This window comes from Pseudomonas costantinii (assembly GCF_001870435.1).
Taxonomy (GTDB): Bacteria; Pseudomonadota; Gammaproteobacteria; order Pseudomonadales; family Pseudomonadaceae; genus Aquipseudomonas; species Aquipseudomonas costantinii.
In genome coordinates, this window is the sequence record NZ_MDDR01000037.1 from 1 (window position 1) to 113,979 (window position 113,979).

The following is a 113,979-nucleotide window of genomic DNA, read 5'->3' on the forward strand; positions in this document are numbered from 1 at the left end:
GCGCAAGTGGTTGAAGTTGTTGAAGAAATCTTCGAAAGCTTCTGAAAATAATCACTTGACAGCAAATGAGGCTGCTGTAGAATGCGCGCCTCGGTTGAGACGAAAGATCTTAACCAACCGCTCTTTAACAACTGAATCAAGCAATTCGTGTGGGTGCTTGTGGAGTCAGACTGATAGTCAACAAGATTATCAGCATCACAAGTTACTCCGCGAGAAATCAAAGATGTAACCAACGATTGCTGAGCCAAGTTTAGGGTTTCTTAAAAACCCAAAGATGTTTGAACTGAAGAGTTTGATCATGGCTCAGATTGAACGCTGGCGGCAGGCCTAACACATGCAAGTCGAGCGGTAGAGAGAAGCTTGCTTCTCTTGAGAGCGGCGGACGGGTGAGTAATGCCTAGGAATCTGCCTGGTAGTGGGGGATAACGTTCGGAAACGGACGCTAATACCGCATACGTCCTACGGGAGAAAGCAGGGGACCTTCGGGCCTTGCGCTATCAGATGAGCCTAGGTCGGATTAGCTAGTTGGTGAGGTAATGGCTCACCAAGGCGACGATCCGTAACTGGTCTGAGAGGATGATCAGTCACACTGGAACTGAGACACGGTCCAGACTCCTACGGGAGGCAGCAGTGGGGAATATTGGACAATGGGCGAAAGCCTGATCCAGCCATGCCGCGTGTGTGAAGAAGGTCTTCGGATTGTAAAGCACTTTAAGTTGGGAGGAAGGGCAGTTGCCTAATACGTAACTGTTTTGACGTTACCGACAGAATAAGCACCGGCTAACTCTGTGCCAGCAGCCGCGGTAATACAGAGGGTGCAAGCGTTAATCGGAATTACTGGGCGTAAAGCGCGCGTAGGTGGTTTGTTAAGTTGGATGTGAAATCCCCGGGCTCAACCTGGGAACTGCATTCAAAACTGACTGACTAGAGTATGGTAGAGGGTGGTGGAATTTCCTGTGTAGCGGTGAAATGCGTAGATATAGGAAGGAACACCAGTGGCGAAGGCGACCACCTGGACTAATACTGACACTGAGGTGCGAAAGCGTGGGGAGCAAACAGGATTAGATACCCTGGTAGTCCACGCCGTAAACGATGTCAACTAGCCGTTGGAAGCCTTGAGCTTTTAGTGGCGCAGCTAACGCATTAAGTTGACCGCCTGGGGAGTACGGCCGCAAGGTTAAAACTCAAATGAATTGACGGGGGCCCGCACAAGCGGTGGAGCATGTGGTTTAATTCGAAGCAACGCGAAGAACCTTACCAGGCCTTGACATCCAATGAACTTTCTAGAGATAGATTGGTGCCTTCGGGAACATTGAGACAGGTGCTGCATGGCTGTCGTCAGCTCGTGTCGTGAGATGTTGGGTTAAGTCCCGTAACGAGCGCAACCCTTGTCCTTAGTTACCAGCACGTAATGGTGGGCACTCTAAGGAGACTGCCGGTGACAAACCGGAGGAAGGTGGGGATGACGTCAAGTCATCATGGCCCTTACGGCCTGGGCTACACACGTGCTACAATGGTCGGTACAGAGGGTTGCCAAACCGCGAGGTGGAGCTAATCCCATAAAACCGATCGTAGTCCGGATCGCAGTCTGCAACTCGACTGCGTGAAGTCGGAATCGCTAGTAATCGCGAATCAGAATGTCGCGGTGAATACGTTCCCGGGCCTTGTACACACCGCCCGTCACACCATGGGAGTGGGTTGCACCAGAAGTAGCTAGTCTAACCTTCGGGAGGACGGTTACCACGGTGTGATTCATGACTGGGGTGAAGTCGTAACAAGGTAGCCGTAGGGGAACCTGCGGCTGGATCACCTCCTTAATCGACGACATCAGCTGCTCCATAAGTTCCCACACGAATTGCTTGATTCATTGAAGAAGACGATAAGAAGCAGCCCGAAATTGGGTCTGTAGCTCAGTTGGTTAGAGCGCACCCCTGATAAGGGTGAGGTCGGCAGTTCGAATCTGCCCAGACCCACCAATTTTGTGTGGGAAACGCCTGTAGAAATACGGGGCCATAGCTCAGCTGGGAGAGCGCCTGCCTTGCACGCAGGAGGTCAACGGTTCGATCCCGTTTGGCTCCACCACTACTGCTTCTACGTTATGAAAGCTTAGAAATGAGCATTCCATCAGGTTGATGGTGAATGTTGATTTCTAGTCTTTGATTAGATCGTTCTTTAAAAATTTGGGTATGTGATAGAAAGATAGACTGAACGTTACTTTCACTGGTAACGGATCAGGCTAAGGTAAAATTTGTGAGTTACTCAGTTTTGAGTATTATCGAATTTTCGGCGAATGTTGTCTTCACAGTATAACCAGATTGCTTGGGGTTATATGGTCAAGTGAAGAAGCGCATACGGTGGATGCCTTGGCAGTCAGAGGCGATGAAAGACGTGGTAGCCTGCGAAAAGCTTCGGGGAGTCGGCAAACAGACTTTGATCCGGAGATGTCTGAATGGGGGAACCCAGCCATCATAAGATGGTTATCTTACGCTGAATACATAGGCGTAAGAGGCGAACCAGGGGAACTGAAACATCTAAGTACCCTGAGGAAAAGAAATCAACCGAGATTCCCTTAGTAGTGGCGAGCGAACGGGGACTAGCCCTTAAGTGGCTTTGAGATTAGCGGAACGCTCTGGAAAGTGCGGCCATAGTGGGTGATAGCCCTGTACGCGAAAATCTCTTAGTCATGAAATCGAGTAGGACGGAGCACGAGAAACTTTGTCTGAATATGGGGGGACCATCCTCCAAGGCTAAATACTACTGACTGACCGATAGTGAACTAGTACCGTGAGGGAAAGGCGAAAAGAACCCCGGAGAGGGGAGTGAAATAGATCCTGAAACCGTATGCGTACAAGCAGTGGGAGCCCACTTTGTTGGGTGACTGCGTACCTTTTGTATAATGGGTCAGCGACTTATTTTCAGTGGCGAGCTTAACCGAATAGGGGAGGCGTAGCGAAAGCGAGTCTTAATAGGGCGTCTAGTCGCTGGGAATAGACCCGAAACCGGGCGATCTATCCATGGGCAGGTTGAAGGTTGGGTAACACTAACTGGAGGACCGAACCGACTACCGTTGAAAAGTTAGCGGATGACCTGTGGATCGGAGTGAAAGGCTAATCAAGCTCGGAGATAGCTGGTTCTCCTCGAAAGCTATTTAGGTAGCGCCTCATGTATCACTGTAGGGGGTAGAGCACTGTTTCGGCTAGGGGGTCATCCCGACTTACCAAACCGATGCAAACTCCGAATACCTACAAGTGCCGAGCATGGGAGACACACGGCGGGTGCTAACGTCCGTCGTGAAAAGGGAAACAACCCAGACCGTCAGCTAAGGTCCCAAAGTTATGGTTAAGTGGGAAACGATGTGGGAAGGCTTAGACAGCTAGGAGGTTGGCTTAGAAGCAGCCACCCTTTAAAGAAAGCGTAATAGCTCACTAGTCGAGTCGGCCTGCGCGGAAGATGTAACGGGGCTCAAACCATACACCGAAGCTACGGGTATCACGTAAGTGATGCGGTAGAGGAGCGTTCTGTAAGCCTGTGAAGGTGAGTTGAGAAGCTTGCTGGAGGTATCAGAAGTGCGAATGCTGACATGAGTAACGACAATGGGTGTGAAAAACACCCACGCCGAAAGACCAAGGTTTCCTGCGCAACGTTAATCGACGCAGGGTTAGTCGGTCCCTAAGGCGAGGCTGAAAAGCGTAGTCGATGGAAAACAGGTTAATATTCCTGTACTTCTGGTTATTGCGATGGAGGGACGGAGAAGGCTAGGCCAGCTTGGCGTTGGTTGTCCAAGTTTAAGGTGGTAGGCTGGAATCTTAGGTAAATCCGGGATTCTAAGGCCGAGAGCTGATGACGAGCTAACTTTTAGTTAGCGAAGTGGTTGATGCCATGCTTCCAAGAAAAGCTTCTAAGCTTCAGGTAACCAGGAACCGTACCCCAAACCGACACAGGTGGTTGGGTAGAGAATACCAAGGCGCTTGAGAGAACTCGGGTGAAGGAACTAGGCAAAATGGCACCGTAACTTCGGGAGAAGGTGCGCCGGTGAGGGTGAAGGACTTGCTCCGTAAGCTCATGCCGGTCGAAGATACCAGGCCGCTGCGACTGTTTATTAAAAACACAGCACTCTGCAAACACGAAAGTGGACGTATAGGGTGTGACGCCTGCCCGGTGCCGGAAGGTTAATTGATGGGGTTAGCTAACGCGAAGCTCTTGATCGAAGCCCCGGTAAACGGCGGCCGTAACTATAACGGTCCTAAGGTAGCGAAATTCCTTGTCGGGTAAGTTCCGACCTGCACGAATGGCGTAACGATGGCGGCGCTGTCTCCACCCGAGACTCAGTGAAATTGAAATCGCTGTGAAGATGCAGTGTATCCGCGGCTAGACGGAAAGACCCCGTGAACCTTTACTATAGCTTTGCACTGGACTTTGAATTTGCTTGTGTAGGATAGGTGGGAGGCTTTGAAGCGTGGACGCCAGTCTGCGTGGAGCCAACCTTGAAATACCACCCTGGCAACTTTGAGGTTCTAACTCAGGTCCGTTATCCGGATCGAGGACAGTGTATGGTGGGTAGTTTGACTGGGGCGGTCTCCTCCTAAAGAGTAACGGAGGAGTACGAAGGTGCGCTCAGACCGGTCGGAAATCGGTCGTAGAGTATAAAGGCAAAAGCGCGCTTGACTGCGAGACAGACACGTCGAGCAGGTACGAAAGTAGGTCTTAGTGATCCGGTGGTTCTGTATGGAAGGGCCATCGCTCAACGGATAAAAGGTACTCCGGGGATAACAGGCTGATACCGCCCAAGAGTTCATATCGACGGCGGTGTTTGGCACCTCGATGTCGGCTCATCACATCCTGGGGCTGAAGCCGGTCCCAAGGGTATGGCTGTTCGCCATTTAAAGTGGTACGCGAGCTGGGTTTAGAACGTCGTGAGACAGTTCGGTCCCTATCTGCCGTGGACGTTTGAGATTTGAGAGGGGCTGCTCCTAGTACGAGAGGACCGGAGTGGACGAACCTCTGGTGTTCCGGTTGTCACGCCAGTGGCATTGCCGGGTAGCTATGTTCGGAATAGATAACCGCTGAAAGCATCTAAGCGGGAAACTAGCCTCAAGATGAGATCTCACTGGAACCTTGAGTTCCCTGAAGGGCCGTCGAAGACTACGACGTTGATAGGTTGGGTGTGTAAGCGCTGTGAGGCGTTGAGCTAACCAATACTAATTGCCCGTGAGGCTTGACCATATAACACCCAAGCAATTTGCGTCGGCTCTTTAATACAGAGCAGCAGATTGCGGTGTGTGAAGACGATAGAACCGAAAGTTCGAATCTCACAAAACACCGAAAGCTGTCACATACCCAATTTGCTGAAGCGAGGCATTCTTGTCACGACTCAGTACCCGAATTTCTTGACGACCATAGAGCATTGGAACCACCTGATCCCATCCCGAACTCAGTAGTGAAACGATGCATCGCCGATGGTAGTGTGGGGTTTCCCCATGTGAGAGTAGGTCATCGTCAAGATTAAATTCCGAAACCCCTGTTTGCTAACGCAGACAGGGGTTTTGTTTTGGGCGGTCGAAAAGTGTGAAAAGGCAAGCTGGCCTGCAAAAAACTCAACGATAACGCGAACTAACCGACACACCGTCCCCCGCTCTTACTCCCGGTATCCTGAACCTCCAGTATCGCCTTCCAGCCCCCGACAAATTTGCACAGTTATTTCTGAACCAGACCACTAGAATAGGCACCTAACCTTTTTAGAGTATGAGCCCTATCTATGCCCGATCCGGTTGATGCCCTTGAGGTGTCGGATTTACCACTGGACGACCTGGTGGCATGCCATGAGTGCGACTTACTGATGCGTAAACCTGCGCTCGCCCTCGGTGAAAAAGCCCAATGCCCACGCTGCGGTTACGAGCTTTACGCTCAGCGCCACAACGTCGTTGAGCGAAGCCTCGCCTTGGTGCTGGCAGCACTATTGCTGTACATCCCCGCGAACTTTTTACCCATCATGCAGCTCAATCTACTCGGGCAGTCCTCTGAGGACACTGTATGGAGCGGTGTTGTTGGCTTGTTCGATACCGGTATGCAAGGCGTTGCCGCCGTAGTGTTCTTGTGCAGCATGGGCATTCCCCTGTTGAAGTTACTTTGCCAATTGGCAGTGCTACTCAGCATTCGCTGGAAGATTGGCCGCAGTTACGGGCTGTTGCTCTACCGCATTTACCACCACCTGAAGGATTGGGGGATGCTGGAGGTCTATTTGATGGGGGTGCTCGTCGCGATCGTTAAACTCGCTGACATGGCCGCCATCACAATCGGCTTGGGGCTTGTCTGCTTCGTCAGTCTATTAGTGGTTCAGGTACTGCTTGAGGTGGTGATGTCGCCCCACCAAATCTGGCAGGCGCTGTCAGGAGAGGATGATCATGCGGGCGATTGATGCAGGCATTCTGATTTGTACCGAATGCCACGAGTTGAACAAACAAGAACCAGACACTGACGAGCAAACCTGCACCCGTTGCGGTGCGCTGATTCATGCCCGTCGCCCCAACAGTCTTGCGCGTACCTGGGCGCTGCTGATCACAGCAGCGATCTTGTACATTCCCGCCAATCTGCTGCCGATCATGACCATTAACTCTCTTGGTCAGGGGGACCCCAGCACGATCATGTCGGGTGTCATACAGTTGGTGCAGCACGGGATGTTCCCCATTGCGGCGGTGGTGTTTATCGCGAGTATCCTGGTGCCGACGTTCAAACTGGTGGGCATTGGCCTGCTACTGTTTTCGGTGCAGCGTCATCAGCCGCTGTCTGCGCAACAACGCATTATCATGTACCGCTTTATCGAATTCATTGGCCGCTGGTCCATGCTGGATATCTTCGTGATCGCCATCCTGGTGGCGGTTGTAAACTTTGGGCGGCTTGCCAGTGTCGAGGCTAATCTCGGCGCCGCTGCGTTCGCCAGTGTGGTGATCTTGACGATGCTTGCCGCAGTAACTTTTGATCCCCGACTGATTTGGGATAACACGGAGTCGGACGACGACCATGAGTGATTTGCCAAAAGCTAAAACGCGCCCAGCCTCCAACTGGTCGGCCATTTGGGTGTTGCCCCTGATTGCCCTGATCATTGGCGGCTGGCTGGGATGGCGTGCCTATACCCAGCAGGGCATTGAGATTCAGGTCCGCTTTGAAAGTGGCGAAGGTATCCAGGTCAACAAGACCGAAGTGGTTTACAAAGGCATGACCGTGGGTAAGGTCAAAGCCTTGGCCCTGGATGACGAGGGCAGCAATCGTGGGGTGATCGCCACCATCGAGATGAACAAGGATGTTGAGCAATACCTCAAGACCAACACCCGCTTCTGGCTGGTCAAACCGAGTGTCAGCCTGGCCGGCATCACCGGTTTGGAAACCTTGGTCTCGGGTAACTACATCGCTGCCAGCCCTGGCGACGGCGAGCCGACACGTAAATTCAAGGCGCTCTCCGAAGAGCCACCCTTATCCGATGCCAAACCCGGTCTGCACCTGACGATTAAAGCTGATCGCCTCGGCTCCCTGAACCGTGGCAGTCCGGTGTTCTACAAGCAGATCCAGGTCGGCCAGGTCAAAAGCTACTTGCTCTCCGAAGACCAGAGCACTGTTGAGATCAAGGTCTATATCGAACCAACCTATGCCAACCTGGTGCGCAAACATACGCGCTTCTGGAACGCCAGCGGCATCAGCATCGACGCCAACCTCTCCGGCGTGAAGGTGCGTAGCGAGTCCCTTTCCAGCATCGTCGCCGGCGGTATCGCGTTTGCCACACCTGAGAATCGCAAGGACAGCCCGCCGACTGACCCGAGCCTGCCCTTCCGCCTGTACGAAGATTTCGACGCCGCTGCTGCTGGCATCAAGGTGAAGGTCAAACTCACCGACTTCGAAGGCCTGCAGGCGGGGCGTACCCCTGTCATGTACAAAGGCATCCAGGTTGGTAGCTTGAAAACCCTGAAAATCGACCCGGACCTGTCCAGCGCCAACGCCGAGTTGACCCTTGACCCGCTCGCCGAAGACTACCTGGTACAGGACACTCAATTTTGGGTGGTCAAACCTTCTATTTCCCTGGCCGGTATCACCGGTCTGGAAGCCTTGGTCAAAGGTAACTACATCGCCATTCGTCCCGGCGACAAAGGCAGCGCCCCACAGCGTGAGTTCGTTGCTAGAGCCAAGGCGCCACCTCTGGACCTGCGCTCGCCAGGCCTGCACATGGTGCTGTTCACCGACAATCTCGGCTCCCTGGATGTCGGCAGTCCGATTCTCTACAAGCAGGTCAAAGTCGGTTCCGTACAGAGCTACCAGTTCTCGCGCAAGAATAAGCAATTGGTGATCGGCGTTCATATCGAGAAGGAATACGAAAACCTGGTCAACGGTTCGACGCGTTTCTGGAATGCCAGCGGCGTTACGCTGACCGGCGGCCTCACCAGCGGCATCCAGGTGAAAAGCGAATCCCTGGCCAGTCTGATGGCCGGTGGTATCGCCTTTGAAACCCCTGAACCCAATGTGCCGCTGAAAAAACGCATCCCGCGCTTTCGCCTCTTTGCCGATCGTGAAGCTGCGAATCAACATGGCACCTTGGTGACCATCAAAGTCGATCGTGCCGACGGTTTGCGCCCAGGTACGCCGATACGTTTCAAAGGTCTGGACGTTGGCAAGATCGAGAACGTCGACCTCAGCGCCGACATGCAGTCGGTGTTACTCAGCGCCCGCATCACCCAAGTAGCTGATCGGATCGCCCGTACGGGTAGCCAGTTCTGGGTGGTCAAGCCGGAGCTGGGCTTGATGAAAACCTCGAACCTGGAAACGCTGGTGACCGGCCAATACATCGAGGTACAGCCAGCAGTGAAAAACACTGGCCCTCAAAAAAGCTTCGTTGCCTTGAGCCAGCCGCCGGAGGCTGTTCAGCAAGAAGAAGGTCTGAGCCTGGTACTTAGCGCTGCACGCCGTGGTTCGCTGAAGGAAGGTGTACCGGTCACTTACCGTGAGGTCACCGTCGGCAAAGTCACCGGTTACGAGCTGGGCCAGACCGCCGACCGCGTGCTGATTCACATCCTGATCGAGCCCAAGTATGCGCCGCTGGTGCGTGGTGGTAGCCGCTTCTGGAATACCAGTGGTTTCGGTCTCGACTTCGGGCTGTTCAAAGGCGCGACGGTGCGTACCGAGTCCCTGGAAACCTTGGTCGCCGGTGGTATCGCCTTCGCCACACCGGATGGCGAGCGCATGGGCAACGCGGCACGCCCACAGCAAACCTTCCCGCTGTTCGACAAGTTCGAAGACGAATGGCTGACGTGGGCACCTAAAATCCCGCTAGGTAAATAGACCGAGGCCCTAAAAAACACTGCAAATCCCAAGCCCATAAAAAAGGCCGCGATCCAAAAGATCGCGGCCTTTTTGCATTTCAGCGCAGTGGATTAAACCTCATCCAACTCCGGCTCATCCGCCTGCACATTCACCGTAGCCTTCACTACGTCGTGACGACGAATGTACTTCCAGTCCGCCTCATCAATGTAGATACCATTCGGTCCGCTGCCGCCTTCCAGGTCGATCGCCACTTGGGCGGACACCTGCGGCTTCACACTGGCCAGAATCGGCACGAAGCCCAACTGCAAGCTGGTTTCCAACAACGCCGCCTGGTTCTTTTCGTCGATATCCGCCGCCTCATCAAGGTAGTACGGCAAGCGCACACGCCCGGCCTGATCGCGGTCCATCAAGTGCAGCAACAAGTACATGTTGGTCAGCGCCTTGATGGTCATGGTAGTGCCGTTGGACGCCGCACCATCGATGTCGGTGTGAATCACCGGCTGGCCATGCACCTTGGTAATCTCGAACGCCAGCTCGAACAGGTCCTTGAGACCCAACTGGTTATGGTTCGCAGCCACCAGGCGCGCCAGGTACTCCTTGGCCTCTTCGTTCTTGTTGTCTTGCTCGGCACTTTGGCTGAGGTCGAACACCGACAGGGTTTCGCCTTCTTCATATTGACCGGCGCTGTGGATAATCTGGTCGATATGCTTGAGGGCTTCCTTGTTCGGCGCGAGCACGATACGGAAGCTTTCCAGGTTGGACACCTGACGCTTGTTGATCTCGCGGTTGAACAAGGCCAACTGGTGCTCAAGGCTGTCATAGTCGCTGCGGATATTGCGCAAGGTCCGCGCGATATCAGTGACCGCCGCACGGCGTGCCTTACCAAGTGTCAGTGCTTCATCGGTGCGGTGTGCATAGGCATTGATCAACAGTTGCAGGCGACGCTCAACATCATCTTCGCTGTCGAACTTGGCCACGCCCTTGAGGCGTATCTGGGCATATAGCGCTTCGATCTGGCCATCGGTGCGCAGCAAACCTTGCCAACTGTCCTGATAGTCATTGAGCAACGGCAGCAAGTTGTCCATGGAGTCGTCGACCGGGTCCATGAACGGCGTGCCGAACGGCAAGTCTGCCGGCAACAGCTGACGACGACGCAGTGCGTCATCCAGCGTGCGCTGCTTGGCTTCCATATCGCCGATCTGACGGCCGACCAGTTGCAGCTTGGCCGACAGTTGCTGGACGCGTTCGGTGAACGCATCGCTGGAACGTTTCAACTCATCCTGCGCCGCTTCCATCTGCGCCAGGTGTTCCAGCTTCTCGCCTTCTTCGGCGCTCAAGGTTTGCGCGCGACGGAAATCTTCCAGCGCCTTTTGCGCATCCAGTACCTGTTGGTACAGCGCTTCGGTCTGGGTCTTGCTCGCCGCACGGTCGGAGGCCACGGCTTGCTGGGTTTTCAGTTGCTTGAGTTCTTTTTCCAGGCGCTCTTTCTGATCGCGCAATGCCGCACGGTCAGCCAGGGCCTGCAACGCCGGTGGTTCGATGTGGGAGATGTCGATGGACAGCCCCGGTACTTCAAAGCGCTCACCTTTGAAACCATCGAGGATTTGCTCAAGGGATTTAACCCACTGGCCTTCCTCGTCCAGCGTGATGCCATGTGCGCCCAACGGCAGGCTGAACAACGAACTGTTGAACAGGCGCATCAGACGCTCGACATCCGGCTGTGAGAATTCTTCGCGCAGTTTGGCGTAGCTGTTGTTGTCCGCATGGTCGAGCTGCTGCTTGACCGACTTCAGACGTTTTTCCAGATCACGCAGACGCTCGTCCAAGTCCTCGGCGCTGAACTGCCGCGACTGCGCGAGGGCGCCCGCCAATTCATCGTGAGCATCCTTGGCCGCCAGCAGCTGCTGTTCCAGCACCTTGACGTCATCGACCAAGGCAAAGCGATGCTTGAGCACCGACAACTCGCCGAGCCAACGCTGGATACCGCTGATTTCACGCTCCAGGCGCATCAGTTCCTGGGTGCCGCCACGCTGGTCGTTCTGCAGCGCGTCTTGCTCATTGCGGTAGTGCTCGGCCTGGATGGTCAGTTCTTCCTTGCGCGCACCGGCGTAATCCGACCAAGTGCCCAGCAGTGAATCCAGCAGCGGCGACAGGCGATGCAGCTTGCCGCGCAAGCTGTCACGCTGCCGAACACCGTTGGCCAGGGCTTCAACCAACGGACCTGCGGCCACCAGCGAGTTGTAATCCTGTTCCATGCGTCGCACATCACGGAAGGCTTCTTCGCACGCCGCGATGTAATCGACACTGCCGGAACGCAGGCTGTGTTCGAAGGCGTCCAGGAACAGTTGTTTAAGTTTGGCCGCGGTGATTTCGCGCATGTGCAGCAGGTTGATAAACAGCGCGCGGAACGTCTTCAGGCTCTGCTCGCTGGTGGAGCGCAGCGGAATCAAGGTCAGGTCCAGCGGGATCGACGTATGACCGCCTACCAATAAACGCCGCAGTTCATCCGGCTTGAGTTCGTAGGCTTTCAGGCCTTCACGCTCAAGGTTGGTGAACAGCTCTTTCTGGCGCAGGCACGTGTCGTTTTTCTGGTAATGGGCCAAGTCCAGCTTGCCCGCATAGGCAAAGAACTGGTGACCGAAACCACCCCCTGGGCCGCGCCCGACCACGCCGATCACGTGCGGGCCGTGGGGCAGGGAAACTTCCACCAAGATATAGCTGGTGTCGGTGGCGAAGTAGAAACGCCGGGATTGCTCCAGGGTGTACTTGCCGAAACTCATGTCCGACATGCGCGCCAAAATCGGGAACTGCAAGGCGTTGATCGACGCGGATTTACCCAGGTTGTTCGCGCCATACACCGACAGCGGCTCTTCCAGCGGGAACAAGCCCAGGCTGTAACCGGCGGTGTTCAATAGGGCGAAGCGGCGGATGCCGTAGCGTTCCTTACTCATGCGTCGGTCTCCTGTTCTTCGGCAATGGCGCGGGCCATGGCGTCTTCTTCGCTTTCTTCTTCGAAGTCGCTAAGGTCCAGCGGGTCGTCGGTCTTCAGCAGTTTTTCATCGCTGTCTTCGTCGATGATCACCGGCGCCGGCAATGGCAACACGCTGTGGATGCTGGCCGCGAGGTCGCGGTCCTGCTGCACCGACAGGCACACGTCGAGGAAACGGTGCATCGGCGGAAGGAAGCGGTACACGCCGTTGTCTTCGCTGGCAAAACCCAGTTGGGTCATGCGGCGCATGATCTTTTCTTCGAGTTCTTCCTGGGTCTGCACTTCGGCCTGGATAAACAGATCGCGGTACTTCTCCAGCAGCGAAGGCAACTCATCGCGGCCCAGGCTGCCACCGTCGAGCACGGCAATCGGGTCGCGGCCCTGGTCAGCCAAATGCTCAACGATGATGAAGGTGAACAACGCCAGGCGCTGCGCGGTTTTGTTCACCTGCGCAGCGGCCACAGCGGAGTCCGGCACGAAGTAGTAAAAACCACGCGTATCGCAGACCAACTCAAAGCCCAGCGCCTTGAACAGCGTGCGGTACTGGTCCTGGAAGTTCGACAGTTGTGCGTACAGCTCCGGGTCGCGGCGGCTGACGTGGTAACCCTTGAACAGCTCGCGAAAGATCGGCGCCAGATGGGACAGTTCGGATAGATCAAGATGCATGAGGGGTACTCGCAGAATTCTCGGCTATATCGCTGCTGGCCGGGAGCAGGGCGAATGAGCGCAGGCTGACCTGGTGCTCATGTGTGTGGTAGTCGCGGCGTTCCAGGCGTTCACGCTTGAAGCGTTTTTCGCGCGACAGGCGCGAGAACCAGTACAGCAACTCGTCGGTAGCGCCGTCGGGTTCCTGCTCCAGTAGCCAGGTCATCAGGTCCGGCATCGGCAGCGCATCTTCGCAGCGTTCGAGCATTTCCTTGACCGTGCGCGGTGCGCGCTGGGCTTCGCCTTTGTGGGACTTGTGCGCCTTGGGGAAACGCGCCGGTTTCGGCTCGAAATTCGCCAAGGCATACACATACGCTTCCACCTGGCTTGCGCTGCCGAGGAAGGTGCTTTGCGGACGGGTAAACATCGGCATCGCCGCTTGTGGCACCGCATCCAAACCTTTACGGCGGATTGCGGACAATGCCAGCGCCGCACCACGGGTCACGGCGTTGTGCCGACGGGCTTCTTCACGCAGTGGCAGCAGCAGCTCCCGCGCGTGACGCAAGGTCAACTGGGCGCTGGTCTGCATTTCGAGGATGCGCGCATGGGTGCGCAGCAACATGTCGTCGTCCACCAAGTGGCCGAGACGCTGCTGTTCGGTGAGCATGCGCAGCAGCACGTTTTCCACCTTGCGCACGCCTTGCTCGAAGGCGCCGTCGGCGTTTACCAATTGGATCATTGGTTCGACGTATTCGTCCCAAGTTGCCAGTACTTCGGCATAACGCTGGCGCAACGGGATTTGCCGGTCGCTGGTCTTGGCGCGGTCGGCCACGGCCGCGAGGGCTTGTTCGTCGTTGGCGAGTTTTTTCAGCACATCCCGTACGCGCATATCCAGCAGGCGCAGTTGACGGGCCAGGTCGTGGCCATCACGGATGTCGAAGGCGTCCTGGATATAGCCTGCCAGGCGCTCAAGGTGGCGCAGGTAGGCTTCGATTTCCAGGCACAGGCCAAGCCGGTGCTCCTTGCGAAGATAAGCCAGGAAGTCGTGGATCTGCGCGTTGAGCTCGAAACGGTTCGGGCTCTTGGCGACAGGTACCAGGATATCCAGGCGAATCCACACGTCCAGCAGGCTGGTAATGTCCTGAGGCGTGCTGTCCAGTTGTTGGGCGGCCAGTTGTGCGCGCAGTTCTCCCAGGCTCAAGGTGCCTTGGTCGAAGTGTTCGCACAGTGGCTCAAGTAAGGCCCAGTGTTCGGCGAGGGCGCGCAGGACGCGCTTGGGTTCGATCATGGGAATGGCCGGCTGGTTGGCGATTAAAAGTCGCGATTGTACTGCATCGGACGCGGGATTTATCCACAGCCGGTCAGTGCGCAGTGGGCGATTGTTACCGAACAGCGGTAGAATCCCCGCTCTTTACTTATCCACAAGTGGCCGAGCTGTGCTTATCGAGTCCCGACGTCGCGCTTACTTGACTGCCATGCAGGTGGTCAACTGGCTGCCCCGCACCGAACTGCCGTTTGCCGCCCCGTCGCGGCCCGAGCTGTTGCAGGCGCTTGAGCCCTATGAGGCGTTCGAGTCGTCGGGCGAGGAGGCGGCTGCGCCGGTGGTGGTGGTCAAACCCACGCCCGAGGCTCGCCCTGCGGTCGAGCGAGCGAAGATCGAGGTGCCGCGCCCGTCGCCGGTGGCCAAGGCAGTGGTGGCCGAAGAGGCTGCACCGGTGGTTAAAGCCCCGGTAGTACCGCCGCCGCGCTTTGCCCTGCAATTGCTGCGAGCCGGGCGTTGCCTGCTGCTGGTGGAACTGCCCACCGGCGAGCGCTTCCAGACCCGCGACCCCGCTTACATGCTGCTTAAAGACATGCTGCGCGCTGCCGGCCTGCCCGACAGCCCGCAAATCGTCGGCGACCCGGTGCGCTGGCCACTGCTGGTGCGCGGCACCATGGACCAGGGCCCCGAAGCCGCTCGAGATTTTGTGCAAGGTTTTGTGTCGGCACGTCTCGAAGACGAGCCCTGTGTGTGCTTGTGGCTGATCGGCCTGCCCGCCGTGCGTTTTGCCGGTGAAGCGAATGCCGAAGCCTGGTACCGCGAACTGCAGGTCGAAGGCCTGGGCTCGGTGTGGGCCCTGCCGGGCCTGGAATTATTAATGGAAGAGCCACAGCGTAAGGCTGATGTCTGGCAAGCCATGCGCCGGCTGATGGCGCGCTGGAAAACAACCGATGAGTGAGGCTTTATCCTTTCGCCCGATGACCGAGGCCGACCTCGACGCCGTGCTGAAAATCGAATACGCGGCGTTTAGCCACCCCTGGACCCGCGGGATCTTCCTTGATGGGCTGGGCAAGTACCAGATCTGGCTGATGTTCGACGGCGAGCAGCAAGTAGGCCACGGCGTGGTGCAGATCATCCTTGATGAAGCGCACTTGCTGAACATCACCGTAAAACCGGAAAACCAGGGCCGTGGCCTGGGCCTGGCGCTGCTCGAACACCTGATGTCCCGGGCGTATGCCGCCAGCGCGCGGGAATGCTTCCTGGAAGTGCGCGATAGCAATACGGGCGCATTCCGCCTGTACGAGCGATATGGCTTCAACGAAATCGGGCGTCGGCGCGATTACTACCCCGCGGTGGGTGGTCGAGAAGACGCAGTCGTGATGGCCTGCACGCTCGTCGACTAAACACAACACCCAATGTGGGAGGGTGCAAGCCCCTCCCACATTGGGAACGACGGTGTGTCAGCGATTGCCATCCACCGGATCGATATCCGCCAGCTCCGCCTCATCCAACCCATTCCCGCCGCCAATCTCATCTTCGTCCACGATGCTCAAGTCGTAATCCGCCGGGCTGTCTTCACCTTCCTCCCAGGCATCCCGGGCGCCATCCTCACGGATCAGGGTTTGCGGGCTCATATCATCCTCGTTCGGCTCCTGATCATCCGCCGAATCCCCTGCAAGGCCAGCCTCGCGTAGCCGTTCGTCGGGTATCAGGCGCTCACGCGTTCGACGCGGAATTTCATCGCCGATTTCCGTCGACGGCTCTTCCTCATCAAAATCCAACTCGCGCATCGACCCCATGCGGTCTTCGTTGTCATCAATCGGCTCCGGTTGCGTGGCACCGAAAGGGCGTCGTGATTCAGTCATGGCCAATCCTCATACTGTGGGGCTTATAGTGTGTGGACAGGCACGGCGCCCCAAAGATTCAAGCTAAACCGCCCAGCTATTCTCAAACAGGGCGTGACCCGGACGAGCGGTTGTCTGTCACACAGCTGCGCATCATTCCTGAGGCTTTCCCTGATGAACGAACTACAAGACCTGCTTGATAACAACGAACGCTGGGCGGACGCGATCAAACAGGAAGATCCCGAATTCTTCGCCAAGCTCGCCCGCCAGCAAACCCCGGAATACCTGTGGATCGGCTGTTCCGATGCCCGCGTACCGGCCAACGAGATCGTCGGCATGTTGCCGGGTGATCTGTTTGTACACCGCAACGTGGCCAACGTGGTGCTGCACACCGACCTCAATTGCTTGTCGGTGATCCAGTACGCAGTTGACGTGCTCAAGGTCAAACACATCCTCGTTACTGGCCACTATGGCTGTGGCGGTGTGCGTGCCTCGATGCAGGACCGCCAGTTCGGCCTGATCGACGGCTGGTTGCGCACTATTCGTGACCTTTACTACGAAAACCGCGACGTGCTGGCTCAGTTGCCGACTGAAGAAGAGCGCGTCGATCGCCTGTGCGAATTGAACGTGATTCAGCAAGTGGCCAACGTCGGCCACACCAGCATTGTGCAAAACGCCTGGCACCGTGGGCAGAGCCTGTCGATCCATGGTTGCATCTACGGCATCAAGGATGGCCGCTGGAAGAGCTTAAATACCACCATCAGTGGTTTCGAGCAGTTGCCGCCGCAATATCGCTTGCGTCCGTTGGGTGAGGCTTAACTGCCGTCACGGGTGTGCCACTGTTCCAGGAATTTTAGACCTTCTGCGTTAATTTGCTCCTGGTGGCCTTTGATCCATCCTCGGCAATTGTGCGCGCGGCATTGACACGCAAATTGCCGGGGCAGTATGTCCGCCGTGACGGAGTGATCAATTGTCAGTAACGCCCCGGCCTGGATGTGGCACAGCGACCATAGCTCCAGAAAGTCGGCGTCCAATAGTGCGTTGGGGTCGCACGAGTGGGCTATCAGTCCGCAAAACCAGCAGTCGAACAGATAAATGTGCGAAGAAATTTGAAACGTGTTCGGGCGGCGCTCTCGGGTTGCATATCCAGACACGTTGGTGATGCGTGTTCTGCTGTCGAAGGGCACGCGGGACTGAATGCCTGTTGCTTGACCGTTTTGATCGTGCACCACTTGAAAATGAAGCGTTGAGGGGTAGCGCTCGGGTGATGTTGTCGCAAACGGGTAGATGCAGGCAGCGCCAGCATGATTAGCCTTATCCATGGCTTGAATTTTCATCACTCTCCCTGGCTGGGCTGCATGGACTTGCGAACGGGGTCTGACTGCCAGTCTTGCAGCGAATGGGCGCCGCTCAAGACTCGCTGAACATGTCGCTGATTTCTACTGTCAACGTTGACAGTAGAAATCAGCGGTTTTTTGTGCAAATCACAGCGCTGGCGCTGCGATGGCAGGTGCTGGGGCGGCATTTTTCAGCTGTTTCAACTGGGCCTTTACAGTGGGCGTGGCACATTTTGCATTGGCTTGCTCCGGGGGCAGGTTGCGCACCGAGGTGTAGAACAATTCACAGGTTTGCTCCTTGCGCGTGACCTGCCAGGTGTTCATGCAGGCCTTGAGCAATACATTCGGATCGCTCGCGGGTTTCTGGCCCATCCCGGCCTGCCAACAGGCGGCGCTCAAATCCTGGCCCATCACCTTCAAACCGGCTTCGTCGGCTTTCTGTTCATTGCCGTCATAGGTCGCCGGATCAGCCGCATACCAGATGTAACTCGGGTGGTTGGCACCCAAGACCGACACGGTTTTACCCGCTTCCGGACTGATCTGCGCCAGGCCCAGCACGCCCACGGTCTGGCCGTATTGTTGCTTGATCCAACTGCGCACGGGGGCGCCGAACGCCACCATCGGCAATGAGCCGCTGGCGTGCTGGCTTAGCTCCTTGACCATGCGTGTCTGGTAATCGGTGAAGTAGCTGTAGACGTTTTCCAGATCCTTGCCCGCGTTTGAGGGCGCGGCGATAGGCGCGATATCGATAATGGTCTGGTAGGCCGGTGTCTCGGTGGCGGGAATGCCATTGTCGCTGAGCAAGGTTGCCCAGCGGTCGGTGGTGGCCGATTCAAGATAGTCCTGGGCCTGCGTCAGCGAATAATCCGGCGGGAAGTGCAGCAACTCGATGCTTTTGCGGTTTTCCAGTGCCATGCCCAGCGGCAGGAACAGGTACCAGTTGTACGCCCATTTGCCGTCGCTGTTGAGCTTGCTGGCGCCTTGGTACGCCAGGTCGGCGGTATTGAGCAATGTGGTCAAGGGCTGGCCGTAGTGCTCAGGCACGCCGCTGAAGGTTGCCGACACCTGGCCGTCGTGGCTCTTCACGCTGACCTTGGCCCGGCTGTAACCGTCACGCTGCAGGCTTTGGTTCAGATAATGCTCGGCGGTCTGCTCCAGCGTCCATGGCCGAAAGCAGATCACGTTGCAATTATTGGGGAAAGCGAACAACTGGGTGACACGTTGCGTGCTGCCCAGTGGTACTTCGATGTCGGCTTGTACGACCGCACTGACGAGCAGTGCGGCCAGGGTGAAGGACAGCCTGGTCGGTTTAAACATAGTTGGTTCCTTGTCAGCGAAAGCCCACCTGCACACAGTAGCGGTTGACCAGGAAAACCGCGTGTTAAATCAGCAAACGTGTCGCTAATGGATAAGAAAACCTACACGTTGAACTGCAAGGCGTTGCTTAAGTCGCCCATGGGTTTCTGGCCGCGGGCGGTCATCGCGTCATCGCGTTGCTTGAGGCCGTCCAAGGTCTCAAGCTGGAACACCCGAGTGATCAAGCGCAGGATCGACGCGGTGTCGTAAATCGTATGGTCTACCGTGCCTTTGCGGGCAAACGGCGAGACCACCACCGCCGGAATCCGCGTGCCGGGGCCCCAACGGTCACCCTTTGGCGGTGCGACGTGGTCCCACCAGCCGCCGTTTTCGTCAACCGTGATAATCACCACCATGTTTTTCCACTGCGGGCTTTCCTGCAGTACCTTCAGTGCGCGGGTGATATGGCGATCGCCCGAGGCTACGTCGGCATAACCGGCGTGCATATTGAGGTTGCCTTGAGGTTTGTAGAAGGTCACCGCCGGCAGTGTTCCCGCTTGGGCATCAGCCAGGAAGTGATTGGTGCTCGGCTCATCGCCCAGGCCGCCATCGCGCAGGCGTTTTTTGCGCTCCGCCGGGTTTTCCGGACCTTGCTGCTTGAAGTAGTTGAACGGCTGATGGTGATACTGAAAGCTCGGAATCTTCGGAATTGCCAGCGAATCCTTGTGCTCGTCGATCGTTGCCTGCCAGGCACCGCCGTACCAGGCCCAATCGACGTTCTTCTTCGATAGCTTGTCGCCGATGTGTTCGTGAGACTGCGGCACCAACACGCTGGGCAGGTCGGGTTTGGCGTAGTCCGGGCGCTCCGGATCGCGGATCCAGGTAGGCCAATACGGCGGCGCCATGGTGTTCACCGCATAGCCGTCCGGCGTCAGTGCGCTGGGGCCAAATTGCGGCGGGCCGGTCATGGCACTCGCCGGGGACTTGTCCAGTGGCTTGAGGCGCGTGCCGGTCGGGTCGTCACTCTGCAGCGTGGCGATTTGCGATTTGGCTACTGAGTTGGCAGCGTCCGGGTAAAACGGCACTTGTGCACTGATCAAGTATTGGTGGTTGAGGTACGAACCGCCAAAGGCGCCCTGGAAGAAGTTGTCGCAGAGCACGAACTCCTTGGCGACGTCCCACAGGCGCAGTGAGTAGCGTGTTTGCGGGTAATGGCCAAAGGTCAGGGCGCCCGAGTCGGCCCAGGCGACAAACTGGTCGTTCTTGCCACCATTGATCTGCATCTGATTCTGATAAAACACGTGCCACAGATCGCGGGTGATCAGGCCCAGCGGCAGGTCTTCGCCGTCCGGGCCCTTCAATGCGTAAGGTGCGTTGGGCAAGTGTTCTTGATATTGGGTGGCGACGGGGTAAACCACCCCGTCAATCGTCTGCGGCCCAAGTTGAGTCACGCCGCCCCATACCTCCGGCAGCGTATCCAGCAAGCTGCCGTCGCGGTCGCGTTGCTGGTAATCGGCGGGTTTGAGTGCGGACAGTGGGCTTTCCACGCCGGGGAAGTCGGCAAACAGGTTGTTGAAGCTGCGGTTCTCGCCGTAGATCACCACCACATTCTTCACGTTGTCGTGCAGGGCTTTGTCCAACTCGGCAGGAGACAGTTCGCGTTTGGTTACCGGGCCTGGCTGATCAGCCGGGCCACCGCAGGCGCTCAGGGTCGCCCCGACGCCTAGTACGGCAACCCCTCCTAGAAAGCGCCGACGGCTAGAGTCGGGGAGGGTGTCGGAAGTGTTTTTTGGGGCGTTCCGGTCTTCTGTTTCGTCGGTCATCCGAGGCTTCTCACTGCTGTTTTTGGTTTATTTATTGCTGGATGTTTCGGTGAAATGGCATCAAATATGGCAAAGCTTAAACGCTTGAGTCTATAAGGCGAGGCCTTAGGGCATAAGAGTTTTGGTGATGACCAATGGGTTTCGTAATGTGGCCGCGTTGCAACGCAATCCTGTGCACCTTGATCGGTGGGATGCCGATCAAGGTGAAAGAGGCGTGCCGGGCCTGGGGGGAAGCTTAAGCAGGCAATGTGACAGAAGCGTTTACGGCATCACAGGCGGCAGGTATTTGAGCGTCGTTCCCAACGCCCACAGCAGGAACAACACTAACGGCGTATGGACCAGCAATTGCACAAACGAGAAGCCAATCAAATCCCGTGCCTTCAACCCCAACACGCCCAGCAGCGGCAGCATATAGAACGGGTTGATCAGGTTCGGCAGCGCCTCGGCGGCGTTGTAGATCTGCACTGCCCAGCCCAGGTGATATTGCAGGTCATTGGCCACTTGCATCACGTAAGGCGCTTCGATGATCCACTTACCGCCGCCCGACGGAATAAAGAAGCCCAACACCGCCGAGTACACGCCCATCAACAGCGCATAGGTGTCGTGGGAGGCGATGGACGTGAAGAACAACGAGATATGGTGTGCCAGGGTCTGGCCGTCACCGCCCTTGACCACAGTCATCAGCGCGGCGATCGAACCGTACAACGGGAATTGGATCAGCACGCCGGTGGTGGTGGGCACCGCGCGGGCCACTGCATCCAGGAAGCTGCGCGGGCGCCAGTGCAGCAGCGCGCCAACCATGAGGAACAGGAAGTTATAGGTGTTGAGCCCCGAGATCGCGCTGATCGCCGGCTTGGTTGAGAACTCATGGAACAACCAACCGGCTGCCAGCAAGGCCAGCAGAATGGTCAGCAATGGACTGTGCTCCAGCCATTCACCTGGGCGGGTTGGCGCTTGAGGCTTGGGCAGATTGAACGCCGGATCGACGCCGCAGGCCTTGGCATCGCGCGCGCTGTTCGGGCCGGGCGCGGTAGCGTAGGCGATGATCAGCGAGACCACGATCAGCGCCAGCAACAGCACGCCGGACTGCCACAGGAAGATAGTTTCGGTGAACGGGATCATCCCGGTGATCGACAGGATCGACGGCGGCAGGCTGGCCGGGTTGGCCTGCAACTGCGCGGCCGACGACGACAGCCCCAATGCCCACACCGCGCCAAGGCCCAAATAAGCAGCGGCACCGGCAGCGCGGTAATCCATACGCAAATCCGTACGACGGGCCAGAGCACGCACCAGCAAACCGCCGAACACCAGGGACAAGCCCCAGTTGAGCAGGGACGCCACCATGGAAATCAACGCCACCCAAGCCACCGCCGAGCGACCGTTTTTCGGGATACGCGCCAGTCGGTCGATCAGTTTTACGGCGGGCGGCGAGCTGGCGACCACATAACCGCCGATCACCACAAAGGCCATCTGCATGGTGAACGGGATCAGGCTCCAGAACCCGTCACCAAAGGCTTTGGCGGCTTCGGTCGGCGCGGCGCCCATGCCGAGGGTCGCTACGGCGACGATGATCACGGCGAGGGCGGCAAACACCCAGGAGTCAGGAAACCAGCGTTCGGCGAAGTTGGAACAACGCAGGGCAAATCGGGCATAGCGGCTTTCTTCGATAGCATCGGCCACGAGTCATTCCTCTTATATTTATTAGGGTTCAGGCAGTTTTCCGGCATGTTCCGCTACGGCCATTGATATGGGAATGCAGTTATCTTCATCGATCCATGAGGAAAACAAATATATCTGTCGCGATTGCCATCATCCGGCTCAACTCATAACCTGCACGCCATTTTGTTTGTCTGCCGAGCCTCCACATGACTGCCACCTTTTCTCCACAGGCGCAGCGTTTTTCCCGCTCCGATTACAAAACCCTGGGTTTGGCCGCCTTGGGCGGTGCCCTGGAAATCTACGACTTCATTATTTTCGTGTTCTTCGCGCTGACCCTCAGCCAACTGTTCTTCCCCCCGGAAATGCCCGAGTGGCTGCGCCTGCTGCAAAGCTTCGGCATCTTCGTCACCGGCTACCTGGCGCGCCCGTTGGGCGGCATCCTGATGGCGCACTTCGCCGACCACCTGGGGCGCAAGCGTGTGTTCAGCCTGAGCATCCTGATGATGGCCTTGCCCTGCCTGCTGATCGGGATCATGCCAACCTACGCGCAAATCGGTTATTTCGCACCGCTGATACTGCTGGCGCTGCGCGTGTTGCAAGGCGCCGCCGTGGGCGGTGAAGTGCCCAGCGCCTGGACCTTCGTCGCCGAACACGCGCCGAGGAATCATCGCGGTTACGCTCTGGGCTTCCTGCAAGCTGGCCTGACGTTCGGCTATTTGCTCGGCGCACTGACCGCGACATTGCTGGCGCAAGTCTTCACCCCCGCCGAAATCCTCGATTACGCCTGGCGCTTTCCTTTCCTGCTCGGCGGTGTCTTCGGTGTGATTGGCGTATGGCTGCGCCGTTGGCTCAGCGAAACCCCGGTGTTCCTCGAAATGCAGGCTCGCCGCCAAGCCGCCGCCGAAATGCCGCTGCGTACCGTGCTGCGCGAGCATCGCGCCGTGTTGCTGCCGGCGATGATCCTCACCTGCGTGCTCACCTCCGCCGTGGTGGTACTGGTGGTCATCACCCCGACCATGATGCAGAAAACCTTCGGCATGAGCCCCAGCCACACCTTTGCGTTGAGCGCGCTGGGCATCGTCTTCCTGAATATCGGCTGCGTACTCGCCGGTTTGCTGGTGGACCGCATCGGTGCCTGGCGCGCGGTGCTGGTCTACAGCTTGCTGCTGCCGGTGGGAATTGCAGTGTTGTACGCCAGCTTGATCAGTGGCGGCACCTGGCTGGGCGCGGCGTATGCCGTGGCGGGCTTGAGTTGCGGGGTGGTGGGCGCGGTGCCGTCGGTGATGGTCGGCCTGTTTCCGGCGCAGGTGCGGGTGTCCGGGATTTCCTTCACCTACAACATCGCCTACGCGCTGTGGGCGAGCACCACACCGCTGCTGTTGATTGCGCTGATGCCAACCAGCCCGTGGATTTGCGTGGGCTATAGCGTGGTGATGGGCGCGGTGGGCGTGGTGAGTGTGGCGCTGTTCAGTAAGCGCCACACCTTGGCGGCCTGAAACTCAGGTCAGGAAGTGCCAGAGCAGCAGCGTACCGATCAGGCCGACGACGGAAACAATGGTCTGCAACACCGACCATACCCAGATTGTCTGCTTCAACTGCAAGCCAAAATACTCACGCACCATCCAGAATCCAGCGTCGTTGACGTGGCAGAAGAACACCGAGCCGGCGCCAATCGCCAACGCCACCAATGAGCTTTGCGTAGCGGCCAACCCCGCCATCATCGGCGCGAGGATGCCTGCGGTTGTGGTGGTAGCGACCGTCGCCGAGCCGGTCGCCTGGCGCAGGGCCACGGCAATCAACCAAGCCAGCAACAGATACGGCATGTGGGCGCCTTCGGCGACCTTGCTGATGGTCTGGCTGACGCCGGCGTCCAATAGCGTTTGCTTGAGACCGCCGCCGGCGCCGATGGTCAGCAACAGCACGGCGATCGGTGCGAGGGCTTTGCGCAGAGTGTTGCCGACGTCGGCGCGCGGCATGCCGGCGGCCCAGCCCAGGCAGATCACGGCGGCAATCACGGCCAGGCCGAGAGCGATCAGCGGTTCACCGAGGAACTTCAAGGTCAGTGCCACTGGGCTTTCCGGCGACATGGCGACCTTGGCCAACGTGCTGCCGAGCATCAAAATCACCGGCAATAAAATGATCAGCAACGACACGCCGAAACTCGGCTGGCGCGGCGCTTTGGGCGGCGCGCTGAACAGCGCGCCGATGTCGGCCGGTTCATCCACGTGCAGGCGCTTGGACAGCCAGTTGCCGTAGATCGGCCCGGCCAGAATCACCGCCGGTACCGCCAGGCAGAAACCCAGCAACATCGTCAGGCCGAGGTCGGCGTGCAGCGCGCCCACAGCAATCAGTGGCCCAGGGTGCGGTGGCATCAGGGCGTGCAGGGTGGTCATACCGGCGAGTGCCGGGATCGCGATTTTCAACAGCGGCTGGTTCGAACGTTTGGCCATCACGAAGATGATCGGGACCATCATCACCAGGCCCACTTCGAAGAACAGTGGCAGCCCGATCACCATGGCCACCAGCGCCATTACCCACGGCAGCGACTTGCCTTTGCCCAACCCGAGCAGGGTGGTGGCAATGCGGTCGGCCGCACCGGATTCCGCCATCAACGCGCCGAGCATCGAACCCAAGGCAATGATGATCCCGGCTTCACCGAGGATCGCCCCGGCGCCTTTGCTGAACGCCTTCGCGACTTCTTCAGGAGGCAATCCTGCACCGACACCGGCGATGAACGTGCCGATCAAAATCGACAGAAATGGCGGCAGTTTGGTCGCGCTGATCAGCACGATGATGCTGGCGATGGCCAGCAATATGCAAAACATGAGGCGGGTGTCGTGAACCATCCACGCGGCAGTCGATAACTCCAAAACGGGACTCCTTATCGAACAGGTTGGCTAATTTGTTTCTTTTTGTGTCCTGCTCGAAAAGCATACCTGATAGAACTGTTCCAGAGCGCTCGTGTGCGATTTTGGTGCGCCTAATGTAACGGCGTGCTGGCGCCCGGATGACAAATCTGCAAGCCATGCCCGGGGATTTGGCCTATAGCTCTATGATTAACGGACCACACACCACGAGGACATTTCATGAGCGCAGGACACAGCCACGCCCAAGTACGCGCCGGCCACGAACGCAAGTTATGGATCGCCCTGGGGCTGACCGGCAGCTTCATGATTGCCGAAGTCATTGGTGCTTTTGTCACCGGTAGCCTGGCGTTGCTGTCTGACGCGGCCCACATGATGACCGACGCCCTGGCCCTGGCGATTTCCTTGGTGGCCATCCAGGTAGCCAAGCGCGCGGCCGACCGCAAGCGTACTTTTGGGTATGCGCGCTTCGAGATACTGGCGGCGGCTTTCAATGCGTTGCTGCTGTTCGCCGTGGCGTTCTACATCCTGTATGAGGCCTATCAACGATTGCAGGCGCCGGCCGAAATCCAGTCCACCGGCATGCTGGTGATTGCGCTGCTGGGGCTGATCGTCAACCTGATCTCCATGCGCCTGCTCAGCGCGGCCAGCGGCGAGAGCCTCAACGTCAAGGGCGCCTACCTGGAAGTCTGGAGCGACATGCTCGGCTCCATTGGCGTGATCATTGCGGCGGTGGTGATCATGTTGACCGGCTGGGGCTGGGTCGACTCCGTGGTGGCGGCGGCCATCGGGTTCTGGGTATTGCCACGTACCTGGACGCTGCTCAAGGAAAGCATGAACGTGCTGCTGCAAGGCGTGCCTGATGGGATTGATATCGATCAGGTGGAACAGGCCATTCGCGGTGTGCCTGGGGTTAAGGACATCCACGACCTGCACATTTGGGCCCTGACCAGCGGTAAGAATGTGCTGAGTGCGCATCTAGTTGCAGATTCGTCCCAGGGTACTGAGCAACAGATCCTCACGCGGGTGACGGAATTGCTGCACGAACAATTCGATATTTCCCACGTCACCCTTCAGGTCGAGGGTGAGGGTTTTCAGCACGACGACCACGACGAGGTGCATGCCTGATCCGGGCTAACGGATTTGTAATGTTCTGCCCACCGCCCTGATAAGTACCGAAAGCTACATTGCCCCCGCTGGGAAACCTCAGCGACTTCATGGGCGTGGAACTCTCGTTATGGCAATTTCCGTTAGAACACTATTGGGGGCGACGGCGTTGTGGGCGGCCGCAAGCGTTGCCCAGGCGCAAACCCTCACCCTCGATTCAGCGCTGCAAACCGCCTTCGCCAACAACCCGGACCTGGCCGCTGCGCAATGGGAAATCGACATTGCACAAGGTGGCCGCCAGCAGGCCGGGTTGATCCCTAACCCGGTGGCCTCCTGGGATGCCGAAGACACTCGCCGCAACTCTCGCACCACTACCGTAAAACTCAGCCAGACCCTGGAGCTGGGTGGTAAACGCAGTGCTCGGATTGAAGTGGCCGAGCGTGGCCAGGATGCTGCCGCGCTGACCTTGGAACAGCGTCGCAATGGCCTGCGCGCCGAAGTCATCGACGGCTACTACGGCGCCCTTCGCGCCCAGGAACGCCTCGACCTGGCGCAACGCTCGATGGCCTTGGCCGAGCGTGGCCTGGTGGTCGCCAATGGTCGCGTCACCGCCGGCAAATCATCGCCGGTGGAAGCCACTCGCGCCCAGGTGCAATTGTCGGAGATTCGCCTGGAATTCAACCGTGCGCAGATCGGCCTGACTGATGCCTATCGCCGTCTGGCTGCCAGCACGGGCAGTGCAACGCCTGATTTCCAGGCTGTCGCCAAGCAAAGCCAATCCACGCCGCCCTTACCTGCGGCCACGCAGTTGCTGGCGCGTCTGGAGCAAACCGCCGAACTGCGTCTGGCCGAACTGCAAATCCTGCAGAGTGAAGCCAGCGTAGGCCTGGAAAAAGCCCAGCGCATTCCCGATCTCGATGTGTCCATCGGCAGTCAATACGACGCCAGCGTGCGCGAGCGGGTGAACCTGGTGGGCGTGTCGATGCCGATTCCGTTGTTCAACCGCAACCAGGGCAATGTGCTCGCTGCCAGCCGCCGCGCCGACCAGGCCCGCGACCTGCGCAACGCCGCCGAACTGCGCCTGCGCACCGAGACCCGCCAAGCCCTGGACCTGTGGCAGACCGCGAATACCGAGGTGCGCGCGTTCAACCAGCAAATTCTGCCCGCTGCCCAAAGCGCGGTGGACAGCGCCACCCGTGGTTTCGAGATGGGCAAGTTCAACTTCCTCGACGTGCTCGACGCCCAGCGCACCTTGATCGCCGCCCGCACCCAATACCTCACGGCGACTGCCCAGGCCACCGATGCCTGGGTGCGTATCGAACGGATTTACGGCGATCTCGCCCGGTTTTGATTTTTTCTGGAATGCCCGATGAACAAACAACCTAGGAACAACAAATACGGCGTGGCCCTTGCCGTAGCTTTGGGTCTGATGCTGTCTTGGCCAGTTGCCAGTTTTGCAGATGAGGACGAAGAAGAAGGCAAAATCGAACTCACTGAACAGCAGATCCAAGCCGCCGGTATTGAACTCGCCCAGGCCCAATCTCGCTCAGTCAGCACGATGCTGACGCTGCCGGGTGAAGTCCGTTTCGACGAAGACCGTACCTCGCACATCGTTCCGCGCGCGGCAGGCGTGGTGGAATCGGTAAAGGTCAACCTCGGGCAGTCGGTCAAGAAAGGCGAGCTGTTGGCCGTGATCGCCAGCCAGCAGATTTCCGACCAGCGCAGCGAACTGGCGGCCAGCGTGCGCCGGGTTGAACTGGCGCGCACCACGTTCCAACGCGAGCGCCAACTGTGGCAGGACCAGATCTCCGCTGAGCAGGATTACCTGCTGGCGCGCCAGACCTTGCAGGAAGCTGAAATCGCCCTGAACAACGCTCGCCAAAAGATGACCGCCCTCAGCGGCAGCGCCGTATTGGTCGGTGGTAATCGCTACGAGCTGCGTGCGCCATTTGCTGGCGTGGTGGTGGAAAAACACCTGGGTGTCGGCGAAGTGGTGAGTGAGACCAGCAACGCCTTCACCCTCTCGGACCTGTCCCAGGTATGGGTGACCTTTGGCGTATTTCCAAAGGACTTGAACAAGGTCCGTGTTGGAAAACCGGTAAAGGTCAGCTCTACGGAAATGAGTACCGAAGTGCTCGGCACGGTGGCTTATGTTGGCAATTTGCTCGGCGAGCAGACGCGTACCGCCACCGTCCGCGTAAGCGTGCCCAACCCCGATGATGCCTGGCGCCCAGGCCTGTTTGTGACGGTGCAAGTGGCCACCGATACCTCCCAGGCCAAGGTCACCGTGCCGCAAACCGCGATCCAGACCGTCGAGGAAAAACCCTCGGTATTCGTGCGTACCCCGGACGGTTTCATTACCCGCCACCTCGAGCTGGGCGTGAGCGAAAACGGCTACGTCGAAGTGCGCAAGGGCCTCGACGCCGGAGCGCAAGTGGCTACCGTCGGCAGTTTCATCCTCAAGTCAGAACTGGGCAAAGGCTCGGCTGAGCACGCCCATTGATGATCATTGGGTACACAAACGCCTGAGGTGGGTGTTGCGTAGCAGCGGTCGAGTCGAACGAGGCCGCGCCCGGCTGCGAAGCAGTCGTAAAACCTGAATTCGCGGTGCATCAGGCATACCGCGAACGCAGCCTCGCCGAGGCTCGACAGCTGCTACGCGATGCCCGTCTCACCTTGATATGTATTTTGTCTGCTGCGAGTGATTCCCCATGTTTGAGCGCCTTATCCAATTCGCCATCGAGCAGCGCATTATTGTGCTGCTGGCGGTGCTGTTGATGGCCGGTGTCGGCATCGCCAGCTATCAAAAGTTGCCCATCGACGCGGTGCCTGACATCACCAATGTGCAGGTGCAAATCAACTCGGCGGCGGCCGGGTTTTCGCCGCTGGAAACTGAACAGCGCATCACCTTTCCCATCGAAACCGCCATGGCTGGGTTGCCGGGTTTGCAGCAGACGCGTTCGTTGTCGCGCTCCGGATTGTCCCAGGTGACGGTGATTTTCAAGGACGGCACCGACCTGTTCTTCGCACGCCAATTGGTCAACGAGCGGCTGCAAGTGGCGCGTGAGCAATTGCCCGCGGGCATCGAAACGGCGATGGGGCCGATTTCCACTGGCCTCGGAGAAATTTTCCTGTGGACCGTGGAGGCCGAGGACAGCGCGCGCAAGGAAGACGGCACGCCTTACACGCCGACAGACCTGCGCGTGATCCAGGACTGGATCATCAAGCCGCAACTGCGCAACGTGCCGGGCGTGGCCGAGATCAACACCATCGGTGGTTTCGCCAAGGAATACCAGATCGCACCGGACCCCAAGCGCTTGGCGGCCTACAACCTGACCCTGGGCGATTTGGTCACAGCGCTTGAACGTAACAACGCCAACGTCGGCGCCGGCTACATCGAGCGCAGTGGCGAACAGTTGCTGATCCGCGCACCAGGGCAAGTGGCGTCCATCGATGACATCGCCAACATCGTTATCACGACTTCGGATGGCACGCCGATTCGTGTGCGCAATGTGGCTCAGGTCGAAATTGGCCGCGAACTACGTACCGGTGCAGCTACGGAAAACGGCCGTGAAGTGGTGCTGGGCACGGTGTTTATGTTAATCGGCGAAAACAGCCGCACCGTGTCCCAGGCCGTGGCGAAAAAACTCGAAGAGATCAACCGTTCGCTGCCTGAGGGCGTGGTGGCCGTCACCGTCTACGACCGCACCAACCTGGTGGAAAAAGCCATCGCCACCGTGAAGAAAAACCTTTTCGAAGGTGCGTTGCTGGTTGTCGCGGTGCTGTTCCTGTTCCTGGGCAATATCCGCGCGGCGCTGATCACCGCGATGGTGATTCCCCTGGCGATGTTGTTCACCTTTACCGGCATGTTCACCAACAAAGTCAGCGCCAACCTGATGAGCCTAGGGGCGTTGGATTTCGGCATTATCGTCGACGGCGCGGTGGTGATCGTCGAGAACGCCATCCGCCGCCTGGCCCATGCGCAGCAGCGCCACGGGCGACTGTTGACCCGCAGCGAGCGATTGCATGAAGTGTTCGCCGCTGCCAAGGAAGCAAGGCGGGCGCTGATCTTTGGGCAACTGATCATCATGGTGGTGTACCTGCCGATCTTCGCCCTCACCGGCGTGGCCGGGAAGATGTTCCACCCCATGGCCTTCACCGTGGTGATTGCCTTGTTGGGCGCGATGATTCTGTCGGTGACCTTTGTACCGGCCGCGATTGCGCTGTTCGTCACCGGCAAGGTCAAGGAAGAAGAAAACCTGGTGATGCGCACCGCGCGTCGAGCCTATGCGCCGGTGCTGGATTGGGTGATGGCGCGCCGTCCATTGGTGTTTGGCTTGGCGGTGCTGACCATCGTCGCCTCGGGTTTGGTAGCCAGCCGTATGGGCAGCGAATTTATCCCCAGCCTCAGCGAAGGCGACTTCGCCCAGCAGGCACTGCGTGTGCCGGGTACCAGCCTGACGCAATCGGTGCAGATGCAGCAGCAGCTGGAAAAAACCTTGATGGCCCAGGTGCCGGAAATCGAGCGGGTATTCGCACGTACCGGCACTGCGGAAATCGCCTCCGACCCGATGCCGCCGAACATTTCCGACAGTTACGTCATGCTTAAGCCCAAGGACCAATGGCCGGACCCGAAGAAGTCCCGCGAGGTGCTGATCGCCGATATCCAACGCGCCAGTGCGATTGTGCCGGGCAGTGCGTATGAACTGTCGCAACCGATCCAACTGCGTTTCAACGAGCTGATTTCCGGGGTGCGTAGCGATGTGGCGGTTAAGGTGTTTGGTGATGACATGACGGTGCTCAACAAGACCGCCGGGGAAATTGCCGAGACCTTGAAAAAACTAAACGGCGCCTCGGAAGTGAAGGTGGAGCAGACCTCTGGTCTGCCGGTGCTGACCATCAATATCGACCGCGACAAGGCCGCGCGTTTTGGCCTGAATGTGGGCGATGTGCAGGACACCATTGCCGTCGCCGTCGGTGGGCGTCAGGCCGGCACGTTGTACGAAGGTGACCGTCGCTTTGACATGGTCGTGCGTTTGTCCGATGCGCTGCGTACCGATATCGACGGGCTGTCGCGGTTGTTGATTCCAGTGCCGGCGCTGGCGAGCAACGTATCGGGACAGTTGGGCTTTATCGCCTTGTCCCAGGTCGCCAGCCTGGACCTGGTACTCGGTCCGAACCAGATCAGTCGCGAGAATGGCAAACGGCTGGTGATCGTCAGCGCCAACGTGCGTGGACGGGATATCGGTTCGTTCGTCGAAGAAGCCGAGACAGCCATCAACACTCAGGTGAAGGTGCCTGCGGGTTACTGGACCACCTGGGGCGGCCAGTTCGAGCAGTTGAAGGAAGCGTCCGAGCGTTTGCGCATCGTGGTGCCGGTGGCATTGCTGCTGGTGTTCGGGCTGTTGTTCATGATGTTCAACAACCTCAAGGACGGCCTGCTGGTGTTTACCGGGATTCCATTCGCGTTGACCGGTGGGATCATGGCGCTGTGGCTGCGGGATATTCCGTTGTCGATCTCGGCGGGGGTGGGCTTCATCGCGCTGTCGGGGGTGGCGGTACTTAACGGGCTGGTGATGATCGCCTTTATCCGCAACCTGCGCGAGGAAGGGCGATCGTTATCGGTAGCGATCAACGAAGGAGCACTGACCCGCTTACGCCCGGTGTTGATGACCGCACTGGTGGCGTCACTCGGGTTTATCCCCATGGCCCTGGCCACCGGCACCGGCGCTGAGGTGCAGCGCCCGTTGGCGACGGTGGTGATCGGCGGGATTATTTCTTCTACGTTGCTGACGTTGCTGGTGTTGCCTGCGTTGTATCAGTGGGCGCACCGCAAGGAAGAGGAAACACCAACCGAAACAGCGTGAAACCACCGGGCAGGCTGCGTACGTCAGCCTGCCCCAGGTGTAGGGTCATGATCGAGCGCACGATGGCCAGGCCCAGGCCGGTGCCACCCTCGGTACGTGCGCGACTGCTGTCGACACGGTAGAAGCGTTCGAACAGGTGAGGCAGGTGTTGTGCCTCGATTCCCGGGCCAGGGTTGCTCACCGACACCGACACATTCTTCCCATACGCCTCCACCAGCAGCGAAATGTGCGAGCCCCGTGGGCTATGGCGGATGGCATTGGACAGCAGGTTGGAGAGGGCACGTTGAATCATCAGACGGTCACCCTGCACGTGGGCATCGCCGCTCAATGTCAGGGTCAGCTGTTTGTCTTCGGCACTCAAGGCAAACAGTTCCATCACTCGATGGGCTTCATCCGCCAGGGACACCGCTGTAAACGAAGCCCGCGCTGCCGGGTGGCTGACTTGGGCCAGAAACAGCATGTCGGAGACGATGCGCGCCAGGCGTTCCAGCTCTTCGGTGTTGGACTCCAGCACCGCTTTGTATTCCTCCCCAGGCCGTTGGCGCGAGAGCGTCACCTGAGCCTTGCCCATCAGGTTGGTCAGGGGGGCGCGCAATTCGTGGGCGAGGTCATCGGAGAATTGCGACAACTGCTGTACCCCAGCGTCCAGGCGGTTGAGCATCACGTTGAAGCCTTGCGCCAACTCGCCAAGCTCCTGGGGCAGGTTGTCGAGGGACAAACGATGGGTCAGGTCCTGGGTGGTGACTTTGGCAGCCACATGGCTGAACTGCTTCAACGGCGCGAGCCCTCGCTGCACCAGCCACCAGGCACCCATGCCGATCAGGATCAGCAGCATGGGCAAGGCGATCACCGTGGCACGCAGGTAGGCACTGAGCAGTGCCTGGTCGTCCATGCGGTCCAGGGACAGCAGCACGCGTACGCGTTCGCCACTCGCCAGGCGCATCAGGCTGGAGGCGCTGAGCACTTGGTTGCCATAGCTGTCGGTCCAATTGAGGTAACCCAGGGATTCCCGGGGTGTAAAGTCGGTCAGTAACGGGTCTTGAGGCTTGGCGCCGATGCTTAGCAACACGTTTTCATCGGGCGCGGTGCCGACGATGGTGAGGTAGAAGTTGTCATGGCCGATCACCAGGTCCATCAGCGAGTGTGGGCGTGCGCGGATTGCGCTGGTGTCCAGGCCTTGGGCCAGGCTGTGCTGGATCTGTTCCATCTTGCTTTCCAGGCCCTTGCGCGCCAGCTTTTCTAACTCATGGGTGAGCGCCAGGTAGGCCAGGGTCGCGAGCAGCAGCACTAGGCCAGCGCCCATCAGGCTGACCGTCAATCCCAGGCGCATCGACAGACTGCCGGTTTTCATGGTCGCGCCTCCAGCACATAACCCACACCGCGAATGGTGTGGATCAGCTTGACGTCGCTTTGGTCATCCACTTTGGCGCGCAGACGGCTGATGGAGACTTCCACCACGTTGGTGTCACAGTCGAAATTCATGTCCCACACCAGGGAAATGATCTGCGTGCGCGTCAGCACTTCACCGGACTGACGCATCAGCACCTGCAGCAGGGCGAACTCCTTGGTGGTCAGGTCGATACGCCGAGTGCCGCGATAGGCGCGGTGGCGACGCGGGTCCAGTTCCAGGTCCGATACGCGGAATACATCCGGCTGCGGGATATGCTCGCTGCGCCGCAACAGCGTGCGTACTCGCGCCAGCAATTCAGGAAATTCGAAGGGCTTGACCAGGTAATCATCGGCGCCCATGTCCAGGCCCTTGATTTTGTCGGCCAGCCGACCACGGGCGGTCAGCATCATCACGCGCTGGGTGCCATTGCGGCGCAATTGCTCCAGCACTTCCCAGCCGTCCTTGCCTGGCAGGTTAACGTCGAGAATCACCAACTCGTAGGCGTGCTGCCCGGCCAAGTGCAGGCCGTCGATGCCATTGGAAGCACAGTCGACCACATAGCCACTTTCACTCAGGCCTTGCTGCAGGTAGTCGGCGGTTTTTTGCTCGTCCTCAACCACAAGGATACGCATGGGGGTTTACCTTTTACTGAATGAGAGAAGGGGTCCATTTCCTTATGGAATTAGGTGTTTTGGGAGTAGGAAAATTCTGAACCGTGAAGTAGCTTCAGGGTCAACTGCGACCATTGGTCGCGATTAAGCCTTCGCGCAAAAAAAACGCCCCATAGGGGCGTTAAAAATTCATCTCTTTCCAAAGGAGCTACAAAAAGCTTCAGAGACGAATGTTGCTCGGTGTGAATAAGTTGAAGCGAGTATAGGAAGTTCAACTTAACGGGAAGCTGAGCCTAATGTTACAGTTTTGATAGTTAGCAGTTTGTGAGCAGATGTTAGTTAATCGCGAACGAATGTAAGTGCTCGCCATGCTGACTGTTGTTCAGAGTGCTGCCAGCGGGTATTCGACGATCACGCGAACTTCTTCCAAGTCCGACTCAAAAGCACTGGAACGCACAGTGGCCTGGCGCAAACGCAACGACAAATCCTTCAGGTTGCCACTCTGCACCACATACTTGGCTTCGAAGTCCCGCTCCCAGCGGCGTTGATCAGTCAGCGGATTACCCGCTGCATCGCGGCGCATATACACCGAGTTGGCATTGCTGTAGTCGGCACCGGTACCTTTGCCGTAGCGGGTCATGAACGACAGACCGGGAATGCCGAACGGCTGCATGTCCAGGTCGTAACGCACCATCCACGAGCGCTCCTTGGGTGAGTTGAAGTCGCTGTACTGGATCGAGTTGTTGAGGAAGATCGAGTCCGACTGGCGCAGGTAATCAAAGTCATCGTCGCCGTTGTTGCGCTGGTGCGACACGGCCACGCTGTGGGCGCCGGCCTTTACCCCAATCCTGGCGCTCCAGATGTTGTTATCGAATTTGCCCAGCAGCTTTTTGCCTTCGTCCACTGCCTTGTAATAGTTGATGTCGCCGAACAATGAGACGTCATCGTTCAGTGGGTAGCTGGCGGCGCTGCCGAAGTAGTACTGATCCCAGGCATCCTTCAAGCGGCTGCTGTACAGGCTGACACTGAGGTGTTTATTGACGGTGTAGTCGCCGCCGAAATAGCCGATCCAGGGCGAGTCGACCCTGCCCGCATAGAAGGTCGAAAAGCCTTTGTTCATGCCGCTCTCATTCGGTTGGCTCATGCCGCTCAGGCGCCCGCCTTGCAGGCTCAGGCCCTCAAGGCTGGTGTTCTGCGCGGTGACACCGCGAAAGCTTTCCGGCAGCAAACGCGAGTCGCCGGCGGCGACTACCGGAGTGGCCGGGAACACATCGCCGGCCTTGATCACCGTGTCCAGCACACGCAGTTTCGCCGCACCACCGATTTTGCTGTAGCCGCTTTCAGGGTGATTGTCGCTGTCCACCGGCAGCACGCCGAACGAGCCTTTGCCGCCGCTGCGGCCGGTGCCAGAGTCGAGTTTCAGGCCGTACATGGCAAACGCATCGAGGCCAAACCCTACGGTGCCCTGGGTAAAACCGGATTCGAACTTGCCGATCAATCCCTGTGCCCAGGCTTCGGAATAGCCGTTGCCGGTGGGGCTTGACTGGCCCTTGCGATCATCGCGATTGAAGTAAAAATTGCGTGCCAGCACGTTCACGCTGCTGCCTTCGATAAAACCTTCGGGTTTGTCTTCCACGGCTACGGCTGCCAGGGGCAACGCGGCGATCAGTGAAAAGGGAAGGGTGTAGTTACGAATACTCATGTTTCGCTCCTTGGTCTTGGCAGTTTTCAGCTTCTTATAGAGGTGGGCGTTCTTATTGATTTGGCCCGGGCTGATAGTTGCAAACGGCGGATAACGGCTTCGTTGCGAGAACATTACAATTCTGGAAGCTCACGACCACCTAACAAATAAGTAATGTTCTGGTGAACATTCCGTCAGGGTTGATTTATTAGTCTTGTCACTGAACTTTTCAGTCGAGGAACTAGTAATGAACTTTTATAAAATGGGTCTGGGTGTATTAACTGCAGTCTTGTCGTTCGGTGCGTTGGCCGAAGGTGGGGGCGATCGCACTTTTGCCCTGATGATGGAGCGAAATGAAAAGGCCATGGCCGATTACGCCATCAAGACCGGCAAGCCGGCACCCGAGGTGCAGGCGTATCGCTATGGAATGAAGCTGGACATTGCCAAGGTGGTCAACGTCACGCCGCCGATCCGCTCGTGCAATCCAGTGCCCTCGCGCATGACCTACGAAGACTCCAGCGGCAAGCTCAATACCCTTGAATATCAGGTAATGGGCGTATGCCGAAACAATGGCGGTTAATGGATCCAAAAAAAGAGTCAGGTACAGCGTTAAAGTGCTCTTCAGAAAATGCCGGCAGCGCCGATGCAGGTCAGATCCCTCTTCCTTTATGACCATCGGTGCCCCATGTTCAACACCCGTTTAAAGCAGGAGCTGTCGGCTCTCCGTGAAGAGTTGTCCAGCTTGCAACAGGTCAAGGAGAGCTTGGAAAGCGAAATGCTGTGCCTGACGCTGGATGCCGAAGGCCGGGTGGAGTGGGCGAATGCCAACTTCCTGCAGGAACTGGCTTACCAGTCCACTAACGTTTTGGGACGCCACATTGATGACCTGGTGCCGCCACACGTGCGTCAGGACGAATTTCATAAGCGTTTCAAAAATGCCCTGCTTCGCGGAGAACATTTCGCCGGCACCGTGCGCCTGTTGCGTGGTAACGGCAAGGAAGCATGGTTGCGCTCGATCGTGCAGCCGGTGCGCAGTTCGGATGGGCGTATCCAACATTTTTCGATTTACTCCAGCGACCTCACCCGCACCATCGAGGCTTCGCGCGAGCATGAAAACCTGATCACCGCGTTGGTACGTTCCACAGCGGTCATCGAGTTTGACCTCAGCGGTCATGTGCTGACCGCGAATGACCGGTTCCTCGGCGGCATGGGTTACAGCCTGGCGCAAATTCAGGGTAAACATCACCGTATGTTCTGTGAGCCGGAGGAGTACAACAGCGCCGAGTACCAGAACTTCTGGAAGCGTTTGAACTCCGGCGAGTTTGTTGCGGCGCGCTTCAAGCGTGTCGACAGTCACGGCCGTGTGGTGTGGCTGGAGGCGACCTACAACCCGGTGCTGGATGCGACGGATCGGTTGTACAAAGTGGTCAAGTTCGCCACGGTAATCACCGATCAGGTCAACCGGGAGCAGGCCGTGGCCGAGGCCGCCAACATTGCCTACAGCACTTCGCTGCTCACCGACAGCAGCGCCCAGCGCGGTACCACGGTGGTCACCCAAGCGGTGGACGTGATGCGTGATCTGGCCAAGCACATGCAGCAGGCCGGCGAAGGCATCGAGGCGTTGAACGAACAGTCCCAAGTGATCGGCACCATCGTCAAGACCATCAGCGGCATCGCCGAGCAGACCAACCTGCTGGCGCTCAACGCGGCCATCGAAGCGGCTCGTGCCGGTGAGCAAGGGCGTGGCTTTGCGGTGGTGGCCGATGAGGTTCGCCAATTGGCCTCGCGCACCAGCAAGGCCACCGAGGAAATCGTTGGTGTGGTACGCCAGAACCAGGACATGGCCCGCGATGCGGTGACACTGATGACCGATGGCCGCCTGCAAGCCGAGCAAGGTCTGGCGCTGGCGGCCGAGGCGGGCACGGTGATCGTGGAGATCCAGGACGGTGCGCAAAAAGTGGTCAGCGCAGTCGGCCAATTCGCCAATCAGCTGTCGAGCTGATTGCAGGGCTCAGGTATCGTAGGCGCTTTATTGCTTGAAGAGCCGATCCTCCATGAGCCCTAACCACCGTCGCGCTGTTCCGTTGCCCAAGGCCTACCGCTTGCTCAATCACGGGCCGACCGTATTAGTGAGCGCGGCGCACAATGGCCAGCGCAATATCATGGCTGCCGCCTGGGCCATGCCGCTGGATTTCGAGCCGCCAAAAGTCGCGGTGGTGCTGGACAAGGCCACCTGGACCCGCCAACTGCTGGAAGGCGCCGGCACCTTTGTGCTCCAGGTGCCGTGCGTGGCACAGGCCGATCTGGTGCAAACGGTTGGCAACAGCACCGGCTCCGAAATCGACAAATTTGCCACCTACGGCCTGCACACGTTCAACGGTGACCACACCGAAGCCCCATTGTTGGAAGGTTGTGTGGCGTGGCTTGAATGCCGCCTGCTGCCCGAGCCTCACAATCAGCAGACCTATGATTTATTCCTCGGTGAAGTGGTTGCGGCCTATGCCGACGAGCGCGTGTTCAGCGAAGGGCACTGGCACTTCGACGGCCATGATGAACTGCGCACCTTGCACCATATCGCGGGCGGGAATTTCCTGACCATCGGCGAGCCGGTCGTCGGGCGTCAGCTGTAAGCCTTACCCGTGCTGGAAGCGACCTGACATCTTCACCCAGCGCGACGGCGGCATACCGTAGGTACTGCGAAATTGTCGGGTCATATGGCTCTGGTCGGTGAAGCCTGCAGTCATTGCTGCGTCCACCAGTGATTGGCGGCCAGCAGGCTACGCACCAGGTCCAGGCGCCGCATGGTCAGGTAGCGGTAAGGACTGGTGCCGAATAACAAACGAAAATCCCGCGACAACGCCCAGCGATCACGGCCGCAGTGATCGGCGATTTCATCCAGGGTAATGCTGCGGCCCAAGGCGCTGTGGATAAACTCCCGTGCGCGTTCGGCGGCCACATAATCGAAGGATTTGCGGCTGATGATCTCTCCTGACGTGGTGCTCAGTGCCTGAGCCAGGTCGAACATGGCGTCCTGCTCCAGCAGGGGATCGATCGGGCAATCCAGGCTTTGCAGCAGCACTTCGCTGGCGCGGAACAGCCGTGGGTCGGTGGACAAACCATTGGGGATAAACGGCAACGGCTTGCCGCCGAGAATCTGCTGGATCAGCGCCGGCTCCACGTAAATCATCCGGTACTTGAAGCCCTCCACGCTGCTGGCGCGGCCATCATGGGTTTCATCGGGATGAATCACCATGGTCGTACCGGGCAGGCTGTGGGTCATGCCGCCTCGGTAATGAAAACTCTGCACACCGAACAACGTGCGTCCGATGGCGTAGGTGTCGTGGCGATGCGGGTCGAACGCGAAGCCGGCAAAGTACGCCTCGATGCGGTCCAGGCCACTGGCGTGCGGGGCGCGGTGCATCCAGTCGAGGGAGGAGGTCGGATTGCCCATGGTGGCTTGTCACATGTAGAGATGGAAACACGTTAACCCAGTCTGCGCGGGTTGTCTGGTGGGGTCTTGTACGATTGTGCAGCGTTCTCTGTGTGGTAGAAATCTGTTGGTCATATGGAAACATTATTTATCGATAAAAAATTATTGTTTTACGATAATTAGTTCGCTATTTTGCTTCCACATTCAATCAGTGAGGCCGTCCATGAATACACAACGTCTTGCCCTGCTCAGCCAACGCATGTCGGTGGTCACTTTGTTGCTGATCATCAGCATGCTGGCCCTTAACGCTGCAGGGTGGCTGTTTCCGGTTTTCGGTTCTTCGCCCGATGGGCTTGGGTTCAACTTCGCGTTGAGTGATCGTCTGATCCAGGGCCGCGCCGAGCAGGTAGCGTTGTTTCCTCTGTGGCAGATCCTGGGTGCCATCGTACTTTCGAGCGTGCCTTTGCTGGCGCTGGCGTTCGGTTTGAATCATCTGCGCAAGCTGTTCCAGAACTATGCGCGGGGCGAATACTTCTCCAGCAAGGCTGCCTCGCACCTGGGCAAGGTGGGCAAAGCGGTGGCAATTTGGGTCTTACTGGATTTTTTATGTGAGCCATTGCTAAGTGTCTGGGTGACAATGAATGAACCGGTCGGCCACCGACTGATCACGCTGAGTGTGACCACACCCAGCTTCGTGGCGTTGTTTCTGGCGGCCTGTATCGCGGTGATCGCGCGTATCCTGTGGCAGGCCAGTGAAGTGGATTCTGAAAACCGCACCTTTGTTTGAGACTGAAATGCCCATTGTGATTGAGTTGGACGTTATGCTTGCCCGACGCAAGGTCAAATCCAAGGACCTGGCCGCAGCTATCGGGATTACCGAACAAAACCTGTCTTTGCTCAAGCAAGGCAAGGTCAAGGGGATACGGCTCGGGACGCTGGATGCCATCTGCGCGTACCTGGAGTGCCAACCCGGTGACTTGCTGGTGCACACGCCGGAGTCGAGCACCGAGCAATAACGACTTATCAGTTTTGTGAGAGGAGAAACCCTGCATGTCACTCCCTAACTGGGCATACGCGGCGCCACTGGTGTCCTTGGGGTTACTCTGGATCGTTGCCGTGGTAACGCCCGGCCCCAACTTTTTCAATATCGCCCAATTGGCCGCGAACGGCTCGCGCCGTCATGGCGTGGCGGCTTCGGCTGGCGTGGCGTCGGGTACGATTCTGTGGGGGCTGGCGGGTGGCTTGGGCATCAAGTCATTGTTCACGGCTGCGCCTATGCTCTACCTGGCGTTCAAGATCATTGGCGGCTGCTACCTGATTTACCTGGGGCTCAAACTGTTCAAGCGTTCGGCGCCCGCCGCCGGGCAAAACCTGTTGCCGGATGAGCCTCGGCGTTCCCTGTTTTCGGCCTGGCGCCTGGGGTTGCTCGGCAACTTGTCCAACCCCAAGTCGGCCCTGTTTGTGGCGACCATTTTCGCGTCCACCATGCCGCCGTCGCCATCACCGATGTTGCTAACTCTGGCGGTGATCGTGATGTCCACCTTGTCGTTCAGTTGGTATAGCGCCGTGGCCCTGGTGTTTTCCAGCGAGCGCATGGCCAACGTCTACAGCCGTTCGCGCAAGTGGCTCGACCGCTTTGCCGGCGGCTGTTACGTGCTGTTCGGCGCACATCTGGTGGCGAATCGCTGACTGCCCGTGGTAAGAAGCCTTACTTTCAACAGTGAGGCCGGGTCATGAGCAAGGTGCGGGTAGGTATTATTTTTGGTGGACGTTCGGCCGAGCACGAAGTCTCGCTGCAATCGGCGCGCAATATTGTCGATGCGCTGGACCGTTCGTGCTTTGAGCCTGTGTTGATCGGCATCGACAAGGACGGTCACTGGCACCTCAACGATACGTCGAACTTTCTGATCAACCAGGAAAACCCGGCCCTCATCGCCCTCAACCAATCCCACCGCGAGCTGGCGGTGGTGCCCGGCAAGGGCAGCCAGCAAGTGGTTGAAACCACCGGGCAGGGCCTGTTGCAACATATCGATGTGATCTTTCCTATCGTGCACGGCACCCTCGGTGAAGACGGCTGCCTGCAAGGCTTGCTGCGTATGGCTGACCTGCCGTTTGTCGGCTCCGATGTACTGGGCTCGGCAGTGTGCATGGACAAGGACATCAGCAAGCGCCTGCTGCGCGATGCCGGTATTGCTGTCACACCCTTCATCACCCTGACTCGCGGCAATGCGTCGCGCACATCCTTCGAAACAGCGGTGAGCAAGCTTGGCCTGCCGATGTTCGTCAAACCCGCTAACCAGGGTTCCTCGGTGGGTGTGAGCAAAGTCGCCGACGAAACCGGGTATCACGCGGCCGTTGAACTGGCTCTGGGTTTTGACGAGAAAGTGCTGGTGGAGTCCGCCGTTAAAGGCCGTGAAATCGAATGCGCCGTACTGGGCAACGAGAACCCCGTTGCCAGCGGTTGCGGCGAGATTGTGGTGAGCAGCGGCTTCTATTCCTACGACAGCAAATACATCGACGACCAGGCTGCCCAGGTCGTGGTGCCGGCGGATATCAGTGAAGAGGCAAGCGAGCGCATTCGCCGTCTGGCGGTCGAGGCGTTTGAAGTGCTGGGCTGCGCCGGGCTGGCACGGGTGGATGTGTTCCTGACCGACGACGGTGAAGTGCTGATCAACGAAATCAACTCACTGCCCGGCTTCACCCGCATCAGCATGTACCCCAAACTGTGGCAGGCGGCAGGGATGAGCTACAGCAAACTGGTGAGCCGGTTGATCGAGCTGGCGCTGGAGCGGCATGCGGGGCGCAGGGGGTTGAAGATCAGCCGCTAAAATCACGGAACCCTGTGGCGAGGGAGCTTGCTCCCGTCGGGCTGCGCAGCAGCCCTGAAACCCGTGATTAAGTGCTTCAGCCTTTGCGAGCAATCCACGAATAAATCAACGTCTTCGACTCCTCAGGGGTATGCGTCCTTCTGCGGTAGCTGGCAAAGCTCGGCGACGTGCAATAAGTGCACACCTGACTCACCTCAATCTGCTCCCGCTTGACCCCGGCCGCGCGCAACAGCATCACCCCGTACCCACTCAAATCAAACCACACGCTGCTGGTTTGCCTGGCATGGGGCGGTGCGATTTCCGGCATCAGCAACGGCGCCGCTTGAGTGTGGTGCCATAAGTGCTTTTGACGCGCGTCAAACTGCGCAACAAACTCCTCACTCACCTCATAACAGCACGGTTTGATCGACGGCCCGATGGCAACCTGCAGCTGGTCCACGGCAATCCCTTCGTCGGCGAACCGCTGGATGGCGTTGGCGACAATCCCGCCTTGCAGGCCCTTCCAGCCGCCATGCACGGCAGCCACCGTTTCACCGTTTTTTGCAGCGATCAGAATCGGCAGGCAATCGGCGGTAATCACCGCAATCGGCTGATCCTCATGGGTGAATACGCCGTCGGCCTCGAGGGTATTGGCCGCCAGGCCCGCTTGCCATCCAATCACCGATGCGCTGTGCACCTGTTTGCAGAAAAATACGTCATCCGGACGCAACGGGTCGTTGATCGTACAAAAGCCGTGGTCGACGCCAGGGATGGCGCCGAGGTTATCTGCCTGTTGCAAGGTGCTCTCTCCGTTGATTAAAGACTCAGTCGCCAACCGCCGCGCCTTCACGCCGAGGGTCGGCGCCGCCACTGAGCGACACTTTGCCCTGGGTGTCACGCATACGCACGATGGCCTGGACGCCGCTGGTCATGTCGATTTCACTCAACGCGTGGCCTTTATCCCTGAGTGCCTGCTTCAGCTTTGGGCTGAACAAACCCGCTTCCAATTCAGTGGCGCCATTGCGGCTGCCAAAATTGGGCAGGCTGATGGCGGTCTGCGGGTCGAGTTTCCAGTCGAGCATCGCCACCAGGGATTTGCTCACATATTCGATGATCTGTGAGCCGCCTGGCGAACCCACCGTGGCCAGCAGCTCGCCGCTTTTACGGTCGAACACCAAGGTCGGCGCCATGGCTGAGCGCGGGCGTTTTCCGGGCTCTACGCGGTTTGCCACCGGCCGGCCGTTTTCTTCGGGGATGAACGAAAAATCGGTCATCTGGTTGTTCAGCAAAAAGCCTTGAACCATCAGGTGAGAACCGAACGCGGCCTCGACCGTGGTGGTCATCGATACGGCGCCGCCCAGATCATCCACTGCCACCACTTGTGAGGTGGAGATGCGCAACGGAGAACGATCCGGCGCGTAGGCGACCTGGATGCCTGCCGGTTGGCCCGGTTTGGCGATGCCCATGCTGCGTTCGCCGATCAGCGTGGCACGTTTGGCCAGGTAGTCCGCAGCGACGAGGCCGGTGACCGGTACCGGCACGAAGTCGGCGTCAGCCACGTACAGGCCGCGGTCGGCAAAGGCCAGGCGGCCGGCTTCAGCGAGCAGGTGTACGGCTTCGGGCGTGGGTTCGAGGCCGGCAGGTGACGAGCTCTTGACCGGTGTCATTGGCGCAATGGCCAGTCTCGGTTCGCGGGTTTCCAGGGCCTGCAACGTGCCGAGGATCTGCGCGACAGCAATCCCACCCGATGACGGTGGCGGCATGCCACACACCTTCCATTGCTTGTAGTCAGTGCACAGCGGCGAGCGCTCCTTGGCGGTGTAGCCTTTGAGGTCCGCCTGAGAAAGGCTGCCTGCGTTGCGATTGCCCTGGATCTTGCGCGCGATCTCATCAGCAATCGGCCCGTGGTACAACGCGTCCGGGCCTTCCTTGGCAATGCGTTTGAACACATTGGCCAGCGCCGGGTTTTTCAGCAATGTGCCAGTGGCTTTTGGCGTGCTGTCGGCATTCAGGAAATAGGCGGCCATGTCGGGCGACTGGGGAATGTAGCGATCAGCGGCGATCAATGCGTGCAGACGCGGGGAAATGGCGAAACCTTGTTCCGCCAGACGAATTGCCGGGTCGAATAGCTTGGACCATTGCAAGTGCCCGGTTTTTTGGTGCGCCATTTCCAGCGCCCGCAAAACTCCCGGCGTTCCGACTGAGCGTCCGCCAATCTGCGCTTCCGAAAATGCCATCGGCGTGCCGTCCGCCTTCAGGAATAACCGCTCGGTTGCTCCTGCCGGCGCGGTTTCGCGGCCGTCATAGGCGTGCACGTTTTTCCCGTCCCACAGCATGATGAACGCGCCGCCGCCGATGCCGGAAGATTGCGGTTCCACCAGTGTCAGTACGGCCTGCATCGCAATGGCTGCATCAATTGCCGAGCCGCCCTGACGCAGCATCTCGCGCCCGGCCTCGGCTGCCAGCGGGTTGGCTGCTGCGGCCATGTGGCGCTCGGCGTGCTGGGTGGTGAGGTCGGTGCGAAAACCCGAACCCAGTTCCGGCGCCGGCGGCTGTTCGTTGATGGGGGGGTGACAGCCAGCCAGGGCGAGGGCTGCGACAATCATCGACAGTTGACGGCGGGAAATCGAAAGCACGCGCTGAACTCCGTTCATTGTGAGAATGATCTGTTGTCCTTGGGGCAGTACTTTTTACAGGTAAATCGTGCCTTGCAGATAGAGCACAGCAGCCCCCGAGATGATCACGCGGTCGCCCTTGAGCTCACAGCGCAACTGCCCACGGCGTTTGCCGCCCTGTTCGGCAGTGAGCAGCGACTTACCCAAACGCTCGGCCCAGAAGGGCGCCAGCGATGTGTGGGCGGAACCCGTGACCGGGTCTTCGTTGATGCCGACATTTGGCCCGAACCAACGAGTTACAAAGTCAAACCGCGTGCTTTTGGCCGTCACTGCAATTCCGCGTTTGGGCAGGCCCTTGAGGCGAGCGAAGTCCGGCGTCAGGGCAGCGACCTGGGCTTCGTCGTCGACCAGCACGATGTAGTCGTCGGTGGCATACACCTCGGCCTGTTCGATACCCAATGCGCTCAGCATTCCGGTTGGCGGTTCGCAACGTTCGGGCTGCTTGGCCGGGAAATCCATCGCCAGTTCGTCGCCGTTGCGCGTCACTCGAAGCTCGCCGCTGCGGGTGGCAAAGCGCAACACTTGAGGCGTGCCCGGCAGTTTGTGAATCAACACCCACGCTGCCGCAAGCGTGGCGTGGCCGCAGAGGTCAACTTCGACTTCGGGGGTAAACCAGCGCAACTCATAGAGGTCGCCACGGGGCACGAAGTAAGCGGTTTCCGAGAGGTTGTTTTCTGCGGCGATGTTTTGCAGTTGCTCATCGGTCAGCCATTCGCTGAGCGGGCACACCGCAGCGGGGTTGCCGCCGAAGGCGTGTTTGCTGAAGGCGTCGACTTGGTAGATATCCAGTTTCACCGTGAGGTACTCCGTGTGGGGGAGGCTGGACACTAACAGTGGGTTCTGTTGAGCGTCAAAGTACAGATGGCGGCTTTTTTTGAGCGCATGAGTGATGGCCGGTTCAGCCCAGGCGCAGCAACATCGCCCCGGCGGCAATGGTGCAGGCGGCGGCGACGCGTATACGGGGCAGATGTTCTTTGAGTACAAGCGCCGAGATCAACATGCCGAACAGGATTGATGTTTCCCGGAGTGCAGAAACCGTGGCGATGGGCGCTGACGTCATTGCCCACAGCGCCAGGCAGTAGGACGCTATCGTGCCAAATCCTCCGATGATCCCGGGCCGCCAGTGGCGCCCCAGGTAACGGCAGAATGCGTGGCGTCGGGTGGCCAGCGCCCAGGCGGCAAGCGGGATGCCGGTCAGCAGGAAAATCCACAGCGTATAGGCCACCGGCGCGCCGGATTTGCGCACACCCAAGCCATCGATCAAGGTGTAGCTTGCGATTACACCGGCATTGATCAGCGCCAGCATCAGTCCTTTTTTCTGCCCGGCAGAAGGGGCCGCGGCCATGCTCAGGATGCCGAGGGAGATCACCGCAATTCCCAACCATGCGAACGTCGACAAACTTTCGGATAGCAGGAACACACTCACCGCCGCCACCAGCAGCGGCGCGGTGCCGCGCATGATCGGGTAGGTCTGGCTCATGTCGGCAATGCGGTAGGTTGAGGACACCAACACGAAATACAGCACTTGGAACACGACCGATGCGCCGATGAACGGCCAGCTTTCTTTTGCCGGGAGTTCAATAAACGGAATAACGACCAACGCAATCAGCGACGCGACAGAGGTGATCATGCAGGTGGTCAGCAGCTTGTCGCCGCCACCTTTGATCACGGCGTTCCAGGTGGCATGCAGCAATGCGCCGAGCAGGATAATGGCGAAGACGTCGAAGCTCATGAACGATGCTCCTATCAGGCTCAAACCCGCGCAGGGGGGGAGGGCGCTGCGAGTATGCTCCAGTACTTTTTTGAAGACATAAAAAAACGGCCTACCTTTCGGTAAGCCGTTTTTAGTACTTGGTGGCTACACAGGGACTTGAACCCCGGACCCCAGCATTATGAATGCTATGCTCTAACCAACTGAGCTATGTAGCCAAGTGGCGCGCATTATTCGCGCAGAACGGGAATGCGTCAAGCACTTTTATTGAATTTTTTTCTACGCTTTCAACTGTTTAACCAAAATCAGGTTAAACAGTGACGAGTGGTAAGGCGGGCGTGGTGTCCAGCGGAGGGGATCTAATGCGGGGGCGTCGTGTCGAGCGTCTTTGAAACTGAGAAATTCGGTTGGGCAGATATCCCTGCCGCCCAACAATTGCCTTTCGGCGGCCTTACGGTTGTGACGGGTTATGCGTAACGCGTTTGAGTTGTTCGCGCGCGCGCGACAGGCGCGAGCGAACGGTGCCGATAGGGATGTCCAAAACGTTGGCAGTGTCCTGGTAGCTGCCGTCGGTTTCCAGTGAGGCGTACAACGTCTTGCGCATCTCCGCCGGCAGGTGGTCGATGGCGCTCAGGGTTTTCTCCAGGCGGCGGTTGATCTCGAATTCCCAATCCAGATTTTTGTTGTCTTCCTGGCCGTGCCACAGCGATTCGTCGAATTCGCAATGCACCGGTTTGGCGTACAGGCGTCGGAAATGGTTGCGGATCAGGTTCTGCGCAATGCCGCACATCCACGTGCTGAGCGTGGCCTGGCCGCTGAATCTCTCCCGGTTGCGCCAGGCTTCCAAGTAGGTCAGTTGCAGGATGTCGTCTGCATCTTCGGGATTGAGTACGCGTTTATGAATAAAACGCCGGAGTTTTTTCTGCTGCTCGTCCGTCAGTTGGAGCATGAATTGAGGCGAGCTGCCAACGAGGTGAGATAGAGCACCAATAGGGATATCCATGATTTTTTCCTCAGGGTAGACGCGATCGAAATTGTTTCGACGAAAACCCTGTTAGCACCGCTTGTGCCAACTGAAAAAATCACATAACAAACTGATTTTTAAAGAGAATATTTTGTAATTGATGCGGTTTTGCGCAATTTTCGGCAGAAAGGCCCGAGATCTTGTGCCGTTTCTTTCAAAGAGCATGTGGTAAAGATTTCAATGGAACCGTTCAGGCGCGGTTTGCCACAGAGAGAAATACTCTCCTTGTCTCGGCATGCCCATGAAAGTTGAACTCTATCAAGATGTGCAAGTGCCCCAGAGTCTTGTGCCGTCCAAGCCCAGTCGTGCCCCTGCGCCGGAAACAGCGGCGGCTGTTGGTGGTCTTGCTGACATTTTTATTCAGGAAATGGAGGCCAACAATAAAACCCTTGCTCAGCGCTCGACGAGCATCGGCCTAATGCCTACCGAACAATGTGCGCACCTCTGGAGCCAGCTGGGGCATCCCGCGCAAGCGACTGTGGAGTCAACCGCCCGTCGGGTGCGGACGCAACTGCTGCAGGGGGCGAGTATCGAAAAAATGCTCGACATTACGGGGAGCGATCCGGCGCGCACTTACGTAGTGCTTCAGTTTCTTTCGGCCCAGGCGCAGTCTGAAGCGCGCAAGATCGAGGCAGGCCTGGCACGTGATGCCCTGACCAAGTTAGAGCTACGTTTCGAGGGGCAAATTCAGGCTGCACTGAACACGGCAATGGCGTTGCAAGCGGCCGCTGATGACCCGCAGGAGCGCCAGGCATTACGGACGCTGTACTACGCCAGCGTGGTGACGCAGCAGTCTTTGAGCAAAATGATGCAAGCATTGCTTGGCGTCTACGGTGGCGAGCGTTTTGCGATCGGACTGAAGGTCATGCGTCGAGCCCTTGCTGATGATATTGCCTCCCTGGTGTCGTCGGTGGCGACCTCCAAGTTGCGTACGCTGCTATTAGGCCTGCAAAGTTGTGGTCATTTGGGCGGTGTTCTGTCCAATTGCCAGGCGTTGATCCAGCGTCTGAATGCAGGCCTGGAGGCTGTGGACTTGCTGCAGCGTTTGTTGGGGTACACCAGCACCGGCATTGCCTCCAGAGAGGTCCAGCGTCTGGCCAACGAAATGAGTGGTGGCCCCTCATCCGAATCCTTGATCTCCCTGAATGCTCTTTACCCCGTGATCAAGGATTTGCCTATGGCCCTGTGGCGCGATACACAGGAGCGCCAACAGGCCCTGCACAACTGTTTACTGGTGATGGACGAACTTGCTCGTCTTGAGCGCGGCCAGCAGCAACTCGACAGTAAGTGGGGAGCCCAAGCGTGACTGCACTGAAGGCTATCAACGGCCTTTTGCTTAAGGTCGCACAGCGTGCTGAGGTGCTGGGGGCGGTGGTGGTCCTGGCCATCGTGTTCATCTTCATCGTACCGCTGCCTACTTGGCTGGTGGATATCCTCATTGCATTCAACATTTGTATTGCGTGCCTGTTGATCGTGTTGGCGCTGTATCTTCCCGGGCCCCTGGCGTTCTCGTCTTTTCCGTCAATTTTGCTGTTGACTACCATGTTTCGCCTGGCGTTATCGATTGCAACCACACGTTTGATCCTTCTGGAGCAGGACGCCGGTGACATCGTCGAGGCTTTCGGCAATTTCGTCGTCGGTGGCAACCTGGCGGTGGGGTTGGTGATCTTCATGATCTTGACACTGGTCAATTTTCTGGTGATTACCAAAGGTTCGGAGCGAGTTGCCGAAGTGGCGGCGCGCTTTAGCCTGGATGCCATGCCTGGCAAACAAATGTCTATCGACAGTGACTTGCGTGCAGGTCTGATCGATGGTGGGCAGGCGCGGGACAAGCGTGATCAGTTATCCCGCGAGAGCCAATTGTTCGGCGCCATGGACGGCGCAATGAAGTTCGTCAAAGGCGATGCCATTGCCGGTTTGATTATCGTGGTGATCAACCTGCTGGGCGGTTTTGCCACCGGCATGTTCCAGCACGATATGAGCGCCGCCGAGTCCATTGCGCTGTATTCGGTGCTGACCATCGGTGACGGTTTGATCGCGCAGATACCCGCACTGCTAATCTCGCTGACCGCCGGCATGATCATCACTCGGTCGGCACCGGATGCTCGTAAAGGCGCTACCAGCGTGGGCATCGAAATTGCTCGGCAGATGACCAGTGAACCCAGGAGTTGGATGATTGCTTCGGTGGGTATGCTTGCTTTTGCAGCGCTGCCAGGCATGCCAACGGTTGTGTTTATCATCATCTCGTTGATGACGGGGGCCCTGGGGTATTACCTCGCACGTCAACGTAAACGGGAAGAAAATCCGGGAACTTTAATGGCCGAGGCGGTCCGCCCGGAAGACAACGGTGAGGAAGATTTGCGCGGGTTCGACCCGTCACGACCCTATCTGTTGCAGTTTTCCCCGGTGTTGCACGGCACTGCAGAGATGATTGAGCTTGTTCATAGCATCCGTCAGGCTCGCAATGCGCTGGTCGCCAACATCGGGCTGACACTACCGCCATTCGAAGTCGAAGTTGATGCCTCGATGGCAGACGATGAAATGCGCTTCTGCGTTCACGAAGTGCCGATGGTCAGGGCCTCTGTCGTACCTTACATGGCTGTAGGCCGGGCAGCACTGGAAGACGTGCCAGCGCATGCCGTTCCTGGCTTGGCTGAGCGCGACGAACAGGATTGGATCTGGCTGCCGCCAGACGATCCCCTGCTGGATGACCCGCAGGTGGAGCGCTTCAGCGCGGCAAGCCTGATTGTCGATCGCATGAAGCAGGCGATGATGCTGAGTGGGCCGCAGTTCCTCGGTGTCCAGGAGAGCAAAGCGATCCTCAGTTGGCTTGAGCACAACCAGTCGGAATTGGTGCAGGAGTTACAGCGGATCATGCCGTTGTCTCGCTTTTCGGCAGTGCTACAGCGTTTGGCCAGCGAAGGTGTGCCGTTGCGTGCCGTGCGGCTGATAGTCGAATCGTTGATCGAATACGGGCAGCATGAGCGTGAGCCGGATGCCCTGGCAGATTATGCGCGTATTGCCCTTAAATCGCAGATTTTCCACCAGTACAGTGAGAGTGATGGCCTGCATGCCTGGCTATTGTCGCCACAGACTGAAAACACGCTGCGTGAGGCATTGCGCCAGACCCAGACCGGGGTGTTCTTTGCTCTCGACAACGATAGCAGTGCAGCGCTGGTCAGCTTGCTTAACCAAGCTTTTTCCGTACGGCCTAAAAGCAAAAGCGTGATGTTGGTTGCGCAGGATTTGCGCAGTCCTTTGCGCACGCTATTGCTCGAAGAGTTCAACCATATACCGGTGATGTCCTTTGCCGAACTGAGCAGTACCGCCAAGGTGAAAGTACTGGGGCGCTTTGATCTGGGCCAGGACGAACTGATGCGTGGAGCGGCGGCATGATCAGTCGTCCCTTGAGCGCGCACCGGGGAGTTCGGTGATGTTTGAACTACGAGTGCTCGACGGTTTTCACCAAGGGGCCGCCTTGCCGCTGTTTGGTGACGAGTGGAGTATCGGTGCCCACCGCGATGCCGACTTGGTACTGAACGATCCAGGCATCGCCGAACACCATGCGCGGTTGCGGCTGTCCGGTTCAAATTGGTCGGTACAGGCCGAAGCAGGATTGCTACACGGCGCCCAGGGTCAGGTGCTGGCGCAGATCGCGAGCCTGGCACTCGACGAATCGTTTTCGGTGGGCGCCATCGGGCTGTGTGTTTCTTTAGCGAGTCAGCCCTGGCCTCAAGCACCGACCCCCGCCGTTGCCCCCGCTTATGAATCGCCGCAGACGCTGAAGTTGTCGTCCATTCCACATTCACAGCAAAAGCGCTTGATCAGCCTGGTACTGGTGGTTGCGGTCATCATCATGGTGGCGAGCATAGCCTCGACAGGTGAGCGTGAGGCCCAGGCTTCTTTGATGCCGATTGAGGTCCGGAAAAGCGATCTGGCCTCGCCCTTCGAAGTTCGCCAACAGTTGATGAAGATGCTCAACGAGCGTGAGTTGGGTCAGCGAGTCAGTTTGCAGGTGATTAATGGTCAGGTCGCGCTCAACGGTGACGTCTCCCAGGAGGATGTTGAACTGGTAACGCGAATGCTCAGTCGTTTTGGCGAGCAGTTCGACAGTGCAGTGCCGGTGATCAGCCGTGTGCGCGCACATGACGGAGCATTGCCGTTCAAGATTGTGCAAATCGTTGGGGGGCCCAATGGTCACGTGGTCCTGGAAGACGGCAATCGGCTGTTTGTGGGAGATGAAGTCGCAGGCCTGCGCCTGGTGCTGATCGATAACAGCAAGGTGGTCTTCGATGGCGCGCAGCGTTTTGAGGTGCGTTGGTGAACGAGGACACTCAAGCGCGCCTGGAGGCTTGGCAACAACGTCAAACCCTGGCACTGGCGAATTTTACGCCGGTGACGATGCGGGGGCGAATCCAGCGCGTCAATGGCATGTTGCTGCAATGCCGGCTGCCCCAGGCGCGGATCGGCGATTTGTGCCAAGTGGAGAAAAACCCCGGCGATTACATGCTGGCCGAGATCATTGGTTTTGATCAGCAGGATGCAGTGCTCAGTGCCTTGGGCAACCTGGAAGGCGTGCGTGTGGGCGCAAGTGTGGAGCGCTTGGGGATATCGCATCGGGTGCGCGTCAGCGACGCACTCCTGGGGCAGGTGTTGGATGGTTTTGGACGGCCGATCACCGGCGAAGGTCCAAGCGCTTTTGCCGAGGTTGACTCTCCGGACGCGAGCGCTGTGTTGTGTGAAGCGCCTTTGCCTACCGATCGACCGAGGATCAACCGCGCGTTGGCGACCGGTGTGCGTTCGATCGATGGCTTGCTGACGTTGGGCGAAGGCCAGCGCGTGGGCCTGTTTGCAGGGGCCGGTTGTGGTAAGACCACCTTGCTGGCCGAGATCGCCCGTAACGTCGAGTGCGACGTGATTGTGTTCGGTTTGATCGGCGAGCGAGGTCGGGAGCTACGCGAATTTCTTGACCATGAGCTGGATGATCAACTGCGAGCCAAGGCCGTGCTGGTATGTGCCACGTCCGACCGCTCAAGCATGGAGCGTGCTCGCGCGGCTTTTACGGCGACGGCCTTGGCCGAAAGCTTCCGGCGCAAGGGTAAGCGGGTGCTGCTGCTGATCGATTCGCTGACACGTTTTGCCAGGGCCCAGCGTGAAATCGGCCTGGCCGCCGGCGAGCCTCTGGGCCGAGGAGGCCTGCCGCCTTCGGTGTACAGCTTGTTGCCGCGACTGGTGGAGCGCGCCGGGCTGACCCGTGAGGGCGTGATTACGGCGATCTACACGGTACTGATTGAGCAGGACTCCATGAGCGACCCGGTTGCCGATGAGGTTCGCTCGCTGCTCGATGGTCACATCGTGCTTTCTCGCAAGCTCGCCGAACGTGGTCATTATCCCGCGGTGGATGTTTTGGCCAGCCTTTCGCGAATTCTAAGCAACGTCGCCGCGCCAGACGATATCCAGGCCGGCACAGCGTTAAGGCGTCTGTTATCGGCGTATCAACAGATTGAGCTGATGCTCAAGCTGGGGGAATACCAGCCCGGCAGCGATGCGCTGACCGATCTGGCGGTGGACAGCCGCCAGGCGGTCGACACGTTCCTGCGTCAGGACTTGCGTGAACCTACATCGATGACAGCCACTCTGGAGCACCTCAAGGAGCTCACGGCCCATGTCCCATTCTGATGTTTCACTCGGTGAAATCGAGATCTTGCGACGTCTGCGACGGCATCGAGCCGACCGGGCCGAGCGTGCGTTGCGTGAAGCAATGCGCGCTCGACAAGCCCTGCTTACGCATATTCAACAGGCCCAGGAAACGCTTGAGCAAACTCGCCTGGACGAGGCTCGCAAAAGTGCGGACTTACTCAGCCAGCACCAAGGCCAGGTGCTGAGCCTGCAGGCGCTCAAGTCCTGGGGCAAGCAAGAGCTCTCCTTGTCTGAAAGCACCCGGCACGACGAAGGCCAGTTGCAGAAACTACAAGGGCAACGAGAAGAGAAAGACATTCACGTTGGTCGCGCCCAGAAACACGCCACCCAGTGTTTGCGACAGGTAGAAAAACTTCAGGAGTTGTCCAATTTGCTGATTCAGGAACAGATATGAACCAGGTTTCAAATAGCTCTCCTGAGCGTTCACGCCCACGCGAGCCAAAAGAGGAGCGTGAGCCTATGACGGGAGGGGTGGTGCTGTGGGAGCAAGGGCGACTGTTTGCTTCTTTGTTTGCTGATGAGGGGGAGGAGAGCGGGTATGGCGCCTCCTCGTTGGGCAATAAGGCGCTGGCCAATGTTGCCATGATCGATGCGTTGGCCGAGCAATTGGCGCCCCGTATTCAAGGGGCTTCACAGTGGCCTCTCCAGGCCGTGCTGTACGTGCCGCGTCTGGGGCGGATCAGCGCCAGTGTGCGGCGCGAGCAAGGTGCCTGGAATATCGAGCTGGACGCAGAAGAGGACGCTACGGCGCGTTGGCTCAGTGGCGTACGGCAACAGTGCCAGGAGCGATTCATGGAGACGTTGGGGCAACCGGTCAATCTGCATCTGCCCGATGGCAGGCCACTATGAAATTGACTCCCCTGACGTTGCCCCTGATCAAGAATGAAGTGGTTGCTGCGCGCCGCAAATTGGGACGTGGCTTGCGCCTGCCGTTTCAGGTCGCAGGGCAAAACGGTGAGCTGTTGCTCGAGCCCGGGCGTTCGCCCGCAGGTGCCAAACCCTTGTGCTTCGAAACGGCGTGCGGGGTGTTGGCACTGGCTGAGGCAGGGCCAGTGCTTAGCTTGCTGGGCGAGTGCCCGGTGACATTGGCGCCGTCCGGCAACGATCCGCAGTCCTGGTTCTGGGCGTTGTTCCAGCACCACTTGAGCCCTCAGGTCAGCGCGCTGCTGGGGTATGTGCGATTGGTGGAGGTTGCTCGCCCCTTGGGGTTTGGTTGCCAAGTCAGTGTAACCCTCGGTGCGTCGCGGGTCGTAGGGTTCGTGTGGCTGACGCCCGGAAGTTTTCTGACGCTGTGTGAGGCCGGGCCTTGGCGTTCTGTCGCAGCGTCGATGGCAGCACAGTTTCAACTGACGATTGCGGTGCTCCTTGGGCATCTGCAGCTCTCGGTAGCGCAAGTGCGCAGCCTGCGGGCCGGTGATGTGTTGGTGCTCGAACAGGCTTTCTTTCAGGCCCAGGGCGTCGGTCATCTGCAGGTTGGCAGGCAGCGGCTGCACGGCCGTATTGATGATGACACCGGGCCGTTGTGCCTGACACTAACTTCTATTGAGGACGCGTCTGTGGACGAGGATTTTTCAGCACCCGACTACTCGGAATATGAGGGGGACGAACCTGTAATGGATGCTTTCGGCCATGAGCCGTTCGATGAGTTGAGTATGGTGTTGAATGTGCGTTGTGGAACGCTGAACCTGACCCTTGGCGAACTGCGCAATCTATCGCCCGGTACTGTTCTGGGGATTGCCGGTTACGCGCCGGGCATGGCCGGCCTGTATTACGGCGAGCGGCCCATCGGCCTGGGGCAACTGGTGGAAGTGGATGGGCGCTTGGGCCTTCAGATCGCTCGCGTGGTTTTCCCCCGATGAATTTCCAGGGCATAGATCCCATTGTACTCGCGGTTTTTTTAGCGACGTTATCGTTGCTGCCCATGCTGTTGATCGTGTGCACGGCATTCTTGAAGATCGTCATTGTGCTGATGATCACCCGAAATGCCATCGGGGTGCAGCAAGTGCCACCGAACATGGCCATCAACGGCATCGCGCTGGCGGCAACGCTGTTCATCATGGCGCCGGTGGGTTATGAGATCTCTGAGTCTGTCAAAACCTCGCCCCTGGACCTGAGCAATGTTCAGATGATGATGCAGACGGGGAGTGAGGCAATCAAACCTCTGCGTGCGTTCATGCTGCGTAATGTCGACCCGGATGTGCTCACGCACCTGCTGGAAAACACCGCGCGTCTGTGGCCGGCGAAAATGGCGCAGGAGGTTCAGCGCGAAGACCTGATCCTGCTGATCCCGGCGTTTGTTCTGTCGCAGTTGCAGGCGGGCTTTGAAATCGGCTTTCTGATCTACATCCCCTTTATCGTGATCGACCTGATCGTCTCTAACCTGTTGCTGGCGTTGGGCATGCAAATGGTCTCGCCCATGACCATTTCCCTGCCGCTCAAATTGCTGTTGTTTGTGATGGTTTCCGGTTGGTCACGGTTGCTCGACAGCCTGTTCCTTTCGTATCTATGAGTGGCTTATGGAACCGATTGTGCTCTTCAAGCAAGGCATGTTGCTGGTGGTGGTGCTGTCTGCACCGCCATTGATTGTGGCGGTGGTGGTGGGGGTCATGACTTCGCTGGTGCAGGCGTTGATGCAGGTTCAGGACCAGACGCTGCCCTTTGGTATCAAGCTGGTGGCGGTGGGGATCACGTTGATCCTGACGGGCCGCTGGATCGGTGTCGAGTTGATCCAGTTGATCAACGTGACCTTTGACATGATTGGCCGTTCGGCCCTGAATTGAGGTCTGGCCCGTGTTTGTTTATCTAGAGTATCTGCCCAGCCTCGTCCTTGCGATCGCGCGGATCTACCCCTGCGCGTTTTTTGTGGCGGCCTTCTGTTTTCAACATCTGCGCGGCATGCCCAGGTATACCATTGTGATGGTCATGGCCTTGCTACCGGCGCCGGGTATTCATGCGCAATTGATAGACCTGGATATGTCTGTGTACTTGCTCGCTGGCCTGGCCGTCAAGGAAGCGGTCCTGGGCATTCTGCTGGGTCTATTGCTATCGATGCCGTTCTGGATGTTCGAGGCTGTGGGGGCGTTGCTGGATAACCAGCGCGGTGCTTTGGCCGGTGGCCAGCTCAACCCTTCCCTTGGGCCGGACGCGACGCCGATTGGGCATATGTTTAAAGAGTTGGCGATTTTTTTGCTGATGGCCATCCTCGGTTTGGGGGCCTTGACCCAGGTGATTTGGGACAGCTATTTGATCTGGCCGCCGACGGTGTGGTTTCCATTGCCGGCGGCTAATGGGTTCAGTGTATTTCTGGAGCTGCTCGGCAACACTTTCACGCACATGATGCTCTATGCCGCGCCCTTTATAGCCGTGCTGCTGCTACTGGAGTTCGGCATCGCATTGCTGGGGGTATACAGCCAGCAATTGCAGGTGAGTACGATAGCGCCTCCGGTCAAGTGCCTGGCGGGCATCGGCATTCTGCTGCTGTACTTTGCTTTATTGCAGGACCTGATCGTCGGGCGCATGAGCCTTTTGGGTGACCTCAAACATTCACTGGCATTGTTGTTCAAGGTGTCCTCGCCATGAGTGACTCCGGGGAAAAAAAGCACCCGGCATCAGCCAAGAAACTGCGTGATCAACGCAAGAAAGGCCAGGTCTCCCAGAGCCAGGATGTGGCCAAGCTGGTCGCGCTCACGGCGATCAGCGAAATTGCGTTGTTCACGGCCGAGAGCAGCCTGCAGCGGTTTCAGCAGTTGATGATGTTGCCGATATCACGCATCACCCAGCCCTTCGCGCGAGCACTTGAGGAAGTCCTGTTTGACGGGCTGCTGGTGTTTTTCTCGTTCGCCTTGTTGATGGCGGGCGTGGCGATTCTCGCTAAGTTGATCAGTACCTGGATGCAGATCGGGATGTTGTTTGCCCCGGAAGTCTTGAAGCTGGATTTCAAGCGGCTCAACCCCATGAGCCAGATCAAGCAGATGTTCTCTGCGCAATCGGTCATGAACTTGTTGATGAGCGTCGTCAAGGCAACACTCCTGGGCATGATTGTGTACGTGGTGGTCAGGCCATCGTTGAATACGCTGATCAACCTGGCCACCACGGATTTGCAAACTTACATCCTGGCGCTAATTGCAGTATTCCGTCACCTGTTGCATGCCTGCCTGGGGCTGTTGCTGGTACTGGCGCTGATCGATTTGACGTTGCAGAAACATTTCTTTGCCAAGCGTATGCGCATGACGCAGGTCGAAGTGGTCAAGGAGTACAAGGACATGGAGGGCGACCCCCATGTGAAGGGGCAACGGCGATCGCTGGCGTATCAATTGGCCCAGGAAGAGCCCAAAGTCAAACTGCCGAAGCTGGAAGAGGCCGACATGTTGGTGGTCAACCCCACCCACTTTGCTGTCGCGTTGTTTTATCGCCCCGGTAAAACACCGCTGCCCTTGTTGGTCGATAAGGGCACGGACGCCGAGGCCCGCAAACTGATCGATCGGGCGAAGGCGGCCGACGTACCGGTCATCCAGTGTATCTGGTTGGCCCGTACGCTTTATACGAAGAAACTGGGCGCCAGTATTCCCCGCGAAACCTTGCAGGCTGTCGCGATTATTTACCGCACGTTGCGTGAGCTCGATGATGAAGCCAAGCGTGAAACTCTGGAGCTGCCCGAGCTTGAGTTGCGCTGACCGACGGCTCGTTTGATTCAAGAGGGCCGAGCCGCAAGTGAGCGGCCCCGCCGCTCACTCGCCTGCACCGCCAGGTGCTCAAGTACCCCGAAGGGCTTAACGTTCCAGTGAGATGGTCTGGTAGTCGGACCGCTCACCGGAGGGGCCCGGCTCTGCCCGCATCTGGGGCGTCCACCAGACCACCATCTTGTCTTTGGTCGATTGCGGGCGTGAACAGGAGTCGCCCCGGCAAGTGGGGGCGCAGCCAGCGACGAGCAATGTAATGCCGATCAGGGTGGCAGACAGCAAACGATGATTCATGGCTTGGTCTTCTGGGTTGGAGTGATCAGGGAGGGGCGTGGTACGCCGATGTGTTCATCCTTCACCACGGGGCGCATCGCGATGAAAACCTCGGTTTCTTCACCGGGTTTGAGCCAGGCGCGGGGCCAGACAGTGACGGCCAGGGTCTGCGAATTGCTGCATTCCTTTTCATCGATGCGTACGTTGCGTTTGAACTGGTTGCGCAGTACGACAACCGCCACGTTGAACTGCGAACCGGCATACCACTGGCTGCGCTCGGTGTTGAGTACCAGCAGGTCACGGGTGCTGCACAAGGTTTCCAGCGCCAAAGGCATTGGCCCGGCTTTGAAACCGTTGGGCACTTGCCCGCTGACGAGGCGAGCCAGGGTGCTGGTGATATCGCTGCGCTTGATTTCCGGTTGGTGGGGCGCAAGGCGACGCGCCAGTGGTTTGAGGGCTGCCTGCAGTTCTGCCTGGTCGTCCTGGGGCAAATAGCGTGAAGGATCGTCCTGATCGCCGATGACGCGTGGCGTGAGGATGAACAAACGCTCGCGTCGATTGTTCCTTCGCTCGGTCGAGGTAAACAGGGCCTTGCCGAGCAACGGGATATCCCCCAGCAGGGGCACCTTGTTTTGCGCGTCTTTGTTGTTGGTCACATGGAACCCGCCGACTACCAGCGAGCGTTTTTCCGCCATCACGGCCTGGGTGCTGACCTTGCCCCGGCGTACATCAAGGTTGTCGGGCGTCGGGTTGGATTCGTCGAAATTGCCATCTTCTATATCCAGTTCCAGGTGGATCTGCTGGCTTCCGCGGCTGGTGATGACCCGAGGCACGACCTGAACGCTAGTACCGACGGTGACGGGCAAAATGGTGGCGTTTTCGATTCCGGCCTTCAGATATCGGGTGCGGTTGAAGTCGATGACCGCCGGCTGGTTTTCCAGCGTGAGCACCGAAGGGTTGGAGACCATGGTTGCCAAGCCTTTGCTTTCCAGGGCGCGTACTGCGGCGAAAAAGTGATCGCGGTCACCGATGGCCAACTGTGAGGTTGTGCCTCGAGCCAGGGTGCTGGCGCCGCCGTAGAAACGACTGTTTTGAAAGCCCCAGGTCACGCCGAATTCGCGTAATTGCTCGCGTTCGATATCGAGGATGATCGCGTCAATTTCCACCAGCTTGCGCGCGACGTCGAGCTGACTGATCAACTCTCGGTACATGGCCTGGCGCTCCGGCAAGTCATAAATCAGAATCGCGTTGTTACGCACATCGGCCTCGACGCGGATTCGACTGTTCCCCGTCGGAGCGCGTGGGGTGAGCGTCGCCCCCGTTGATAACTGCCCGGAATTCGTGGTGGCACTGCCCATCATCTGTTCCAGAAGCGGGTTACTCAACCGGGGAAAGTTCGGTGTCACCATGGCGGGTTGTGGCGGGGCGCCGGGGCGCTGGCTCATGGTTGAAAGCGTCGAGGGCGAACGGGGTTCCAACAACCCGCGCAACACGCTGGCAATACCCGGGATGGTCAGCTTTTCACCGCGATAATCCACAACGCGGTCCGCCGCATTGGCGAACTTCAGCGGGTAGCTGAGCACATTCTGCTTTTCATCGGGGGAGCGGCGCTGGCTGCTGAACTGCTTGATCTGTTCGATATAGCGCTTGGGGCCGGAGACGAGCACGACGCCGTCCTCCGGCAACTCGCCCCAACCGAAACGGGTGTCGAGCAGGCCAATATCAGTCAACGCCTGCTTGAGGTCGGCAACGGTCTCGGAAGACACTTCCAGGCGCGCGGACTCTTGTTGGTCCAGGGTGCTGATGAAAAGAGTGTTGTTGTACAAGTACCACTGGAAGCGATGCTCAACGCCTAAACGGTCGAGGAGGGATTGGGGGGTGTTGGCGCGTATCTTGCCATTGACGACACCTTCGAGCAGGCCCTCGACTTGCAGTTGCGTGCCAAAGGTCCGGGCGAAGTCTTCGAGCACTTCCCGCACTGGCTTGTAGTCGGCTTCATAGGCGTAGGCGGTGTTTTTCCATTCGGATGGAATGGCTGCAAAGGTGCTGTGCATCGGCGCCAGCAATAAGAGCGAGGCGAGCAGGCAGCGCCAATTCCCGCGAGTGTCGGCAATGGCGGGCGAGTTTGGACGCAAGCGGGTGTGCTTGTGGGGTTTGCTGGACATGACAGGTTCTCTGTTTCAGTGCGATAGCTTGCGTAATGAAGAGGGTCGCAAATTGCGCCCAGCCGTCGTCAGGCGCGCAATGATGCTGCGCCTGGTGTCGCGTTGGTGGATAAGCGTTTCAGGGATATTCAATAGATACCCCGTTTGCGACATCGTGGCAGGCATTGCACCAGCCAGAGGGAGTCAGGGTCTGTAAGCAAGGCAAGTGTGCCTTGGAAATACACGAGGCCGGGCAGGCCGAGGTGACGCCAACATGCAAGCGTAATGTTGATGCGTGGGGCAGCCAACCGGACACTTGGCATTACGTGTTGTTCATGGTGCTGGACGTGAATCTCACTATCCGGCTCGAACATCTGAATACGCTGTCTGCAATCACTCAAACTGCCGGTCATATTTTGCTGCCAGCCACTAGACGACATTAATGGCACTTTTCATCAACGCATGCCTGTAGTTGACATAGGCCGAGGTCACCGTAGAGGTCTTGCCATGGGATATCTTGTTTTGCAAAAGCTCGTCGAAGAGCCTTGAGAGGTCTTCGTCTCCTCCTCCTAAAGAAATATCCTCTTCGATTTTTTTGAAAGCGTTATTATTCCGAACTTGCTCCCTGTAAAGGCCATCAAGTACGCGGGCGTCATTATTCATTGCATTAACTCCACAGAGGTTCTACCTCTCTGTGGCACTTGATGGATGACCGGTTCCTTCGCTGGATCCCTTTTGTTAAAAAATTAAAGAAAAGCGTTATTGCTTGAACTCGCCTTGGGGGGCATCGCTACCAAATTGTTGACGGCATCATCCCAGTTGATGTGAAAGTCGCCATCTTCGGTTTCAAGAATCAGCGACCCAGCGGTGAGCCTGCTCTCAACGCGCAACGTCCATAGCGCATCACAGTTGGCAAGAAGCCAGTGCTCGACAAGCTCACGGTCTTGCGGGTTGCACAGTAAACTCGCCTCGACTGCCGGCAATTGGGTAACCAACAGTTTTTTGAGCAGCGCAGTGACGCGTTGAGCTGGCAGAGTCTCCTCCAGCAAGCCCCGAACCGCCTTATTAATGACTAAGGTGGCAGCCTCTTCCAAATGATCGAACATCGCTTGGCGCTCGGATTCCCATCGCTGAAGTTGAGCATTGGCACGCCCCCAGAACTGATCGCTGGCGTTTTTCAATACCGTTTCGCACTGGGTCTCGGCTTGGCGCATGAGTTCCTGCGCCTGCGCTTGGGCGTGTTCAAGCAGTTGGCGGCTCTGGGCATACTCAGTCAGTATTTCCCTGGGAATCAGGGGAGTCGGCAGATCGTGGGGGAGGGCGTTCAGCTCAATTTTATGGGTGCAAAACATGTTTGGAATTCTCACGAGGGGCACGTGCGGCATCATCGACATTAGGCGAGGTTGCGCGCCAGATAGCAGCCTGCCACAGGGTATCCAGCCGGCCATGAGTGTCCGCAGGCTTAGGCCGTAGCTCCAATTCCAGCACCCTTGGACGGGCAAAGTTCAAGCGCAGCCGCTGCCAGATAACAGGGGCAACCCACGCGCGCAGAAACTGCAATGGATCACCGACGCTCACCGGTTCCGGGGAGGGAGGCAGTGCCTTGGCCAGGCGCTGGCACCAAAGAAGCTGTTCCTGATTTAACCGGCTGTCTTGAGGCGCGTTGTACACCTCATTGACGAGTGTGAGGATGAGGTCTCGTTGTTGCGCACTGGTCAGTACCAGTTGCAGCAAGACCGAGGAAGCAGGTGGGGGCAGTTCGGGTTCGATCTCGAACAGGTGGCTTGCTCGGGCATGGTGGGCCCGTGAAAGTGTCGCTGTTTCTATAAAGCCTTTTCGCGTGAACCAGTCGATATGTGCATTTTCCCATGGGAAAGCCCACCAGCGTGCCCAGCGTAGCTCGTCACTCATGACGGTGTGCAATGGCAGGTTCTAGCGAGGGGATGCGCATAGTCTTGCGACGCCAAAGCAGCCAGGCTATACCACCCAGTATGAGGGCGATCAACGGTGCGAAGGCGATGCTGCGCCAGAATCCGAGATCTTGTTCTGGCACCAGGAAAGGGCCGAAATAGGTGAGTTGTTGCTTTTCCTTGTAGCCCGCTGCTGGTACGAAAACCACCGTCAACTTTGTTGTGTTGTCTATCGCTGTAGCCATGCCGGGGATGCTGCTGGCCACCATCCTGCGTACTCGTGCATTAATATTGTCAGGGTCCAGGCGCGGGTCATGCTTGATGAATACGGAGGCGGATGCTGGTTGTACGGGTTCGCCAGGGGCTACCCGCTCAGGCAACACCACATGTACACGTGCGACGAGCACACCGTCTATATTCGACAAGGTCGCTTCCAGTTCTTGTGACAGCGCGTAGATGTAGCGCGCACGCTCTTCCAGTGGCGTAGAGATGACCCCTTCTTTGCGAAAGATATCGCCTAATGTCGAGCGCGCCACCTTGGGCAGTCCTGCAGCGTCCAGGGTACGAACGGCTCGATTGATGTCACTGGCTTTGACGCGGACAGCGACGCCGTCTTTTCCTGGAATCTTTTGAGCCCGGATCTGTTTGTCGGCCAGCTCCGCAATGACTTCATTAGCTTCCTGTTCGGAAATATTACGATGGAGTTCTACACTTTCACCGCAGCCGCTCAGCAACAGCGCCAATGAAATAAATAAGAGGATGCTTAGGCGGCGGTACATGCATCTACCCCATGCTCGAAATTTTGTCGCAGGCTTTTGCGATTGCGCCAATGACCTTCACATTTGCGATCGCGTCCACATGCGCTTCAGCGAGTAATTGGGGAAACTTGCCCGACTCCCACGCCCCTTTCATCTGGCTTGCGTCCCGAAAACCTTTGGACAGGCGTCCCGCTATTTTCGCCGACTCCCTAGCGAACTGGAAATCACCGGGGGAGGCTACCGCGCTCATAGAGCCTCTATCGAGCGGGCTTGCTCTGCTCATTTCAGCGTGAAAAAAATTCATGTCAGAAGACTGATTACTCTCGACAGGTTTTTCCGCTGCCGAGGAGGTTATTCCATTTGTTGTGAATTTTTCGTGGGTGATGATCATATGCCCCCCTATTGAAGGTGCCGGGTGTGGCATCCATATTAAGTGAAAACCTCCCCAACTTATGGTTGAGGAGGCTTGGCCTACTTAGTACGATATTTTTTTAGCGAGTTGGGCCTCGGCGTTAAACTTAGTAACTTCGCGGTCCTTCCAGGCGTTCTCTACACCATCCCACTTCTTACCTTCGTTGGTTTGTTGAACTGCCATTTCTTGTGGGCTAGAGCCCACGCCGCCTAGTGCCATGATCCACCTCTGCAACTTTATATGAGATTCGATAGCGGTTAATCGCTATCGGTCGGTTTTGAGCGATGTTGAAATTGCTCATTGAATAGGTGGTTTTCAAGAAACGAAACGTTCCAACGCCACAGAGGTCCTTTGTGTGTAATTGTTTCGTTCTGTTTTTTTTGTCTGCGGGAAGTCAACTAAAATATAAATAGGATGTTTCTGGTATTACGCCAAAGCGTTTATGCCAGCTGTACTTCGAGCTGTTTCATCCGGTAATAAAGCGTGCGCTTGGCGACTTTCAGCTCAATTGACACGCTGTCTACACAGTGGCCGTTACGCCGCAACGACTCTTCAATCAGTGCTTTTTCAATTTGTTGCATGCGTGCCTTCAGGCTCATTTCATCGGCCTGCGAATTGATCATTGCGGCGTAAAGCGGTGGCAGGCCCAGAACGAACCGCTTGGCTGCAGAGCGCAGTTCGCGGACATTGCCTTGCCAGGTATGACACAGCAATTGTTGCAGCAACTCGCCGGGTGGCGTCGGGGCAGGGTATTTGAAGCGCTCGGCTTCTTGCTGGATCATTCCCAGGAATAATGGAATGATCCGTTCTCGCTGGTCTCGCAGGGCCGGGAGCTGGAAGCTCACGACATTCAGTCGAAAGTACAGGTCACGTCGAAAGCTGCCTTGATCGACCATTGCAAGCAGCGACTGCTGGGCCGATGCGATGACGCGCATGTCCACAGGAATGAAGCGGGTTGAGCCCAGACGCTCCACTCCACGTGTCTCCAGTACGCGCAATAGCTTGGCTTGCAGGCTCAATGGCATGCTGTCGATCTCATCCAGATAAAGCGTGCCCAAGTGAGCCGCTTCGACAACGCCGGCCCGTGATTGCAGTGCACCTGTGTAGGCGCCGCTGTTGACACCGAACAACTGGCTTTCTGCGAGACTCTCCGGGATGGCTGCGCAGTTCAAGGCAACGAAGTTACCTCGTCGCCCCGAGAGGCTATGTATTCGTTGGGCCAGGGTATCCTTGCCGGTACCGGTTTCTCCCAATAACAGGATGTCGATATTGAGAGGTGCGGTGCTCAGGAGCGTATTTTCGATATCCGGGCTTTCGATCAATGAAATATCTGTTTCATTTTCCCTGAGAGGGGCGGCCGACATCGGATGGGTGCTCCATTATCGCTTTGCGTCAGTGATAAAACTGGCCAGCGCGGTTCAGTAGAATGGAAAGCATAAGTTTTTTCTGGCTGCATTAAAGTAGGAACTTGCGCGGGCAATGTAGGATAAGTTAGACAGGCGCAGGTTTATTTATTTCGACAGGCAGTGAGTAGAGTGAGTCATTGAAAAAATCTAGGTACAGATAGACGTGTGTTGACGACACGCTTAATCGTTGCCCACAAAAAAGCCGATGCACTGCATCGGCTTTTTATTGTCGGCGTAAACCGCAGGTAACGTTTACACGTTGAAACGGAAGTGCATTACATCGCCATCTTTGACGATGTATTCCTTGCCTTCCAGGCGCCATTTACCCGCTTCCTTGGTACCGGCTTCGCCCTTGTACTGGATGAAGTCGTTGTAGGCGATCACTTCGGCGCGGATGAAGCCTTTTTCGAAGTCAGTGTGGATCACACCAGCGGCCTGTGGCGCGGTGGCGCCGACCTTTACGGTCCAGGCGCGGACTTCTTCGACACCGGCGGTGAAGTAAGTCTGCAGGTGCAGCATTTCGTAGCCAGCGCGGATCACACGGTTCAAGCCAGGCTCTTCCAGGCCCAGGGCCTCGAGGAACATGTCTTTCTCTTCGCCGTCATCCAGTTCGGCGATTTCCGCTTCGATCTTGTTGCACACCGGTACAACGATTGCGCCTTCTTCCTCGGCGATGGCCTTAACCACGTCGAGCAGTGGGTTGTTCTCAAAGCCGTCTTCAGCGACGTTGGCGATGTACATCACGGGCTTTGTAGTCAGCAGATGGAAGCCTTTGATCACCGCCTTTTCATCGGTGCTCATGTTCTTCATCAGGCTGCGCGCTGGCTTGCCTTCGGTGAAGTGAGCGATCAATTGCTCCAGCAGACCTTTCTGGACTACGGCGTCCTTGTCACCGCCTTTGGCGTTACGTGCAACTTTCTGCAGTTGTTTTTCGCAGCTGTCGAGGTCGGCGAAGATCAGTTCCAGGTCGATGATTTCGATGTCGCGTTTCGGGTCGACGCTGTTGGAGACGTGAATCACATTTTCGTCTTCAAAGCAGCGGACCACGTGGGCGATGGCATCGGTTTCGCGGATGTTGGCCAGGAACTTGTTGCCCAGGCCTTCGCCTTTCGACGCACCGGCCACCAGGCCTGCGATGTCGACGAATTCCATAGTGGTCGGCAGGATGCGCTTTGGATTGACGATGGCCGCCAGTGCAGCCAGTCGTGGGTCCGGCATGGCCACGATACCGCTGTTGGGTTCGATGGTGCAGAAGGGGAAGTTCTCCGCCGCAATACCGGACTTGGTCAGGGCGTTGAACAGGGTGGATTTGCCGACGTTGGGCAGGCCGACGATGCCGCAATTGAATCCCATGGTGTTTCCCCTCGGTAAGAGTCAGGCCTTCTGGCTGTGCAGGTTTTTCATCGCGCGGTTCCATTCACCGGCGAAGATATCCGGCAGCACGCCGAGGGCAAAGTCGATGCTGGCATCGAGTTTTTCCTGTTCGGCGCGTGGCGCACGACCCAGGACGAAATTTGAAACCATACTGGCAACGCCTGGGTGGCCAATGCCGAGCCGCAGACGGTAGAAATTATTCTGATTGCCCAACTGCGCAATGATGTCGCGCAGGCCGTTGTGCCCACCATGCCCGCCGCCGAGCTTGAGCTTGGCAACACCGGGTGGCAGGTCCAGCTCGTCATGGGCCACCAGGATTTCCTCGGGTTTGATCCGGAAGAATCCTGCAAGCGCCGCGACAGCCTGGCCGCTGCGGTTCATGTAGGTGGTGGGAATCAGCAGACGAACATCCTGACCCTGGTGCGAGAAGCGCCCGGTCAGTCCAAAATATTTGCGATCGGCCACAAGGTTTACACCTTGGGCGTGGGCGATACGCTCAACAAAAAGGGCCCCCGCGTTATGCCGGGTCTGTTCGTATTCGGCGCCTGGATTTCCCAGGCCAACGATCAGTTTAATGGCAGTCACGACAGGGGCCCTTCCTTTGGAGTTGTGGATAACATCGCCAAACCAGCGTGCGGCGAAAGTGGACGATAGAACTCATTTACTCAAAGGTAAACGCCGCATTCTCGCCCGCTTTCTCGCTACGTTTCGGTCCGCGATGTTTCCTCAAGCTCCGGCATTACAGAGTGAATTACTCTGCAGCGCCTTCAGCTTCTGGAGCAACGCGTGGAGCGTGAACGTTGGCAACAGCTTTGTCATCACCGTGAGCCAGTGCGACAAACTCAACGCCTTTAGGGGCTTTGAGGTCGGACAGGTGGATGATGTCGCCGATTTCAGCGTTAGCCAGATCGACTTCGATGAACTCAGGCAGGTCTTTTGGCAGGCAGGAAACTTCGATCTCAGCAACAACGTGCGAGATTTCGCCGCCTTTCTTGATCGGAGCAGCTTCACCAACGAAGTGCACTGGAACGATCGCGGTCAGTTTCTGACCAGCAACAACGCGTACAAAGTCAGCGTGCAGCACGTGGCCTTTGGCCGGGTGACGTTGCAGAGCTTTGATGATTACGTTTTGCTTGGTGCCGCCAACATTCAGTTCGATAACGTGGCTGTAAGCAGCTTCGTTTTCGAGCAGTTTGGCGATTTCTTTGGCCAGCATGCTGATGGATTCAGGGGCTTTTTCGCCACCGTAAACTACAGCTGGAACCAGGCTTGCGAGACGACGCAGGCGGCGGCTCGCACCTTTCCCCAGGTCGGAACGCGCTTCAGCATTCAGGGTAAAATCGTTCATGTTGTATCTCCAAAATAACCACATTCGCCCTAGCGTTTGCGACCAGCGCTAAAGGCGATATGGGCAAAAAAGCCCCGCCCCAACAGAATGTTGGGGCGGGGCGCTTTTCGTCAGTGAGGTGTTTCGTAAGGTTTGACCCTTAACGGAACATCGCGCTGATCGATTCTTCATTGCTGATGCGGCGAACCGCCTCGGCAACTACCGGTGCGATATCCAGTTGACGGATACGCGAACAGGCTTGAGCTGCTGCGGACAACGGGATGGTGTTAGTCACCACCAGTTCGTCCAGCATGGAGTTCTCGATGTTCTCGATCGCTCGGCCCGACAGCACAGGGTGTGTGCAGTAGGCGAAGACTTTTGCCGCACCGTGCTCTTTCAAGGCTTTCGCCGCGTGGCACAGGGTGCCGGCGGTGTCGACCATGTCATCAACCAGAATACAGGTACGCCCTTCGACATCACCGATGATATGCATCACTTCAGAGTGATTAGCTTTTTCACGGCGTTTGTCGATAATCCCGAGGTCCACGCCCAAGGATTTGGCAACAGCCCGTGCACGCACGACGCCACCAATGTCCGGGGACACGATCATCAGGTTTTCAAAGCGCTGGTCTTCGATGTCATCCACCAGAACGGGGGAGCCGTAGATGTTATCTACCGGAATATCGAAGAATCCCTGGATTTGGTCAGCGTGCAGGTCAACCGTGAGAACACGGTCGATGCCTACCACGGTCAGCATGTCAGCAACGACTTTCGCGCTGATAGCTACACGTGCGGAACGCGGACGGCGATCCTGACGGGCATAACCAAAGTAAGGGATTACAGCTGTGATTCGAGTCGCTGAGGAGCGGCGGAAGGCATCAGCCATCACGACGAGTTCCATCAGGTTATCGTTGGTCGGAGCGCAAGTCGGCTGAATAATGAAGACGTCTTTACCGCGAACGTTTTCATTGATCTCGGCTGTAATTTCGCCGTCGGAGAATTTACCGACAGAGATGTCACCGAGAGGGATATGCAGCTGACGTACGACACGTCGAGCCAGATCGGGGTTAGCATTCCCCGTAAAGACCATCATCTTGGACACGCGCAGTACCTAGAGGCTGAGGGTAACCTGGATGAGTATAGAAAATGGCAGGGGCGGCTGGATTCGAACCAACGCATGGCAGGATCAAAACCTGCTGCCTTACCGCTTGGCGACGCCCCTGTATCTGTTGCAACGAGTACCCAGTACTCGGTTCCTTTAGAGCAGACTTTGCAGCTTGCGATGCAACATCGAAACGTTGCTTCCCTTTGCTACAAACCCTGTAAGGGTCTCTGTAAGAAGGGCCGAGACTTTATCAGCTTCAGCTTTGCTTGGGAAGCCCCCAAACACACAACTTCCAGTTCCGGTTAATTTTGCTTCGGTAAATTTACCTAACAAATTCAAAGCGTTACGTACCTCTGGATAACGCCTTGCTACAACCGGTAAGCAGTCATTTCGACTGTTTCCCTTGGGAACGGGGCGCACTTTAATGGGAGGAGAGTTACGTGTCAACAGTGGATCTGAAAAAATTTCTGCTGTACTTACAGATACTTGCGGAACAAGCACGACATACCACGGCTCTTCGGGGTATTCGGGGGTGAGTTTCTCCCCAACGCCTTCGGCAAAAGCCGCCTGGCCACGCACGAAAACCGGGACGTCGGCGCCTAGCGTAAGCCCCAGCGCGGCCAGGCGATCGTGGTCCCAGCCCAGTTGCCACAAATGATTGAGCCCCAACAGTGTTGTCGCCGCATTTGAGCTTCCGCCACCGATACCCCCGCCCATGGGCAAGATTTTATCGATCCAGATGTCGATGCCGAGTGGGCAGCCGGACTGCTCTTGAAGTTTTTTTGCTGCCTTCACGATCAAATTGCTGTCGTGGGGCACGCCTTCGAATTCGGTATGCAGGTGGATCACGCCATCGTCGCGCACGGCGAAGGTCAACTCATCGCCGTAGTCGAGAAATTGAAACAGCGTCTGCAGCTCGTGGTAGCCGTCTTCACGGCGACCCAGAATGTGCAGCATCAAATTGAGTTTGGCGGGGGAGGGTAGGGTCAGCTTTTGTACGGTCACGTTATTGCCCCAGCTTGCGCGGTTGCCAGTCCTTGATCACCAGCGTGACATCAAGGTCGGTGCCGTGCAGCTTGATGCGCTCGGGCAGCCAATAACCGCTTTGTTGCACGTAGCTCAAATACTCGACCTGCCAACCATCCTGCTCCAGGCTGGCCAGGCGGCTGTCGCCGTTGAGGCTCAGGCGGCTCTTGCTGTCAGGTGCAGGCAAACCGCGCACCCACCAAACCAAGTGCGACACGGGCAGCTTCCAGCCGATTTGTTCTTCCAGCAAGGCTTCCGGCGTTGCCGCTTCATAGCGACCTTGGTTGGCCACTTCCAGGCTAACTTGCCCTGGTCGGCCCGTCAGGCGTGCAGCGCCTCGGCCCAACGGGCCCGAGAGACGAATGTCGTAATAGTCCTGGCGTTGCAGCCAGAACAGCGTGCCGCTGCCGGAATCTTTTGGCGCGCGAACCCCGACCTTGCCTTCAATCTGCCAGCCATCAATGCTGCTGAGCTGGTCCTTATGCTGTTTCCATTGCGCCGGGTTGCCCTGGCCTTCAACGGATTCGCGGCTGCCTACGCCCGCGCAACCGGCGAGCAGGGCGATGAAACTGAACACTACAACGTGGCGCAAGAACATAAGCTTAAAGGGTCTCGGATCCGGTCAGGCGCTTGATGGTGCCGCGCAGGATGGGGCTTTCGGGTTGTTCCTTGAGGAATTTTTCCCAGATTTGTCGTGCTTCGCGTTGTTTGCCATTGGCCCAGAGCACTTCGCCCAGGTGTGCGGCGACTTCCTGGTCTGGGAAGCGCTCCAGTGCCTGGCGCAGCAAGCGTTCAGCTTCGTCCAGGTTGCCCAAGCGGTAATTCACCCAACCCAGGCTGTCGAGAACGGCAGGGTCTTCGGGATTGAGCTTGTGCGCTTGCTCGATCAGCACTTTGGCTTCTGCGTAACGCGTGGTGCGGTCGGACAAGGTGTAACCCAGGGCATTAAGTGCCATGGCGTTGTCCGGGTCGCGCTTGATGATCAGGCGCAGGTCTTTTTCCATCTGTGCCAAGTCATTGCGTTTTTCCGCCAGCATGGCGCGGGTGTACAGCAGGTTCAAATCGTCGGGGTATTGCAGCAAGGCTTGTTGCAGCAACTTCCAGGCACGCTCGCCTTGTTTGTTGGCCGACAACGTCTCGGCCTGGATCAGGTAGAGCTGGATGGCGTAGTCCGGTTCGGCATCTCGCGCAGCAGCGAGACGCTTTTCCGCTTCGTCGGTGCGGCCATTGCTCATCAGGATATCGGCCTGGCGCAGTTGGGCCGGCAGGTAGTCGTTGCCGGGGCCAACCTGGGCGTACTCGAGCAGGGCGGCTTGTGGGTCGTTGCGTTCTTCGGCAATACGCCCAAGGTTCAGGTGCGCCGAATCCACATGGCTTTCGCGTTGGATGAGTTCTTCAAGATAGCCCTTGGCCTCGTCCCAGGCCTTGGCTTCCAGGCACACCAGTGCCAGGGAGTAGCGCAATTCGTCGTCGTCCGGGTATTGCTGGACCAGGTTGGCGAACTGCACTTTGGCGTCCTCCATGCGGTCCTGCTCAACCAGCGTCCGTGCATAAGTCAGGCGCAGGCGCTTGTCGTCCGGGTACTTCTTGATGTTTTTTTCCAGCAGCGGAATGGCTTCCTTGCCGCGGTTGAGGTTCTGCAGCAGGCGTGCGCGCAGCAAAATCGGGGCGATTTCGCCGTCTTCCGGCGGGTTCTGCTCCAGCAGTTTCAGTGCGGCATCCGCTTCATCATCCTGTTGCAGCAGCAGCGCCTTGCCGAAAATAAGCTGGCTATTCTTCGGGTGCTTTTGCAGCAGACGGTCGAAGCTCTTCATCAGGCCATTGCGCGTGTCCTGGTCGGTGTCGGCAGCCGACAGCGCGAGGAAGTCGAAATGCGTGTCGCCTTTGCCCTGCAGGACTTTCTCCATATAGATCATGGAGTCGTCATAGCGCCCGGCGCGTGCCAATTGAACGGCTGCCGCGCGTTGAGCTTCGAGATCGCTCGGCGCGTTTTTCGCCCAAATCAACGAGGTGTCCAGCGCGGCCTGATCGGCTCCCAGGTACTCGGCGATGCGAAACGCGCGCTCGGAGATGCCAGGGTCCTGGGTGTTGATAGCCTGGGTCACATAGTTATCCAGGGCAATATCGAAACGATTGCGCTGGCCGGCCAGTTCCGCCGTCAGCAGGCTGTAGATCGTTTCTTCACTGAACGAGGAATAAACCTTGGGCTTTTCAGGGGCGGGAGTGCTGTCTTCAACCGGCGGCGTACCGTCCGGCGACACGGGGGCCAAGGCCTGGCAGCCGCTGAGGAAGACAAAAGCAAGGAGCAACGCGGAAGATCTATTCATATAGGAAGAGGACGACTAACCTGCGGTCGGATCATCATGACACAAGCCTTCGGCCAAACATAACCGAGACTCAGCGGATGCCTTTAATAGACACAAGGCATTAGGACAATAGACGACGGTGGTTGTTCTGGATCTTTCGAAGTAGGACAATTGTCGGCTTCCCGACATCATCAGCGATATTGAATGGCCTTCCTCGCACTCGGTATTAACCACAAGACTGCTTCCGTAGACGTGCGCGAGCGCGTGGCGTTTACGCCAGAGCAGTTGGTTGAGGCCTTGCAGCAGCTCTGCCGGATCACCGACAGCCGCGAAGCTGCGATCCTTTCGACCTGCAATCGCAGCGAGCTTTATATAGAGCAGGAACATCTTTCAGCGGATGTGGTGCTGCGCTGGCTGGCCGATTACCACCATTTGGGCCTCGATGACCTGCGCGCCTGCGCGTATGTGCATGAAGAGGATGCGGCAGTTCGTCACATGATGCGCGTCGCCGCAGGGCTTGATTCGCTGGTGTTGGGCGAACCGCAGATCCTCGGCCAGATGAAATCCGCCTACGCCGTGGCGCGTGAGGCCGGAACCGTGGGGCCGCTGCTGGGCCGCCTGTTCCAGGCCACGTTCAATTCCGCCAAGCAGGTGCGCACCGACACTGCCATTGGTGAAAACCCGGTGTCCGTGGCGTTTGCTGCCGTGAGCCTGGCCAAACAGATTTTCAGCGATTTACAGCGCAGCCAGGCGTTGCTGATTGGCGCGGGTGAAACCATCACCCTGGTGGCCCGTCACCTGCACGACCTGGGTGTGAAGCGTATTGTGGTCGCCAACCGTACGCTTGAGCGTGCCAGCATCCTCGCCGAGCAGTTCGGTGCTCACGCCGTGCTGCTGTCGGACATTCCGGCGGAACTGGTGCGCAGCGATATCGTGATCAGCTCAACCGCCAGCCAGTTGCCGATTCTCGGTAAGGGCGCGGTGGAAAGCGCTTTGAAGCTGCGCAAGCACAAACCGATCTTCATGGTGGACATCGCCGTTCCCCGGGATATTGAGCCCGAAGTCGGCGAGTTGGACGACGTTTACCTCTATAGCGTCGACGATCTGCACGAAGTGGTCGCCGAAAACCTCAAGAGCCGTCAGGGCGCGGCCCAGGCCGCTGAGGAAATGGTCAGCACCGGCGCCGAAGACTTCATGGTGCGCCTGCGTGAACTGGCGGCGGTGGACGTGCTCAAGGCGTATCGTCAGCAAGGCGAACGTCTGCGTGACGAGGAATTGACCAAGGCCCAGCGTTTGCTGGCCAATGGCAGCAGCGCCGAAGAGGTGCTGATGCAATTGGCGCGTGGCCTGACTAACAAATTGCTTCATGCACCCAGCGTGCAGCTTAAAAAATTGACTGCCGAAGGCCGCCTCGATGCGCTGGCCATGGCCCAGGAACTCTTTGCCCTCGGTGAGGGCGCGTCAGATAGCTCTTCGGATAAAAAACCGCAATGAAAGCGTCACTGCTCAATAAACTGGACGTGCTCCAGGACCGTTTCGAAGAACTGACCGCCTTGCTCGGCGATGGCGAAGTCATCTCCGATCAGACCAAGTTCCGCACTTACTCCAAGGAGTACGCGGAAGTTGAGCCGATTGTGGCCACCTACACCCATTGGCTGAAAACCCAGGCCGACCTCGAAGGCGCCCAGGCGCTGCTCAAGGACAGCGACCCGGACATGCGTGAAATGGCCGTGGAAGAAGTCCGCGAAGCCAAGGAAAAACTGGTTGAGCTGGAAGGCGACCTGCAACGCATGCTGTTGCCCAAAGATCCTAATGACGGGCGCAACGTGTTCCTCGAAATCCGCGCCGGCACCGGTGGCGACGAGGCTGCGATTTTCTCCGGCGACCTGTTCCGCATGTATTCGCGCTATGCCGAACGGCGTGGCTGGCGGGTCGAGATCCTGTCCGAGAACGAAGGCGAACACGGTGGCTATAAAGAAGTCATCGCTCGGGTTGAAGGCGACAATGTCTACGGCAAGCTGAAATTCGAATCCGGTGCGCACCGCGTGCAGCGGGTCCCAGCGACGGAATCCCAAGGCCGTATTCACACCTCTGCGTGTACCGTGGCTGTGTTGCCTGAGCCGGACGAGCAGGAAGCCATCGAGATCAACCCGGCGGATTTGCGTGTCGACACCTACCGCTCGTCGGGCGCCGGTGGTCAACACGTCAACAAGACTGACTCCGCGATCCGTATCACACACTTGCCGTCGGGCATCGTGGTGGAATGCCAGGAAGAGCGTTCGCAGCACAAGAACCGTGCGCGGGCCATGTCCTGGCTGTCGGCCAAGCTCAATGACCAGCAGACCAGCGCCGCTGCCAACGCGATTGCCAGCGAGCGTAAGTTGCTGGTGGGTTCGGGCGACCGCTCCGAGCGCATTCGTACTTACAACTTTGCCCAAGGCCGGGTCACCGACCACCGGGTCAACCTCACCCTTTATTCCCTCGACGAGATTCTCGCCGGGGGTGTGGATGCGGTGATCGAGCCGTTGCTCGCCGAATACCAGGCCGACCAATTAGCGGCGATAGGTGAATAAATGACCATTATCGCCAGCCTGCTGCGCGCCGCCGACCTGCCTGACTCGCCCACCGCGCGCCTGGATGTGGAGTTGTTACTGGCCGCGGCCCTGGGCAAGTCGCGCAGCTACCTGCACACCTGGCCGGAAAAAATTGTCAGCAGCGAAGATGCGCTGACCTTTGCCGGTTACCTGCAACGCCGCCGTGCCGGTGAGCCGGTGGCGTATATCCTCGGCCAGCAAGGCTTTTGGAAACTGGACCTGGAGGTCGCGCCTCACACGCTGATCCCGCGTCCGGAAACCGAGTTGCTGGTGGAAGCCGCCCTCGAGTTGCTGCCTGCTACTGCGGCGAAGGTCCTCGATTTGGGCACCGGCAGCGGCGCCATTGCTTTGGCCCTGGCCAGCGAGCGTCCGGCCTGGCACGTCACGGCTGTCGACCGTGTACTGGAAGCGGTGGCCCTGGCCGAGCGCAATCGCCAACGCTTGCACTTGAAGAACGCCACGGTGTTGAACAGCCATTGGTTCAGCGCCCTGCAAGAACACGCCTTCGACCTGATCATCAGCAATCCGCCGTATATTGCCGACAACGATCCGCACTTGGTGGCGGGTGATGTGCGCTTTGAACCGGCCAGTGCGTTGGTGGCGGGCCATGATGGCCTGGACGATCTGCGCCTGATCATTGCCCAGGCTCCGGCCCACCTGAATCCCGGTGGTTGGCTGTTGCTGGAGCACGGTTACGACCAGGCTGCGGCCGTTCGTGATTTGTTGTTGGGTGAGGGCTTTGAAGAAGTCCACAGCCGCATCGACCTCGGCGGCCACGAACGCATTACCCTGGGACACCGCCCGTGCTGACCGATCAGGAGCTGTTGCGCTATAGCCGACAGATTCTGTTGCAGCATGTCGATATCGAGGGCCAGCTGCGCCTGAAAAACGGCCGCGCATTGATCATCGGCCTCGGTGGCCTGGGCGCGCCCGTGGCGCTCTACCTGGCCGCCGCTGGTGTGGGTGAGCTGCATTTGGCCGACTTCGATACCGTCGACCTGACCAACCTGCAACGCCAGATCATCCATGACACCGACAGCGTTGGGCAGACCAAGGTCGACTCGGCCATGCGTCGCCTGACCGCCATCAACCCTGAGGTCAAGTTGGTCGCCCATCGCACCGCGCTGGATGCCGACTCCTTGGCCGCGGCAGTGGCTGCGGTGGATGTGGTGCTTGATTGCAGCGATAACTTCTCTACCCGTGAGGCGGTCAATGCCGCTTGCGTCGTCGCTGGTAAACCCTTGATCAGCGGTGCGGCGATTCGCCTTGAAGGGCAATTGTCGGTGTTTGACCCGCGTCGCGCCGACAGCCCGTGCTACCACTGTTTATATGGGCATGGCAGCGACACCGAATTGACCTGTAGCGAAGCCGGCGTGGTCGGTCCGCTGGTGGGGCTGGTCGGCAGCCTGCAAGCCCTGGAGGCCTTGAAGCTGCTGGCCGGTTTCGGCGAGCCGTTGGTGGGCCGCCTGTTGCTGATCGATGCGTTGACCACGCGTTTTCGCGAGTTACGCGTCAAGCGCGACCCGGGTTGCAGCGTGTGTGGGGCTGCGCATGGTTAAGGACGCGCCAATCGGTGTGTTCGATTCCGGCGTCGGCGGCCTGTCGGTGCTGGATGAAATCCAGCAGTTGCTACCAGATGAGTCGCTGCTGTACGTGGCCGACTGCGGGCATATTCCCTACGGTGAGAAAACCCCGGCATTTATTCTTGAACGCTCCCGATTGGTGGCCGCGTTTTTCCGTGAGCGGGGCGCCAAGGCGTTTGTGATTGCCTGTAACACCGCGACCGTCGCAGCCGTAGCGGATTTGCGCCAGGACTACCCCGACTGGCCGCTGGTAGGCATGGAGCCTGCGGTCAAACCGGCCGCCGCCGCTACCCGCAGTGGTGTGGTCGGCGTACTCGCCACCACCGGCACCCTGCAAAGTGCCAAATTTGCTGCCTTGCTCGACCGCTTCGCCACCGACGTTCGTGTCGTTACCCAGCCATGCCCTGGCCTGGTGGAGTTGATTGAAACCGGCGACCTCGGCAGCTCTACGCTGCGCCAGATGTTGCAAGGCTATATCGAGCCGTTGCTCAGCGCCGGTTGTGACACCATTATTCTTGGCTGCACCCATTACCCCTTTCTCAAGCCGCTCCTGGCGCAGATGCTTCCCCCGAGCATCATCCTGATCGACACCGGCGCCGCAGTGGCGCGTCAGCTCAAGCGCTTGTTGGGCGAGCGTGAACTGTTGGCCACCGGCAACCCTGACCCTGCGCAGTTCTGGACCAGCGGCGATGCCGATCACCTAAGAAATATCCTACCGACACTATGGAAACACCCCGGCGTTGTGCGAAGCTTCGACGAGTAAAAAGTCGTGAAACACCGGGGTTAGAAGCTGAACTTCTGTCTACATGCCAGCTTCTATAGCGAGTTAGCCTACACAAAAACCATATAACTTCGTTCTCAAAGGATTGTTTCTTATGAAGCGCTTGTTCTGTTTGGCTGCGATTGCGGCCGTCGTGGTAGGACACTCTGTTTCGGCCCAGGCCGCCGGCCTGGAATTTGGGGTGGGGAGCACCCGCGATTCAACCATGACCTATCGGCTGGGGCTGACGTCGGATTGGGATAAGAGTTGGTGGCAGAGCGATGTTGGCCGACTGACTGGCTATTGGAGCGGTGCTTACACCTACTGGGACGGGGACAAGCGCGCCAGCGTCAGCAGCCTGTCGTTCTCGCCGGTGTTTGTGTATGAGTTTGCCGGGGAGTCGGTCAAACCTTACATCGAAGCCGGGGTTGGCGTGGCGGTGTTTTCGCGAACGCGGGTCGAGGACAACAATATTGGACAGGCCTTCCAGTTCGAGGACCGCCTGGGCTTTGGTTTGCGCTTTGCCGGTGGGCATGAAGTGGGCATTCGCGCTACCCACTATTCCAACGCAGGTATCAGCAGCAATAACGACGGGGTAGAGAGCTACTCGTTGCACTACACCCTGGCGCTGTAAATCTTCAGAATAATGTAGAGCAAATGTGGGAGCCGGGCTTGCCCGGCTCCCACAGATGACTATCGCTGTATTCGCTATCAGCGATACGCCGTCGCAATTCCCTGGCGCTCTTCAATGCACTCCGGCGCCCCCATCTCAAACTCCCGACAAATCAGCGGCCGTCGCTCATAAATCGTGCACATCATCGTGTCCCGATCCAGCGCCGCGCACCAACCGTCATCCAGGCGCAACATCACCTCGCCGCCCCAATCGTCAGTATCGATGTAACGCTCCGGCACGCCGGTGTCGGTAATCAGCATGACTTCCAGCTGACAACAACAGGCCGCGCACGTCGAGCAGGTGACGGCGGGTTCGGGGATTTGAGTCAGAGGGATGCTTGTCATAGGCGCGCAGTGTAAGGCAGCACGTGAAGTACGTGTGAACGCTCTGACGGGCGTCAGTGCCCCAGTTGTCGGGCGACCCAGTGCAGCACGGGAAATAGCATCGCCCAGAGCAGCGCCAGGCCGATCACCGTCGACACCGTGCTGTACCCGAAACTGACGCCGGCTAATTGGCTGCCTGCGTAATAAGACAAAGGCCCGGCTACCGCGCCGATCAAACTGGAGCGCCACCAGGGGTGCGCGCTCCAGGCCAGGCAATGGCGCAACGTGGTCGCCAACAATGCCCATAGCAGCACCAGCCAAAAAGGAATCAGCGGCCCAGGCTGGCTGAAGTGAAACACGCCAAAAGTGCGCAACGACGTATCAATGACGGTGCCCAGCAGCGTCACGGCGAGGATTACTTGGCCTTCCTCGGACCATGAACTGGTCCACAGCAAATGGATGGCCAGCACCGCGAAGCCCAGGAGCAACCAACGGCTGTCACCGCCCAGCACACAGGCAAACCAGCCACACTGGAACAGCGCGCCATTCACCAACGGTTTAAGCACTGAAGCGCCCGAGCAATGGCGGGTTGATCGCTGACGGTTTAGCCAACAGTAACTGCGCGGTACCAATCGTTCGCTCCATAAACCCACCTTCGCAGTAGCACAAGTAGAACTCCCATAAACGCAGGAAGTACTCATCGTAGCCCAACTCTGCGAGGCGGCCATGGGCGCGGCGGAAGTTCTCGTGCCACAGACGCAGGGTGCGCGCGTAGTGCAGGCCGAAATCCTCCATGTGCAGCAGGTTCATGTCGGTGTCGCGGCTGACAATTTGCAGCATGTTCTGCACACAAGGCAGGGCGCCGCCGGGGAAGATGTAGCGCTGGATGAAGTCGACGCTGTGCTTGGCCTGTTCGAAGCGTTGTTCACGAATAGTGATGGCTTGCAGCAACATCAGGCCGTCGCTCTTGAGCAAGTGCGCGCACTGCTTGAAGTAGGTCGGCAGGAAGCGATGGCCCACGGCTTCGATCATCTCTATGGACACCAGCTTGTCGTACTGGCCGGTGAGGTCGCGGTAATCCTGCAGCAACAGGGTTACTTGGTCCTTCAGACCCAAGGCCTCAATGCGTTTTTCGGTGTAGGCAAACTGCTCTTTGGAGAGGGTTGTAGTGGTGACCTTGCAGCCATAATGCTGCGCCGCATACAGCGCCATGCTGCCCCAACCGGTACCGATTTCCAGCAAGTGGTCAGTGGGCTTGAGCGCCAGTTTCTGGCAGATGCGTTCCAGTTTGTTCAGTTGCGCCTGTTCAAGGGTGTCATCGGTGGTGAGGAACTGCGCCGCCGAATACATCATGGTCGGGTCGAGAAATTCTTCGAACAGGTCGTTACCCAAGTCGTAATGGGCTGCGATGTTTTTCTGCGAGCCCTTGCGCGTATTGCGGTTGAGCCAGTGCAGGCCTTGGGTGAACGGTCGCGCCAGGCGGGCCAGACCACCTTCCATCGCGTCGAGCACATCCAGGTTACTGACCATCACCCGCACCACCGCGGTCAGGTCCGGGCTGCTCCAGTAGCCGTGGATAAACGCCTCGCCCGCGCCAATGGAGCCGTTGGCGGCCACGAGGCCCCATACCGCTGAGTCGAGTATCTGAATTTCTCCCAGCAAGTGCGCTTCGCGTGCACCAAACACCTGGCGTTCGCCGTCCTCGATCACCACCAATTGGCCATGGCGCAGTTGGCTGAGTTGGCGCAACACGGCCTTGCGCAGTAGAGCGCTGGTCATGCCGTTGACATTCAGGCGGTTGGTCTTGACCGATAAGCTAGGGGATTTCATGGCGGCGATCCTTGGTATACCCGACTGCGGTGCGAGAGGCGCCATCGGCGGCCTGATGGGAAAAAATCGGTGTGCGTTTGAGCAACAGGCGCACGGCCTGCCAGTAAATCGCGAGGCAGGTCTTGGCGGTCATCCAGGGAAAACGCCACAGGTAGCGGTGCAAGCTGGCACGGTTCAGCGCTTCCCTCTGCAGGTTCAAGGTGGCGTCGAAGACTTTTTGCGAGCCTTGCCAATCGGCCATGTGCACGCCGAGCTTGGCGGCGGGCGTGCTGAAACTCATGAGGTATTCCAGGTCGCGCGGCAAAAATGGCGACACATGAAAGGCCTTGGCCACGGCGAAGTGCTGGTGCTCACCCGCGCCAAGGGCCTGGGCCGGCAGCACGTAGTGATAGCGCTCGCGCCACGGGGTATTAGTCACTTCACACAGGATCGCGGCCAGTTGTCCGTCGGCCTCGAAGCAGTAGAAGAAACTCACCGGATTAAAAGCCAGGCCCCAACTGCGGGCCTGGGTTAGTAGGCAGATAACGCCCTGGGGTGTATGTCCCAGTGCCTTGCCGACTTCCTGGCGCACGGCATCGCTCAAACTCATGCCGTGGCGCGTAAATTCACGCAGGTAATCCTGCTGGCGAAAGCCGAAGGGCGCCAAGCGACCTGTGCCGGCCAGAGGCGACAGCCCGAGCACTTCGTCTTGTTCGCTCAAGTCCAGGTACAGCAAGCCGATGCGGTAGCGAAAGGCATGGGCCTTGGGCGTAAACCGGCGGTGGGCAATCCAGCCGCTGTACAGGGCGCTGTTCACAGGGTTTCCCCAAAGGCTTCGGCCACGCGCAGTGCGCTGACCACGCCGTCTTCGTGAAAACCATTGGCCCAGTAGGCGCCGCAATAATAGGTATTGCGCGCGCCGAACAATTCTTCCCAGCGCGCTTGGGCGGCTACCGCTGCGAGGCTGTATTGCGGGTGGGCGTAGGTGTAGCGTGCGAGGATCTTCAGCGGGTTGATCATTGGCGCCTGGTTAAGGCTGACGCAAAAGGTGGTGGCGCTGTCGATGCCTTGCAGGATGTTCATGTCGTAGGTGACAGCGGCCTGGGTCTGCGCGTTGCCGGTCAGTCGATAATTCCAGCTGGCCCAGGCCAGTTTGCGGTCCGGCAGCAGGCGGGTGTCGGTGTGCAGCACCACATCGTTGTCGGCGTAGGGCAGGGCGCCGAGAATCTCCTGCTCGGTTTGGCTCGGGTCGACCAGCAACGCCAGGGCCTGGTCGCTATGGCAGGCGAACACCACGCGATCAAATGTCTCGCTGCCGGCAGGGCTGTGGATAACCACTTTTTCGCCTGTGCGCTCGACTTTATGCACAGGGCAATTGAGGCGGACCTGTTCGTGAAAGCTACGGGTCAGCGGCTCGATATAACTGCTGGAGCCGCCTTCGATCACGCACCATTGCGGCCGGTTATTCACTGACAGCAAACCGTGGTTCTTGAAGAAGCGCACAAAGAACTGCAGCGGGAAACCGAGCATGTCCGCCAGGGACATCGACCAGATCGCCGCGCCCATCGGCACGATGTAATGCCGGATAAACCGCGGGCCATAACTCCCTGCTTCTAGGTAGTCACCGAGGGTCATCTCGGCGCTGATGCGTTGCTCTTGCAGGTCCTGGGGCGCCTGGCGATTGAAGCGCAGAATGTCGCGCAACATGCCCCAGAACCCTGGAGAAAGAATATTGCGGCGCTGGGCAAACAGGCTGTTGAGGTTGTTGCCGTTGTACTCGAAGCCTTCGTTTTGGTCGCACACCGAAAAACTCATCTCGGTGGGTTTGAACGTCACGCCAATCTGCCCCAGCAAGCGAATGAAGTTGGGGTAGGTCCAGTCGTTGAATACGATAAAGCCGGTGTCCACCGCATAGCGTTTGCCATCGACCGTCACGTTGACCGTGTGGGTATGCCCGCCGATGCGGTCACCCGCTTCGAACAGGGTGATGTCGTGGCGACGGCTGAGCAGGTAGGCGCTGGTCAGCCCGGCGATGCCGCTGCCGATAATGGCGATCTTCACAGGTCGTCCTTCTGCGGCGGCGGGCTGCGCAGCATGCGTTTGCCGATGATCAATTGCGCACGGTTGGGCAACTTCGACAGTGGCCACAGGGTGGCAATAAACAGTGCGGGGAAGGCAATTTCCAATGGGCGCTTTTGCAGCTTGGCGAAGATATGTCGCGCTGCCTTGTCGGCGGACCAGCTCAGGGGCATCGGAAAATCATTGCGCTCGGTCAGCGGTGTATCGACAAAGCCCGGGCTGATCACCGTGACGTCGATGTTCTCGGGCGACAGGCTAATGCGCAGGGATTCGAACAGGTAGCGCAGCCCGGCCTTGGAGGCGCCATAGGCTTCGGCGCGCGGCATCGGCAGGTAGGTTACGGCGCTGGCGACACCGACCAGATGAGGGGTAAGCCCGGCGCGCAACAGTGGCAGTGCGGCCTCGATGCAGTAACTGCTGGCCAGCAGGTTGGTGCGCACGACATGTTCGATGATCGAGGAATCAAATTGCCTTGCGTCGACATATTCACAGGTGCCGGCGTTGAGGATCACTGTGTCGACCGAGCCCCAGACCTTGCCGATATGCTCGCCGATCTCGCGCACGGTCTGGCTGTCTGTCAGGTCGCCGGCCACCACCAGCACTTGCCCCGGATAACGTTGGGCGAGTGCCTCCAGCGGGCCTTTTGTGCGCGAACTGAGCGCCACATGCGCACCGCTGTTAAGCAACTCCACGGCCAATGAGGCGCCGATGCCACTGCTGGCACCCGTCAGCCAATAACGACGGGGCAGGAAATCACTCATGCAGGCCTCCGATGGCTTCTCGTGATGGCAGGCTGCGAAAAGCGGCTAGCGCGCGCTCGCGGGATTTTTTCAGGTCGACAATCGAGCGTGGGTAATCCGCCACGCCAAACAGGCCGCCGACCGCTTCGGGGTTATGCACTTCCTTTTTACTCAGCGCGGCAAGCTCCGGCAGCCAGTGCTTGATAAACACGCCTTCGCTGTCGAATTTTTCCGACTGGCTCAGCGGGCTGAAAATCCTGAAGTACGGCGCCGAGTCGGTGCCGGTGGACGAACTCCACTGCCAGCCGCCGTTGTTGGCGGCCAAGTCGCCGTCGATCAAGTGGCGCATAAAGAAGCGCTCGCCTTCGCGCCAGTCGATCAGCAGGTTCTTGGTCAGGAACATCGCCACCACCATGCGCAGGCGGTTGTGCATCCAGCCGGTTTCCAGCAGTTGGCGCATAGCCGCGTCGATGATCGGCAGGCCAGTACGCGCTTGCTGCCAGGCGGCGAGGTCCTTGGGGGCATGACGCCAGGCTACGGCTTCCGTCTCGGGACGGAACGCACGGTGGCGGGATACCCGTGGGTAGCCGACCAGAATGTGTTTGTAGAACTCGCGCCACAGCAGCTCGTTGATCCAGGTGATGGCGCCGATGTCGCCACTTTCGAACTCACCTCTGTTGATTTGCAGCGCGGCGTGCAGGCATTGGCGCGGCGAAACCACACCGGCGGCGAGGTAGGCGGAAAGCTGGCTGGTACCGGGTTTGGCCGGGAAGTCGCGCTCGTCTTTGTAGTAGCTGATCTGTTGGTCGGCGAAGGTGTCGAGGCGGCGCCGGGCTTCGTCTTCACCGGCTGGCCAGAGGGCGCGCAAGGTTTCGTTGGGCGGCTCGAAACCATCAACTTGTTCGGGGATAGGATCGCCTTTGAGGTCCAGCATTGCCTGGGCTTTTGGCGTGGCCACCAGGCGCGGCAGGGCGCTGTGCAGGCGGGTATAGCAGACCTTGCGAAACTGGCTGAACACCTGGAAGTAGGTGCCGGTTTTGGTCAACACGCTGCCGGGTTGGAAAAACAATTGGTCCAGGTAGCTGTGGAACGTCACGCCGTCGGTTTCCAACGCCTGGGCCACGGCGGCATCGCGACGGCTCTCGTGGATACCGTATTCCTCGTTGACGTGCACCGACGCCACCGACAGCTCACGGCACATCTCACTGAGTACGGCAGGTGCCTGGTCCCAGGTCGAGGCCGTGCGAATCAACAAGGGAATGTTCAGTTCAGCCAATGCTTTGCTCAGGTGTTGCAGGTTGCGTAGCCAAAAGTCGACTTTGCAGGGCGCATCATCGTGGGCCAGCCATTGCTCAGGGGTAATGAGGTAAATGGCCGCGACCGGGCCTCGCTGGCTTGCGGCGGCCAGGGCGGTGTTGTCATGTAGGCGCAGGTCGGTGCGCAGCCAGATCAAATGCATTTAAAGAAGTCCACGCTGGATCAGTATCAGGTGAGCCGACAACGGGTCTTCGGCCACGAACAATTCAGGGATGTCACGGGTTAATACGTTTAACTCGGCCTGGTGGATGCATACCGTTGGTCCGGCAATCAACGTTGGGCAACTGACGCCGTTCAGAAGTTTTGGCAGGGCCGCCAGGTGCAGGGCTTTGCTCGAATACAGCAGCACGGCGCGCGGTTGCAGGTGTTCCACCGCCAGGGCCAGTTCGCCAACCGGCAGCGGCCAATCGAAGACCTCCACCGGGCAGTCGGCGCTGCTGGCCAGCCAGGCGCTGAGCCACAGGTGCGGTTCCAGAGGCAAATCGGAGTGGTTGACCAGCAGTAGCGGGGGGCCTTGGAGTTGGCGATTATTGTGGTAGATGCGCGCGCCGAACTTGCTGCGCAGCCACGACAGGAAGAACACCCGCTCCATCTGTGCGCCGAACTGGCCCTGCCATTTTTGTTCAAGCTCATCGAGTAGCGGCAGCATCAGTTGCTCGCACAGGGTGCGCGGCGGGTACAGCGCCATGGCCTGGTTGAAGGCGTCGTCGACCCGGCGTTCGGCCAATTCGCTGATGGCGTTCACCAGATTTTGGCGCAGGGCATGCCACTCATTTTCGACGGTATCAGGGTTGGTTTGAGCGGAGTCGATCAAGCCTTTCACTTGGCTGACCGGCACGCCGCGATTGAGCCAGGTGAGGATGGTGTGGATACGTTGTACATGCTCGCCGCTGAACAGCCGATGCCCTTTGGGCGTGCGCTGGGGCACGATTAAACCGTAGCGGCGTTCCCAAGCGCGCAGGGTCACGGCGTTGACGCCGGTCTGGCGTGCCACCTCGCGAATCGGTAGCCAGCCGTCTTCCAGCGCTTGGGCGATATCTTCGCCGGGTTCGTCTTGCAGGGCAGCTTTCATGATGTGATTTTCATGGGTTAGATCGCGTTACGCAGGCTGAGATTTTCCGGATGCGGCTGCAAGTAGACCTGCTGTGCGATGTAGCCGTGCGGGTGTTGGCGAAAGTGGTGCTTGAGCAGAGTGAGTGGCACTACCAGCGGCACGATGCCGTGGCGGTACTGGCCGATGACGGTTTGTATTTCCTGTTTGTCGTCGGCGCCGATTGCTTGTTTGAGGTAGCCGCTGATGTGTTGCAGTACGTTCGTGTGGGTGCCACGGGTGGCGCACTTTGTCAGGCCGGTCATCAGGTCACTGAAATAGCAGGCTGCCAACTCGTCGAGGTTGTCGCGCTTGCCCATGCCTCCCAGCAGGTGACCGAGGCTTTTGTAATGCACCGGGCTGTGGGCCATCAGCAGGTATTTGTAGCGGGCGTGGAAGGCTAGCAGGCGGTGACGAGTGAGGCCGTCAGCCAGCAGTTGTTGCCAACTGGCGTAGACGAAAACGCGGCTCAGGAAGTTCTCCCGCAACACCGGGTCATTCAGCCGGCCGTCTTCTTCCACCGGCAGGTTGGGATGGCGCGCGCAAAAGGCCTGGGCGTAGATACCGCGCCCTCCGCCGTCAACGGGCGTGCCGTTCTCGCGGTAGACCTTGACCCGTTCCAGGCCGCACGACGGCGATTTCTGCATGAATATGTAACCGCACAGGTCAGTGTGCTCTTGGGCCATCTGCTGGCCATAGTCGTCCAGCGGCTGCGTCACATTGAGTTCGCGGCGCACGGTGCCCACGGCTTGCGGATGGGCAGGGTCGCCGACCAGACGAATCGGCTCGCGGGGAATGCCCAGGCCGATGGCAACTTCGGGGCACAGCGGTACGAAGTCGAAATAGTCGGTGAGGGTTTGGCTGCACAGCAGGGATTGCTTGTGTCCGCCGTTGAAGCGCACGTTCTCGCCCAGCAGACAGGCGCTGATGGCAATCTTCGGTTTTCCGGTGCTGGACATGGGCAAACCTCTGCGAAATTCCTGTACAAGATATAAGTCTTGTACAACTAAATCTCATCATAGGTTCGATACTGTACAAGTCAAATATTTTGTATAAGTATTTTGGGCGAGGCTATTTCCAGCCGATTTTCCAGTCTTCGGCGTTTTGCAGGGTTTGCCAGGCCAGGCGTTCAGCGTGCCGGGTCATGACGGCTTGCAGTTCGATTTCCAGTACGGTGCCTTCTTCGTCACGAAACAGTTCGGTGACCAGAAAGTGTTTTTCCTTGTTTTGAGGACGCGCTGCTGTCCACTTTGACAGCAGCAATTTGGCAGGGTTGATGCGGTTCATTGCAGGTGTTCGATCAAGCGTCGTGCGACTTCCTGGCCACTGAGCCATGCGCCTTCGACCCGACCAGATAGGCACCAGTCACCACACACATACAAGCCCAGGTCTGCGTCGGCCAGTACACCAAATTCATGGCTGCTGGACGGGCGCGCATACAACCAGCGATGCGCCAGGCTGAAGGACGGTGCAGGCATGGCGCAGTGCAGCAGTTCTGCGAAGGCGCCGTGCAGGTGTTCGATCACCGCTTCCTTGGGCAGGTCCAAGTGGGCCTTGCTCCAGGCGCTGGTGGCGTGCAGCACCCAGGTGTCGAGGGTGGTATCGCGCCCGGGTTTGCTACGGTTGCGTGCCAGCCAGTCGAGGGGGCTGTCTTGCACAAAGCAGCCCTCCATCGGCGTATCCAGAGGTTTGTCGAAGGCCAGTGCGATGGCCCAGGTCGGGTCCATTTTTACCCCGGCGGCGGCACTCGCCAATTTGGGCGCGGCGGCCAGCAGGGCAGTGGCTTGGGGGGCTGGCGTGGCGATGACGACGTGGCTGAACGGGCCGTGATTGCCGCCGTCGGCATCCAGCAGGTTCCAGTGCTGTTTGCCTTGGAACACTTCGGTGATGCGGCAACCGAATTCCACCGGTAAGTCGTCGAGCAGTGCGCGGGTGATCGCGCTCATGCGCGGCGTGCCGACCCAGCGGATCTGTTCATCGGGTGAGGGAGTGAGTTGGCCGGACTTGAAGTTGTACAGCTGGGGCTTCCACTGCTCGGCCCAGCCGTTGCTTTGCCAGCGTTGCACCTCGTTGACGAAGCGCCGGTCGCGGGCTGTGAAGTACTGTGCGCCCATGTCCAGTGCACCGGCGTCGCTGCGCTTGCTGCACATGCGGCCACCGCTGCCGCGGCTTTTGTCGAAGAGTTGTACAACGTGCCCCGCGTCTCGTAACGCTCGGGCGGCGGAGAGACCGGCGATGCCGGTGCCGATGATCGCGATGGGAACAGTCATGGGAGGCCTCGTTTTACCGTTGGGTACAGACTACGCCGACACCAATAGCTGTACAATATTGTTTTTTGGTATAAGTTTTGGCGTACCTGTTCTTACGGCGTGACCTATGGTTAAAGCTGAGGCTTAAACCTGCTGCGCTAACCAACGCCACGCCCGATTACAAATGATCCCTGCTTATAAAATAGACCAGTGATGGGCGGTAAACGTTACATGAGGAGGGTCCCATGCATATTTTGCTGACCGGCGGTACTGGCTTGATCGGTCGCCAGCTCTGCCTGCACTGGCTTGCGCAAGGGTATCGACTGACCGTATGGAGCCGTGAGCCGAACGCTGTCGCCAAATTGTGCGGTGCCGAGGTGTCGGGTGTCGGCCGTCTGCAAGACGTGATCGGCCCCGTGGATGCGGTGGTCAACCTGGCTGGCGCGCCGATCGCCGATCGTCCTTGGACCAAAAAGCGCAAGGCGTTGTTGTGGAGTAGCCGCATCAGTCTTACCGAAACCCTGTTGGCGTGGATGGAGGGCTTGGCGCAAAAACCGGCGGTGCTGATTTCCGGTTCCGCCGTGGGATGGTACGGCGATGGTGGCGAGCGCGAATTGACTGAGGCCAGCGGCCCGGTGCAGGAAGATTTCCCCAGCCAGTTGTGTATCGCCTGGGAAGAAACTGCTCTGCGCGCCGAGTCCTTGGGCATGCGCGTGGTGCTGGTGCGTACTGGCTTAGTGTTGGCGGCGCAGGGCGGCTTTTTGTCGCGGCTGTTGTTGCCGTTCAAACTGGCGCTGGGTGGGCCGATCGGTGATGGTCGGCAGTGGATGCCGTGGGTACATATCAAAGATCAAATCGCCCTGATTGATTTTCTTCTGCACAAGAGTGATGCCAGCGGTCCTTATAATGCCTGCGCGCCACACCCGGTGCGTAACCGTGAGTTTGCCAAGACCTTGGGCCAGGTGTTGCACCGCCCCGCGTTCATGCCGATGCCGGCCTTTGCGTTGAAGGTTGGGCTGGGTGAATTGTCCGGCCTGTTGCTGGGTGGGCAGAAGGCGTTGCCGGAGCGGTTGCTGGCCGCGGGTTTTACTTTCCAGTTCACTGAGTTGCGTGCGGCCCTGGACGACTTGTCCAACCGCCTCTAGAGATAGGATGTTGCATGACGGATCACGCGTTGTTACTGGTCAACCTGGGTTCACCGGCGTCCACTTCGGTGGCCGATGTGCGCAGCTACCTCAATCAGTTCCTGATGGACCCTTATGTGATCGACCTGCCGTGGCCGGTGCGTCGTTTGCTGGTATCGCTGATCTTGATCAAGCGGCCCGAGCAGTCGGCGCATGCCTATGCTTCTATCTGGTGGGATGAGGGTTCTCCGCTGGTGGTGCTCAGCCGTCGCTTGCAGCAGCAGATGACCGCGCAGTGGACCCAGGGGCCGGTTGAGTTGGCGATGCGTTACGGTGAACCGTCCATTGAGAGCGTGTTGACCCGTTTGGCTGCCCAAGGCATCCGTAAAGTCACCCTGGCGCCGTTGTATCCGCAGTTCGCCGACAGCACCGTGACCACGGTGGTGGAAGAGGCTCGCCGTGTTGTACGCGACAAAAAACTCGACCTGCAGTTTTCGATCTTGCAACCCTTCTACGATGAGCCCGAATACCTCGACGCCTTGGTCGCCAGTGCCAAGCCGCACTTGCAGCAGGACTACGATCACCTGCTGTTCAGCTTCCACGGTTTGCCGGAGCGGCACCTGCAAAAACTCAACCCGGGGCATACCTTCGATGGGGCCACCGATTGCTGTACCCATGCCTCCCCTGAAGTGCGCGCCACCTGCTATCGCGGCCAGTGCTTCAGCGTGGCGCGGGATTTTGCCGCGCGCATGGGCTTGCCGGACGGTAAATGGTCGGTGGCGTTCCAATCGCGCCTGGGCCGGGCCAAGTGGATCGAACCCTACACCGAAGCCCGTCTTGAGGCTTTGGCCCAGCAAGGTGTGAAAAAGCTGCTGGTCATGTGCCCGGCGTTTGTCGCCGATTGCATCGAGACGCTGGAAGAGATCGGTGACCGTGGGCTGGAGCAGTTCCGTGAGGCAGGGGGCGAGGAACTGGTGTTGGTGCCGTGCCTGAATGATGACCCGCAGTGGGCGGCGGCGCTCAATACCTTGTGTGAAAGAGCGCCATTGTCCTTATAGGCTGAGGGTCAGGCTGACGGTGAAGTTGCGCGGTTCACCGGGGGCGACCCAGTAATTGCTGTAGGAACGCTCGTAGTACTTTTCATCGAATAGGTTATTGAGGTTCAGGCCCACGGTGACATTCTTCGTGGCCTTGTAATGGGCCAGCAAATCGACGGTGTGGTAGGCGGGCAGTTCAAAACTGCCGCCGGCTTCGCCGGAGCGATCGCCAACGTAGGTGAATGCCGCCCCCAGGTCTGAGCCGCGCAATACACCGTCCTGGAACTCATACACGCCCAACAGGCTGGCGCTGTGCTTGGCCACGCCGAGAATCCGGCTACCGGCCGGGATGGCCTTGTCGCCCTTGGTGACTTCGGCGTCGATGTAGGCGAAGGCGCCAATCACCCGCACGGCATCGCTGACTTGCCCAGTCAATTGCAGATCAAATCCCTGGCTGCGGGCCTTGCCCATCGCGCGATTGGTGTCGGTGGCCGGGTCCAGGGCAAGGACGTTTTCCTTTTCGATATGGAACGCGGCGAGGGTGGCGCTGAGGCGTTCGTCAAACAGTTCGCTCTTGATCCCCACTTCATAGCCGACGCCTTCTTCCGGCTTGAAGGATTTACCGCCGGCGTCCAGGCCGTTGTTCGGCTTGAACGACGTTGAGGCGTTGGCAAACACGCCGACTTGCGGCGTCAGTTGGTAGAGCAAACCGGCGCGCTGGGTCAGGGCGTCGTGGGTTTGTCGGCTCTTGGCGTGATTGCGGGTGAAGTCATCGGTGCTTTGTTCGAAGTGCTCGAAGCGCGCGCCGACCATACCGCGCAGGCGATCGGTGAGGATGATTTGGTCTTGCAGGTTCAGTGCCTGGCTTTTCACGTGCTCAAAGACGTCAGTTCCGGAGCGCTCGCCGTTGGGTTTGGGCTTGCCGTAGATCGGGTTGTAGATATCGATTGCATAAGTGCTGCCGCCGATGGCGGTCACGCGTTCCTTCTTGCGGTAGTCCTCGTATTCAGTCCCGATCAGCAGTTCGTGCTGCCAACTGCCTATATCGAACAGACCGCGCAGTTCCAACTGCGTAATGCTGTCGTGCCAGCCGGTGGAGCGTTCGCGGTAGCGGCGGTTGACGGTGTGCCCGTTGGCATTCAACGCGCGGCTTTCCGACGCGTCCCCCCACAGGCTGCCTTGTTTGTAGTGGCTGGCCAGGCGCAGTTTCCAGGCGTCGTTGAGGTGGTGTTCCAAAGCGGCCTGAATGCGGTTGTTGTGGTTACGGATATCGCCGTCGTTGGGTTCGCCGAGGAAGGTGGAGCGGGACATGCCATGAGGCGCGACGATGCCACGGTCGAACGTGGAGCTGTGGCGTACGAACTCGCTTTCTACGAGAAGGCGGGTGTCCGGGTCCAACTGCCAACTGAAAGACGGCGCGACGAACACCCGCTTGGCGTCTACGTGATCGCGGAAGCTGTGGTTGTCTTCCACCGCCAGATTCACTCGCGACAGCACGCGGCCTTCGCTGTCCAGCGGCGTATTCACATCCAGCGCAGTGCGATAGCGGTCCCAACTGCCAGCACTGGTTTGCACAGTGGTGAAGGCTTCAGGCTGGGGCTTCTTGGTGACGATATTCACGGTGCCACCGGGATCGCCACGCCCGTATAGGCTGGCAGCGGGGCCCTTGAGGACTTCAATGCGTTCGATATTGGCCGCGTCCGGTGTACTCGGGTAGCCGCGATTGGCGCTGAAACCGTCCTGGTAGAACTCCAACGTGGTGAAGCCGCGCACGCTGTATTCGTAGAGGGTCAGGCCACCGAAATTGTTTTGCTTGGACACACCGCCGGCAAATTCAAGGGCGCGTTCCACGCTGGTGCTGCCCAGGTCCTTGAGCACCGTGGCGGGAATTACGCTGATGGATTGTGGGATGTCACGCAGGGCGGTGTCCGTCTTGGTCGCGCTGGCGGAGCGGGTGGCGCGGTAGCCTTTGACTGGGCCGGTGGCGGACTCGTAAGCGTCGGTGGTGACGCTGATGGTGTCCAGTTCGACGGTGTTTTCTTCGGCGTAGGCGGGGTCGAGCAGTAAACCCAAGGCCAGGCCGGCCAAGGGGGCAAACTTTCGAGACGGCATGTTAGAGCGTTCCAATAGCGATATTGAAACAATATAACATGCCAGATGAGAATTGATCGCTTTGAAACATGGCCTTACAGGTGCCCACGAACGGGTACCTGTAAGGTGGCGGTTATTCCTCTTCTTTTACCGGTGCAGGCGGTGGACGCAGGCCGATTTCCGCCATCAGCTTGATCTCTTTACCGTTGCGCATCACTTGGATCGCTACTTTGTCGGTCGGTTTGATTCGCGCCACTTGGTTCATCGACTTGCGGCCGTCGCCGGCCGGTTCGCCGTCGATGCTGAGGATCACATCGCCTAATTGCAGGCCGGCTTTTTGCGCCGGACCGTCACGGAAAATACCGGCGACCACGATGCCTGGGCGCCCGGTCAGGCCAAACGACTCGGCCAGTTCCTTGGTCAATGGCTGTACTTCAATCCCCAGCCAGCCGCGAATCACCTGGCCGTGTTCGATGATCGACTTCATCACTTCCGTCGCCAGCTTCACCGGAATGGCGAAACCGATGCCTTGGGAGCCGCCGGTCTTGGAGAAGATCGCGGTGTTGATCCCGGTCAGGTTGCCGTTGGCATCCACCAGCGCGCCGCCGGAGTTGCCGGGGTTGATCGCCGCATCGGTCTGGATGAAGTCTTCGTAGCTGTTGAGGCCCAACTGGTTGCGTCCGGTGGCGCTGATGATGCCCATGGTCACCGTCTGGCCGACGCCGAACGGGTTGCCGATGGCCAGCGCTACATCACCCACCCGCAGGCTCTCGGAGCGGCCGATGGTGATGGACGGCAGGCTTTTCAAATCGATTTTCAGCACCGCGAGGTCGGTTTCCGGGTCGCTGCCCACCACCCGTGCCAGGGTTTCCCGGCCGTCACGCAAGGCGACGACAATTTGGTCGGCGCCTGTGGTCACGTGGTTGTTGGTGAGGATGTAGCCCTCCGGGCTCATGATCACCCCGGAGCCGAGGCTCGACTCCATACGCTGTTGCTTGGGCGAGTTGTCGCCGAAAAAGCGTCGGAACTGCGGGTCTTCAAACAGCGGATGAGCCGGTTTGTTGATGACCTTGGTGGTGTACAGATTGACCACGGCGGGCGCGGCGATGACGACAGCGTCCGCATAGGTCACTGGGCCTTGCACCACCGAACTGGTTTGCGGGGCCTGTTGCAGGTTCACATCAAGGCTGGGTAAGCCCACCCACTGGGGATATCGCTGAATAATCAGAATCGCGATCAGCACGCCAGCCAACAATGGCCATCCAAAAAAACGCAGTGCCTTGAGCATCAAGTAAGTCCTGACAGGTTGCAGGGGGCGGGAGAGCGCCCATAATGTCGCGCATTATACGAGGCTGCGAGCGCCTCGGAACGGGATATTTAGGAGTCTTTTATGGCCGTTGCCCTGAGCACCTTAGTCGAGGAAGCGGACCGCTACCTTGGCAGCGCAAAAATTGCCGATTATTGCCCCAACGGCCTGCAGGTGGAGGGGCGCCCGCAAGTGATGCGCATCGTCAGCGGCGTCACTGCCAGCCAGGCGCTGCTGGACGCCGCGGTCGAAGCCCAGGCCGACCTGATACTGGTGCACCACGGTTATTTCTGGAAGGGTGAAAACCCCTGCATCACCGGCATGAAGCAGCGCCGCCTGAAAACCCTGCTCAAGCATGACATCAGCTTGCTGGCCTACCACCTGCCGCTGGATCTGCACGCGGAGGTTGGTAATAACGTGCAACTGGCTCGCCAACTGGACATCACTGTCGAAGGCCCGCTGGACCCGGACAACCTCAAGATCGTCGGCCTGGTCGGCTCTCTGGCCGAGCCGTTGTCGCCCCGTGACTTTGCCCGCCGCGTGCAGGACGTGATGGGCCGCGAGCCGCTGCTGATCGAAGGCAGCGAGATGATTCGCCGCGTCGGTTGGTGCACCGGCGGTGGCCAGGGCTACATCGACCAGGCGATCGCGGCGGGTGTCGATCTGTACTTGAGCGGCGAAGCCTCCGAGCAGACCTTCCACAGTGCCCGCGAAAACGACATCAGCTTTATTGCCGCCGGCCATCACGCCACCGAGCGCTACGGCGTGCAGGCGCTGGGTGATTACCTGGCACGTCGTTTCGCTCTGGAGCATTTGTTCATCGACTGCCCCAACCCGATCTAACGAACACCCTGGATCAAATGTGGGAGCTGGCCAGTGTTCACAGGCCGGATCGGTCAAACCAAGAGGCATATTCATATATCGTTTCGATCTAGCCGGCTCCCTGAATAGAAGAAGGTGCTGTGCTAGCATGCCCCGCTCGAACACGGCCCGCTGGCCGTCCATAAGATCGTTTTTTCCGTGAGTAGCCATGGTCGACAAACTGACGCATCTGAAACAGCTGGAGGCGGAAAGCATCCACATCATCCGCGAGGTCGCCGCCGAGTTCGACAACCCGGTGATGCTCTACTCGATCGGTAAAGACTCCGCCGTGATGCTGCACCTGGCGCGCAAGGCCTTCTTCCCGGGCAAACTGCCGTTCCCGGTGATGCACGTCGACACCCAGTGGAAATTCCAGGAGATGTACAAGTTCCGCGACCGTATGGTTGAAGAGCTGGGCCTGGACCTGATCACCCACGTCAACCCGGATGGCGTGGCGCAGGGCATCAACCCGTTCACCCACGGCAGCGCCAAGCACACCGACATCATGAAGACCGAAGGCCTCAAGCAAGCCTTGGACAAACATGGTTTCGACGCAGCATTCGGCGGTGCCCGTCGTGATGAAGAGAAATCCCGTGCCAAAGAGCGCGTGTACTCGTTCCGCGACAGCAAGCACCGCTGGGACCCGAAGAACCAGCGCCCGGAGCTGTGGAACGTCTACAACGGCAACGTCAACAAGGGCGAGTCTATCCGCGTGTTCCCGCTGTCCAACTGGACCGAGCTGGACATCTGGCAGTACATCTACCTTGAAGGCATTCCAATTGTGCCGCTGTACTTCGCCGCCGAGCGTGACGTGATCGAGAAGAACGGCACGTTGATCATGATCGACGACGACCGCATCCTCGAGCACCTGTCCGACGAAGACAAAGCCCGAATCGTCAAAAAGAAAGTACGTTTCCGTACCCTTGGCTGCTACCCGTTGACGGGCGCGGTGGAGTCCGACGCCGAGACGCTGACGGACATCATTCAGGAAATGCTCCTGACGCGAACTTCCGAGCGCCAGGGCCGGGTCATCGACCACGATGGCGCAGGCTCGATGGAAGACAAGAAACGTCAGGGTTATTTCTAAGGGGTTGTCACCAATGTCGCATCAATCTGATTTGATCAGCGAGGACATCCTCGCCTACCTGGGCCAGCACGAGCGCAAGGAAATGTTGCGCTTCCTGACCTGCGGTAACGTCGACGACGGCAAGAGCACCCTGATCGGGCGCCTGCTGCACGACTCCAAGATGATCTACGAAGATCACCTGGAAGCCATCACCCGCGATTCGAAGAAAGTCGGCACCACCGGTGACGACATCGACCTGGCATTGCTGGTCGACGGTCTGCAAGCCGAGCGTGAGCAGGGCATCACCATCGATGTCGCCTACCGCTACTTCTCTACCGCCAAGCGTAAATTCATCATCGCCGACACCCCCGGCCATGAGCAGTACACCCGCAACATGGCCACCGGTGCATCCACCTGTGAACTGGCGATCATCCTGATCGACGCCCGCTACGGCGTGCAGACCCAGACCCGTCGCCACAGCTTTATTGCATCGTTGCTGGGCATCAAGCACATCGTGGTGGCCGTCAACAAGATGGACATCAATGGCTTTGACCAAAGCGTATTCGAGTCGATCAAGGCTGATTACCTGAAATTCGCCGAAGGCATCGCGTTCAAACCGAGCACCATGGCATTCGTGCCGATGTCGGCGCTCAAGGGCGACAACGTGGTGAACAAGAGCGAGCGTTCGCCTTGGTACACCGGCCAGTCGCTGATGGAGATTCTCGAAACCGTCGAGATCGCCAACGACCGCAACTACACCGACCTGCGTTTCCCGGTGCAGTACGTCAACCGTCCGAACCTGAACTTCCGTGGTTTCGCCGGCACCCTGGCCAGCGGCATTGTGCACAAGGGCGACGAAGTCGTGGTACTGCCGTCGGGCAAGAGCAGCCGCGTCAAATCCATCGTCACCTTCGAAGGTGAGTTGGAGCACGCAGGCCCAGGCCAGGCCGTGACCCTGACCATGGAAGACGAGATCGATATCTCCCGTGGCGACCTGCTGGTGCATGCCGACAACGTGCCGCAAGTGACCGACGCTTTCGACGCCATGCTGGTGTGGATGGCCGAAGAACCGATGCTGCCGGGCAAGAAGTACGACATTAAGCGTGCCACCAGCTACGTGCCGGGCTCCATCACCAGCATCGTGCACCGCGTGGATGTGAACACCTTGGCTGAAGGCCCGGCGAGTTCGCTGCAACTGAACGAGATCGGCCGGGTCAAGGTCAGCCTCGACGCTGCCATCGCCCTGGACGGTTACGACAGCAACCGCACCACCGGTGCGTTTATCGTCATCGACCGTTTGACCAACGGCACAGTGGCGGCAGGCATGATCATCGCACCGCCAGTGACTCACGGCAGCTCGGCGCAGCACGGCAAGTTGGCTCATGTGGCCACCGAAGAGCGTGCCCAGCGTTTCGGCCAGCAACCGGCCACCGTATTGTTCAGCGGTCTGTCGGGCGCCGGTAAAAGCACCTTGGCCTATGCCGTTGAGCGCAAGCTGTTCGACATGGGGCGTGCGGTGTTCGTACTGGATGGCCAGAACCTGCGTCACGACCTGAACAAAGGGCTGCCGCAGGATCGTGCCGGGCGTACCGAGAATTGGCGTCGTGCCGCCCACGTGGCGCGTCAGTTCAACGAAGCGGGCTTGTTGACCCTGGCTGCGTTCGTTGCCCCAGATGCCGAAGGCCGTGAACAGGCTAAGGCATTGATCGGCGGCGACCGTCTGCTGACCGTGTATGTGCAAGCATCGCCGCTGGTGTGCGCCGAGCGTGATCCGCAAGGCCTGTACGCCGCTGGTGGGGATAACATCCCTGGCGAGTCCTTCCCGTACGACGTGCCGTTGAATGCCGATCTGGTGATCGACACTCAGGCCCTGTCGCTGGAAGAAAGCGTCAAGCAAGTGCTGGAGCTGTTGCGTCAGCGCGGCGCGATCTAAACCTCGCCGCCACAAAAAAGCCCGCTATCGAGTGATCGATAGCGGGCTGATCGTTCCCACGCTCTGCGTGGGAATGCCGCTTTGGACGCTCTGCGTCCGCTCTTTAAATCGTGACGCGGAGCGTCACAGGATGCATTCCCACGCAGAGCGTGGGAACGATCATTTGGGGAATTGGGTGTGCAGCTTGTCTAGCAACACATCCTTCTCTTCCCACAGCCGGTTGATCCAACCCTGGAACACCACCCGGTACTCCCCATCCTGCTCATAATTCTTGCCAATGAACTCGGTCGGAATCTGCACCTCTTCAAACTGCACAACAACGTCCTTCACATTCCCGCACAGCAGGTCCCAGTAACCCGGACGCCCGGCAGGGTAGTGGATGGTCACGTTGACCAGCGACTTCAGTTGCTCGCCCATGGCATCCAGTACAAACGCGATACCGCCAGCCTTGGGCTTGAGCAGGTAACGGAACGGCGACTTCTGCTGCGCATGCTTGCCGGCAGTAAACCGCGTGCCTTCGGCAAAGTTGAAAATGCCCACCGGGTTGTCGCGAAACTTCGCACAGGTCTTGCGGGTGGTTTCCAGGTCTTTACCTTTCTTCTCCGGGTGCTTCTCCAGGTAAGCCTTGGTGTAGCGCTTCATGAACGGAAAGCCCAATGCCCACCAAGCGAGGCCAATTACCGGCACCCAGATCAGCTCCTGCTTGAGAAAGAACTTCAGCGGGCGAATCCGTCGATTGAGAACGTATTGCAGTACCATGATGTCGACCCAGCTCTGGTGGTTACTGGTCACCAGATAGGAGTGTTGATAATCCAGCCCCTCAAGGCCCGTCAGGTGCCAACGCGTGCGCCGCACCAGGTTCATCCAGCCCTTGTTGTTGGTCACCCAGGCTTCATGGGTGTGGTTCATCAGCCATTCGCTGAAGCGCTTGGCAAACGGCAGCGCCTTGAACAGCGCGACGATAAACAGAAACGAACACAGCAGGATCGTGTTCAGCGCCAGCAGCAAGGACGCGATCACCCCGCGTATGGCGGCAGGTAGAAAATCCAGCATTTAGATATCCATAGGTCGGTTGGCGGCTTGGATCGCAGTCAGCGCGATGGTGTAAACGATGTCGTCGACTTGGGCGCCGCGTGGCAGGTCGTTCACCGGTTTGCGCAGACCTTGGAGCATCGGCCCCAGGCTCACGCAATCGGCGCTACGCTGCACGGCCTTGTGGGTGGTGTTGCCGGTATTGAGGTCCGGGAACACAAACACCGTGGCCTTGCCGGCGACTTGGCTATTGGGGGCCAATTGTCGGGCAACGGTCTCGTTGGCGGCAGCGTCGTATTGCAGCGGGCCGTCGATCAGCAGCGAGCTTTGCTGTTCGTGGGCGAGCAGGGTGGCTTCGCGAACTTTTTCCACTTCCTCGCCGCTGGCCGAATCACCACTGGAGTAGCTGATCATCGCCACGCGCGGGGTAATGCCGAATGCTGCCGCCGAGTCGGCGCTTTGCAGGGCGATTTCCGCCAATTCCGCAGCGCTTGGGTGCGGGTTCATCACGCAGTCTCCGTACACCAGCACCTGCTCGGGGAACAGCATGAAAAACACCGACGACACCAACGTGCAACCCGGCGCCGTTTTAATCAACTGCAGGGCAGGGCGGATGGTATTGGCGGTGGAGTGGATAACGCCGGAAACCAGGCCATCGACTTCATCCAGTGCGAGCATCATGGTGGCGATCACCACGGTGTCTTCCAGTTGCTGCTCGGCCATCGGTGCGTTGAGGCTTTTGCTCTTGCGCAGCGCAACCATCGGTTCAACGTAGCGTTGACGAATCAGGTCCGGGTCGAGAATCTCCAGGCCTTCGGGCAATTCAATACCCTGGGCGCGGGCGACTGCTTCTACATCCGCAGGCTTGGCCAGCAATACACAGCGAGCAATGCCCCGTGCCTGGCAGATAGCCGCCGCTTGGACGGTCAGCGGCTCGCTGCCTTCCGGCAACACGATTCGTTTGTTGGCGGCCTGGGCGCGTTGGATCAACTGGTAGCGGAACACCGCCGGTGACAGGCGCATCTCCCGTGGTGTGCCGCAGCGTTGGTGCAGCCAGCGTGCGTCGAGGTGGCTGGCGACGAAGTCGGTGATGATCTCCGCGCGCTCGCGGTCATCGATGGGGATTTCCTTGTTGAGGCTGTTGAGCAGGTTGGCCGTGTCATAGGAGCCAGTGCTCACCGACAGCACCGGCAGCCCGGCTTGGAAAGCGCCGCGGCATAAATCCATGATGCGCGGGTCGGGCAGGGTATCGCTGGTCAGCAGCAAGCCGGCCAGGGGCACGCCATTGATCGCCGCCAGGCTGACGGCGAGGATAATATCGTCGCGGTCGCCGGGAGTCACCACCAGCACGCCGGGCTTGAGCAGCTCTACGGTGTTACGCATGGTGCGGGCGCAGATGATGATTTTGGTCATGCGCCGGCTTTCGTAGTCGCCGGCATTGAGGATCTGCGCGCCCATCAGGTCGGCCACGTCGCGGGTGCGTGGGGCGTTGAGTTCGGGCTGGTAGGGAATGCAGCCAAGCAGACGGAAATCGCCACTGCGCAACAACGGCGAATGTTCTTTGAGGCGTGCCGAGAAGGCTTCCATGCTTTCGTCGGTGCGTACTTTGTTGAGGATTACACCCAGCACTTTTGGATCTTTTGGGCCGCCGAACAGTTGGGCCTGCAATTCCACGCGGCCGGAGAGCTCCGTGAGCACTTCGTTTTCCGGGGCGGAGACCAGAATGACTTCCGCGTCGAGGCTCTTGGCCAAGTGCAGGTTGACCCGGGCCGCATAGCTGGCGCTGCGAGTCGGCACCATGCCTTCGACGATTAACACGTCTTTGCCCACGGAGGCCTGCTGATAAAGAGTGATGATTTCTTCGAGCAGTTCGTCGAGCAGGCCGTCGCCGAGCATCCGTTCCACATGGGCCAGGCCCAGGGGTTGTGGTGGTTTCAGGCCATGGGTGCGAGCGACCAGTTCGGTGGAGCGCTCTGGGCCGGTATCGCCAGGGTGTGGTTGGGCAATCGGTTTGAAGAAGCCGACTTTCAGTCCGGCCCGCTCAAGCGTACGCACCAGCCCGAGGCTGATGGAGGTCAGACCCACACCAAAATCGGTGGGCGCGATAAAAAAAGTCTGCATGCGAATTCTCTGGAGGTGCATGGCTTCGGTGGCGCTCTATGGTTGAGCGCCTACCGGGAATCAGGCCCCAAGGTTATCGTTATTCGCGCTCGCGCGCACACCAGCCGCAAGCAAAGGGTTGGCCTATTTTTTCAAGACGTTGTGCGGCGTCGAGCACCCAGGCGCGGGACTGCCATGGCGGCTGGTGGCGCAGGTGCTGGGTGTGGCCGCAGGACAGCTCGACAACCCAGTGCTGGTCTTCGTCTTGATGGAATCCAATGATGAAGGATGCCGCTGATCGGCCCCGTCTGTCCGGGTTCTGTTCGCTTTCGGGCAAATCCTTGTTTAGACTTGTCCGTTCTTCATTCTTATGCAAAAGGTCTCGCCCCATGACGATCGCCGCTAACAAGGCTGTCTCCATCGACTATACCCTGACCAACGACGCTGGTGAGGTCATCGACAGTTCCGCCGGCGGCGCGCCGCTGGTCTACCTGCAAGGCGCAGGTAATATCATCCCAGGCCTGGAGAAGGCTCTGGAAGGCAAGAGCGTTGGTGATGAACTGACCGTTGCCGTAGAGCCTGAAGATGCTTACGGCGAATACTCCGCCGAGCTGGTCAGCACGTTGAGCCGCAGCATGTTCGAAGGCGTCGATGAGCTGGAAGTGGGCATGCAGTTCCACGCTTCCGCGCCGGACGGCCAAATGCAGATCGTCACCATCCGTGACCTGGACGGCGACGACGTGACTGTCGACGGTAACCACCCTCTGGCTGGCCAGCGCCTGAACTTCCAAGTGAAGATCGTTGCCATCCGCGACGCTTCCCAAGAAGAAGTGGCTCACGGCCACGTCCACGGTGAAGGCGGTCATCACCATTGATTGTGGTTTGATCAATAGGTAGCAAAAACGCCTCGACCTGTTCGGGGCGTTTTTTTGTCCGCAAGCCTGCCCACATTTTGATCTGCGTGCTCCGGATATGAGGCACAAACAAAAATGCCCCGGACCTTTCGGTACGGGGCATTTTTTAACTGTTACGCAGGTAAACCTGCGTGGCAGTTTACTGCTTAGGCTGCAACAGCAAGGCTCAGAGCCTTGATGTGGCCATTCAGGCGGCTCTTATGACGAGCGGCCTTGTTCTTGTGGATGATGCCTTTATCGGCCATACGGTCGATAACAGGCACAGCCAGAACGTAAGCAGCTTGAGCTTTAGCAGCGTCTTTGGTGTCGATGGCTTTAACTACATTCTTGATGTAGGTACGAACCATGGAACGCAGGCTGGCGTTGTGGCTGCGACGCTTCTCAGCCTGTTTTGCACGTTTTTTGGCGGAAGGTGTGTTGGCCACCGTCGAGCTCCTCGAAAGACTTTTTAGGAAATAGCAAACAAAATAGGCCGCGAATCATGCCGATGACTTGATGGGTTGTCAAGGCCGGCTGATGCGAACTGCTGAGTGGTCGATCTGAAGAGGCGGGTGATTTATTTCCGGCGCTTGACCTGTAAACTCGCGAGCTTTGGCTCTGTGCTGTTGCAGGCGCGCAGTATCGCATAAGTGGGCGCTTTGTTCGCCTGCTCTTTACCTAAAGGCGCAAACTCTTTCAATGAATCTGCTCAAATCGTTGGCTGCCGTCAGCTCTATCACGATGATCTCCCGGGTTTTGGGGTTCGTGCGTGACACCCTGCTGGCGCGTATTTTTGGCGCCAGCATGGCCACGGATGCTTTTTTTATTGCCTTTAAGTTGCCCAACCTGCTGCGGCGGATCTTCGCTGAAGGGGCATTTTCCCAGGCTTTCGTGCCGATTCTGGCGGAATACAAGAGCCAGCAGGGCGAGGAGGCAACCCGCACTTTTATTGCCTACGTATCGGGCCTGCTGACTCTGGTGCTGATGCTGGTAACCATCGTCGGCATGCTCGCCGCGCCTTGGGTGATCTGGGCCACGGCCCCTGGTTTTGCCAACACCCCGGAAAAATTCGCGCTGACCACTGATCTGCTGCGGGTGACCTTCCCTTATATATTGCTGATTTCCCTGTCGTCCCTGGCTGGGGCGATCCTCAATACGTGGAACCGCTTTTCGGTACCGGCGTTCGTGCCGACCCTGCTTAACGTCAGCATGATTATCTTTGCGCTGTTCCTGACACCGTACTTCGATCCGCCGGTAATGGCCCTGGGATGGGCTGTGCTGGCCGGTGGTTTGGCGCAGTTGCTCTACCAGCTGCCGCACCTGAAAAAGATCGGCATGCTCGTATTGCCTCGTCTGAACCTCAAAGACACCGGCGTTTGGCGTGTGATGCGCAACATGTTGCCGGCGATCCTTGGCGTGTCGGTCAGCCAGATTTCCCTGATCATCAACACCGCCTTCGCCTCGCTGCTGGTGTCGGGCTCGGTGTCGTGGATGTACTACGCCGATCGTCTGATGGAGTTGCCGTCCGGCGTGCTCGGCGTGGCCCTGGGCACGATTTTGCTGCCAACCCTGTCGCGCACCTACGCCAGCAAGGATCGTCAGGAGTATTCGCGGATCCTCGACTGGGGCCTGCGCCTGTGTTTTGTGTTGGTGCTGCCGTGTTCCCTGGCCTTGGGTATCCTGGCCGAGCCGCTGACCGTGTCGTTGTTCCAGTACGGTCAATTCAGTGCGTTTGACGCATCGATGACCCAGCGCGCGCTGATTGCCTACTCCGTCGGCCTGCTCGGCATCATCGTGATCAAAGTGTTGGCGCCAGGCTTCTACGCCCAGCAAAACATCCGTACGCCGGTCAAGATCGCGATCTTTACCTTGATCGTTACGCAACTGCTCAACCTGGTGTTTATTGGCCCATTAGCCCATGCCGGGCTGGCCCTGGCCATCAGTGTCGGGGCATGCATCAATGCCGGCCTGTTGTTTTATCAACTGCGAAAGCAGCAGATGTTCCAGCCGCAGCCAGGCTGGGGCATGTTTGCGCTTAAGTTGTTGGTGGCGGTAGCGACCATGTCGGCCGTGTTGCTGGGCCTGATGCACTTTATGCCTGCCTGGGACGAGGGCCACATGCTGGAGCGCTTCATGCGTCTTGGCATTTTGGTGGTTGCCGGTGTGGTGGTGTACTTCGGGATGTTGCTGTTGCAAGGCTTCCGCCTGCGGGATTTCAATCGCAAGTCGCTGAGTTAGAGAATTTGCCGCGATAAAACGGTTGTTTTATCGATTCGATCCATTTGGCCTGCGCTGCTGCCTGTCGTCCGGGGCCGGGTGTGGTTATAATCGACCACTTTATGAGCAAGAAGCGCGTTATGCAGCTGGTTCGAGGTCTCCACAACCTGCGCCCCGAGCATCGGGGCTGCGTCGCCACTATTGGCAACTTTGACGGTGTTCACCGTGGCCACCAGGCTATCCTGGCCCGGCTACGTGAGCGTGCGGTCGAGTTGGGCGTGCCCAGCTGCGTGGTGATTTTTGAGCCGCAGCCGCGGGAGTTTTTCACCCCGGAAACGGCGCCGGCTCGTTTGGCTCGCCTGCGGGACAAGTTGCAATTACTGGCCGAAGAAGGCGTAGACCGTGTCCTCTGCCTGGCTTTTAACCAGCGCCTGCAAAGCCTCAGCGCCGCCGAGTTTGTCGACCGCATCCTTGTGGATGGTCTCGGCGTGCAGCACTTGGAGGTTGGTGACGATTTCCGTTTTGGTTGCGACCGCGTAGGGGATTTCGATTTCCTGCAACAGGCTGGCGTCAATCAGGGTTTTACCGTCGAAGCCGCGCAAACCGTCGAATTGGACGGCCTGCGCGTGAGCAGTACCCAGGTGCGTAACGCCCTGGCCGCCGCTGACTTCGCCTTGGCCGAGCGCTTGCTCGGTCGCCCGTTCCGCATTGCCGGACGGGTCTTGCACGGCCAGAAGCTGGCGCGCCAACTGGGCACGCCAACCGCCAACGTGCAACTCAAGCGCCGTCGTGTGCCGCTGACCGGGGTTTACCTGGTCAGCGTCGACATCGACGGCCAGCCGTGGCCGGGAGTCGCCAATATAGGCGTCAGGCCTACGGTTGCAGGTGATGGCAAGGCCCACCTGGAAGTTCATCTTTTGGATTTTGCCGGTGATTTGTATGACCGGCGTTTGACGGTGGTTTTCCACCAGAAGCTGCGTGAAGAGCAGCGTTTCGCCTCCCTTGAGGCGTTGAAAACGGCGATCAATGCGGATGTCGCCGCCGCCCGTGCACTAGCCGCACCTAGCGCCCATCGCTAACCGAAGAGCCTTAAATGACCGACTATAAAGCCACGCTAAACCTTCCGGACACCGCCTTCCCAATGAAGGCCGGCCTGCCACAGCGCGAACCGCAGATCCTGCAGCGCTGGGACAGTATTGGCCTGTACGGAAAGTTGCGCGAGATTGGCAAGGATCGTCCGAAGTTCGTTCTGCACGACGGCCCTCCTTATGCCAACGGCACGATTCATATCGGTCATGCGCTGAACAAAATTCTCAAGGACATGATCCTGCGCTCGAAAACCCTTTCGGGTTTTGACGCGCCTTATGTCCCGGGCTGGGACTGCCACGGCCTGCCGATCGAGCACAAAGTCGAAGTGACCTACGGCAAGAACCTGGGCGCGGATAAAACCCGCGAACTGTGCCGTGCCTACGCCACCGAGCAGATCGAAGGGCAGAAGTCCGAATTCATCCGCCTGGGTGTGTTGGGTGAGTGGGACAACCCGTACAAGACCATGAACTTCAAGAACGAGGCCGGGGAAATCCGTGCCTTGGCCGAAATCGTCAAGGGCGGTTTCGTGTTCAAGGGCCTCAAGCCCGTGAACTGGTGCTTCGACTGCGGTTCGGCCCTGGCCGAAGCGGAAGTCGAGTACGAAGACAAGAAGTCCTCGACTATCGACGTGGCCTTCCCGATCGCCGACGAGGCCAAGCTGGCCCAGGCTTTCGGCCTGGCTAGCCTGAGCAAGCCGGCTGCCATCGTGATCTGGACCACCACCCCGTGGACCATCCCCGCCAACCAGGCGCTGAACGTGCACCCGGAATTCACCTACGCCCTGGTGGACGTCGGTGACCGCCTGCTGGTGCTGGCTGAAGAAATGGTTGAGGCCTGCCTGGCGCGTTACGAGCTGCAAGGCTCGGTGATTGCGACCACGACCGGCTCCGCGCTGGAACTGATCAACTTCCGCCACCCGTTCTACGACCGCCTGTCGCCGGTGTACCTGGCTGACTACGTCGAGCTGGGTTCGGGCACCGGCGTGGTTCACTGCTCGCCTGCCTACGGCGTGGACGACTTCGTGATCTGCAAGAAGTACGGTCTGGTCAACGACGACATCATCAACCCGGTGCAAAGCAACGGCGTATACGTGCCGTCGCTGGAATTCTTCGGCGGCCAGTTCATCTTCAAGGCCGACCAGCCGATCATCGAAAAGCTGCGTGAAGTCGGTGCGCTGATGCAAACCGCCACCATCCAGCACAGCTACATGCACTGCTGGCGCCACAAGACCCCGTTGATCTACCGCGCCACCGCGCAGTGGTTTATCGGCATGGACAAAGAGCCGACCAGCGGCGAGACCCTGCGTAACCGTGCAATCAAGGCCATCGAAGAGACCAAGTTCGTTCCGGCCTGGGGCCAGGCGCGCCTGCACTCGATGATCGCCAACCGTCCGGACTGGTGCATCTCCCGTCAGCGTAACTGGGGCGTGCCAATCCCGTTCTTCCTGAACAAGGAAAGCGGCGAGCTGCACCCACGCACCGTCGAACTGATGGAAGTCGTTGCTCAGCGCGTTGAACAGGAAGGCATTGAAGCCTGGTTCAAGATGGATGCCGCTGAACTGCTGGGCGACGAAGCGCCGCAGTACGACAAGATCAGCGACACCCTCGACGTGTGGTTTGACTCGGGCACCACTCACTGGCACGTCCTGCGCGGTTCGCACCCGATGGGCCACGAGTCCGGCCCGCGTGCCGACCTGTACCTGGAAGGTTCCGACCAACACCGTGGCTGGTTCCACTCGTCGCTGCTGACCGGTTGCGCCATCGACAACCACGCGCCGTATCGCGAATTGCTGACCCACGGCTTCACCGTCGACGAGACGGGTCGCAAGATGTCCAAGTCGCTGAAGAACGTGATCGAGCCGAAAAAGATCAACGACACCTTGGGCGCCGACATCATGCGTCTGTGGGTCGCCTCGACCGATTACTCGGGCGAAATCGCCGTATCGGACCAGATTCTGGCTCGTAGCGCCGACGCTTACCGTCGTATCCGAAATACCGCACGCTTCCTGCTGTCGAACCTGACCGGTTTCAACCCGGCCACCGACATCCTGCCGGCCGAGGAGATGCTCGCCCTGGACCGTTGGGCCGTGGACCGTACCCTGTTGCTGCAACGTGAGTTGCAGGAGAGCTACGGCGAGTACCGTTTCTGGAACGTGTATTCGAAGATCCACAACTTCTGCGTGCAGGAGCTGGGTGGTTTTTACCTCGACATCATCAAGGACCGCCAGTACACCACCGGTGCCAACAGCAAGGCCCGCCGCTCGGCGCAAACCGCGCTGTACCACATCTCTGAAGCGCTGGTGCGCTGGATCGCTCCGATCCTGGCCTTCACCGCCGACGAGCTGTGGGAGTACCTGCCGGGCGAGCGTAACGAATCCGTGATGCTCAACACTTGGTACGAAGGCCTGACCGAACTGCCGGCCGACTTCGAGCTGGGCCGTGAGTACTGGGAAGGCGTGATGGCCGTCAAAGTCGCGGTGAACAAGGAGCTGGAAGTTCAGCGCGCGGCCAAGGCCGTCGGTGGCAACCTGCAAGCCGAAGTCACCCTGTTTGCCGAGGACGGCCTGACCGCCGACCTGGCCAAGCTGAGCAACGAACTGCGCTTCGTGCTGATCACCTCCACCGCGAGCCTGGCACCGTTTGCCCAGGCTCCGGCAGATGCTGTGGCCACCGAAGTGCCGGGCCTCAAGCTCAAAGTAGTCAAGTCGGTTTTCCCTAAGTGCGCCCGTTGCTGGCACTGCCGTGAAGATGTCGGCGTGAACCCTGAGCACCCGGAAATCTGCGGTCGTTGCGTCGACAATATCAGCGGTGCAGGCGAGGTTCGCCACTATGCCTAAAACCAGCCGTTTTGGACGTCTGGGCTGGCTCGTATTGAGCGTGCTGGTGCTGGTCATTGACCAGCTCAGCAAGGCTCACTTCGAAGGTGCCTTGCAGATGTATCAGCAGATCGTAATCATCCCTGATTACTTCAGCTGGACCCTGGCCTACAACACCGGCGCCGCGTTCAGTTTCCTTGCCGACAGCTCCGGCTGGCAGCGCTGGCTGTTCGCCCTGATCGCCGTGGTGGTCAGCGCGGTGCTGGTGGTCTGGCTCAAGCGCCTGGGCCGCGATGACACTTGGCTCGCCATCGCCTTGGCCTTGGTGCTGGGCGGCGCGCTGGGCAACTTGTACGACCGCATTGCCCTGGGTCATGTGATCGACTTCATTCTGGTGCATTGGCAGAACCGCTGGTATTTCCCGGCGTTCAACTTTGCCGACAGCGCCATCACCGTCGGTGCAATCATGCTGGCGTTGGACATGTTCAAAAGTAAGAAAACCGGAGAGACCGTCAATGACTGATCAGGTATTGGCTGAGCAACGCATTGGCCAGAACACGGAAGTCACTTTGCATTTTGCACTGCGCCTGGAGAATGGCGACACGGTTGACAGCACGTTCGACAAAGCCCCGGCGACCTTTAAAGTCGGCGACGGCAACCTGCTGCCGGGTTTTGAAGCGGCCCTGTTCGGTTTCAAGGCTGGCGACAAGCGCACCCTGCAGATCCTGCCGGAAAACGCCTTTGGTCAGCCCAACCCGCAAAACGTACAGATCATCCCGCGTTCGCAGTTCCAGGACATGGACCTGTCGGAAGGCCTGCTGGTGATCTTCAACGATGCGGCGAATACTGAGCTGCCCGGCGTGGTCAAAACCTTCGATGACGCGCAAGTGACCATCGACTTCAACCACCCGTTGGCCGGTAAAACCTTGACCTTTGATGTTGAAATCTTCGACGTTAAAGCGATCTAACTGACTAAACCGGCTTGTGTGGGAGCTGGCTTGCCTGCGATGGCATCACCTCGGTATACCTGATGTACCGAGTCGACTGTATCGCAGGCAAGCCAGCTCCTACAAAGACACGAGGCACAGCATGCAAATCAAACTCGCCAACCCCCGTGGCTTCTGTGCTGGCGTGGACCGGGCGATCGAAATCGTCAACCGCGCTCTGGAAGTTTTCGGGCCGCCGATTTATGTGCGCCATGAAGTCGTCCACAACAAATTCGTGGTCGAAGACCTGCGCGCGCGCGGCGCCATTTTTGTCGAAGAGCTCGACCAGGTGCCGGACGACGTTATCGTCATCTTCAGCGCCCACGGTGTTTCCCAGGCGGTGCGTACCGAAGCTGCTGGCCGCGGCCTGAAAGTGTTCGACGCCACTTGTCCGCTGGTGACCAAAGTACACATCGAAGTCGCGCGTTACAGCCGCGACGGTCGTGAATGCATCCTGATCGGCCATGCTGGCCACCCGGAAGTCGAAGGCACTATGGGCCAGTACGACGCCAGCAATGGCGGCGCGATATACCTGGTGGAAGACGAGAAAGACGTCGCCAGCTTGCAGGTCCACAACCCTGAAAAGCTGGCCTTTGTGACGCAGACCACCTTGTCCATGGACGACACCAGCCGTGTTATCGATGCCCTGCGCACGCGATTCCCGGCCATTGGCGGCCCGCGCAAGGACGACATCTGTTACGCCACGCAAAATCGTCAGGACGCAGTCAAGCAACTGGCCAACGAGTGCGATGTGGTCTTGGTGGTCGGCAGCCCAAACAGCTCCAACTCCAACCGCCTGCGTGAGCTGGCTGAGCGCATGGCTACGCCGGCTTACCTGATTGATGGTGCTGAAGACCTGCAGCGAAACTGGTTCGACGGCGTCGAGCGTATCGGCATTACGGCGGGCGCTTCTGCCCCCGAGGTCCTTGTGCGTGGTGTGATCCAACAATTGCAGGCCTGGGGTGCCACCGGTGCTGATGAATTGGCCGGTCGTGAAGAAAACATCACGTTCTCCATGCCTAAGGAGCTGCGGGTTCGTTCGCTGCTCTGAGCTCCTGCGTGGCTGTATAGCCTCGGCATAAAGCCTGTTCGGTTTTATCGCTGCGCAGGCTGATGCGCCCGCTGGGGGCCAACACCACTTGATAGAGGCTGTGTGCCACGTCCGTGGCACACACATGCAGGGTTCCTGCACGGAACCCCCCTCCCGCAAAAACCGGCTCACCCAACCCGCTGAAGCGCACTTGGGTCTTAACTGGCCCATTGCCTACAATTGTTGCGCGCTGGTTGCCCTGTCGTTCAAGCAGCACCGGATTGTCGTCGTCCAGATTGCCGCGCCCACTGACGTCCACTATGACTCGCCAGCCGCGGCTCCAGTCGTCCTCCAAGGCATGAATAATCACTGCGTGATTGCGTGTGATGGCTTCGGTTCGCGCGAAGCGTAGGCTCTCCGCCAGCGAGTGTGCCGCACTGTTTTGCTGCTGTGACTCAAGTAGTCCGTTGAAGCTGGGCACCGCAAGGTGAGCCAGGATGCCGCTCAGCATCAGACCAAACAGCAACTCGATCAGGGTGAAGCCTCGTTGTGGCATGTGCCGTCCCTCCGTGGACGTGGCCAGATGTTTTACCTGGCAGACATAGGTATAGCCCTCGCTTCCTGGCTTTGAGTGGTGGCCTTTATGCCCAAAGTATTTCCCTTTATTCCGGGAGCAGCGTCCGCCAAAAACAGGCGCTAGTCTTGGGCCGCACAGCAGATTTCTCCTGCTTTCTTCGGCCTTCGACATGGATGACGACGGTAATGCTTGTTCGTCTGAACGTACATTTTTCCCACGCTTCGAATCGGTGCCAATCCGGCATGACGCTGATTGAGGTACTTGTGGCCGCGCTGATTCTCATGGTTGGCCTGCTGGGCGCTGCAGTGATCCAGCTCAATGCACTCAAGTACACCGACAGCTCGAGAATGATCAGCCAGGCCAGCTTTATTGCCTACGACATGCTGGACCGAGTTCGCGCAAACTCAGGTGTCGATTACTCATGGGGCCAAACCGAGCGCGCGCCACCCAGTACCCCTGACGCGAGTGTGAGAGACCTGGACCTGCATGATTTCGAGGCCAATATCATCGGGTTCGCCGGGGAGGGCGCCAAAGGTTCCGTGGTGGTCAGCGGCAGTGAGGTAACTGTCAGTATCAGTTGGGAGGATGTCAGGGGGGCGAAAGCTGGCGAGGCAAGGGAAACCTTCACCCTCACCAGTCGTATTTCAAGCGATCCGGGGATGGTGCAATGAAGCGCTTTGCTCGGGGTTTCAGTCTGGTGGAGTTGCTGCTCGCGCTGGCAGTAGGGTTGGTACTGGTGCTCGGGGTAAGCCAGATAGCAATCAGCGCTCGAGCCACCTTCGCCAGCCAGCAGGCTGCCATGTTGCTGCAGGATGATGCACGGTTTGTCCTGAGCAAGATGATTCAGGATATTCGCTTGGCGGGAATGTTTGGTTGCCAGGCGACGGCCTACATCGAAAACGCTCCGGCGGCCTTTTATCGACCCGTCGGCTGGAGTGTTGCGGGAAGTTCCAGGTCACTGACGCTGGTCACCGCTGATGTGGGCGGCGAGGGTGGCAAGCCTGACTGGACGGTACTCTCCGACTGCCGTGGCACCGCTTACGCCTACGCCGGTAGCTCACCGCCGCCGGCGCCTGGCCAAGTTCGATTTGCGATACGCCAACTCACCTACACCTTTGAAGCAGGGCAGTTGAAAGTCAGCACTCCCACAGCACCGGCCAAGGCGGTGCTGGTGGATAACCTGCAGGCATTTCACGTCAGTTTTGGTATGGCGGCCAAGCCTGAGTCGACTCATGTGGTGCGGTATGACGACAGCCCCGCTGATGAATCGCTGATACGCAGCGTACGTATCCAAATGACGCTGAGAGACCCGACAGGGCAAGTGAAGGATCAGGCTTACAACGTTGTGGCGGCGCTGCGTAATCGGTTGGGGTGGGGTGATCATGGTGGGTTATGACGGTATTTATCTGCGGCAGGCGGGCATGGTGTTGCTGATCAGCCTGGTGTTTCTGTTGCTGTTATCACTGATCGGCTTGGCATCGATGCAAGGGGCGGTATCCCAGCAAAAGATCGCTGGTAGCGTCTGGCATCGTAATCAATCATTTCAAAGCGCGGAAAGCGGCCTGAGGCTGGGGGAGTCGACTGTCCAGAGATCGGAGGGCGTCCTGCCGTTATGCCAGTCGGTCAGCGCTTGCGCACCGCCGGGGGAGTCGTCTTTGGTGGTTGGCGCCGGGAAAAATCCTGTTTCAGCAGTCACCTGGGTTGCAATGAAAGGTGGTCTGTATGGCATCCAGTCACTGGGACTGGGTGTGGGGCTGGTTGATTTGCAACCTGGGACGCCCGCTGCATTGTATCGAGTGACGGCGGTCGGGATTAGTGGCCAATCGCGTACGGTCCTGGAGACGGTATATGCACGGGTGGGCGCGGGGGGAAGCCTGAGATTTCGACGGGTTCTATGGCGGCAACTTCAATAAGGAACGTATGCATGGGCAAGGATTGCCAAGGTTTTACCCTGATCGAGTTACTGATCGCTGTAGCGATCATCGCGTTCCTGGCCGGGATCGCTTACCCCGGCTACACCCGACACGTGAAAAAGGCTTACCGCGCAGAAATCGTTGCGTTATTGACTGAGCAGGCTCACTACCTGGAGCGCTTTTATACGCGCAACGGCACTTTTATTGATGCAAGCGGCGTCAGCGAGGGTAATGATCGCTATAGAATCAGCGCTGCATTGAACCCGCAGGGATTTAGTCTGGCTGCGACGCCAATCGTCGGTTCAGTCATGGAGGGTGACCCTTGCGGTGAGTTCAGCCTGACCAGCGTCGGTGTGCGAAGCAATCCGGGGGCGGCCCCTGAAACATCGCGCAAGATGTGCTGGGGGCAATGATGAGAGTGCTGGATGATTGGGCGCCGGGTGCGCTTTTCCCTTTTTATCGGCTGGATCGAATGATGGCTAAGCAACAGCAAGTGGTGATTGTCGGTGGCGGAGTAATCGGGTTGTTGACGGCGTTCAACCTGGCCACTCAAGGGAAGGCAGTCGTGCTGCTGGAGCGTTCGGGGCTCGGGCAGGAATCTTCCTGGGCCGGTGGTGGAATTGTCTCGCCACTGTATCCGTGGCGCTACAGCCCGGCGGTCACTGCGCTGGCCCATTGGTCCCAGGATTTTTATCCGCAACTGGCTGAGCGGTTGTTCGCCGCCACGGGTGTTGACCCCGAGGTTCATACCACAGGTTTGTACTGGCTCGACCTGGATGACGAGGCCGAAGCACTTGCCTGGGCAGCCCGTGAAGGTCGGCCATTGAGCAAAGTGGATGTATCGGCCGCCCATGATGCAGTTCCGGTGCTGGGGGGCGGGTATTCCCAAGCGATCTACATGGCAAATGTGGCCAATGTTCGCAACCCGCGTCTGGTCAAGTCCCTCAAGGCAGCGCTGTTGGCGCTTCCTGGCGTGACCATTCATGAGCAGTGTGAAGTGGGCGGTTTTGTTCTCGACGGCGACAATGTAGTGGGCGTGAATACGGCCACGGGCCCGATCCTTGGCGATCAGGTCGTGCTGGCAGCAGGTGCCTGGAGTGGTGAGTTGCTGGGCAAACTGGGCTTGTCGCTACCTGTAGAGCCGGTTAAAGGCCAAATGATTTTGTACAAATGCGCGCCGGATTTCTTGTCGAGTATGGTCTTGGCTAAAGGGCGCTATGCGATTCCACGGCGTGACGGGCATATTCTGATTGGCAGCACGTTGGAGCATGAGGGGTTCGACAAGACGCCAACCGAATCGGCATTGGAAAGCCTCAAAGCTTCAGCTGTGGAGTTGATTCCCGCATTGGCGGACGCCGAGGTAGTAGGTCACTGGGCCGGTTTGCGGCCCGGCTCACCGGAGGGTATCCCTTATATCGGCGAGGTTCCTGGCTTCAAAGGGTTGTGGCTCAATTGCGGGCATTACCGCAATGGCCTGGTACTCGCGCCTGCATCCTGCCAGTTGTTCGCCGACTTGTTACTGGGGCGCTCACCGATTATCGACCCGGCGCCCTATGCGCCCGGAGGTCGTGTCAACGCTGGATAGATTTTGGCCCTTGTTCCAAATGCGCTTGGGTGCAGTACCACTCTTGGCGTGAACTCAGTGCCCGGTCCTGTGGCAAGTGGACGCCGCAGTGTGCACAGCGCACCATCAAGGCTGCATCGGGCTCGCCGGATCGCTGCTGTTTAGCGGCCGGGCTTTTGAATTTGCGCCAGAACCATACTGCGGCAGCAATGACGGCAATCCAGAACAGTAGACGAAGCATGATGGGCAGTTTCTCGATAAGGAATGGGCCAGTTTAGCCAAGGACGTCGAAAGCGCACAGCGTAATAATGAGCCGCATAAAAAAGGGAGCCTTGAGGGCTCCCTTTCTGTATTGCGTCGACAGATCAGTCGAAGACGCCGAACGTCATGTAGCTGAACCACGAGCGGTCCTGATTGTTGCCAAGGGCCTGTGGTGCTTCTTCCTGGATCACGTCGCCGTTTGCGTCACGCGGCTTGAGCTCCGAAGGAATGGCTTCCTTGGCGTCCTGGAACTGCTTCATCACGTCCTGGTTGGCGCGGGTTTCGCCCGGCGGCAGCGGTGGACGGGACTCGATCAGGCCCAGGGTGTATTTGCTCAGCCACGAACGGTTGTCCGCTTCGGCAACCTGAGGCACGAACTGGCCGTCTTTCAGGCTTGGATGGTCCGGGTAGTTGAGCTTCAGGGTTTCCAGGCTGGTGGTCGCCAGGGCGTCCAGGTGCAGGCGCTGGTAAGCCTCGGTCATCACCGCCAGGCCGTCACCTACCGATGGGGTTTCCTGGAAGTTTTCCACTACGTAACGACCACGGTTGGCAGCAGCGACGTACGCCTGACGGGTCAGGTAGTAGTGGGCAACGTGAATTTCGTAGGCGGCCAACAGGTTGCGCAGGTAGATCATGCGCTGCTTGGCGTCCGGCGCGTAGCGGCTGTTGGGGTAGCGGCTGGTCAGCTGGGCGAACTCGTTGTAGGAGTCGCGGGCAGCGCCTGGGTCACGCTTGGTCATGTCCAGCGGCAGGAAGCGCGCCAGCAGGCCAACGTCCTGGTCGAACGAGGTCAGGCCCTTCATATAGTAGGCGTAGTCCACGTTCGGGTGCTGTGGATGCAGGCGGATAAAACGCTCGGCGGCAGACTTGGCAGCTTCCGGCTCGGCGTTCTTGTAGTTGGCGTAGATCAGCTCGAGCTGGGCCTGGTCGGCGTAGCGTCCGAACGGATAGCGTGACTCCAGGGCCTTCAGCTTGGCTGTGGCGCTGGTGTAGCTATTATTGTCCAAGTCTTTTTGAGCTAATTGGTACAGCTCGACCTCGCTCAGGTTTTCGTCGACGACTTCCTTTGTTGACGAGCAAGCAGCAGTCATGGCGAGGATGGCGATCAGCAGCAGGTGTTTCA

103 protein-coding genes, 4 tRNA genes, 3 rRNA genes and 3 pseudogenes (1 of these 113 only partly in view) are annotated in these 113,979 nt (G+C 58.6%); 58 read left to right on the forward strand and 55 right to left on the reverse strand.

Going from position 1 to position 113,979, the window contains the following annotated elements; genetic code table 11:
- Positions 1-280: 280 nt before the first annotated feature.
- The 8 genes from BFL40_RS21350 (at position 281) to BFL40_RS21385 (ending at position 9,321) form a co-directional block, all read left to right on the forward strand.
- Positions 281-1,817 (forward strand): 16S ribosomal RNA (locus BFL40_RS21350).
- 82 nt (positions 1,818-1,899) lie between these two features.
- Positions 1,900-1,976: transfer RNA gene (locus BFL40_RS21355), tRNA-Ile, on the forward strand.
- Positions 1,977-2,006: 30 nt separating this feature from the next.
- Positions 2,007-2,082: transfer RNA gene (locus BFL40_RS21360), tRNA-Ala, on the forward strand.
- A gap of 249 nt (positions 2,083-2,331) precedes the next feature.
- Positions 2,332-5,223: ribosomal RNA gene (locus tag BFL40_RS21365) — 23S ribosomal RNA — on the forward strand.
- 163 nt (positions 5,224-5,386) lie between these two features.
- Positions 5,387-5,502, forward strand: a 5S ribosomal RNA gene (gene rrf, locus BFL40_RS21370).
- Together the 16S, 23S and 5S rRNA genes with 2 tRNA genes alongside form the textbook arrangement of a ribosomal RNA operon.
- A 253-nt stretch (positions 5,503-5,755) precedes the next feature.
- Positions 5,756-6,415 (forward strand): paraquat-inducible protein A, encoded by a 660-nt coding sequence (locus BFL40_RS21375; protein ID WP_071485796.1) that lies wholly within the window; start codon positions 5,756-5,758, stop codon positions 6,413-6,415.
- On the forward strand, positions 6,402-7,025 hold the full coding sequence (locus BFL40_RS21380; RefSeq protein ID WP_071485797.1) for a paraquat-inducible protein A: 624 nt from the start codon (positions 6,402-6,404) through the stop codon (positions 7,023-7,025). Before BFL40_RS21375 ends, BFL40_RS21380 begins: the two co-directional genes overlap by 14 nt.
- Positions 7,018-9,321 (forward strand): PqiB family protein, encoded by a 2,304-nt coding sequence (locus BFL40_RS21385; protein ID WP_071485798.1) that lies wholly within the window; start codon positions 7,018-7,020, stop codon positions 9,319-9,321. Before BFL40_RS21380 ends, BFL40_RS21385 begins: the two co-directional genes overlap by 8 nt.
- A 92-nt stretch (positions 9,322-9,413) precedes the next feature.
- Here the strand turns inward: BFL40_RS21385 and mksF are convergent, their stop codons facing one another.
- From mksF to mksB, 3 genes are read right to left on the reverse strand one after another with little or no spacing between them, the layout of a single operon-like run.
- The gene (mksF, locus tag BFL40_RS21390; protein WP_071485799.1) at positions 9,414-12,254 is read right to left on the reverse strand and encodes an Mks condensin complex protein MksF; all 2,841 of its coding nucleotides are present in this window, start codon (positions 12,252-12,254) and stop codon (positions 9,414-9,416) included.
- On the reverse strand, positions 12,251-12,958 hold the full coding sequence (gene mksE, locus BFL40_RS21395; RefSeq protein WP_071485800.1) for an Mks condensin complex protein MksE: 708 nt from the start codon (positions 12,956-12,958) through the stop codon (positions 12,251-12,253). Before mksE ends, mksF begins: the two co-directional genes overlap by 4 nt.
- Positions 12,948-14,225 carry an Mks condensin complex protein MksB gene (mksB, locus tag BFL40_RS21400; RefSeq protein WP_071485801.1) on the reverse strand — a complete coding sequence of 426 codons (1,278 nt, stop codon included), beginning with the start codon at positions 14,223-14,225 and terminating at the stop codon, positions 12,948-12,950. The genes mksE and mksB overlap by 11 nt, the downstream gene beginning before the upstream one ends.
- Positions 14,226-14,412: 187 nt before the next feature.
- On the opposite strand from mksB, the gene BFL40_RS21405 reads away from it, so the two are divergent.
- Positions 14,413-15,156 carry an energy transducer TonB gene (locus tag BFL40_RS21405; protein WP_071485802.1) on the forward strand — a complete coding sequence of 248 codons (744 nt, stop codon included), beginning with the start codon at positions 14,413-14,415 and terminating at the stop codon, positions 15,154-15,156.
- Entirely contained in the window at positions 15,149-15,601 is a 453-nt protein-coding gene (gene rimI, locus BFL40_RS21410) for a ribosomal protein S18-alanine N-acetyltransferase (RefSeq protein ID WP_071485803.1), read from the forward strand. The genes BFL40_RS21405 and rimI overlap by 8 nt, the downstream gene beginning before the upstream one ends.
- A 57-nt stretch (positions 15,602-15,658) precedes the next feature.
- On the opposite strand, the gene BFL40_RS21415 is transcribed toward rimI, so the two are convergent.
- A complete protein-coding gene (locus BFL40_RS21415; RefSeq protein WP_071485804.1) occupies positions 15,659-16,063 on the reverse strand; it encodes a serine kinase/phosphatase in 405 nt (134 codons plus the stop codon).
- A 153-nt stretch (positions 16,064-16,216) separates the two neighbouring features.
- Here BFL40_RS21415 and can point away from each other — a divergent pair, with 153 nt between their 5' ends.
- On the forward strand, positions 16,217-16,861 hold the full coding sequence (gene can, locus BFL40_RS21420) for a carbonate dehydratase (protein ID WP_025856499.1): 645 nt from the start codon (positions 16,217-16,219) through the stop codon (positions 16,859-16,861).
- Here the strand turns inward: can and BFL40_RS21425 are convergent.
- The 4 genes from BFL40_RS21425 to BFL40_RS21440 all read right to left on the reverse strand — a co-directional run bounded on the left by BFL40_RS21425 (position 16,858) and on the right by BFL40_RS21440 (position 22,178).
- Entirely contained in the window at positions 16,858-17,379 is a 522-nt protein-coding gene (locus BFL40_RS21425) for an SET domain-containing protein (protein WP_071485805.1), read from the reverse strand. The genes can and BFL40_RS21425 overlap by 4 nt on opposite strands.
- 147 nt (positions 17,380-17,526) lie before the next feature.
- A complete protein-coding gene (locus BFL40_RS21430; RefSeq protein WP_071485806.1) occupies positions 17,527-18,696 on the reverse strand; it encodes a hypothetical protein in 1,170 nt (389 codons plus the stop codon).
- A gap of 101 nt (positions 18,697-18,797) precedes the next feature.
- Positions 18,798-20,498, reverse strand: a complete 1,701-nt coding sequence (locus BFL40_RS21435; protein ID WP_071485807.1) for an acid phosphatase — start codon at positions 20,496-20,498, stop codon at positions 18,798-18,800.
- A 261-nt stretch (positions 20,499-20,759) separates the two neighbouring features.
- Positions 20,760-22,178 carry a short-chain fatty acid transporter gene (locus tag BFL40_RS21440; protein ID WP_071485808.1) on the reverse strand — a complete coding sequence of 473 codons (1,419 nt, stop codon included), beginning with the start codon at positions 22,176-22,178 and terminating at the stop codon, positions 20,760-20,762.
- 185 nt (positions 22,179-22,363) lie between these two features.
- On the opposite strand from BFL40_RS21440, the gene BFL40_RS21445 reads away from it, so the two are divergent.
- Entirely contained in the window at positions 22,364-23,653 is a 1,290-nt protein-coding gene (locus BFL40_RS21445; protein WP_071485809.1) for an MFS transporter, read from the forward strand.
- 3 nt (positions 23,654-23,656) lie between these two features.
- Here BFL40_RS21445 and BFL40_RS21450 read toward each other — a convergent pair whose 3' ends face one another.
- Positions 23,657-25,027 carry a GntT/GntP/DsdX family permease gene (locus BFL40_RS21450; protein ID WP_071485810.1) on the reverse strand — a complete coding sequence of 457 codons (1,371 nt, stop codon included), beginning with the start codon at positions 25,025-25,027 and terminating at the stop codon, positions 23,657-23,659.
- Between the two features lie 216 nt (positions 25,028-25,243).
- Between BFL40_RS21450 and BFL40_RS21455 the strand changes: the two genes are divergently transcribed.
- The 4 genes from BFL40_RS21455 (at position 25,244) to BFL40_RS21470 (ending at position 31,995) form a co-directional block, all read left to right on the forward strand.
- Complete coding sequence (locus BFL40_RS21455) at positions 25,244-26,149, forward strand: cation diffusion facilitator family transporter (RefSeq protein WP_071485811.1); 906 nt, start codon at positions 25,244-25,246, stop codon at positions 26,147-26,149.
- 109 nt (positions 26,150-26,258) lie between these two features.
- Positions 26,259-27,479, forward strand: coding sequence for a TolC family protein (locus BFL40_RS21460; protein ID WP_071485812.1), 1,221 nt, complete (start codon positions 26,259-26,261; stop codon positions 27,477-27,479).
- 18 nt (positions 27,480-27,497) lie between these two features.
- Complete coding sequence (locus tag BFL40_RS21465) at positions 27,498-28,631, forward strand: efflux RND transporter periplasmic adaptor subunit (protein WP_071485813.1); 1,134 nt, start codon at positions 27,498-27,500, stop codon at positions 28,629-28,631.
- Between the two features lie 208 nt (positions 28,632-28,839).
- On the forward strand, positions 28,840-31,995 hold the full coding sequence (locus BFL40_RS21470; RefSeq protein WP_071485814.1) for a CusA/CzcA family heavy metal efflux RND transporter: 3,156 nt from the start codon (positions 28,840-28,842) through the stop codon (positions 31,993-31,995).
- On the opposite strand, the gene BFL40_RS21475 is transcribed toward BFL40_RS21470, so the two are convergent.
- The 3 genes from BFL40_RS21475 to BFL40_RS21485 form a co-directional block, all read right to left on the reverse strand.
- Positions 31,910-33,346: a heavy metal sensor histidine kinase gene (locus BFL40_RS21475; RefSeq protein WP_071485815.1), complete on the reverse strand. Its 1,437-nt coding sequence runs from the start codon at positions 33,344-33,346 to the stop codon at positions 31,910-31,912. The two genes, BFL40_RS21470 and BFL40_RS21475, sit on opposite strands and share 86 nt — an antisense overlap.
- The gene (locus tag BFL40_RS21480) at positions 33,343-34,017 is read right to left on the reverse strand and encodes a heavy metal response regulator transcription factor (protein ID WP_071485816.1); all 675 of its coding nucleotides are present in this window, start codon (positions 34,015-34,017) and stop codon (positions 33,343-33,345) included. The genes BFL40_RS21475 and BFL40_RS21480 overlap by 4 nt, the downstream gene beginning before the upstream one ends.
- Positions 34,018-34,378: 361 nt before the next feature.
- Positions 34,379-35,698: an OprD family porin gene (locus BFL40_RS21485; protein WP_071486155.1), complete on the reverse strand. Its 1,320-nt coding sequence runs from the start codon at positions 35,696-35,698 to the stop codon at positions 34,379-34,381.
- A gap of 226 nt (positions 35,699-35,924) precedes the next feature.
- Here BFL40_RS21485 and BFL40_RS21490 point away from each other — a divergent pair, with 226 nt between their 5' ends.
- The 4 genes and pseudogenes from BFL40_RS21490 (at position 35,925) to BFL40_RS21500 (ending at position 38,307) form a co-directional block, all read left to right on the forward strand.
- Positions 35,925-36,257: a DUF2790 domain-containing protein gene (locus tag BFL40_RS21490; RefSeq protein WP_071485817.1), complete on the forward strand. Its 333-nt coding sequence runs from the start codon at positions 35,925-35,927 to the stop codon at positions 36,255-36,257.
- Positions 36,258-36,452: 195 nt separating this feature from the next.
- Positions 36,453-37,139, forward strand: a pseudogene (locus BFL40_RS34645) (PAS domain-containing protein); the annotation flags it as partial.
- A 111-nt stretch (positions 37,140-37,250) separates the two neighbouring features.
- A pseudogene (locus BFL40_RS34650) lies at positions 37,251-37,679 on the forward strand (methyl-accepting chemotaxis protein); the annotation flags it as partial.
- 52 nt (positions 37,680-37,731) lie between these two features.
- A complete protein-coding gene (locus BFL40_RS21500) occupies positions 37,732-38,307 on the forward strand; it encodes a flavin reductase family protein (RefSeq protein WP_071485819.1) in 576 nt (191 codons plus the stop codon).
- Positions 38,308-38,310: 3 nt separating this feature from the next.
- Here BFL40_RS21500 and BFL40_RS21505 read toward each other — a convergent pair.
- A pseudogene (locus tag BFL40_RS21505) lies at positions 38,311-39,128 on the reverse strand (AraC family transcriptional regulator).
- A gap of 202 nt (positions 39,129-39,330) precedes the next feature.
- On the opposite strand from BFL40_RS21505, the gene BFL40_RS21510 reads away from it, so the two are divergent.
- The 4 genes from BFL40_RS21510 to ddlA are packed head-to-tail and all read left to right on the forward strand — an operon-like array spanning position 39,331 to position 41,935.
- Positions 39,331-39,894 carry a DUF2975 domain-containing protein gene (locus tag BFL40_RS21510; protein ID WP_071485820.1) on the forward strand — a complete coding sequence of 188 codons (564 nt, stop codon included), beginning with the start codon at positions 39,331-39,333 and terminating at the stop codon, positions 39,892-39,894.
- A 7-nt stretch (positions 39,895-39,901) separates the two neighbouring features.
- On the forward strand, positions 39,902-40,123 hold the full coding sequence (locus BFL40_RS21515) for a helix-turn-helix domain-containing protein (RefSeq protein WP_071485821.1): 222 nt from the start codon (positions 39,902-39,904) through the stop codon (positions 40,121-40,123).
- A gap of 34 nt (positions 40,124-40,157) precedes the next feature.
- Positions 40,158-40,796: a LysE family translocator gene (locus BFL40_RS21520; protein WP_071485822.1), complete on the forward strand. Its 639-nt coding sequence runs from the start codon at positions 40,158-40,160 to the stop codon at positions 40,794-40,796.
- Between the two features lie 44 nt (positions 40,797-40,840).
- The gene (gene ddlA, locus BFL40_RS21525; protein ID WP_071485823.1) at positions 40,841-41,935 is read left to right on the forward strand and encodes a D-alanine--D-alanine ligase; all 1,095 of its coding nucleotides are present in this window, start codon (positions 40,841-40,843) and stop codon (positions 41,933-41,935) included.
- Positions 41,936-42,011: 76 nt separating this feature from the next.
- Here the strand turns inward: ddlA and pgeF are convergent, their stop codons facing one another.
- The 6 genes from pgeF to BFL40_RS21555 form a co-directional block, all read right to left on the reverse strand.
- Positions 42,012-42,713, reverse strand: coding sequence for a peptidoglycan editing factor PgeF (gene pgeF, locus BFL40_RS21530; protein ID WP_071485824.1), 702 nt, complete (start codon positions 42,711-42,713; stop codon positions 42,012-42,014).
- Between the two features lie 25 nt (positions 42,714-42,738).
- A complete protein-coding gene (gene ggt, locus BFL40_RS21535; protein WP_408003960.1) occupies positions 42,739-44,550 on the reverse strand; it encodes a gamma-glutamyltransferase in 1,812 nt (603 codons plus the stop codon).
- 54 nt (positions 44,551-44,604) lie between these two features.
- Positions 44,605-45,384, reverse strand: a complete 780-nt coding sequence (locus BFL40_RS21540) for a PhzF family phenazine biosynthesis protein (protein ID WP_071485826.1) — start codon at positions 45,382-45,384, stop codon at positions 44,605-44,607.
- 103 nt (positions 45,385-45,487) lie between these two features.
- On the reverse strand, positions 45,488-46,321 hold the full coding sequence (locus BFL40_RS21545; protein WP_071485827.1) for an EamA family transporter: 834 nt from the start codon (positions 46,319-46,321) through the stop codon (positions 45,488-45,490).
- 120 nt (positions 46,322-46,441) lie between these two features.
- Positions 46,442-46,518 (reverse strand) — tRNA-Met (locus BFL40_RS21550).
- 233 nt (positions 46,519-46,751) lie between these two features.
- Positions 46,752-47,303: an RNA polymerase sigma factor gene (locus BFL40_RS21555; RefSeq protein ID WP_071485828.1), complete on the reverse strand. Its 552-nt coding sequence runs from the start codon at positions 47,301-47,303 to the stop codon at positions 46,752-46,754.
- A 262-nt stretch (positions 47,304-47,565) separates the two neighbouring features.
- Between BFL40_RS21555 and sctW the strand changes: the two genes are divergently transcribed.
- The 11 genes from sctW to sctU are packed head-to-tail and all read left to right on the forward strand — an operon-like array spanning position 47,566 to position 57,697.
- Complete coding sequence (gene sctW, locus BFL40_RS21560; RefSeq protein ID WP_071485829.1) at positions 47,566-48,630, forward strand: type III secretion system gatekeeper subunit SctW; 1,065 nt, start codon at positions 47,566-47,568, stop codon at positions 48,628-48,630.
- Complete coding sequence (sctV, locus tag BFL40_RS21565) at positions 48,627-50,720, forward strand: type III secretion system export apparatus subunit SctV (RefSeq protein WP_071485830.1); 2,094 nt, start codon at positions 48,627-48,629, stop codon at positions 50,718-50,720. Before sctW ends, sctV begins: the two co-directional genes overlap by 4 nt.
- Positions 50,721-50,757: 37 nt before the next feature.
- Positions 50,758-51,648 (forward strand): FHA domain-containing protein, encoded by an 891-nt coding sequence (locus BFL40_RS21570; RefSeq protein WP_162843036.1) that lies wholly within the window; start codon positions 50,758-50,760, stop codon positions 51,646-51,648.
- Complete coding sequence (locus BFL40_RS21575) at positions 51,645-53,003, forward strand: FliI/YscN family ATPase (protein ID WP_071485831.1); 1,359 nt, start codon at positions 51,645-51,647, stop codon at positions 53,001-53,003. The genes BFL40_RS21570 and BFL40_RS21575 overlap by 4 nt, the downstream gene beginning before the upstream one ends.
- A complete protein-coding gene (sctO, locus tag BFL40_RS21580) occupies positions 52,990-53,418 on the forward strand; it encodes a type III secretion system stalk subunit SctO (RefSeq protein ID WP_071485832.1) in 429 nt (142 codons plus the stop codon). The genes BFL40_RS21575 and sctO overlap by 14 nt, the downstream gene beginning before the upstream one ends.
- Positions 53,415-53,873, forward strand: coding sequence for a type III secretion system HrpP C-terminal domain-containing protein (locus BFL40_RS21585; protein WP_071485833.1), 459 nt, complete (start codon positions 53,415-53,417; stop codon positions 53,871-53,873). Before sctO ends, BFL40_RS21585 begins: the two co-directional genes overlap by 4 nt.
- Complete coding sequence (locus BFL40_RS21590; RefSeq protein ID WP_071485834.1) at positions 53,870-54,883, forward strand: FliM/FliN family flagellar motor switch protein; 1,014 nt, start codon at positions 53,870-53,872, stop codon at positions 54,881-54,883. Before BFL40_RS21585 ends, BFL40_RS21590 begins: the two co-directional genes overlap by 4 nt.
- On the forward strand, positions 54,880-55,533 hold the full coding sequence (gene sctR / locus BFL40_RS21595) for a type III secretion system export apparatus subunit SctR (protein ID WP_071485835.1): 654 nt from the start codon (positions 54,880-54,882) through the stop codon (positions 55,531-55,533). Before BFL40_RS21590 ends, sctR begins: the two co-directional genes overlap by 4 nt.
- 7 nt (positions 55,534-55,540) lie before the next feature.
- Positions 55,541-55,804: a type III secretion system export apparatus subunit SctS gene (sctS, locus tag BFL40_RS21600; RefSeq protein WP_071485836.1), complete on the forward strand. Its 264-nt coding sequence runs from the start codon at positions 55,541-55,543 to the stop codon at positions 55,802-55,804.
- Positions 55,805-55,814: 10 nt separating this feature from the next.
- Complete coding sequence (sctT, locus tag BFL40_RS21605) at positions 55,815-56,603, forward strand: type III secretion system export apparatus subunit SctT (RefSeq protein ID WP_071485837.1); 789 nt, start codon at positions 55,815-55,817, stop codon at positions 56,601-56,603.
- Positions 56,600-57,697, forward strand: a complete 1,098-nt coding sequence (sctU, locus tag BFL40_RS21610) for a type III secretion system export apparatus subunit SctU (protein ID WP_071485838.1) — start codon at positions 56,600-56,602, stop codon at positions 57,695-57,697. The genes sctT and sctU overlap by 4 nt, the downstream gene beginning before the upstream one ends.
- A gap of 96 nt (positions 57,698-57,793) precedes the next feature.
- Here the strand turns inward: sctU and hrpT are convergent, their stop codons facing one another.
- The 16 genes from hrpT to BFL40_RS21690 form a co-directional block, all read right to left on the reverse strand.
- A complete protein-coding gene (gene hrpT, locus BFL40_RS21615) occupies positions 57,794-57,997 on the reverse strand; it encodes an HrpT family type III secretion system protein (RefSeq protein WP_071485839.1) in 204 nt (67 codons plus the stop codon).
- Complete coding sequence (sctC, locus tag BFL40_RS21620; RefSeq protein WP_071485840.1) at positions 57,994-60,141, reverse strand: type III secretion system outer membrane ring subunit SctC; 2,148 nt, start codon at positions 60,139-60,141, stop codon at positions 57,994-57,996. The genes hrpT and sctC overlap by 4 nt, the downstream gene beginning before the upstream one ends.
- Before the next feature lie 408 nt (positions 60,142-60,549).
- Positions 60,550-60,783, reverse strand: a complete 234-nt coding sequence (locus BFL40_RS21625; protein ID WP_071485841.1) for a hypothetical protein — start codon at positions 60,781-60,783, stop codon at positions 60,550-60,552.
- Positions 60,784-60,866: 83 nt separating this feature from the next.
- Entirely contained in the window at positions 60,867-61,472 is a 606-nt protein-coding gene (gene sctL / locus BFL40_RS21630; RefSeq protein ID WP_071485842.1) for a type III secretion system stator protein SctL, read from the reverse strand.
- Positions 61,456-62,031, reverse strand: coding sequence for a type III secretion protein (locus BFL40_RS21635; protein ID WP_071485843.1), 576 nt, complete (start codon positions 62,029-62,031; stop codon positions 61,456-61,458). Before BFL40_RS21635 ends, sctL begins: the two co-directional genes overlap by 17 nt.
- Positions 62,024-62,809, reverse strand: a complete 786-nt coding sequence (gene sctJ, locus BFL40_RS21640; protein WP_071485844.1) for a type III secretion system inner membrane ring lipoprotein SctJ — start codon at positions 62,807-62,809, stop codon at positions 62,024-62,026. The genes BFL40_RS21635 and sctJ overlap by 8 nt, the downstream gene beginning before the upstream one ends.
- 4 nt (positions 62,810-62,813) lie before the next feature.
- Positions 62,814-63,179, reverse strand: coding sequence for a hypothetical protein (locus BFL40_RS21645; RefSeq protein WP_071485845.1), 366 nt, complete (start codon positions 63,177-63,179; stop codon positions 62,814-62,816).
- Between the two features lie 461 nt (positions 63,180-63,640).
- Complete coding sequence (locus tag BFL40_RS21650) at positions 63,641-64,564, reverse strand: sigma 54-interacting transcriptional regulator (RefSeq protein ID WP_071485846.1); 924 nt, start codon at positions 64,562-64,564, stop codon at positions 63,641-63,643.
- Between the two features lie 294 nt (positions 64,565-64,858).
- A complete protein-coding gene (gene ychF, locus BFL40_RS21655; protein ID WP_071485847.1) occupies positions 64,859-65,959 on the reverse strand; it encodes a redox-regulated ATPase YchF in 1,101 nt (366 codons plus the stop codon).
- A gap of 21 nt (positions 65,960-65,980) precedes the next feature.
- Complete coding sequence (gene pth, locus BFL40_RS21660; protein WP_010213318.1) at positions 65,981-66,565, reverse strand: aminoacyl-tRNA hydrolase; 585 nt, start codon at positions 66,563-66,565, stop codon at positions 65,981-65,983.
- Positions 66,566-66,731: 166 nt separating this feature from the next.
- Complete coding sequence (locus BFL40_RS21665) at positions 66,732-67,328, reverse strand: 50S ribosomal protein L25/general stress protein Ctc (RefSeq protein ID WP_071485848.1); 597 nt, start codon at positions 67,326-67,328, stop codon at positions 66,732-66,734.
- Between the two features lie 139 nt (positions 67,329-67,467).
- Positions 67,468-68,409, reverse strand: a complete 942-nt coding sequence (locus BFL40_RS21670) for a ribose-phosphate pyrophosphokinase (RefSeq protein WP_003208392.1) — start codon at positions 68,407-68,409, stop codon at positions 67,468-67,470.
- Between the two features lie 45 nt (positions 68,410-68,454).
- A tRNA-Gln gene (locus BFL40_RS21675) sits at positions 68,455-68,529 on the reverse strand.
- Between the two features lie 36 nt (positions 68,530-68,565).
- Complete coding sequence (gene ispE / locus BFL40_RS21680) at positions 68,566-69,369, reverse strand: 4-(cytidine 5'-diphospho)-2-C-methyl-D-erythritol kinase (protein WP_218170231.1); 804 nt, start codon at positions 69,367-69,369, stop codon at positions 68,566-68,568.
- A gap of 49 nt (positions 69,370-69,418) precedes the next feature.
- A complete protein-coding gene (lolB, locus tag BFL40_RS21685) occupies positions 69,419-70,036 on the reverse strand; it encodes a lipoprotein insertase outer membrane protein LolB (RefSeq protein ID WP_071485850.1) in 618 nt (205 codons plus the stop codon).
- Between the two features lie 4 nt (positions 70,037-70,040).
- Entirely contained in the window at positions 70,041-71,765 is a 1,725-nt protein-coding gene (locus tag BFL40_RS21690) for a tetratricopeptide repeat protein (protein ID WP_071485851.1), read from the reverse strand.
- Between the two features lie 183 nt (positions 71,766-71,948).
- On the opposite strand from BFL40_RS21690, the gene hemA reads away from it, so the two are divergent.
- From hemA to BFL40_RS21720, 6 genes are all read left to right on the forward strand, one after another.
- Positions 71,949-73,238: a glutamyl-tRNA reductase gene (gene hemA / locus BFL40_RS21695; protein ID WP_071485852.1), complete on the forward strand. Its 1,290-nt coding sequence runs from the start codon at positions 71,949-71,951 to the stop codon at positions 73,236-73,238.
- On the forward strand, positions 73,235-74,317 hold the full coding sequence (gene prfA / locus BFL40_RS21700) for a peptide chain release factor 1 (RefSeq protein WP_071485853.1): 1,083 nt from the start codon (positions 73,235-73,237) through the stop codon (positions 74,315-74,317). Before hemA ends, prfA begins: the two co-directional genes overlap by 4 nt.
- A complete protein-coding gene (prmC, locus tag BFL40_RS21705) occupies positions 74,318-75,148 on the forward strand; it encodes a peptide chain release factor N(5)-glutamine methyltransferase (RefSeq protein ID WP_071485854.1) in 831 nt (276 codons plus the stop codon).
- A complete protein-coding gene (locus BFL40_RS21710; RefSeq protein WP_071485855.1) occupies positions 75,142-75,897 on the forward strand; it encodes a molybdopterin-synthase adenylyltransferase MoeB in 756 nt (251 codons plus the stop codon). Before prmC ends, BFL40_RS21710 begins: the two co-directional genes overlap by 7 nt.
- Entirely contained in the window at positions 75,890-76,684 is a 795-nt protein-coding gene (gene murI, locus BFL40_RS21715; protein ID WP_071485856.1) for a glutamate racemase, read from the forward strand. The genes BFL40_RS21710 and murI overlap by 8 nt, the downstream gene beginning before the upstream one ends.
- A gap of 112 nt (positions 76,685-76,796) precedes the next feature.
- Positions 76,797-77,315, forward strand: a complete 519-nt coding sequence (locus tag BFL40_RS21720) for an acyloxyacyl hydrolase (RefSeq protein ID WP_071485857.1) — start codon at positions 76,797-76,799, stop codon at positions 77,313-77,315.
- Between the two features lie 77 nt (positions 77,316-77,392).
- Here BFL40_RS21720 and BFL40_RS21725 read toward each other — a convergent pair whose 3' ends face one another.
- The 11 genes from BFL40_RS21725 to BFL40_RS21775 form a co-directional block, all read right to left on the reverse strand.
- On the reverse strand, positions 77,393-77,698 hold the full coding sequence (locus BFL40_RS21725) for a YkgJ family cysteine cluster protein (protein WP_071485858.1): 306 nt from the start codon (positions 77,696-77,698) through the stop codon (positions 77,393-77,395).
- A 53-nt stretch (positions 77,699-77,751) separates the two neighbouring features.
- Positions 77,752-78,243, reverse strand: a complete 492-nt coding sequence (locus BFL40_RS21730) for a DUF2878 domain-containing protein (RefSeq protein WP_071485859.1) — start codon at positions 78,241-78,243, stop codon at positions 77,752-77,754.
- Entirely contained in the window at positions 78,236-79,507 is a 1,272-nt protein-coding gene (locus BFL40_RS21735) for an SAM-dependent methyltransferase (RefSeq protein ID WP_071485860.1), read from the reverse strand. Before BFL40_RS21735 ends, BFL40_RS21730 begins: the two co-directional genes overlap by 8 nt.
- A complete protein-coding gene (locus tag BFL40_RS21740; protein ID WP_071485861.1) occupies positions 79,494-80,303 on the reverse strand; it encodes a DUF1365 domain-containing protein in 810 nt (269 codons plus the stop codon). Before BFL40_RS21740 ends, BFL40_RS21735 begins: the two co-directional genes overlap by 14 nt.
- Positions 80,300-81,547, reverse strand: coding sequence for an NAD(P)/FAD-dependent oxidoreductase (locus BFL40_RS21745; RefSeq protein ID WP_071485862.1), 1,248 nt, complete (start codon positions 81,545-81,547; stop codon positions 80,300-80,302). Before BFL40_RS21745 ends, BFL40_RS21740 begins: the two co-directional genes overlap by 4 nt.
- Positions 81,544-82,326 carry an SDR family NAD(P)-dependent oxidoreductase gene (locus BFL40_RS21750; RefSeq protein ID WP_071485863.1) on the reverse strand — a complete coding sequence of 261 codons (783 nt, stop codon included), beginning with the start codon at positions 82,324-82,326 and terminating at the stop codon, positions 81,544-81,546. Before BFL40_RS21750 ends, BFL40_RS21745 begins: the two co-directional genes overlap by 4 nt.
- Complete coding sequence (phrB, locus tag BFL40_RS21755; protein WP_071485864.1) at positions 82,319-83,764, reverse strand: deoxyribodipyrimidine photo-lyase; 1,446 nt, start codon at positions 83,762-83,764, stop codon at positions 82,319-82,321. The genes BFL40_RS21750 and phrB overlap by 8 nt, the downstream gene beginning before the upstream one ends.
- The gene (locus BFL40_RS21760; RefSeq protein ID WP_071485865.1) at positions 83,765-84,694 is read right to left on the reverse strand and encodes a MerR family transcriptional regulator; all 930 of its coding nucleotides are present in this window, start codon (positions 84,692-84,694) and stop codon (positions 83,765-83,767) included.
- A gap of 17 nt (positions 84,695-84,711) precedes the next feature.
- On the reverse strand, positions 84,712-85,671 hold the full coding sequence (locus BFL40_RS21765) for a YbgA family protein (protein ID WP_071485866.1): 960 nt from the start codon (positions 85,669-85,671) through the stop codon (positions 84,712-84,714).
- 112 nt (positions 85,672-85,783) lie between these two features.
- Positions 85,784-85,999 carry a TIGR02450 family Trp-rich protein gene (locus BFL40_RS21770; protein WP_071485867.1) on the reverse strand — a complete coding sequence of 72 codons (216 nt, stop codon included), beginning with the start codon at positions 85,997-85,999 and terminating at the stop codon, positions 85,784-85,786.
- Positions 85,996-86,982 (reverse strand): NAD(P)/FAD-dependent oxidoreductase, encoded by a 987-nt coding sequence (locus BFL40_RS21775; RefSeq protein ID WP_071485868.1) that lies wholly within the window; start codon positions 86,980-86,982, stop codon positions 85,996-85,998. The genes BFL40_RS21770 and BFL40_RS21775 overlap by 4 nt, the downstream gene beginning before the upstream one ends.
- Before the next feature lie 224 nt (positions 86,983-87,206).
- On the opposite strand from BFL40_RS21775, the gene BFL40_RS21780 reads away from it, so the two are divergent.
- Complete coding sequence (locus tag BFL40_RS21780) at positions 87,207-88,106, forward strand: TIGR01777 family oxidoreductase (protein ID WP_071485869.1); 900 nt, start codon at positions 87,207-87,209, stop codon at positions 88,104-88,106.
- Between the two features lie 14 nt (positions 88,107-88,120).
- The gene (gene hemH / locus BFL40_RS21785) at positions 88,121-89,143 is read left to right on the forward strand and encodes a ferrochelatase (protein ID WP_071485870.1); all 1,023 of its coding nucleotides are present in this window, start codon (positions 88,121-88,123) and stop codon (positions 89,141-89,143) included.
- Here hemH and BFL40_RS21790 read toward each other — a convergent pair.
- Positions 89,138-91,234, reverse strand: coding sequence for a TonB-dependent siderophore receptor (locus tag BFL40_RS21790; RefSeq protein ID WP_071485871.1), 2,097 nt, complete (start codon positions 91,232-91,234; stop codon positions 89,138-89,140). The two genes, hemH and BFL40_RS21790, sit on opposite strands and share 6 nt — an antisense overlap.
- Before the next feature lie 112 nt (positions 91,235-91,346).
- Positions 91,347-92,501, reverse strand: coding sequence for a Do family serine endopeptidase AlgW (gene algW, locus BFL40_RS21795; RefSeq protein ID WP_071485872.1), 1,155 nt, complete (start codon positions 92,499-92,501; stop codon positions 91,347-91,349).
- A 102-nt stretch (positions 92,502-92,603) separates the two neighbouring features.
- Here algW and BFL40_RS21800 point away from each other — a divergent pair, with 102 nt between their 5' ends.
- The 3 genes from BFL40_RS21800 to cysN all read left to right on the forward strand — a co-directional run bounded on the left by BFL40_RS21800 (position 92,604) and on the right by cysN (position 96,379).
- Complete coding sequence (locus tag BFL40_RS21800) at positions 92,604-93,362, forward strand: Nif3-like dinuclear metal center hexameric protein (RefSeq protein ID WP_071485873.1); 759 nt, start codon at positions 92,604-92,606, stop codon at positions 93,360-93,362.
- 187 nt (positions 93,363-93,549) lie between these two features.
- A complete protein-coding gene (gene cysD / locus BFL40_RS21805; protein ID WP_071485874.1) occupies positions 93,550-94,467 on the forward strand; it encodes a sulfate adenylyltransferase subunit CysD in 918 nt (305 codons plus the stop codon).
- 13 nt (positions 94,468-94,480) lie between these two features.
- On the forward strand, positions 94,481-96,379 hold the full coding sequence (cysN, locus tag BFL40_RS21810) for a sulfate adenylyltransferase subunit CysN (protein ID WP_071485875.1): 1,899 nt from the start codon (positions 94,481-94,483) through the stop codon (positions 96,377-96,379).
- A gap of 159 nt (positions 96,380-96,538) precedes the next feature.
- On the opposite strand, the gene yihG is transcribed toward cysN, so the two are convergent.
- From yihG to BFL40_RS21825, 3 genes are all read right to left on the reverse strand, one after another.
- Complete coding sequence (gene yihG / locus BFL40_RS21815; protein ID WP_071485876.1) at positions 96,539-97,432, reverse strand: 1-acylglycerol-3-phosphate O-acyltransferase, YihG family; 894 nt, start codon at positions 97,430-97,432, stop codon at positions 96,539-96,541.
- Positions 97,433-99,532: a phosphate acetyltransferase gene (gene pta, locus BFL40_RS21820; RefSeq protein ID WP_071485877.1), complete on the reverse strand. Its 2,100-nt coding sequence runs from the start codon at positions 99,530-99,532 to the stop codon at positions 97,433-97,435.
- 79 nt (positions 99,533-99,611) lie between these two features.
- Positions 99,612-99,902, reverse strand: a complete 291-nt coding sequence (locus tag BFL40_RS21825) for a DUF3565 domain-containing protein (protein ID WP_071485878.1) — start codon at positions 99,900-99,902, stop codon at positions 99,612-99,614.
- Here BFL40_RS21825 and BFL40_RS21830 point away from each other — a divergent pair.
- Positions 99,901-100,386: an FKBP-type peptidyl-prolyl cis-trans isomerase gene (locus BFL40_RS21830; protein WP_027606858.1), complete on the forward strand. Its 486-nt coding sequence runs from the start codon at positions 99,901-99,903 to the stop codon at positions 100,384-100,386. The two genes, BFL40_RS21825 and BFL40_RS21830, sit on opposite strands and share 2 nt — an antisense overlap.
- Positions 100,387-100,571: 185 nt before the next feature.
- Here the strand turns inward: BFL40_RS21830 and rpsT are convergent, their stop codons facing one another.
- Positions 100,572-100,850, reverse strand: coding sequence for a 30S ribosomal protein S20 (rpsT, locus tag BFL40_RS21835; protein ID WP_071485879.1), 279 nt, complete (start codon positions 100,848-100,850; stop codon positions 100,572-100,574).
- A gap of 253 nt (positions 100,851-101,103) precedes the next feature.
- On the opposite strand from rpsT, the gene murJ reads away from it, so the two are divergent.
- The 6 genes from murJ to ispH all read left to right on the forward strand — a co-directional run bounded on the left by murJ (position 101,104) and on the right by ispH (position 108,562).
- Positions 101,104-102,642, forward strand: a complete 1,539-nt coding sequence (murJ, locus tag BFL40_RS21840) for a murein biosynthesis integral membrane protein MurJ (RefSeq protein WP_071485880.1) — start codon at positions 101,104-101,106, stop codon at positions 102,640-102,642.
- A gap of 119 nt (positions 102,643-102,761) precedes the next feature.
- Complete coding sequence (gene ribF, locus BFL40_RS21845) at positions 102,762-103,700, forward strand: bifunctional riboflavin kinase/FAD synthetase (RefSeq protein ID WP_071485881.1); 939 nt, start codon at positions 102,762-102,764, stop codon at positions 103,698-103,700.
- Positions 103,701-103,714: 14 nt separating this feature from the next.
- A complete protein-coding gene (gene ileS, locus BFL40_RS21850; protein WP_071485882.1) occupies positions 103,715-106,546 on the forward strand; it encodes an isoleucine--tRNA ligase in 2,832 nt (943 codons plus the stop codon).
- Complete coding sequence (gene lspA, locus BFL40_RS21855) at positions 106,539-107,048, forward strand: signal peptidase II (protein ID WP_071485883.1); 510 nt, start codon at positions 106,539-106,541, stop codon at positions 107,046-107,048. Before ileS ends, lspA begins: the two co-directional genes overlap by 8 nt.
- Positions 107,049-107,055: 7 nt before the next feature.
- Positions 107,056-107,493, forward strand: coding sequence for an FKBP-type peptidyl-prolyl cis-trans isomerase (fkpB, locus tag BFL40_RS21860; RefSeq protein ID WP_174555607.1), 438 nt, complete (start codon positions 107,056-107,058; stop codon positions 107,491-107,493).
- A gap of 121 nt (positions 107,494-107,614) precedes the next feature.
- Positions 107,615-108,562 carry a 4-hydroxy-3-methylbut-2-enyl diphosphate reductase gene (ispH, locus tag BFL40_RS21865; RefSeq protein WP_071485885.1) on the forward strand — a complete coding sequence of 316 codons (948 nt, stop codon included), beginning with the start codon at positions 107,615-107,617 and terminating at the stop codon, positions 108,560-108,562.
- Here ispH and BFL40_RS21870 read toward each other — a convergent pair.
- Complete coding sequence (locus tag BFL40_RS21870; RefSeq protein ID WP_071485886.1) at positions 108,531-109,097, reverse strand: GspH/FimT family pseudopilin; 567 nt, start codon at positions 109,095-109,097, stop codon at positions 108,531-108,533. The two genes, ispH and BFL40_RS21870, sit on opposite strands and share 32 nt — an antisense overlap.
- Positions 109,098-109,303: 206 nt before the next feature.
- Between BFL40_RS21870 and pilV the strand changes: the two genes are divergently transcribed.
- The 5 genes from pilV to thiO all read left to right on the forward strand — a co-directional run bounded on the left by pilV (position 109,304) and on the right by thiO (position 112,616).
- Positions 109,304-109,789: a type IV pilus modification protein PilV gene (gene pilV / locus BFL40_RS21875; RefSeq protein ID WP_071485887.1), complete on the forward strand. Its 486-nt coding sequence runs from the start codon at positions 109,304-109,306 to the stop codon at positions 109,787-109,789.
- Positions 109,786-110,514 carry a prepilin-type N-terminal cleavage/methylation domain-containing protein gene (locus BFL40_RS21880; protein ID WP_071485888.1) on the forward strand — a complete coding sequence of 243 codons (729 nt, stop codon included), beginning with the start codon at positions 109,786-109,788 and terminating at the stop codon, positions 110,512-110,514. The genes pilV and BFL40_RS21880 overlap by 4 nt, the downstream gene beginning before the upstream one ends.
- Positions 110,501-111,031 (forward strand): pilus assembly PilX family protein, encoded by a 531-nt coding sequence (locus tag BFL40_RS21885; RefSeq protein ID WP_071485889.1) that lies wholly within the window; start codon positions 110,501-110,503, stop codon positions 111,029-111,031. The genes BFL40_RS21880 and BFL40_RS21885 overlap by 14 nt, the downstream gene beginning before the upstream one ends.
- 11 nt (positions 111,032-111,042) lie before the next feature.
- The gene (locus BFL40_RS21890; RefSeq protein ID WP_071485890.1) at positions 111,043-111,444 is read left to right on the forward strand and encodes a type IV pilin protein; all 402 of its coding nucleotides are present in this window, start codon (positions 111,043-111,045) and stop codon (positions 111,442-111,444) included.
- Positions 111,445-111,506: 62 nt separating this feature from the next.
- Entirely contained in the window at positions 111,507-112,616 is a 1,110-nt protein-coding gene (thiO, locus tag BFL40_RS21895) for a glycine oxidase ThiO (protein ID WP_071485891.1), read from the forward strand.
- On the opposite strand, the gene BFL40_RS33225 is transcribed toward thiO, so the two are convergent.
- Together BFL40_RS33225 and BFL40_RS21900 are read right to left on the reverse strand one after the other, a co-directional pair.
- Positions 112,603-112,836 (reverse strand): PP0621 family protein, encoded by a 234-nt coding sequence (locus BFL40_RS33225; protein WP_074851675.1) that lies wholly within the window; start codon positions 112,834-112,836, stop codon positions 112,603-112,605. The two genes, thiO and BFL40_RS33225, sit on opposite strands and share 14 nt — an antisense overlap.
- 124 nt (positions 112,837-112,960) lie before the next feature.
- Positions 112,961-113,979, reverse strand: the 3' portion of a protein-coding gene (locus BFL40_RS21900; protein ID WP_071485892.1) for an outer membrane protein assembly factor BamD. It continues 7 nt past the right edge of the window; the window shows 1,019 of its 1,026 coding nt (coding positions 8-1,026); the start codon falls outside the window, past its right edge; its stop codon occupies positions 112,961-112,963.

Coding starts and splice junctions, on each gene's coding strand:
- BFL40_RS21375 (WP_071485796.1), top strand. CDS start 5,756: ATGCCCGATCCGGTTGATGCCCTTGAGGTGTCGGATTTACCACTGGAC.
- BFL40_RS21380 (WP_071485797.1), top strand. CDS start 6,402: ATGCGGGCGATTGATGCAGGCATTCTGATTTGTACCGAATGCCACGAG.
- BFL40_RS21385 (WP_071485798.1), top strand. CDS start 7,018: ATGAGTGATTTGCCAAAAGCTAAAACGCGCCCAGCCTCCAACTGGTCG.
- mksF (WP_071485799.1), bottom strand. CDS start 12,254: ATGAGTAAGGAACGCTACGGCATCCGCCGCTTCGCCCTATTGAACACC.
- mksE (WP_071485800.1), bottom strand. CDS start 12,958: ATGCATCTTGATCTATCCGAACTGTCCCATCTGGCGCCGATCTTTCGC.
- mksB (WP_071485801.1), bottom strand. CDS start 14,225: ATGATCGAACCCAAGCGCGTCCTGCGCGCCCTCGCCGAACACTGGGCC.
- BFL40_RS21405 (WP_071485802.1), top strand. CDS start 14,413: ATGCAGGTGGTCAACTGGCTGCCCCGCACCGAACTGCCGTTTGCCGCC.
- rimI (WP_071485803.1), top strand. CDS start 15,149: ATGAGTGAGGCTTTATCCTTTCGCCCGATGACCGAGGCCGACCTCGAC.
- BFL40_RS21415 (WP_071485804.1), bottom strand. CDS start 16,063: ATGACTGAATCACGACGCCCTTTCGGTGCCACGCAACCGGAGCCGATT.
- can (WP_025856499.1), top strand. CDS start 16,217: ATGAACGAACTACAAGACCTGCTTGATAACAACGAACGCTGGGCGGAC.
- BFL40_RS21425 (WP_071485805.1), bottom strand. CDS start 17,379: ATGAAAATTCAAGCCATGGATAAGGCTAATCATGCTGGCGCTGCCTGC.
- BFL40_RS21430 (WP_071485806.1), bottom strand. CDS start 18,696: ATGTTTAAACCGACCAGGCTGTCCTTCACCCTGGCCGCACTGCTCGTC.
- BFL40_RS21435 (WP_071485807.1), bottom strand. CDS start 20,498: ATGACCGACGAAACAGAAGACCGGAACGCCCCAAAAAACACTTCCGAC.
- BFL40_RS21445 (WP_071485809.1), top strand. CDS start 22,364: ATGACTGCCACCTTTTCTCCACAGGCGCAGCGTTTTTCCCGCTCCGAT.
- BFL40_RS21455 (WP_071485811.1), top strand. CDS start 25,244: ATGAGCGCAGGACACAGCCACGCCCAAGTACGCGCCGGCCACGAACGC.
- BFL40_RS21460 (WP_071485812.1), top strand. CDS start 26,259: ATGGCAATTTCCGTTAGAACACTATTGGGGGCGACGGCGTTGTGGGCG.
- BFL40_RS21465 (WP_071485813.1), top strand. CDS start 27,498: ATGAACAAACAACCTAGGAACAACAAATACGGCGTGGCCCTTGCCGTA.
- BFL40_RS21470 (WP_071485814.1), top strand. CDS start 28,840: ATGTTTGAGCGCCTTATCCAATTCGCCATCGAGCAGCGCATTATTGTG.
- BFL40_RS21475 (WP_071485815.1), bottom strand. CDS start 33,346: ATGAAAACCGGCAGTCTGTCGATGCGCCTGGGATTGACGGTCAGCCTG.
- BFL40_RS21480 (WP_071485816.1), bottom strand. CDS start 34,017: ATGCGTATCCTTGTGGTTGAGGACGAGCAAAAAACCGCCGACTACCTG.
- BFL40_RS21485 (WP_071486155.1), bottom strand. CDS start 35,698: ATGAGTATTCGTAACTACACCCTTCCCTTTTCACTGATCGCCGCGTTG.
- BFL40_RS21490 (WP_071485817.1), top strand. CDS start 35,925: ATGAACTTTTATAAAATGGGTCTGGGTGTATTAACTGCAGTCTTGTCG.
- BFL40_RS21500 (WP_071485819.1), top strand. CDS start 37,732: ATGAGCCCTAACCACCGTCGCGCTGTTCCGTTGCCCAAGGCCTACCGC.
- BFL40_RS21510 (WP_071485820.1), top strand. CDS start 39,331: ATGAATACACAACGTCTTGCCCTGCTCAGCCAACGCATGTCGGTGGTC.
- BFL40_RS21515 (WP_071485821.1), top strand. CDS start 39,902: ATGCCCATTGTGATTGAGTTGGACGTTATGCTTGCCCGACGCAAGGTC.
- BFL40_RS21520 (WP_071485822.1), top strand. CDS start 40,158: ATGTCACTCCCTAACTGGGCATACGCGGCGCCACTGGTGTCCTTGGGG.
- ddlA (WP_071485823.1), top strand. CDS start 40,841: ATGAGCAAGGTGCGGGTAGGTATTATTTTTGGTGGACGTTCGGCCGAG.
- BFL40_RS21545 (WP_071485827.1), bottom strand. CDS start 46,321: ATGAGCTTCGACGTCTTCGCCATTATCCTGCTCGGCGCATTGCTGCAT.
- BFL40_RS21555 (WP_071485828.1), bottom strand. CDS start 47,303: ATGGATATCCCTATTGGTGCTCTATCTCACCTCGTTGGCAGCTCGCCT.
- sctW (WP_071485829.1), top strand. CDS start 47,566: ATGAAAGTTGAACTCTATCAAGATGTGCAAGTGCCCCAGAGTCTTGTG.
- BFL40_RS21570 (WP_162843036.1), top strand. CDS start 50,758: ATGTTTGAACTACGAGTGCTCGACGGTTTTCACCAAGGGGCCGCCTTG.
- sctO (WP_071485832.1), top strand. CDS start 52,990: ATGTCCCATTCTGATGTTTCACTCGGTGAAATCGAGATCTTGCGACGT.
- BFL40_RS21585 (WP_071485833.1), top strand. CDS start 53,415: ATGAACCAGGTTTCAAATAGCTCTCCTGAGCGTTCACGCCCACGCGAG.
- BFL40_RS21590 (WP_071485834.1), top strand. CDS start 53,870: ATGAAATTGACTCCCCTGACGTTGCCCCTGATCAAGAATGAAGTGGTT.
- sctR (WP_071485835.1), top strand. CDS start 54,880: ATGAATTTCCAGGGCATAGATCCCATTGTACTCGCGGTTTTTTTAGCG.
- sctS (WP_071485836.1), top strand. CDS start 55,541: ATGGAACCGATTGTGCTCTTCAAGCAAGGCATGTTGCTGGTGGTGGTG.
- sctU (WP_071485838.1), top strand. CDS start 56,600: ATGAGTGACTCCGGGGAAAAAAAGCACCCGGCATCAGCCAAGAAACTG.
- hrpT (WP_071485839.1), bottom strand. CDS start 57,997: ATGAATCATCGTTTGCTGTCTGCCACCCTGATCGGCATTACATTGCTC.
- sctC (WP_071485840.1), bottom strand. CDS start 60,141: ATGTCCAGCAAACCCCACAAGCACACCCGCTTGCGTCCAAACTCGCCC.
- BFL40_RS21625 (WP_071485841.1), bottom strand. CDS start 60,783: ATGAATAATGACGCCCGCGTACTTGATGGCCTTTACAGGGAGCAAGTT.
- sctL (WP_071485842.1), bottom strand. CDS start 61,472: ATGTTTTGCACCCATAAAATTGAGCTGAACGCCCTCCCCCACGATCTG.
- BFL40_RS21635 (WP_071485843.1), bottom strand. CDS start 62,031: ATGAGTGACGAGCTACGCTGGGCACGCTGGTGGGCTTTCCCATGGGAA.
- sctJ (WP_071485844.1), bottom strand. CDS start 62,809: ATGTACCGCCGCCTAAGCATCCTCTTATTTATTTCATTGGCGCTGTTG.
- BFL40_RS21645 (WP_071485845.1), bottom strand. CDS start 63,179: ATGATCATCACCCACGAAAAATTCACAACAAATGGAATAACCTCCTCG.
- BFL40_RS21650 (WP_071485846.1), bottom strand. CDS start 64,564: ATGTCGGCCGCCCCTCTCAGGGAAAATGAAACAGATATTTCATTGATC.
- ychF (WP_071485847.1), bottom strand. CDS start 65,959: ATGGGATTCAATTGCGGCATCGTCGGCCTGCCCAACGTCGGCAAATCC.
- BFL40_RS21665 (WP_071485848.1), bottom strand. CDS start 67,328: ATGAACGATTTTACCCTGAATGCTGAAGCGCGTTCCGACCTGGGGAAA.
- ispE (WP_218170231.1), bottom strand. CDS start 69,369: ATGCTGCACATTCTGGGTCGCCGTGAAGACGGCTACCACGAGCTGCAG.
- lolB (WP_071485850.1), bottom strand. CDS start 70,036: ATGTTCTTGCGCCACGTTGTAGTGTTCAGTTTCATCGCCCTGCTCGCC.
- BFL40_RS21690 (WP_071485851.1), bottom strand. CDS start 71,765: ATGAATAGATCTTCCGCGTTGCTCCTTGCTTTTGTCTTCCTCAGCGGC.
- hemA (WP_071485852.1), top strand. CDS start 71,949: ATGGCCTTCCTCGCACTCGGTATTAACCACAAGACTGCTTCCGTAGAC.
- prfA (WP_071485853.1), top strand. CDS start 73,235: ATGAAAGCGTCACTGCTCAATAAACTGGACGTGCTCCAGGACCGTTTC.
- prmC (WP_071485854.1), top strand. CDS start 74,318: ATGACCATTATCGCCAGCCTGCTGCGCGCCGCCGACCTGCCTGACTCG.
- murI (WP_071485856.1), top strand. CDS start 75,890: ATGGTTAAGGACGCGCCAATCGGTGTGTTCGATTCCGGCGTCGGCGGC.
- BFL40_RS21720 (WP_071485857.1), top strand. CDS start 76,797: ATGAAGCGCTTGTTCTGTTTGGCTGCGATTGCGGCCGTCGTGGTAGGA.
- BFL40_RS21725 (WP_071485858.1), bottom strand. CDS start 77,698: ATGACAAGCATCCCTCTGACTCAAATCCCCGAACCCGCCGTCACCTGC.
- BFL40_RS21735 (WP_071485860.1), bottom strand. CDS start 79,507: ATGAAATCCCCTAGCTTATCGGTCAAGACCAACCGCCTGAATGTCAAC.
- BFL40_RS21750 (WP_071485863.1), bottom strand. CDS start 82,326: ATGAGTGATTTCCTGCCCCGTCGTTATTGGCTGACGGGTGCCAGCAGT.
- phrB (WP_071485864.1), bottom strand. CDS start 83,764: ATGCATTTGATCTGGCTGCGCACCGACCTGCGCCTACATGACAACACC.
- BFL40_RS21760 (WP_071485865.1), bottom strand. CDS start 84,694: ATGAAAGCTGCCCTGCAAGACGAACCCGGCGAAGATATCGCCCAAGCG.
- BFL40_RS21765 (WP_071485866.1), bottom strand. CDS start 85,671: ATGTCCAGCACCGGAAAACCGAAGATTGCCATCAGCGCCTGTCTGCTG.
- BFL40_RS21770 (WP_071485867.1), bottom strand. CDS start 85,999: ATGAACCGCATCAACCCTGCCAAATTGCTGCTGTCAAAGTGGACAGCA.
- BFL40_RS21775 (WP_071485868.1), bottom strand. CDS start 86,982: ATGACTGTTCCCATCGCGATCATCGGCACCGGCATCGCCGGTCTCTCC.
- BFL40_RS21780 (WP_071485869.1), top strand. CDS start 87,207: ATGCATATTTTGCTGACCGGCGGTACTGGCTTGATCGGTCGCCAGCTC.
- hemH (WP_071485870.1), top strand. CDS start 88,121: ATGACGGATCACGCGTTGTTACTGGTCAACCTGGGTTCACCGGCGTCC.
- BFL40_RS21790 (WP_071485871.1), bottom strand. CDS start 91,234: ATGCCGTCTCGAAAGTTTGCCCCCTTGGCCGGCCTGGCCTTGGGTTTA.
- algW (WP_071485872.1), bottom strand. CDS start 92,501: ATGCTCAAGGCACTGCGTTTTTTTGGATGGCCATTGTTGGCTGGCGTG.
- BFL40_RS21800 (WP_071485873.1), top strand. CDS start 92,604: ATGGCCGTTGCCCTGAGCACCTTAGTCGAGGAAGCGGACCGCTACCTT.
- cysD (WP_071485874.1), top strand. CDS start 93,550: ATGGTCGACAAACTGACGCATCTGAAACAGCTGGAGGCGGAAAGCATC.
- cysN (WP_071485875.1), top strand. CDS start 94,481: ATGTCGCATCAATCTGATTTGATCAGCGAGGACATCCTCGCCTACCTG.
- yihG (WP_071485876.1), bottom strand. CDS start 97,432: ATGCTGGATTTTCTACCTGCCGCCATACGCGGGGTGATCGCGTCCTTG.
- pta (WP_071485877.1), bottom strand. CDS start 99,532: ATGCAGACTTTTTTTATCGCGCCCACCGATTTTGGTGTGGGTCTGACC.
- BFL40_RS21830 (WP_027606858.1), top strand. CDS start 99,901: ATGACGATCGCCGCTAACAAGGCTGTCTCCATCGACTATACCCTGACC.
- BFL40_RS21825 (WP_071485878.1), bottom strand. CDS start 99,902: ATGGGGCGAGACCTTTTGCATAAGAATGAAGAACGGACAAGTCTAAAC.
- murJ (WP_071485880.1), top strand. CDS start 101,104: ATGAATCTGCTCAAATCGTTGGCTGCCGTCAGCTCTATCACGATGATC.
- ribF (WP_071485881.1), top strand. CDS start 102,762: ATGCAGCTGGTTCGAGGTCTCCACAACCTGCGCCCCGAGCATCGGGGC.
- ileS (WP_071485882.1), top strand. CDS start 103,715: ATGACCGACTATAAAGCCACGCTAAACCTTCCGGACACCGCCTTCCCA.
- lspA (WP_071485883.1), top strand. CDS start 106,539: ATGCCTAAAACCAGCCGTTTTGGACGTCTGGGCTGGCTCGTATTGAGC.
- ispH (WP_071485885.1), top strand. CDS start 107,615: ATGCAAATCAAACTCGCCAACCCCCGTGGCTTCTGTGCTGGCGTGGAC.
- BFL40_RS21870 (WP_071485886.1), bottom strand. CDS start 109,097: ATGCCACAACGAGGCTTCACCCTGATCGAGTTGCTGTTTGGTCTGATG.
- pilV (WP_071485887.1), top strand. CDS start 109,304: ATGCTTGTTCGTCTGAACGTACATTTTTCCCACGCTTCGAATCGGTGC.
- BFL40_RS21880 (WP_071485888.1), top strand. CDS start 109,786: ATGAAGCGCTTTGCTCGGGGTTTCAGTCTGGTGGAGTTGCTGCTCGCG.
- BFL40_RS21885 (WP_071485889.1), top strand. CDS start 110,501: ATGGTGGGTTATGACGGTATTTATCTGCGGCAGGCGGGCATGGTGTTG.
- BFL40_RS21890 (WP_071485890.1), top strand. CDS start 111,043: ATGGGCAAGGATTGCCAAGGTTTTACCCTGATCGAGTTACTGATCGCT.
- thiO (WP_071485891.1), top strand. CDS start 111,507: ATGGCTAAGCAACAGCAAGTGGTGATTGTCGGTGGCGGAGTAATCGGG.
- BFL40_RS33225 (WP_074851675.1), bottom strand. CDS start 112,836: ATGCTTCGTCTACTGTTCTGGATTGCCGTCATTGCTGCCGCAGTATGG.